107 protein-coding genes, 1 tRNA gene, 1 other RNA gene and 2 pseudogenes (2 of these 111 only partly in view) are annotated in these 114417 nt (G+C 64.9%); 53 read left to right on the forward strand and 58 right to left on the reverse strand.

The window, feature by feature from the left end; genetic code table 11:
• The 20 genes from serA to ruvC all read right to left on the reverse strand — a co-directional run.
• A protein-coding gene (serA, locus tag shn_RS14960) for a phosphoglycerate dehydrogenase (protein ID WP_064331107.1) crosses the window boundary here: on the reverse strand, positions 1-250 show its beginning. Its footprint begins 1346 nt before the window's first position; the window shows 250 of its 1596 coding nt (coding positions 1-250); it begins with the start codon at positions 248-250; the stop codon falls past the left edge of the window.
• Between the two features lie 75 nt (positions 251-325).
• Complete coding sequence (locus tag shn_RS14965; protein ID WP_064331108.1) at positions 326-1507, reverse strand: phosphoserine transaminase; 1182 nt, start codon at positions 1505-1507, stop codon at positions 326-328.
• 178 nt (positions 1508-1685) lie between these two features.
• Positions 1686-2519 carry an outer membrane protein gene (locus tag shn_RS14970; RefSeq protein WP_064331109.1) on the reverse strand — a complete coding sequence of 278 codons (834 nt, stop codon included), beginning with the start codon at positions 2517-2519 and terminating at the stop codon, positions 1686-1688.
• A 207-nt stretch (positions 2520-2726) separates the two neighbouring features.
• Complete coding sequence (locus tag shn_RS14975) at positions 2727-3560, reverse strand: outer membrane protein (protein WP_064332633.1); 834 nt, start codon at positions 3558-3560, stop codon at positions 2727-2729.
• A gap of 262 nt (positions 3561-3822) precedes the next feature.
• Complete coding sequence (gene glmM, locus shn_RS14980; protein WP_064331110.1) at positions 3823-5175, reverse strand: phosphoglucosamine mutase; 1353 nt, start codon at positions 5173-5175, stop codon at positions 3823-3825.
• Between the two features lie 456 nt (positions 5176-5631).
• Positions 5632-7554, reverse strand: coding sequence for an ATP-dependent zinc metalloprotease FtsH (gene ftsH, locus shn_RS14985; RefSeq protein WP_064331111.1), 1923 nt, complete (start codon positions 7552-7554; stop codon positions 5632-5634).
• Positions 7555-7754: 200 nt separating this feature from the next.
• Positions 7755-8144 (reverse strand): hypothetical protein, encoded by a 390-nt coding sequence (locus shn_RS37055; RefSeq protein ID WP_245337305.1) that lies wholly within the window; start codon positions 8142-8144, stop codon positions 7755-7757.
• 11 nt (positions 8145-8155) lie between these two features.
• On the reverse strand, positions 8156-9040 hold the full coding sequence (tilS, locus tag shn_RS14990; protein WP_245337306.1) for a tRNA lysidine(34) synthetase TilS: 885 nt from the start codon (positions 9038-9040) through the stop codon (positions 8156-8158).
• 20 nt (positions 9041-9060) lie between these two features.
• The gene (gene ybgF / locus shn_RS14995; RefSeq protein WP_064331112.1) at positions 9061-10062 is read right to left on the reverse strand and encodes a tol-pal system protein YbgF; all 1002 of its coding nucleotides are present in this window, start codon (positions 10060-10062) and stop codon (positions 9061-9063) included.
• 153 nt (positions 10063-10215) lie between these two features.
• Positions 10216-10752, reverse strand: a complete 537-nt coding sequence (pal, locus tag shn_RS15000) for a peptidoglycan-associated lipoprotein Pal (protein ID WP_064331113.1) — start codon at positions 10750-10752, stop codon at positions 10216-10218.
• Positions 10753-10994: 242 nt separating this feature from the next.
• On the reverse strand, positions 10995-12299 hold the full coding sequence (tolB, locus tag shn_RS15005; protein ID WP_064331114.1) for a Tol-Pal system beta propeller repeat protein TolB: 1305 nt from the start codon (positions 12297-12299) through the stop codon (positions 10995-10997).
• Positions 12300-12320: 21 nt separating this feature from the next.
• Positions 12321-13433, reverse strand: coding sequence for a cell envelope integrity protein TolA (locus shn_RS15010; protein ID WP_064331115.1), 1113 nt, complete (start codon positions 13431-13433; stop codon positions 12321-12323).
• Between the two features lie 9 nt (positions 13434-13442).
• On the reverse strand, positions 13443-13895 hold the full coding sequence (gene tolR, locus shn_RS15015) for a protein TolR (RefSeq protein ID WP_064331116.1): 453 nt from the start codon (positions 13893-13895) through the stop codon (positions 13443-13445).
• 31 nt (positions 13896-13926) lie between these two features.
• Positions 13927-14643, reverse strand: a complete 717-nt coding sequence (gene tolQ / locus shn_RS15020; RefSeq protein ID WP_064331117.1) for a protein TolQ — start codon at positions 14641-14643, stop codon at positions 13927-13929.
• Positions 14644-14954: 311 nt separating this feature from the next.
• Positions 14955-15431 (reverse strand): tol-pal system-associated acyl-CoA thioesterase, encoded by a 477-nt coding sequence (ybgC, locus tag shn_RS15025; RefSeq protein WP_064331118.1) that lies wholly within the window; start codon positions 15429-15431, stop codon positions 14955-14957.
• A 9-nt stretch (positions 15432-15440) separates the two neighbouring features.
• Positions 15441-16481: a Holliday junction branch migration DNA helicase RuvB gene (gene ruvB / locus shn_RS15030; protein ID WP_064331119.1), complete on the reverse strand. Its 1041-nt coding sequence runs from the start codon at positions 16479-16481 to the stop codon at positions 15441-15443.
• A gap of 40 nt (positions 16482-16521) precedes the next feature.
• Entirely contained in the window at positions 16522-17139 is a 618-nt protein-coding gene (ruvA, locus tag shn_RS15035) for a Holliday junction branch migration protein RuvA (RefSeq protein WP_064331120.1), read from the reverse strand.
• 11 nt (positions 17140-17150) lie between these two features.
• Positions 17151-17567, reverse strand: coding sequence for a type II toxin-antitoxin system VapC family toxin (locus tag shn_RS15040; protein WP_064331121.1), 417 nt, complete (start codon positions 17565-17567; stop codon positions 17151-17153).
• A complete protein-coding gene (locus shn_RS15045) occupies positions 17548-17808 on the reverse strand; it encodes an AbrB/MazE/SpoVT family DNA-binding domain-containing protein (RefSeq protein ID WP_064331122.1) in 261 nt (86 codons plus the stop codon). Before shn_RS15045 ends, shn_RS15040 begins: the two co-directional genes overlap by 20 nt.
• A gap of 55 nt (positions 17809-17863) precedes the next feature.
• Positions 17864-18376 (reverse strand): crossover junction endodeoxyribonuclease RuvC, encoded by a 513-nt coding sequence (ruvC, locus tag shn_RS15050; RefSeq protein ID WP_064331123.1) that lies wholly within the window; start codon positions 18374-18376, stop codon positions 17864-17866.
• Between the two features lie 171 nt (positions 18377-18547).
• Here ruvC and shn_RS15055 point away from each other — a divergent pair, with 171 nt between their 5' ends.
• Complete coding sequence (locus shn_RS15055) at positions 18548-19543, forward strand: LLM class flavin-dependent oxidoreductase (RefSeq protein WP_064332634.1); 996 nt, start codon at positions 18548-18550, stop codon at positions 19541-19543.
• A 161-nt stretch (positions 19544-19704) separates the two neighbouring features.
• Here the strand turns inward: shn_RS15055 and shn_RS15060 are convergent, their stop codons facing one another.
• The 3 genes from shn_RS15060 to shn_RS15070 form a co-directional block, all read right to left on the reverse strand.
• Positions 19705-20451, reverse strand: coding sequence for a YebC/PmpR family DNA-binding transcriptional regulator (locus tag shn_RS15060; protein ID WP_064331124.1), 747 nt, complete (start codon positions 20449-20451; stop codon positions 19705-19707).
• Positions 20452-20622: 171 nt separating this feature from the next.
• Complete coding sequence (locus shn_RS15065; RefSeq protein ID WP_245337307.1) at positions 20623-21117, reverse strand: hypothetical protein; 495 nt, start codon at positions 21115-21117, stop codon at positions 20623-20625.
• Positions 21118-21133: 16 nt separating this feature from the next.
• Positions 21134-21964, reverse strand: coding sequence for an MBL fold metallo-hydrolase (locus tag shn_RS15070; protein ID WP_064331125.1), 831 nt, complete (start codon positions 21962-21964; stop codon positions 21134-21136).
• Between the two features lie 166 nt (positions 21965-22130).
• Between shn_RS15070 and shn_RS15075 the strand changes: the two genes are divergently transcribed.
• Positions 22131-22667, forward strand: coding sequence for a pyridoxamine 5'-phosphate oxidase family protein (locus shn_RS15075; RefSeq protein ID WP_064331126.1), 537 nt, complete (start codon positions 22131-22133; stop codon positions 22665-22667).
• Between the two features lie 2 nt (positions 22668-22669).
• Here the strand turns inward: shn_RS15075 and shn_RS36805 are convergent, their stop codons facing one another.
• Both shn_RS36805 and shn_RS36810 read right to left on the reverse strand, forming a co-directional pair.
• Positions 22670-23494, reverse strand: coding sequence for a YmdB family metallophosphoesterase (locus shn_RS36805; protein WP_064331127.1), 825 nt, complete (start codon positions 23492-23494; stop codon positions 22670-22672).
• Positions 23495-23503: 9 nt separating this feature from the next.
• The gene (locus tag shn_RS36810; RefSeq protein ID WP_064331128.1) at positions 23504-24088 is read right to left on the reverse strand and encodes a 5-formyltetrahydrofolate cyclo-ligase; all 585 of its coding nucleotides are present in this window, start codon (positions 24086-24088) and stop codon (positions 23504-23506) included.
• Between the two features lie 221 nt (positions 24089-24309).
• Between shn_RS36810 and shn_RS15090 the strand changes: the two genes are divergently transcribed.
• Positions 24310-24531: a hypothetical protein gene (locus tag shn_RS15090; protein WP_064331129.1), complete on the forward strand. Its 222-nt coding sequence runs from the start codon at positions 24310-24312 to the stop codon at positions 24529-24531.
• Between the two features lie 4 nt (positions 24532-24535).
• On the opposite strand, the gene shn_RS15095 is transcribed toward shn_RS15090, so the two are convergent.
• On the reverse strand, positions 24536-25522 hold the full coding sequence (locus shn_RS15095) for a sugar-binding transcriptional regulator (RefSeq protein ID WP_064331130.1): 987 nt from the start codon (positions 25520-25522) through the stop codon (positions 24536-24538).
• A gap of 290 nt (positions 25523-25812) precedes the next feature.
• On the opposite strand from shn_RS15095, the gene tal reads away from it, so the two are divergent.
• Complete coding sequence (tal, locus tag shn_RS15100) at positions 25813-26775, forward strand: transaldolase (protein ID WP_064331131.1); 963 nt, start codon at positions 25813-25815, stop codon at positions 26773-26775.
• A gap of 135 nt (positions 26776-26910) precedes the next feature.
• Here the strand turns inward: tal and shn_RS15105 are convergent, their stop codons facing one another.
• From shn_RS15105 to shn_RS15120, 4 genes are all read right to left on the reverse strand, one after another.
• Positions 26911-27837 (reverse strand): IS110 family transposase, encoded by a 927-nt coding sequence (locus tag shn_RS15105; RefSeq protein WP_064329635.1) that lies wholly within the window; start codon positions 27835-27837, stop codon positions 26911-26913.
• Between the two features lie 285 nt (positions 27838-28122).
• Positions 28123-28281: non-coding RNA, 6S RNA (gene ssrS, locus shn_RS15110), on the reverse strand.
• Positions 28282-28331: 50 nt separating this feature from the next.
• Positions 28332-28703: a cell division protein ZapA gene (locus shn_RS15115; RefSeq protein WP_064331132.1), complete on the reverse strand. Its 372-nt coding sequence runs from the start codon at positions 28701-28703 to the stop codon at positions 28332-28334.
• Between the two features lie 23 nt (positions 28704-28726).
• The gene (locus shn_RS15120; RefSeq protein ID WP_064331133.1) at positions 28727-28999 is read right to left on the reverse strand and encodes a DUF4164 domain-containing protein; all 273 of its coding nucleotides are present in this window, start codon (positions 28997-28999) and stop codon (positions 28727-28729) included.
• 329 nt (positions 29000-29328) lie between these two features.
• On the opposite strand from shn_RS15120, the gene tkt reads away from it, so the two are divergent.
• The 4 genes from tkt (at position 29329) to pgk (ending at position 34169) form a co-directional block, all read left to right on the forward strand.
• The gene (gene tkt, locus shn_RS15125) at positions 29329-31311 is read left to right on the forward strand and encodes a transketolase (RefSeq protein ID WP_064331134.1); all 1983 of its coding nucleotides are present in this window, start codon (positions 29329-29331) and stop codon (positions 31309-31311) included.
• A 65-nt stretch (positions 31312-31376) separates the two neighbouring features.
• A complete protein-coding gene (gene gap, locus shn_RS15130; RefSeq protein ID WP_064331135.1) occupies positions 31377-32378 on the forward strand; it encodes a type I glyceraldehyde-3-phosphate dehydrogenase in 1002 nt (333 codons plus the stop codon).
• Between the two features lie 11 nt (positions 32379-32389).
• Positions 32390-32953, forward strand: coding sequence for a putative glycolipid-binding domain-containing protein (locus tag shn_RS15135; RefSeq protein WP_064331136.1), 564 nt, complete (start codon positions 32390-32392; stop codon positions 32951-32953).
• Between the two features lie 16 nt (positions 32954-32969).
• A complete protein-coding gene (gene pgk, locus shn_RS15140; RefSeq protein ID WP_064331137.1) occupies positions 32970-34169 on the forward strand; it encodes a phosphoglycerate kinase in 1200 nt (399 codons plus the stop codon).
• 267 nt (positions 34170-34436) lie between these two features.
• Here pgk and shn_RS36435 read toward each other — a convergent pair whose 3' ends face one another.
• Positions 34437-34592 carry a hypothetical protein gene (locus shn_RS36435; RefSeq protein ID WP_162852994.1) on the reverse strand — a complete coding sequence of 52 codons (156 nt, stop codon included), beginning with the start codon at positions 34590-34592 and terminating at the stop codon, positions 34437-34439.
• 152 nt (positions 34593-34744) lie between these two features.
• Between shn_RS36435 and shn_RS15145 the strand changes: the two genes are divergently transcribed.
• The 3 genes from shn_RS15145 (at position 34745) to shn_RS15155 (ending at position 37106) form a co-directional block, all read left to right on the forward strand.
• On the forward strand, positions 34745-36022 hold the full coding sequence (locus shn_RS15145) for an MFS transporter (protein ID WP_064331138.1): 1278 nt from the start codon (positions 34745-34747) through the stop codon (positions 36020-36022).
• Positions 36019-36207, forward strand: a complete 189-nt coding sequence (locus tag shn_RS15150; protein ID WP_064331139.1) for a DUF1192 domain-containing protein — start codon at positions 36019-36021, stop codon at positions 36205-36207. Before shn_RS15145 ends, shn_RS15150 begins: the two co-directional genes overlap by 4 nt.
• A gap of 380 nt (positions 36208-36587) precedes the next feature.
• A complete protein-coding gene (locus shn_RS15155) occupies positions 36588-37106 on the forward strand; it encodes a DUF1465 family protein (protein WP_064331140.1) in 519 nt (172 codons plus the stop codon).
• A 294-nt stretch (positions 37107-37400) separates the two neighbouring features.
• Here shn_RS15155 and rpmE read toward each other — a convergent pair whose 3' ends face one another.
• A complete protein-coding gene (gene rpmE, locus shn_RS15160) occupies positions 37401-37622 on the reverse strand; it encodes a 50S ribosomal protein L31 (RefSeq protein WP_023516320.1) in 222 nt (73 codons plus the stop codon).
• A 190-nt stretch (positions 37623-37812) separates the two neighbouring features.
• Here rpmE and shn_RS15165 point away from each other — a divergent pair, with 190 nt between their 5' ends.
• Positions 37813-39636 (forward strand): ABC transporter transmembrane domain-containing protein, encoded by a 1824-nt coding sequence (locus shn_RS15165; RefSeq protein WP_064331141.1) that lies wholly within the window; start codon positions 37813-37815, stop codon positions 39634-39636.
• 109 nt (positions 39637-39745) lie between these two features.
• Positions 39746-40705, forward strand: a complete 960-nt coding sequence (locus shn_RS15170) for a tripartite tricarboxylate transporter substrate binding protein (RefSeq protein ID WP_064332636.1) — start codon at positions 39746-39748, stop codon at positions 40703-40705.
• Position 40706: 1 nt separating this feature from the next.
• Here the strand turns inward: shn_RS15170 and shn_RS15175 are convergent, their stop codons facing one another.
• From shn_RS15175 to shn_RS15195, 5 genes and pseudogenes are all read right to left on the reverse strand, one after another.
• Positions 40707-41738 carry a peptidoglycan -binding protein gene (locus shn_RS15175; protein ID WP_064331142.1) on the reverse strand — a complete coding sequence of 344 codons (1032 nt, stop codon included), beginning with the start codon at positions 41736-41738 and terminating at the stop codon, positions 40707-40709.
• Positions 41739-41740: 2 nt separating this feature from the next.
• Positions 41741-42820 (reverse strand): MotA/TolQ/ExbB proton channel family protein, encoded by a 1080-nt coding sequence (locus tag shn_RS15180; protein ID WP_064331143.1) that lies wholly within the window; start codon positions 42818-42820, stop codon positions 41741-41743.
• Between the two features lie 109 nt (positions 42821-42929).
• Positions 42930-43730 carry an inositol monophosphatase family protein gene (locus shn_RS15185; RefSeq protein ID WP_064331144.1) on the reverse strand — a complete coding sequence of 267 codons (801 nt, stop codon included), beginning with the start codon at positions 43728-43730 and terminating at the stop codon, positions 42930-42932.
• Between the two features lie 180 nt (positions 43731-43910).
• Positions 43911-45050: a tetratricopeptide repeat protein gene (locus shn_RS15190; RefSeq protein ID WP_064331145.1), complete on the reverse strand. Its 1140-nt coding sequence runs from the start codon at positions 45048-45050 to the stop codon at positions 43911-43913.
• A gap of 9 nt (positions 45051-45059) precedes the next feature.
• A pseudogene (locus shn_RS15195) lies at positions 45060-45712 on the reverse strand (thiamine phosphate synthase).
• Between the two features lie 89 nt (positions 45713-45801).
• Here shn_RS15195 and shn_RS15200 point away from each other — a divergent pair.
• Positions 45802-46572 (forward strand): sulfite exporter TauE/SafE family protein, encoded by a 771-nt coding sequence (locus shn_RS15200; RefSeq protein ID WP_064331146.1) that lies wholly within the window; start codon positions 45802-45804, stop codon positions 46570-46572.
• Positions 46573-46645: 73 nt separating this feature from the next.
• Positions 46646-46906 carry a helix-turn-helix transcriptional regulator gene (locus shn_RS15205; protein WP_064331147.1) on the forward strand — a complete coding sequence of 87 codons (261 nt, stop codon included), beginning with the start codon at positions 46646-46648 and terminating at the stop codon, positions 46904-46906.
• Positions 46907-47095: 189 nt separating this feature from the next.
• Here the strand turns inward: shn_RS15205 and shn_RS34815 are convergent, their stop codons facing one another.
• A complete protein-coding gene (locus shn_RS34815) occupies positions 47096-47269 on the reverse strand; it encodes a YdcH family protein (RefSeq protein WP_064496056.1) in 174 nt (57 codons plus the stop codon).
• A gap of 217 nt (positions 47270-47486) precedes the next feature.
• Between shn_RS34815 and shn_RS15210 the strand changes: the two genes are divergently transcribed.
• The 5 genes from shn_RS15210 to shn_RS15230 all read left to right on the forward strand — a co-directional run bounded on the left by shn_RS15210 (position 47487) and on the right by shn_RS15230 (position 50304).
• Complete coding sequence (locus shn_RS15210; RefSeq protein WP_024271181.1) at positions 47487-47690, forward strand: YdcH family protein; 204 nt, start codon at positions 47487-47489, stop codon at positions 47688-47690.
• 52 nt (positions 47691-47742) lie between these two features.
• Positions 47743-48210, forward strand: a complete 468-nt coding sequence (gene purE, locus shn_RS15215) for a 5-(carboxyamino)imidazole ribonucleotide mutase (protein WP_064332637.1) — start codon at positions 47743-47745, stop codon at positions 48208-48210.
• Positions 48207-49265 (forward strand): 5-(carboxyamino)imidazole ribonucleotide synthase, encoded by a 1059-nt coding sequence (locus shn_RS15220; RefSeq protein ID WP_064331148.1) that lies wholly within the window; start codon positions 48207-48209, stop codon positions 49263-49265. Before purE ends, shn_RS15220 begins: the two co-directional genes overlap by 4 nt.
• 214 nt (positions 49266-49479) lie before the next feature.
• On the forward strand, positions 49480-49605 hold the full coding sequence (ykgO, locus tag shn_RS15225; protein ID WP_024271182.1) for a type B 50S ribosomal protein L36: 126 nt from the start codon (positions 49480-49482) through the stop codon (positions 49603-49605).
• A gap of 81 nt (positions 49606-49686) precedes the next feature.
• Complete coding sequence (locus tag shn_RS15230; protein ID WP_064331149.1) at positions 49687-50304, forward strand: hypothetical protein; 618 nt, start codon at positions 49687-49689, stop codon at positions 50302-50304.
• 148 nt (positions 50305-50452) lie between these two features.
• On the opposite strand, the gene pyk is transcribed toward shn_RS15230, so the two are convergent.
• Positions 50453-51892 carry a pyruvate kinase gene (gene pyk, locus shn_RS15235; RefSeq protein WP_064331150.1) on the reverse strand — a complete coding sequence of 480 codons (1440 nt, stop codon included), beginning with the start codon at positions 51890-51892 and terminating at the stop codon, positions 50453-50455.
• The gene (locus shn_RS15240) at positions 51892-52368 is read right to left on the reverse strand and encodes a DUF1036 domain-containing protein (protein WP_064331151.1); all 477 of its coding nucleotides are present in this window, start codon (positions 52366-52368) and stop codon (positions 51892-51894) included. Before shn_RS15240 ends, pyk begins: the two co-directional genes overlap by 1 nt.
• Positions 52369-52563: 195 nt before the next feature.
• Here shn_RS15240 and shn_RS15245 point away from each other — a divergent pair, with 195 nt between their 5' ends.
• From shn_RS15245 to shn_RS15255, 3 genes are all read left to right on the forward strand, one after another.
• Complete coding sequence (locus shn_RS15245; RefSeq protein ID WP_064331152.1) at positions 52564-53352, forward strand: N-formylglutamate amidohydrolase; 789 nt, start codon at positions 52564-52566, stop codon at positions 53350-53352.
• Positions 53353-53362: 10 nt separating this feature from the next.
• A complete protein-coding gene (locus shn_RS15250; RefSeq protein WP_064331153.1) occupies positions 53363-53668 on the forward strand; it encodes a DUF1244 domain-containing protein in 306 nt (101 codons plus the stop codon).
• 98 nt (positions 53669-53766) lie between these two features.
• A complete protein-coding gene (locus tag shn_RS15255) occupies positions 53767-54030 on the forward strand; it encodes a DUF2312 domain-containing protein (protein WP_064331154.1) in 264 nt (87 codons plus the stop codon).
• Positions 54031-54169: 139 nt separating this feature from the next.
• Here the strand turns inward: shn_RS15255 and shn_RS15260 are convergent, their stop codons facing one another.
• Positions 54170-55957 (reverse strand): DUF882 domain-containing protein, encoded by a 1788-nt coding sequence (locus shn_RS15260; protein WP_064331155.1) that lies wholly within the window; start codon positions 55955-55957, stop codon positions 54170-54172.
• A 175-nt stretch (positions 55958-56132) separates the two neighbouring features.
• Complete coding sequence (locus tag shn_RS15265) at positions 56133-57665, reverse strand: sigma-54 dependent transcriptional regulator (RefSeq protein WP_064331156.1); 1533 nt, start codon at positions 57663-57665, stop codon at positions 56133-56135.
• Between the two features lie 168 nt (positions 57666-57833).
• Between shn_RS15265 and shn_RS15270 the strand changes: the two genes are divergently transcribed.
• The 10 genes from shn_RS15270 to shn_RS15315 all read left to right on the forward strand — a co-directional run bounded on the left by shn_RS15270 (position 57834) and on the right by shn_RS15315 (position 69766).
• Positions 57834-59681: a M3 family oligoendopeptidase gene (locus tag shn_RS15270; RefSeq protein ID WP_064331157.1), complete on the forward strand. Its 1848-nt coding sequence runs from the start codon at positions 57834-57836 to the stop codon at positions 59679-59681.
• 21 nt (positions 59682-59702) lie between these two features.
• Entirely contained in the window at positions 59703-60860 is a 1158-nt protein-coding gene (locus shn_RS15275) for an aminodeoxychorismate synthase component I (protein WP_064331158.1), read from the forward strand.
• Positions 60845-61633, forward strand: coding sequence for an aminotransferase class IV family protein (locus shn_RS37060; RefSeq protein WP_245337309.1), 789 nt, complete (start codon positions 60845-60847; stop codon positions 61631-61633). The genes shn_RS15275 and shn_RS37060 overlap by 16 nt, the downstream gene beginning before the upstream one ends.
• Positions 61630-62523, forward strand: a complete 894-nt coding sequence (locus shn_RS15285; protein ID WP_064331160.1) for a DUF3445 domain-containing protein — start codon at positions 61630-61632, stop codon at positions 62521-62523. Before shn_RS37060 ends, shn_RS15285 begins: the two co-directional genes overlap by 4 nt.
• Before the next feature lie 132 nt (positions 62524-62655).
• Positions 62656-64107: a homospermidine synthase gene (locus tag shn_RS15290; RefSeq protein ID WP_064331161.1), complete on the forward strand. Its 1452-nt coding sequence runs from the start codon at positions 62656-62658 to the stop codon at positions 64105-64107.
• Between the two features lie 316 nt (positions 64108-64423).
• Positions 64424-64795, forward strand: coding sequence for an outer membrane lipoprotein Omp10 (omp10, locus tag shn_RS15295; protein WP_064331162.1), 372 nt, complete (start codon positions 64424-64426; stop codon positions 64793-64795).
• A 204-nt stretch (positions 64796-64999) separates the two neighbouring features.
• Positions 65000-66952, forward strand: a complete 1953-nt coding sequence (locus shn_RS15300) for a bifunctional metallophosphatase/5'-nucleotidase (protein WP_064331163.1) — start codon at positions 65000-65002, stop codon at positions 66950-66952.
• Between the two features lie 195 nt (positions 66953-67147).
• Positions 67148-68179 (forward strand): ferrochelatase, encoded by a 1032-nt coding sequence (gene hemH, locus shn_RS15305; protein ID WP_064332638.1) that lies wholly within the window; start codon positions 67148-67150, stop codon positions 68177-68179.
• Positions 68180-68276: 97 nt separating this feature from the next.
• Complete coding sequence (locus tag shn_RS15310) at positions 68277-69305, forward strand: SPFH domain-containing protein (RefSeq protein ID WP_064331164.1); 1029 nt, start codon at positions 68277-68279, stop codon at positions 69303-69305.
• 2 nt (positions 69306-69307) lie between these two features.
• Positions 69308-69766 (forward strand): NfeD family protein, encoded by a 459-nt coding sequence (locus tag shn_RS15315; RefSeq protein ID WP_064331165.1) that lies wholly within the window; start codon positions 69308-69310, stop codon positions 69764-69766.
• Between the two features lie 65 nt (positions 69767-69831).
• On the opposite strand, the gene shn_RS15320 is transcribed toward shn_RS15315, so the two are convergent.
• Positions 69832-70827 carry an SIS domain-containing protein gene (locus shn_RS15320; RefSeq protein ID WP_064331166.1) on the reverse strand — a complete coding sequence of 332 codons (996 nt, stop codon included), beginning with the start codon at positions 70825-70827 and terminating at the stop codon, positions 69832-69834.
• A gap of 247 nt (positions 70828-71074) precedes the next feature.
• Positions 71075-71896, reverse strand: a complete 822-nt coding sequence (locus tag shn_RS15325; RefSeq protein WP_371328566.1) for a hypothetical protein — start codon at positions 71894-71896, stop codon at positions 71075-71077.
• Between the two features lie 207 nt (positions 71897-72103).
• Here shn_RS15325 and shn_RS15330 point away from each other — a divergent pair, with 207 nt between their 5' ends.
• Together shn_RS15330 and shn_RS15335 are read left to right on the forward strand one after the other, a co-directional pair.
• Positions 72104-73168: a linear amide C-N hydrolase gene (locus shn_RS15330; protein ID WP_064331167.1), complete on the forward strand. Its 1065-nt coding sequence runs from the start codon at positions 72104-72106 to the stop codon at positions 73166-73168.
• Between the two features lie 301 nt (positions 73169-73469).
• Positions 73470-74978 (forward strand): outer membrane beta-barrel protein, encoded by a 1509-nt coding sequence (locus shn_RS15335; RefSeq protein ID WP_064331168.1) that lies wholly within the window; start codon positions 73470-73472, stop codon positions 74976-74978.
• A 3-nt stretch (positions 74979-74981) separates the two neighbouring features.
• Here shn_RS15335 and galU read toward each other — a convergent pair whose 3' ends face one another.
• Entirely contained in the window at positions 74982-75869 is an 888-nt protein-coding gene (gene galU / locus shn_RS15340) for a UTP--glucose-1-phosphate uridylyltransferase GalU (protein WP_064331169.1), read from the reverse strand.
• Between the two features lie 218 nt (positions 75870-76087).
• On the opposite strand from galU, the gene shn_RS15345 reads away from it, so the two are divergent.
• Together shn_RS15345 and shn_RS15350 are read left to right on the forward strand one after the other, a co-directional pair.
• The gene (locus shn_RS15345) at positions 76088-77308 is read left to right on the forward strand and encodes a lytic murein transglycosylase (protein ID WP_064331170.1); all 1221 of its coding nucleotides are present in this window, start codon (positions 76088-76090) and stop codon (positions 77306-77308) included.
• 131 nt (positions 77309-77439) lie between these two features.
• Positions 77440-78588, forward strand: a complete 1149-nt coding sequence (locus shn_RS15350; RefSeq protein WP_064332640.1) for a DUF459 domain-containing protein — start codon at positions 77440-77442, stop codon at positions 78586-78588.
• Positions 78589-78620: 32 nt separating this feature from the next.
• Here shn_RS15350 and shn_RS15355 read toward each other — a convergent pair whose 3' ends face one another.
• Genes shn_RS15355 through shn_RS15365 form a run of 3 tightly spaced genes read right to left on the reverse strand, consistent with a single transcriptional unit; the run spans position 78621 to position 80961 of the window.
• Positions 78621-79964, reverse strand: coding sequence for a HAMP domain-containing sensor histidine kinase (locus shn_RS15355; RefSeq protein WP_064331171.1), 1344 nt, complete (start codon positions 79962-79964; stop codon positions 78621-78623).
• Positions 79961-80626 (reverse strand): response regulator transcription factor, encoded by a 666-nt coding sequence (locus shn_RS15360; RefSeq protein ID WP_064331172.1) that lies wholly within the window; start codon positions 80624-80626, stop codon positions 79961-79963. Before shn_RS15360 ends, shn_RS15355 begins: the two co-directional genes overlap by 4 nt.
• A complete protein-coding gene (locus tag shn_RS15365) occupies positions 80626-80961 on the reverse strand; it encodes a PepSY domain-containing protein (protein WP_206362176.1) in 336 nt (111 codons plus the stop codon). The genes shn_RS15360 and shn_RS15365 overlap by 1 nt, the downstream gene beginning before the upstream one ends.
• A gap of 111 nt (positions 80962-81072) precedes the next feature.
• Here shn_RS15365 and shn_RS15370 point away from each other — a divergent pair, with 111 nt between their 5' ends.
• Positions 81073-81336, forward strand: coding sequence for a PepSY domain-containing protein (locus shn_RS15370; protein ID WP_064331173.1), 264 nt, complete (start codon positions 81073-81075; stop codon positions 81334-81336).
• 51 nt (positions 81337-81387) lie between these two features.
• Positions 81388-82353, forward strand: a complete 966-nt coding sequence (locus shn_RS15375) for a calcium-binding protein (protein ID WP_064331174.1) — start codon at positions 81388-81390, stop codon at positions 82351-82353.
• A 221-nt stretch (positions 82354-82574) separates the two neighbouring features.
• On the opposite strand, the gene shn_RS15380 is transcribed toward shn_RS15375, so the two are convergent.
• Positions 82575-84032, reverse strand: coding sequence for a glutamate synthase subunit beta (locus shn_RS15380; RefSeq protein WP_064331175.1), 1458 nt, complete (start codon positions 84030-84032; stop codon positions 82575-82577).
• Between the two features lie 122 nt (positions 84033-84154).
• The gene (gene gltB, locus shn_RS15385; protein WP_371328607.1) at positions 84155-88876 is read right to left on the reverse strand and encodes a glutamate synthase large subunit; all 4722 of its coding nucleotides are present in this window, start codon (positions 88874-88876) and stop codon (positions 84155-84157) included.
• Between the two features lie 515 nt (positions 88877-89391).
• Between gltB and shn_RS15390 the strand changes: the two genes are divergently transcribed.
• Positions 89392-90438, forward strand: coding sequence for a low specificity L-threonine aldolase (locus tag shn_RS15390; RefSeq protein WP_064331177.1), 1047 nt, complete (start codon positions 89392-89394; stop codon positions 90436-90438).
• Positions 90439-90510: 72 nt separating this feature from the next.
• Here shn_RS15390 and shn_RS15395 read toward each other — a convergent pair whose 3' ends face one another.
• Entirely contained in the window at positions 90511-90972 is a 462-nt protein-coding gene (locus shn_RS15395; RefSeq protein ID WP_064331178.1) for an Hsp20 family protein, read from the reverse strand.
• A gap of 449 nt (positions 90973-91421) precedes the next feature.
• Here shn_RS15395 and shn_RS15400 point away from each other — a divergent pair, with 449 nt between their 5' ends.
• The gene (locus tag shn_RS15400) at positions 91422-92384 is read left to right on the forward strand and encodes an alpha/beta fold hydrolase (RefSeq protein ID WP_064331179.1); all 963 of its coding nucleotides are present in this window, start codon (positions 91422-91424) and stop codon (positions 92382-92384) included.
• Between the two features lie 48 nt (positions 92385-92432).
• Here shn_RS15400 and hisN read toward each other — a convergent pair whose 3' ends face one another.
• Together hisN and shn_RS15410 are read right to left on the reverse strand one after the other, a co-directional pair.
• Positions 92433-93206 (reverse strand): histidinol-phosphatase, encoded by a 774-nt coding sequence (gene hisN / locus shn_RS15405; RefSeq protein WP_064331180.1) that lies wholly within the window; start codon positions 93204-93206, stop codon positions 92433-92435.
• A gap of 268 nt (positions 93207-93474) precedes the next feature.
• Positions 93475-94359 carry an N-formylglutamate amidohydrolase gene (locus shn_RS15410; protein ID WP_064331181.1) on the reverse strand — a complete coding sequence of 295 codons (885 nt, stop codon included), beginning with the start codon at positions 94357-94359 and terminating at the stop codon, positions 93475-93477.
• Between the two features lie 190 nt (positions 94360-94549).
• Here shn_RS15410 and cpdR1 point away from each other — a divergent pair, with 190 nt between their 5' ends.
• From cpdR1 to shn_RS15430, 4 genes are all read left to right on the forward strand, one after another.
• On the forward strand, positions 94550-94912 hold the full coding sequence (cpdR1, locus tag shn_RS15415; RefSeq protein WP_023512679.1) for a response regulator CpdR1: 363 nt from the start codon (positions 94550-94552) through the stop codon (positions 94910-94912).
• 94 nt (positions 94913-95006) lie between these two features.
• Positions 95007-95081 (forward strand) — tRNA-Val (locus shn_RS15420).
• Between the two features lie 476 nt (positions 95082-95557).
• On the forward strand, positions 95558-97042 hold the full coding sequence (locus tag shn_RS15425) for a nucleobase:cation symporter-2 family protein (protein ID WP_064331182.1): 1485 nt from the start codon (positions 95558-95560) through the stop codon (positions 97040-97042).
• Positions 97043-97199: 157 nt separating this feature from the next.
• Positions 97200-98231, forward strand: coding sequence for a sensor histidine kinase (locus shn_RS15430; RefSeq protein ID WP_064331183.1), 1032 nt, complete (start codon positions 97200-97202; stop codon positions 98229-98231).
• A gap of 61 nt (positions 98232-98292) precedes the next feature.
• Here the strand turns inward: shn_RS15430 and shn_RS37445 are convergent, their stop codons facing one another.
• Together shn_RS37445 and shn_RS15435 are read right to left on the reverse strand one after the other, a co-directional pair.
• A complete protein-coding gene (locus shn_RS37445) occupies positions 98293-98427 on the reverse strand; it encodes a hypothetical protein (protein WP_256388472.1) in 135 nt (44 codons plus the stop codon).
• 156 nt (positions 98428-98583) lie between these two features.
• Positions 98584-99330: a FadR/GntR family transcriptional regulator gene (locus shn_RS15435; RefSeq protein WP_064331184.1), complete on the reverse strand. Its 747-nt coding sequence runs from the start codon at positions 99328-99330 to the stop codon at positions 98584-98586.
• A gap of 162 nt (positions 99331-99492) precedes the next feature.
• Here shn_RS15435 and shn_RS15440 point away from each other — a divergent pair, with 162 nt between their 5' ends.
• Positions 99493-101022 carry a UxaA family hydrolase gene (locus shn_RS15440; RefSeq protein WP_064331185.1) on the forward strand — a complete coding sequence of 510 codons (1530 nt, stop codon included), beginning with the start codon at positions 99493-99495 and terminating at the stop codon, positions 101020-101022.
• 3 nt (positions 101023-101025) lie between these two features.
• On the opposite strand, the gene shn_RS15445 is transcribed toward shn_RS15440, so the two are convergent.
• Complete coding sequence (locus shn_RS15445; RefSeq protein ID WP_064331186.1) at positions 101026-101376, reverse strand: VOC family protein; 351 nt, start codon at positions 101374-101376, stop codon at positions 101026-101028.
• Between the two features lie 9 nt (positions 101377-101385).
• Positions 101386-102423 carry a GntR family transcriptional regulator gene (locus tag shn_RS15450; RefSeq protein ID WP_168168919.1) on the reverse strand — a complete coding sequence of 346 codons (1038 nt, stop codon included), beginning with the start codon at positions 102421-102423 and terminating at the stop codon, positions 101386-101388.
• A 203-nt stretch (positions 102424-102626) separates the two neighbouring features.
• Here shn_RS15450 and ilvD point away from each other — a divergent pair, with 203 nt between their 5' ends.
• The gene (gene ilvD, locus shn_RS15455; protein ID WP_064331187.1) at positions 102627-104462 is read left to right on the forward strand and encodes a dihydroxy-acid dehydratase; all 1836 of its coding nucleotides are present in this window, start codon (positions 102627-102629) and stop codon (positions 104460-104462) included.
• 43 nt (positions 104463-104505) lie between these two features.
• On the opposite strand, the gene shn_RS15460 is transcribed toward ilvD, so the two are convergent.
• Positions 104506-104910 (reverse strand): GFA family protein, encoded by a 405-nt coding sequence (locus tag shn_RS15460; protein WP_064331188.1) that lies wholly within the window; start codon positions 104908-104910, stop codon positions 104506-104508.
• 85 nt (positions 104911-104995) lie between these two features.
• On the opposite strand from shn_RS15460, the gene shn_RS15465 reads away from it, so the two are divergent.
• The 6 genes and pseudogenes from shn_RS15465 to shn_RS15490 all read left to right on the forward strand — a co-directional run.
• On the forward strand, positions 104996-105457 hold the full coding sequence (locus shn_RS15465; RefSeq protein WP_064331189.1) for a MarR family winged helix-turn-helix transcriptional regulator: 462 nt from the start codon (positions 104996-104998) through the stop codon (positions 105455-105457).
• A gap of 81 nt (positions 105458-105538) precedes the next feature.
• Positions 105539-106273: a thioredoxin family protein gene (locus shn_RS15470; RefSeq protein ID WP_064331190.1), complete on the forward strand. Its 735-nt coding sequence runs from the start codon at positions 105539-105541 to the stop codon at positions 106271-106273.
• 44 nt (positions 106274-106317) lie between these two features.
• A complete protein-coding gene (locus shn_RS15475; protein WP_064331191.1) occupies positions 106318-107094 on the forward strand; it encodes a VOC family protein in 777 nt (258 codons plus the stop codon).
• Between the two features lie 188 nt (positions 107095-107282).
• Positions 107283-109529, forward strand: a complete 2247-nt coding sequence (locus shn_RS15480; protein WP_064331192.1) for a methyl-accepting chemotaxis protein — start codon at positions 107283-107285, stop codon at positions 109527-109529.
• Positions 109530-109633: 104 nt separating this feature from the next.
• On the forward strand, positions 109634-112951 hold the full coding sequence (locus shn_RS15485; RefSeq protein ID WP_064331193.1) for a DUF2126 domain-containing protein: 3318 nt from the start codon (positions 109634-109636) through the stop codon (positions 112949-112951).
• Between the two features lie 21 nt (positions 112952-112972).
• Positions 112973-114417, forward strand: a pseudogene (locus shn_RS15490) (circularly permuted type 2 ATP-grasp protein); it runs 951 nt beyond the window's last position.

Genomic DNA, 114417 nt, shown 5'->3' on the forward strand with positions numbered 1-114417 from the left:
GGATATCGACATTGTCGACGCCGATGCCGGCGCGGCCGATGACCTTCAGGTTGGTCGCCGCCGCGATCAGCTTTTCCGTCGCCTTGGTGGCGGAGCGGATGGCAAGGCCGTCATAATTGCCGATGATCTCGGCGAGCTTGTCCTTGTCCTTGCCGAGCTGCGGCTGGAAATCGACGTCGACGCCGCGATCGCGAAAGATCTGGACGGCGGTTTCCGACAGTTCGTCGGATACGAGTACGCGAGGTGCCATGGGAGGCCTCCTTCAATGGGTCCGGGAAGATGAGATCAAGGTGGCTTCGCCCTTGGGACGAAGCCAGTCGCAAAATCAGGCCGCAGCCTTGGCAAGCGTCGCCTTCTGGGTCTCGAAAGCCCAGGTCAGCCAGGGCATCAGCGCTTCGAGATCGGCGGTGTCGATGGTGGCACCGGCCCAGATGCGCAGGCCCGACGGGGCATCGCGGTAGGCGCCGATGTCAAAGGCGACACCCTGCTTGTCGAGGAGCGCGACGAGGCCCTTGGCAAAGGCTCCCTGAGCATCCGCATCGAGCGCCAGCACGTCCTTGTCCGCGATCGTCAGGCAGACGGAGGTGTTGGAACGCGTCGCCGGGTCCTTGGCAAGGTTGGCGATCCAGTCGTTCGCCTCGACGAAGTCAAAGATCACCTTGGCATTGGCATCGGCGCGCGCCATCAGCCCCTTGAGGCCGCCGACCTGCTTGGCCCAGTTGAGCGCATCGATATAGTCCTCGACGCAGAGCATGGAGGGCGTGTTGATCGTCTCGCCCTGGAAGATGCCCTCGATGATCTTGCCGCCCTTGGTCATGCGGAAGATTTTTGGCATCGGCCAGGCCGGCGTATAGCTTTCGAGCCGTTCGACGGCGCGCGGCGACAGGATGATGACGCCATGCGCGCCCTCGCCGCCCAGAACCTTCTGCCAGGAGAAGGTGACGACATCGAGCTTGGCGAAATCGAGGTTTTGCGCGAAGGCGGCCGAGGTCGCGTCGCAGATGGTCAGGCCCTGGCGGTCGGCCGGGATGAAATCGGCGTTCGGGACGCGGACGCCCGAGGTGGTGCCGTTCCAGGTGAAGACCACGTCACGGTCGAAATCGATCGTGGAAAGGTCGGGCAGCAGGCCGTAATCGGCCGTGATCTTGCGCGTGTCGGGGAGCTTCAGCTCCTTCACGACATCGGAAACCCAGCCCGAGCCAAAGCTTTCCCAGGCGACCATGTCGACGCCGCGGGGCCCGAGCAGCGACCACAGCGCCATCTCGACGGCGCCGGTATCGGAGGCCGGCACGATGCCGATGCGGTAATCCGCGGGCACTTCCAGGACGTCTCGGGTAAGGTCGATGGCCTGCTTGAGCTTGGCCTTGCCGATCTTGGCGCGGTGCGAACGACCGAGCGCGGCATCGGAAAGCGCTTCGAGCGACCAATCGGGGCGCTTCGAGCAAGGGCCAGAAGAAAAATGGGTATTGTTCGGACGTACGTCCGGCGGCGTGACGGTCTTCGTCATGATCGCTATCCTTCCAGATAGATAGCCCTTCGTTGGGGAAGGGTGTCCCGCCGCCGTGAATATGGAAGAGGCTTTTTGAAGTCAAGCGGATTATGTCGCGAACGAAAAATAATGCGGCGCAACGGAAACGGCGCGCCGGTTTCCCGACGCGCCGCCGCACAAGCAAAAGATGAAGGTTTTACCAGGTGGAAACGCGGATACCGGCGCGGAATTCGTGCTTCTGGAACCCCTCGTCATGCCCCTTGACCCTGACCGTACCGACACCGGGTACCTCGGCGCTGCCGCCGAAGGCCTTGCCGCCCGCCATATCGGAGAAGCGGTAGCCGAGGTCCAGCTTGACGCGCTCGGTGAGGTCGATGGCGGCACCCGCCATCAGCGCATAGGTGAAGCGCCAGTTGTCGTCGCCCTTCACGCGGATCTCGTCGAAGGTCGCGCCAGCGCAGGATCCCGTGTCGTTCCGGCAGTTCGCCTGGGTCCGGAAGCTGTCCCATTTCATGTAGGTTACGCCCGCGCCCGCGCCGACATAGGGCGTGATCCCGGCATAGGTTCCGAGATCCACATAGCCGTTCGCGAGGAAATTGGCCGCGCTGTAATCCGCCTTCTGGCCGAGGCGGCAGGTCGTGCCCGCCGGGGCCGCGATGCAGGGCGAATCGAGGCTCGTGCTGCCGCTCAGCGAACCGTTGAAGAAATCCGTCGTCAGGTCGGCGCGCAGGAAGTTGTTGAACTGATAGCCCATGCCGACGCCGTAGGAGACGGGCTTGGAGAAGCGGGCATTGTCGAAGTCGCCTTCCGCGAAGGTCGCGCCGAAGGCATCGATCCGGTAGTTCGGCTTGTCGTGCTTGACCCAGCCGGAATAACCGAGGTCGCCGCGGATGTACCAGCCCTCGGCCACCGTGCTGCCGGACACGTCGATTTCCGGCGCGTTGATGATGTCGAGATCGCTCGCCGTCGCGCTCGTCGCGATGAGGCCGGCAAGAACGGCAATACCAAGCGGTGCAATGCGGCGGAACATGGTCTCGATCCCTCAAGGCCGGACGGGCCGGCGGTTGCGTGACCGGCGCAGGGCTGCATATCCTTAAGAGATCGCTGCCCTACACCGTTGGTTAACCATAAATCTTAAGGCGTGAAGAAACGGTTAAATGACCGGAATTGCGACACGTCCGAAAATGCGAAAGGCCGCCCGGAGGGCGGCCTTGCAAGACGGTCGGCGAGAAGCCGCTTATTTGTAGACGGGCTGCTCGATCGGGATTTCGGCCGGCGGGATATAGGCCTGCTGGTCGCAGCCGTTGAAGGCGTATCGCAGACCGGCGCGTGCCTCGTGGCTGTAGAAGCCCTTGTCGTAGCCCGGGCCGCCGCCGGCATTGAAGCCGAACATGTCGCCCTTGGTGACATGGCGGAAACGGTAGCCGAGGTCGGCCTTCAGGTTGCAGGTGACATCGACGGAGGCGCCGGCCATCAGCGCATAGGTGAAGCGCCAGCTCTTCCGGCCGCGGTGATCGAAGGTCGGGTCGCAGTTCGTCGGATCGCCGGTTTCGCACGAGGTGTTCTTGAGGCTCTTCCAGTTCACATAGGTACCGCCGATACCCGCGCCGACATAGGGCGTGACGATGCCGTAGGTGCCGATATCGACATAGGCATTGGCGAGCAGGCTGAGGGCCGTCAGCGAGGAGACGTCGGTCGAGGTGCAGTTCACGGCAACGCCGCAGCCGCCCGTCGTCGAGCCCTTGAACTTGGACTTGAACATGTAGTCGAGCGTCACGTCCGTGCGGAAGTGATCGTTGATCTGGTAACCGACACCGCCACCGATGGTGAAGCCGCTCTTCAGGCGCGTGGAATCGAAGCTGCGATAGGTGTCGTTCGACCCCTGGTAGAAACTGGCCCCGCGCATCTTGTTGTAGGACCAGCCCATGTCACCGCGCAGATACCAGCCGCCCGTCTCGATGACGGTTTCCTGCACCGGCGCCTCGATGACCTCCGGCTGGTAGACATCGGCCGCATAACCCGACGTGCCCGTCAGCAGGACGGCAACCACGCCACTCAAAACTTTCCTCATGGCCTTGCTCCAATAGGCTTTGCTTGGGTTGGCCGGCACGCCGGATTCCAAGTCCCTCGATCAGGCATGGATAATGGCGAGGAAAGGTTAAGGGGCGATTAACTACAAACATTTACCGTATTTGTTAACGGCCGTTCACGAATTCGGTAAACGACAAATAAAAACCACGGGATTTTCACAAGAGTCTCCGCTGCGACTTCATGGCAAAAGAAAAGGCCGAAGCAATGCTTCGGCCCTCTCGATGAATGTGGGGTAGAGACGTTCAGGCGGCGTTGCGCACCGCGCCGATCACGTCCACCAGCTCGTCGACGATGCGCTCCACCTGCGCCCGGTCGTCGCCTTCCGCCATGACGCGTATCAGCGGCTCGGTGCCGGAGGGGCGGATGAGGAGACGGCCGTTGCGGGCGAGCTCGCTTTCGGCATCGGCGATCGCCTGGCGCACCGTGGCGTCCTCCAGCGGCTGGCCGGCCTTGATGCGCACGTTCTTCAGCACCTGCGGCACCGGCTCGAAGCGGTTGCACACCTCGCTGACCGTTCTGCCGCTGCGCTTGACGCAGGCGAGCACCTGGAGCGCGGCGACAAGACCGTCGCCCGTCGTACCGAAATCGGACAGCACGATATGACCGGACTGCTCGCCGCCGACATTGTAGTCGTGCTGGCGCATGTGTTCGACGACATAGCGGTCGCCGACCTTGGTGCGCTGCAGGCCGAGCCCCTTGTCGGAGAGGAAGCGTTCGAGGCCGAGATTGGACATGACGGTCGCGACGATGCCGCCGCCGCGCAGCATGCCGTCTGCCGCCCAGCTTTCGGCGATGACGGCCATCAGTTGGTCGCCGTCGATGATCTTGCCATTCTCGTCGACGATCTGCACGCGGTCGGCGTCGCCATCAAGCGCGATGCCGATATCGGCGCGCACCTCGTGCACCTTGCGCTGCAGGGTTTCGGGATGGGTCGAGCCGCAGTCGAGATTGATGTTGAGGCCGTCAGGCTCGTTGCCGATCGTCACCACGTCGGCGCCGAGTTCCCAGAGAGCGGCGGGGGCGACGCGGTAGGCGGCGCCGTTCGCGCAGTCGATGGCGACGCGCAGGCCCTTCAGCGTGACATCGCGCGGCAGCGTGCGCTTGGCATGCTCGATATAGCGGTCATGCACGCCGTCGATGCGCTTGGCCCGGCCGATCTCGGCGGATTTGGCGAGCTGCGCCGTGATGTCCTTGTCGAGCAACTCCTCGATCTCCATCTCGATCTCGTCGGAGAGCTTGTAGCCGTCGGGACCGAAGAGCTTGATGCCGTTGTCGTAGAACGGGTTGTGCGAGGCGGAGATCATCACGCCGATATCGGCGCGCAGCGACCGCGTCAGCATGGCGACGGCGGGGGTCGGGATCGGGCCGAGGATGAAGGCGTCGATGCCTGCGGCGGTGAAACCCGCCACCATGGCGTTTTCCAGCATGTAGCCGGAAAGGCGCGTGTCCTTGCCGATCACCACGCGATGGCGGTGCGCGCCGCGGCGGAAGATCGTGCCGACGGCGATGCCGACCCGCATGGCAAGATCCGGCGTCATCGGGAAGATGTTGGATTGTCCCCGGATGCCGTCCGTGCCGAAATAACGACGTTTCATGTCCACTCCTGAAAATCGCCGGCCTGGGCGGCGCATTGCGCTGCACCCTGCTCTGGCTCCCTGTCTCTACGCAATTCCGGACGCAAAACCGCTGCGCGCTTTTGCTGGAACTGCTTCAGCGTGCATTCTGCCGCTCCGCGCGTCCATCTCAGGGCAGAGGGTAACGATAAATCCGCCCGGTAATCCAATCCTTAAAACGACGTAGAGCTATCATCTTTCTTTGCCACAAAAGCCGGCAAAGGACAGCCACCCGACTATCAGAATTCATTACAGTCCGTTACCAAAGGAAAACGGCCGGGATAGACTTCCCGGCCGCCAAAGTACTGAGAAAGCCCGCCCAACCTCTTCTTGCCGTGGTCGGGCTTGACCCGCCCCATGCCACCCGCCTCTCGCATTGCGACTGTGGATCCTCGGCTCAAGGCCGAGGATGACGGGTGGGGTACAGGGCAAGGTCGCCTATTGCGGCTGCGGTTCCAGCCCGCCTTCCGGCTCGCCACCCTTCTTGTGACCGGCCTTCGGCACGGCGGAGCCGCGGTGCGGCGGCGTGTCGTCACCGAGATCGCGGGCGGGCTTCTCGCCGCGGATGAGCGCCTTGATCTCGTCGCCCGTCAGCGTCTCGTATTCGAGCAGACCCTCGGCAAGCGCCACGAATTCGTGGTGCTGCTCGGTGATGATGCGCTTGGCCTCGGCATAGGCCTCGTCGATCAGGCGGCGGATCTCGTTGTCGATCTTCTGCGCGGTCGCCTCGGAGACGTTCTTCTGCTGCGCGACCGAATGGCCGAGGAAGACCTCCTGCTGGTTCTCGCCATAGGCGACCTGGCCGAGCTGGTCGGAGAAGCCCCATTGGGTGACCATCGCACGGGCGAGCTTGGTCGCCTGCTCGATATCGGAGGAGGCGCCGGACGTGATGTTGTCCTTGCCGAAGGTGATCTCTTCGGCAACGCGGCCGCCCATCATGATGGCGAGGCGCGAGACCATCCACTTGTAGCTCATCGAGTAGCGGTCGCCCTCGGGAAGCTGCATGACCATGCCGAGCGCACGGCCGCGCGGAATGATCGTCGCCTTGTGCAGCGGATCGGCAAGCGGCACCTTGAGCGCGACGATGGCATGGCCGGCCTCGTGATAGGCGGTGAGCTTCTTTTCCGCCTCGGTCATCGCCGAGGAGCGGCGCTCGGCGCCCATCATGATCTTGTCCTTGGCGTCCTCGAATTCCTGCATAGTGACGAGGCGCTTGTTGCGGCGCGCGGCCATCAGGGCAGCCTCGTTGACGAGGTTCATGAGGTCGGCGCCGGAAAAGCCGGGCGTACCGCGGGCGAGGATCTTGAGGTCGACATTCGGGGCGAGCGGCACGTTGCGCACATGCACCTTGAGGATGCGCTCGCGGCCGACGATGTCCGGGTTCGGCACGACGACCTGGCGGTCGAAACGGCCGGGGCGCAGCAGCGCCGGGTCGAGAACGTCGGGGCGGTTGGTCGCGGCGATCAGGATGATGCCTTCATTGGCCTCGAAACCGTCCATCTCGACGAGAAGCTGGTTCAGCGTCTGCTCGCGCTCGTCATTGCCGCCGCCGAGGCCCGCGCCGCGGTGACGGCCGACGGCGTCGATTTCGTCGATGAAGATGATGCAGGGCGCGTTCTTCTTGGCCTGCTCGAACATGTCGCGCACGCGGCTTGCGCCGACGCCGACGAACATTTCGACGAAGTCCGAACCGGAAATGGTGAAGAAGGGCACGTTGGCTTCACCCGCGACGGAGCGTGCCAGGAGCGTCTTACCGGTACCGGGCGGGCCGACGAGCAGCACGCCGCGCGGGATGCGTCCGCCAAGGCGCTGGAACTTCTGCGGATCGCGCAGGAACTCGACGATCTCTTCCAGGTCCTGCTTGGCTTCGTCGACGCCGGCGACATCCGCGAAGGTGACACGGCCATGCGCTTCGGTGAGCAGCTTCGCCTTGGACTTGCCGAAACCCATCGCGCCGCGCGAGCCGCCCTGCATCTGGCGCATGAAGAACAGCCAGACGCCGAGGATCAGAAGCATGGGCAGCAGCGTGCCGATATAGCTGAGGAAGCCGGAGGAACCGTCCGTCTCCGGCCGCGCGCTGACGACGACGTTCTTCGCCTCAAGCCGCTGGACGAGCGAATTGTCGCCGGTCGGCGCATAGGTCTGGAAGGTAGCGCCGGTCTCGACATAGCTGCCGACGATCTTTTCGCCGGTGATGACGACTTCCTTCACCCGGCTCGCGTCCACTTCTTTCAGGAACTGCGAATAGGGGATTTCCCGCGAGCCGGTCTGCGCCGGGCTCGTCTGGAACATGCTGAACAGCGCGATCAGCAAGAGGGCGATGATCGCCCACAGGGCGAAGTTGCGGAAATTGGGATTCATCGAACGTTCCGGGCACTTTCCCGGCCGGAATTTCCCGGCCGCTTCTCTGTCGCCTAACATAGGGTCGCCATGCGGCCTTGCCAAGGCAAAGCGCACGGGGGCAGGGCTTTTCTCTCAACATCGTCAACGGCACCGACGGTCCTGCGGCCGCCCGGCGTCGTCATGATCCCTATTCTAGCACAACGCCTTCGTGCGCGCCTTCATTCGTTCGGCGGAGACGAAAACGGCGCGCGGCCGAGAATTCCCACAAGCGCATTGGCAAGCGGAAGGTCGAAATGCGGCAGGAAACGGGCGTAAGGCGTGATGACTGGCTCCATGGCGGCACGATCGGCGGGCACGCGCGCCCCGTCCTCGAATTCCAGGCATGGTGCGGCGCGGCTGGCGCGCAAGGCAGGCCCGCCCAGCCCGGCGCCGCCATCCCGTCCTCCCCCGCTGCCGGCGGCAGAAACCGTGATCGTCCGGCCGGTGCGGTTGACCACACGGTATCGCCCGTCCCAGACGGCCGCCGCCCCCGCCGGCACGGCAAGGGCCTTAATGCCCCGGCACTCGCGATAGACGAAAAGGCCGTCACGCCGGCGATCGAAGACCACGCGGCCGGCGGTCAGCCGCGACAGTGTGCCGCTGGCAAGGAATTTTCGCAGGCGCTCGGCCGATGCCGTTTCAAGGGCATGGACCCGCCCCCCGCGACCGCCGCCAGCAGCAGCAGGCCGCGCCAGGCGCCAGCATCGGCGAGAAGCGTATCGATCGCCGCCGGCTCCAGCGCGAAGGAGGCGCCCTTCACCCGGACGTTTTCGGCAAGGAAGGCGGCGGCGCGGCGGGAAAGCAGCATCCTGTCCTCGCCCGCAGGATCTGGCGAAACGCCACGCGCCCGGATGCGGACGCGCTCGAAGCGGGCATTGTCGTTGCTCGGATCGTCGCGCCAGCCTTCGCCCCGCGCCGCAAGGAAAGCGCGAATGGCCGCCCGGTCGATGGCGAGGAACGGCCGCAGCAGCCAGACCGCACCGTTCAGGAGAACGGCATCCGCCATCCCGGAAAGGCCGATGCCGTCCGCCGACCGGGCGGCGCGCATCGCCACCGTCTCGTTCTGGTCGTCGCGCGTATGGGCCGCAAGAACGGCATCGGCGCCCATCTCCACCGCGGCGGCAGCGAGAAGATCATAACGCTTGGCGCGGGCGGCGGCCTGCAAGCCGGAAACCGGCTTCACCCCTTCCCAGCGCCGGATGCTGTGCCCTATGCCGTGGCGCGCGCAAAGTGCGCCGACCCAGGCGGCCTCTTCGGCCGAGCCGGGGCGCAGATCATGGTCGATCGTGCAGGCGGAAAGGGTGATACCGGGAAAACGCCCGGTCGCGCAGAGCGTGGCGAGGGCCACGAGCAGCCCGGTCGAATCGCTGCCGCCGGAAATGGCGACCAGCAGATGCGCCGGGTGCTTGAAACTGTTCAGAAATCGGCCGGCTGCCTCAAGGGCGGGATCATCCGCGCGGGCCACGGCGTTTCTTCCGTCCGCAATCAGCAGGACAGGCGGCTCTGTTCGGAGGAGACCTTGCTCTTCACGGCCTTGGAAGCATCGGGATAACGCTTGTTCACCTCGCGCAGCGTGGCGCAGGCGGTTTCGCGGTTGTCGAGCGCGGCGAGCGACATGCCGAGCTTCAGCAGCATCTCCGGCGCCTTCTTCGACTTGCTGAACGTCTGGTGGGCATTGAGGAAGGTCTTTGCCGCCTCGTTGAAATTGCCCTGCGAATACTGTGCCTCGCCCAGCCAGAAATTCGCATCTGCCGCCTTCTCGCCCTTCGGGAAGATGTCGAGATAGTCGCGGAATTCGCGTTCGGCAAGCTGGTAGTCGCCGGACAGGACATGGCCATAGGCCACCTGGTAGAGGTCGTCGGGATTGTCGAGCGAGGCGGAAGACGACTGCGAGGCCTGCGGCAGGCCATCCTCGACGCCCGGCAGCGAATTGTCGTTGCCGATCGAGGCGCTCCGGTTGTCGAGATCCGGATTGGCGTCGGCGCCGATCGGGTTGCCGTTCTCGTCGAAGCGGATCGAGCCGAGTTCCTGCGGCAGGGCACCGCCGCCGGTGCTCTGGTCAAGCGTGTCGGTCCCGGCGGTATCACCCGCCGGCACCCTGTTCGAGGCGATCTGCTGGTCGGCAGTCCCGCCGTTCACCGGCTTGTCGAGGGCGCCGCTCTTGCCGGAGCCCCCGCTCTTGCCGCTTTCGAGATCCTGGAAGCGATACTCGTTGTCTTCCTGCGTCTTGCGAAGCTGCTCCTGCATCTGCAGGAGCTGGTAGCTCATTTCCTCGATCCGGCCGTTGAGGCTGCGGATCTGCTCTTCGAGCTGCCCGACGCGCGGATCCATGGCCTGAGCCAGGATCACGTTACCCTTCTCCACCCGCTCGCTTTGTGCCGGCAGGAAGCCGTTCGCAAGCGGGAAAAGCGGCGATGCGCTGATCGGCCCGACCATGCCTGCTACCGCTGCGAGACTGAAAACGCCTGCCGCGACAAGTTTCTTCATCTATCTTCGTCCTGTTGGTCCCATTGTACGCCGAAGCGCTGCCGAAGAGTTTTTCCAAATACTCTCAAAAAGCAACGGAGTTCGGCCAAAGTGTGTTGAAAAAAGAAAGGCGGCCTCTCGGCCGCCTTTTCCCTGGTCCTTCCGGAGAAGGAATTACATGCCGGCGCCGCCGAGAACGGTGACGGCGCGGCGGTTCTGCGACCAGCAGGAAATGTCGTCGCAAACGGCGACCGGCTTTTCCTTGCCGTAGGAGATCGTCTTCATGCGGTTCGCCGGAACGCCGCGCGAAGCGAGGTACTGGCGGGTCGCGGCAGCACGGCGTGCGCCGAGCGCCAGGTTGTATTCACGCGTACCGCGTTCGTCGGCATGGCCTTCGATCGTGATGGCGTAGTTCGGGTAGCGCTGCAGCCACTGGGCCTGGCGATCGAGCGTCGCGGCGGCATCGGCGCGAACCGACGAGGAGTCGGTGTCGAAGAAGATGCGGTCGCCGACATTGACGGTGAAGTCCTGCTGCGAGCCCGGCGTCGCGGCACCAGCGCCGCCGTTGAGGCCGAGGTCGCCGGCATTGTTCGGCATGTTCTTCTTGGATGCGCAGCCGGCGAGCGCCAGCGTCATGAACAGGGCGATCATTGCCGGGTTGCGGGCGATGGTCTGCATGCGGCCAGCGGCCGGGGAATGAATGCGGCTCATGAGCCGGTCTCCTTGCATCAGTTCTGCGTCAAGTTCGTTGAAGCGTCGGTTTCAATCAGGGTTGCCAGACTGTAACCGCGGTCGGTTAATCCGCGTTCAACGATTATGGTTAACGATTGCTTGTAAGACCGTCCCCGGCCCCTCGCATAAAACAAAGACGGGCCTGCCACGTCTCGCCTGGCGCCTGATTTACAGGACTTTGCGGCAAGAACGCGGCAGGCCCGCCTCATTCATATCTGTCGCTATTCCAGAAGCGGCGACCAGGCCGGGTCGGAGGCGAAGCCCTTGGTCTGGACGACCTGCTCGTTGTAGCCGGAAAGGTCGATCGAATAGATCTGCGGACCACCGGCCCCGGCCGCCTGGCGGAAGAACATCAGCACGCGGCCGTTCGGCGCCCAGGTCGGGCCTTCATTGTGGAAGCCCGAGGTGAGGATGCGCTCGCCCGAACCGTCCGTCTTCATCACGCCGATCGAGAACTTGCCGCCCGACTGCTTGGTGAAGGCGATGAGGTCGCCGCGCGGCGACCAGACCGGCGTGGAGTAGGAACCGTCGCCGAAGGAGATGCGGCGCTGGTTGGAGCCGTCGGCGCCCATCACGTAGAGCTGCGGCCTGCCGCCCCGGTCGCTTTCGAACACGATCTGCGTGCCGTCGGGCGAATAGGACGGCGAGGTGTCGATCGCCGCCGTCGAGGTGAGGCGCGTCGTGGTGCGCGAACGCAGGTCCATCGTGTAGATGTTGGAATTGCCTTCCTGCTGCAGGCTCATGATGACCTTCTGGCCATCCGGCGAGAAGCGCGGCGAGAAGGTCATGCCCGGGAAGTTGCCGACCACCTCGCGCTGCCCCGTCTCGAGCTGGAGCAGGTAGACGCGCGGCTGGTTGCCCTCGAAGGACATGTAGGTGATTTCCTGGCGGTTCGGCGAAAAGCGCGGCGTCAGGACCAGCTCGTTGGCATTGGTGAGCGCACGCGCGTTGAAACCGTCCTGGTCCATGATGGCGAGCTGGCGCTTGCGGGCCGTCTTCGGGCCGCTTTCGGCGACATAGACGATGCGGGTGTCGAAATAGCCCTTCTCGCCCGTCAGGCTCTCATAGATCGCATCGGCGATGATATGCGCGACGCGGCGCCAGTTCTCCGGCTGGGTGTAGAACTGCTGGCCGGTGATCTGCTTGCCGCCAAAAGTGTCCCACAGGCGGAACTCGGCGCGCAAACGCCCGTCGCCTTCCTGCGTCACGCGGCCCGTGACGAGGGCCTGCGCATTGATGACCTTCCAGTCATCGAAGCGCGGCGCCTGGTTGGGGTTGGAGATCTTTTCGATGAAGGCCTGCTTGTTGATGGGCGCGAAGAGGCCGGAGCGCTTGAGGTCCGCCGCAATCACGTCGGTGATGCGCTGGCCGAGATCGCCCGCGGCGATGAAATCCGTCACCGCGATCGGCAGCGGCTCGACATTGCCCTTGTTGATGTTGATTTCCACGAGCGCCCAGGCCTGCGGCAGGGAGGCCGCAAGGCCGGTCAGCACGACCAGCAAACGGAGGAGAGTGCGTCTGAACATAAATCTAGGCCTTCCTAGTTCTTACATCATCTGGCTGGGGTCGAAGTTCACGACGACTTCGCTCCAGGCGTCATATTTTTCCGGCGGCAGGCCCTTGAAGGGCCGCGATTTCATGATGGCGCGGCGGGCACCGCCGGCAAGCGCACGGCGCGCGGTGTCCGAACCGCCCGTCGCCACCACTTCCGGCTCGCCGATGATGTCGCCGTTCTGGTCGAGCTGCATCGTGACCTTGATGCGCACGTCGGCGGCATCGGCAAGGCCGGGGATGATCGACCAGTTGTTCTGGATCTGGCCGCGCAGCGCGTCCATCTCGCTCAAGGACAGCTTGGTGCCGCTCGTCGTCTTCTTGCCGCCGAGCGCGGCCTGTTCCTGCGAGCGCTTCGCGCCGCCGCCGGCCGCCTTTTCCTTGTTGAGAAGCGCGGAGATCTCGTCGGCGTTGAAGTCGCTGTCGTTCAGCGAGCTCGCCTTTTCCTGCTTCTTCTTCTGGTCCTTCTTGCGGTCCGGCGTCTTGGCGGTCTCGGCCTTCGCCGTCTCGACCTTCTTCTCGGCCGGCTTTTCGGCGGTTTCCGTCTTCTTCGTCTCGACCTTCGGCTTCATCTCGGGAAGCGGGATCCTGTCCGGCAGCGCCTCGGCGTCCTCGACCTCGGCGGGCTTTTCCTCCGAAGGCGTCGCCTCGGGCTTCGGGTCCGGCTTGACCTCCTGCCTGGTCTCGGGAAGCGCGGCGACCTCGGTCGAGGGTTCGCTGGCAGGCTCTTCCTGCTTCACCTCTTCGACGGGCTTGGTATCCGGCGTCTGCACGACCTTCTCGGCCTTTTCCGGTGCGGCGGCGGTCTCGATATCGCGCGGCTTTTCCTCCGGCGTCGGCAGGTTCTTCAGGTCGACGTCGTTTTCGCCGGCGTTTTCCGCATTCTCGACCGGCGTCTGTTTCTTGGTCGGAACAGGCGCCGCCTTTTCCTTCATTTCGGCTTTCTTGTCGCCCTGCTGGATCTGCGTCAGTTCCTCGATCGACACGATATCGACCGGCAAGGCCTCGACATTGGCGACGTCGAAGCTTTCAGGACTGCCGAGCGAAACCAGCGCCCAGGTGAGGACCAGGGAGTGGATGACGGCGGATGTGGCGAGGCTGCCCTTCATGGCGTGCGATCACCTGTCCGGTTTCTGCTCGGTGACGAGGCCGATATTGGTGAACCCGCCCGCCTGGATGCGCGACATGACGTCGGCGATGACGCCGTAGGGCGCCGTGCCGTCGCCGCGCACGAAGACGCGCTCGGTATACCCCGTCGTCGCGACGGCCTGGAGCTTTGCGGCGATCTCGTCGATCGGGATCGGCGTTTCCTGCAGGTAGACCTGGCCGTCCGCCTTGACGGAAACGGTGATCGGCTGGGTGTCGGCGTTAAGGGCCTTCGCCTGCGTCTTCGGCAGGTCGAGCGGCACGCCGACCGTCATCAGGGGCGCGGCCACCATGAAGATGATGAGCAGCACGAGCATGACGTCGACGAACGGCGTCACGTTGATCTCGCTCATCGGGGCCTTCCTGCCCCCGCCCCGGCGGCGGCGGCCACCGCCCGAATTCTTTGCACCGACTGACATGCCCATTGGGTCGTCTCCGTCTACTTCTTGCGGCCGGTCACTGCGCCGCGGCGCGCGGCTGCAGCTTCTCGTCGATCTGGCGCGAGAGGATGGCGGAGAACTCGTCCGCGAACCCTTCCATGCGCGCCGTCAGCTTGCCGGCATCGGCAGAGAACTTGTTGTAGGCAATAACCGCCGGAATTGCGGCAAGCAGGCCGATGGCCGTGGCAAGCAGCGCTTCGGCGATGCCGGGCGCGACGACCGCAAGGCTCGTCTGCTTGGAGCCGGCGATCGCCTGGAACGAGGTCATGATGCCGACGACCGTGCCGAACAGGCCGACGAAGGGCGCTGAGGAGCCGATGGTGGCGAGCGAGCCGAGCCGCGCTTCAAGCGTCTCGGATTCGCGCGACAGCGTCACGTCCATCGCCCGGTCGATACGCATCTGCAAGCCGATCGGCGAGCGCGCGCCGCGCTCGAAACTCTTCTTCCATTCGCGCATCGCCGCCACGAAGATGGCACTCATGCCCGAGGTCTGGCGATCGGAGAGCGTGCGATAGAGCTCCTCCAGCGACTGGCCCGACCAGAAGACCTGCTCGAAACTGTCGAGTTGCCGGCGGGCCTTGCCGTAGCTCACCGTCTTGTCGACGACGATGGCCCAGGTCCACACGGACGCGGCGATGAGGCCGAGCATGACCAGCTTCACGACGAACCCGGCCTGCATGAAGAGACCCCAAAGGGTCACACTATGCGCCGCTTCCAAACCCACTTGTTCCATAGACCTATGTCCCCGAATCCAAACACCCGGCACGGGCCTTTGCGGCTCGAACCGGGTAACATTCACGCCGTCGCGGTCTCCTGGGAGGTGGATCTCGCATCGGCATTCACAAACAAGGCGTCGCTCGGAAGGATTTACTCCGCACCCGCTCCGCATGTCCGTCAAGAATGTCCGGTTGATGCCGCCGGCCGCCATGCCGGTCAAACGCTTACAACCTGCCTTCTTGACGGCAATTTTGGTTAAAGGATGACGTGCAGCGCACAAAATCATCCTCGTGAAGCGAGTAAGACATCATTATGGTTAAGGGAGTGTTACTGCTTATGTAAGCCGGTCGCTTCCTGCGCTTTGGCAAGGAACCGCGCCGCAAGACCCTCCGGCAGCCGCCGCGGGCGACCGGACGCATTGATGACGGCGATGATGACGCGCGCGGCGATCAGCAGTTGCTCGCCGCGGCGGATCTCCTGGTTGAGGATCATCTTCGCCCCGCCGGCCTTTTCCGTGGCGGTGAGGATCGTCAGGACATCGTCCATGCGCGCCGGCGACTTGAAGTCGATCTCCATGCGATGCACGACGAAGACCAGCCCTTCGCGATCCTCTTCCAGAACGAGGCTGCCCTGCTCGACGCCGAGCAGGCGCAGGTAGTCCGTGCGCCCGCGCTCCAGGAAATGCAGGTAGCGGGCGTGATAGACGACGCCGGAAAAGTCCGTGTCCTCGTAATAGACCCGCTGCACGAGCCGGTGGCCCGCATTGGTCAGTTCGCCGGAAAGATGATGGTTCGTTTCGCTCATCGGCACAGCTCAGTCGTCTTCGGAAAAAAGCCGGAACTGGGTCGCCTCGAGATCCTTCGGCGGCGTCAGCCCGAGGTGCTTCCAGGCGTTCACCGTCAGGACACGGCCGCGCGGCGTGCGCTGGATGAAACCCTGCTGGATCATGTAGGGCTCGATGATGTCCTCGATCGCATCGCGCGGCTCGGAAAGCCCCGCCGCAATGGTCTCGATGCCGACCGGTCCGCCGCCGAAATTGTGGGCGATCATCGAAAGATAGCGCCGGTCGAGCTGGTCGAGGCCCATATTGTCGACGAGCAGCCGCGTCAGCGCCTCGTCGGCGATCTTTTGCGTCACCGCCTCCGCCCGCGCCACTTCGGCGAAGTCGCGCACGCGGCGAAGCAACCGCCCGGCGATGCGCGGCGTGCCGCGCGCGCGCCGCGCGATCTCGCGTGCGCCCTCGTCCGTCATGCCGAGCCCCATCAGCCTTGCACCGCGGCGCACGATCAGTTCCAGCTCCTCCACGGTATAGAAATTGAGCCGCACCGGAATGCCGAAACGGTCGCGCAGCGGCGTGGTGAGGAGGCCGAGGCGCGTGGTGGCGGCGACGAGGGTGAATTTCGACAGGTCGATCTTCACCGAGCGGGCAGCCGGGCCTTCGCCGATGATGAGGTCGAGCTGGAAATCCTCCATGGCCGGATAGAGGATTTCCTCGACGGCCGGGTTGAGGCGATGGATCTCGTCGATGAAGAGCACGTCGCGCTCTTCGAGATTGGTCAGCAGCGCCGCAAGGTCGCCGGCCTTCGCGATGACGGGACCGGAGGTCGAGCGGAAATTGACGCCGAGTTCCTTCGCCATGATCTGCGCCAGCGTCGTCTTGCCGAGGCCGGGCGGTCCGACGAAGAGCACATGGTCGAGCGCCTCGCCGCGGTTCTTCGCCGCCTCGATGAAGATCTTGAGGTTCGCGCGCGCCTCCGCCTGGCCGGTGAAATCGTCCAGCGTCTGCGGCCGCAAGGCGGTATCGATGTCCTCGCCGCGCTTTTCCGGCGAAAGCAGTCTGTTCTCGTCGCTCATGAGCGCCTAATCCCATTGTCGGCCAAGGAAGGCAACCGCATCACCGCGACAATTCCTTGAGGCCGAGGCGGATGAGCTTGGCGCTGTCAGCCCCCTCCCCGCCATTCTTCAGCGCCGCCGCGACCGCATTGGCGGCTTGGTCGCGCGAATAGCCGAGATTGGTCAGCGCCGAGACGGCATCGGAAACCGGCGCGGAGGCGACGCCCTCGCCGAGCTCCTGCTTGAGCCCGATCGAGGCGGACGCCTCCCCCGCGAAGGCCGGCGCCTTGTTGCGCAGTTCCGTGATGATGCGCACCGCCACCTTCGGCCCGACGCCCGGCGCGCGCGACACCGCCGTCTTGTCCTGCAGCGCGATGGCGTTGGCGAGTTCCCCTGGCGTCAGGGTCGAGAGGACGGCCAGCGCCACCTTGGAGCCCACGCCCTGCACGCTCTGCAGCAGCCGGAACCATTCCCGCTCCAGCGCCGTCAGGAAGCCGAACAGCCTGAACTGGTCCTCCCGTACATAGGTCTCGATGAACAGCACCGCCGCCTCGCCGCTCGAACCGAGCTTGCCGAGCGTGCGCGCCGAGCAGAAGGCGACGTAGCCGACGCCGTGCACGTCGACGACCACATGGTCCTCGCCGATCTCGTCGATTGTGCCCTTGAGTTTGCCGATCATGAGAAAATCCGTCAGGGATGGGTTTCGGGGGAGATGATGTCGAGCGCGGGGAAATAGCTGCGATAGCGCGCGGCATCGCGGGTGAGCAGGCGGTGGCCCCGCGCTTCCGCCTGCGCGCCGACCAGGAAATCGGGAAGCGTGCGCTCGCGCAACCCGCCAGCCCGGCGATAGGCATAATGCGCCTTGCCGGCGGCGAAGGCGGCTTCGTAGGACAGAGGTTCGCGCCGCATGCGCAGCCAGCCGAAGGCAAGGTTGAGTTCCAGTTCGCTGAGCGGCGAGGTCGCAAGCTCCGACCAGGCGATGGGATTGAGGACCAGTTCCCCCTCTTCCAAGCATCGCTTCAGCGCGTTGAAGGACCAGTTCCGCTGTGGCCGATCCGGGCCGAGCATGTCGATGAGGATATTCGTATCAACGACGGTCGAGGTCATCACGCGGTCCCCGCAGCCATTCGAAATATTCGTCCGGCGTCATGCCGTCCAAATCCCACGTCCCTTGGACACTGGCCGCCCAGGCTTCGAAATCATCAAAGCCGGGTTTGCCGTCGCCGACCTTGACGAGCATCACACCTTCATCCGACACGACGAAATCCACTTCCGAGCCAGGCTCGATGGCGAGCCGGTCGCGGATGGGTTTGGGGATCGTCACCTGGCCTTTTTCCGTCACGCGCATGGTAATACCTCCAAGGTATTACTTAACGGCCAGACCGGAACAAGTCAAGAACAAATCAGCCCGCGAGCTTGGCGAGGCGGCCGGAGAGGCCCTGGCGGTTGTGGGCATGGCAGATGGCGATGGCGAGCGCGTCGGCGGCGTCGTTGCCGGTGAAGGTGGCCTTGGGCATCAGCACCTTCAGCATCATGTGGATCTGCTGCTTTTCGCCATGCCCGACGCCGATGACGGCCTTCTTCACCGCGTTCGGCGCATATTCCGCCACGCGCAGGCCCGCGCGCGCCGGCACCAGCATGGCGATGCCGCGCGCCTGGCCGAGCTTCAGGGTCGCCGTCGCATCCTTGTTGACGAAGGTCTGCTCCACGGCAGCCTCATGCGGCTGATGGCTGTGCACGACCTCGGAAAGGCCGTCATGAAGCTGGCAGAGGCGGGAGGCGAGGTCCATGTCGCCATCGGAGATGACGGTGCCGGACGCAACGAAGCGCAGTGAATTGCCGAGCGTCTCGATGATGCCCCAGCCGGTGCGGCGAAGCCCCGGATCGATGCCGATGATGCGAATCGTTTCCTGCATGGCGAAACCCTAATCTCCTGGGGCGGACCCTGCCAGCGAAATGTGAACGAAACAAAAACAGACCGACAATTCCATCCGGCGCCATGAAAACCCTCCGGCCGTCGCTTGGATTTCACGAAGCTGAACCTACATGGGAGCACAATCAAATCCGCTTACAAAGAGGCCGCGGCCATGGTGCCCTTTTCCATCCTCGATCTTTCCCCGATCATCGAAGGCGGCACCGTCGCCCAGTCGCTCGAAAACTCCCGGCGCCTCGCGCAGGAAGCCGAAGCGCACGGCTACAAGCGCTTCTGGCTTGCCGAGCACCACGGCATGCGCGGCATTGCCAGCGCCGCCACCTCGCTGGTCATCCAGCATGTGGCCGCGGGCACGGAAAGGATCCGCGTCGGCTCGGGCGGCATCATGCTGCCGAACCATTCACCGCTGGTCATCGCCGAGCAGTTCGGCACGCTCGCCGCGCTCTTTCCGAATCGCATCGATCTCGGCCTCGGCCGCGCGCCCGGCACCGACATGCGCACCGCCCAGGCGCTCCGCCGCAATCTCGACAGCGCCGCCAACAACTTCCCGCAGGACGTCGTCGAGCTGATGCAGATGATGGGGCCGGCAAGCCCCGAGCAGAAGGTCGTCGCCATTCCCGGCGCGGGCAGCAACGTGCCGGTCTGGCTGCTCGGCTCCAGCCATTATTCGGCGCATCTCGCCGGCATGCTGGGCCTGCCCTTCGCCTTCGCCTCGCATTTCGCGCCGGACATGCTGCTGACGGCGCTTGAAATCTACCGCGACCGCTTCGAGCCCTCGCAGTACCTCGACAAGCCGCATGTCATGGTCGGCGTGATGGGCGCGGCCGCCGATACGGACGCGGAGGCCAATTATCTCTTCACCTCGATGCAGCAATCCTTCGTGCGCCTGCGCCGCGGCACGCCCGGCGCCTTCCCGGCGCCGGTCGACGACATGGATCCTCACTGGAGCGAGAACGAGCGCATCAATGTCGAGCATACCCTGCAATATGCCGTCGTCGGCGGACCGGAAAAGATCCGACGCCGCATCGCCGATTTCCTGGCGCTGACCAGGGCGGACGAGCTGATCGTGTCGATGCCGGTCTACGACATGGAGGCCCGGCTGAAATCGGTGCGGCTTTTCGCCGAGGCGCGAGACGCGCTGGCGGCATGAAAAAAGCCGAGACCTTCCAGCCTCGGCTTTCCTGAATGGTGTTCGTTCTCTCCAGCCTCCCCCGTCGTCATGGTCGGGCTTGACCCGACCATCCATGCCGTATCCGCGGCAGTGGATCCTCGGGGCAAGCCCGAGGATGACGGAGAGGACAGGCGGACCGATCAAGCCGAAAGCTTGGCCATCACTTCGTCGGAGACTTCGAAGTTTGAATAGACGTTCTGCACGTCGTCGTCGTCTTCCAGCGTGTCGATGAGCTTCATCAGCGACTGCGCCTTCTCCTCGTCGACCGGCACGGTGTTCTGCGCCTTCCAGATCGCCTTGACGGTCTCGGCTTCGCCGAGCTTGTCTTCCAGCGCCTTGGAGACCTCGCCGATATCCTCGAAGCCGCAGATGATCGTGTGGCCGTCCTCGTCGGTCGTCACATCCTCGGCGCCGGCCTCGATGGCGGCTTCCATGACGGTGTCCGCGTCACCGGCCGACAGCTTGTAGGTGATCTCGCCGACGCGGTCGAAGGAGAAGGAGACCGAACCGGTTTCGCCGAGCGCGCCGCCGGCCTTGGAGAAGGTCGAACGGACGGAGGAGGCGGTGCGGTTGCGGTTGTCGGTCAGCGCCTCGACGATGACGGCGACGCCGCCCGGGCCGTAGCCCTCGTAGCGCACTTCCTCATAGTTCTCCGCATCGCCGCCGGACGCCTTCTTGATGGCCCGTTCGATGTTGTCCTTCGGCATGGACTGCGCCTTGGCGTTCTGGATCGCCAGGCGCAGACGCGGGTTCATCGCCGGATCGGCCATGCCCGTCTTTGCCGCAACCGTGATTTCACGGGCGAGCTTGGAGAACATTTTCGACCGCACGGCGTCCTGCCGACCCTTGCGGTGCATGATATTCTTGAACTGTGAATGGCCAGCCATGGCACCCCTGTCTCATCTTGCTTGGCGCCCTTCTCGTCGGTCGCCGGTCTCAGTGCGGGGCGTGTCGCCGCGGTGAAGCGTCGCCCTGCCGCCCCGATTTTCGGAATGCCGCCTTATAATTTCATTGCCGCCGCACGTCCAGCAGTCCGGCGAACAAAGCGATGGCCGGGTTCAGTCGGCGCGCAGGCGGGCACGGCTCAAAAGAAAGGAATGGCCGTCATTGCGCTCGCAGGTCAGCCCCGTGCGCTCCGAATAGCAGGTGAAGGGGCCGGCCGACCACGTTTCTCCATAGGGGATGGTCCTGTCGCCGCCGCAGCATCCCTGGTCGCCGACATTGGTGCGCACCACTGCCTTGCCGCTCCGCCCAAGCGTCGCGCGCACATATTTCGGCTCCACCCGGTCACAGGAGAGTTCCGGGCCGCCATCGGCCGGCTGGTAGGTCTCCGTGCCGCCCTCGGGAATGTAGATGCAGCCGATATTGCCGGACGGCATGACAAAACTTTGCGCCACGCCGAAGGCGCGTGCGGGCAGCTTTTCCACCGGCTGGGTCACGATCTCCCGCGGCTGGCCCGATTCCGCACCGGGGCCGCCCGGCGTCGGCGCGCTGCTTGCGAAGGCAAGGGCGCAGGAGAGCAGGACGGCGGGCACGGCAAGAAGGAAACGCATGAAAAACTCCGGGGCATCAGACGCCGGAGAGAATATGAATCGTCGGCCGCTTGGGCAAGTTGCGGATCGACACGGTGACCGTCGCATCGTCGTCGGTCACGGCATCGAAGCCCTTGCCGAACATGGAGAGGAACTGGCTGATCGGCGGCCCGCGGCGGTGCATCGGCAGGATCAGCGCCGAGCGCAGGCGCTGCACCACGCGGCTCATGCTTTCCGCGCCCATGGTGAGCCCACCATCGACCGGCACCATCAACACGTCGAGCCGGCCGATCTCGGCATATTGCTTCTCCGTCAATTCATGATGCAGGTGGCCGAGATGGCCGATGCACAGGCCCGCCACCTCGAAGATGAAGATGGAATTGCCGTTCGGCTCCATCGCCCCGCCCCAGCCGCGGATATCGGTCGGCACGTTGCGGATATAGGTGTCGCCCACCACGACATCATGGTCCGCGCCCGTCTCCGAACCCTCCTGCCAGCCATGCAGCACATATTCGATGCCCGGCTCCGGGTTCGTCGTGTAGTGGCTGGAATGGGCCTTGTTCATCGTCACCACGGTCGGCAGCGCCGGCGGCTTGTACCAGCCGTTATAGTCCGTCGCGATCTTCACGCCGCCCGGCGTCTCGATAAAGAAGGTCGAGTGGCCGACATAGGTGATGCGCACCTCCTCGTTCGCCTTCGCCTGGACCCGCAAGGCGGCGCTTGCCGAAACGTTGGCGAAGGTGACGGCGGGAAGCGAGCGCGCGATCATCTGGCATTGGCTGACCAGCGTTTCGGCCTGCGCGAGCGAGGCCCGCGGAGCGGCAAAGACCGCAAGGACGGCAAGGATCATGAGCAGGAGATGCGGCATGGGCGGCTCCGTTCATTGGTCGGCGCGACTATGCGCCCGTGGCGCCGACGGGTCGAGATTGTGCGGCGGGCGGGCTGATCACAATCCGTTGAGCGCTTGTTGAGCGGAACCTTGCCCGCCGCCTCACGTTCCCCGTCCATCAATCCAACGATTGCGAGGAGCAACCATGTCCAACCTCACCCAGGCACGCGAAAACCCGAAGGAGCAGCTTTTCGACGAGATCGACAGGATCCATGCCGGTATGCTCGGCGTCGACGGAAGCCACATGCACATGCAGCCGATGGCCCCTCAGCTCGACCGCCAGACCGCAACGATCTGGTTCTTCACCAAGACCGATGCGGAGATCGTCGAGGCCATTTCCCCGGGCGCACGCGCCCATTTCTGCGTGGTCGGCAAGGACCATGATTACCATGCCTGCCTTGCGGGCCGCATCTCCGTGCGCAAGGACCCGATCAAGATCGACGAATACTGGAGTTCCATCGTCGAAGCCTGGTTCGACCATGGCAAGGACGACCCGAAGCTCACCATGCTGGCGCTGGAAATCGAGGACGCGGAAGTCTGGGCCTCGACGGGCAGCAAGCTGAAATTCGGCTGGGAGATCGCCAAGGCCAACTTGAACCCCGACGAGGAACCGGATGTCGGCGTGAAGGCGCACCTCAATTTTTCAAACGGCCCGGCCGATCACCTGCGCCACATGATCTGACGTCAGGTCCAGAAATCCGGCAGCGTTTCGGCAAGGCGCGGGCCGAGGCGAAGCGGCGCGATCTTTTCGGCAAGGCCGGTGCGGTCGGAGATCTCGACCGCCAGGCCGCAGATCGTCGCCGGCCCGGAGGCCGCCTCGAAGCGGCCCTTCGGCATTTTCGAGATGAAGCGGTTGAGCGGCTCCTCCTTCTCCATGCCGAGGGAGGAATCGTAGTCGCCGCACATGCCGGCATCCGACATGTAGCCGGTGCCGCCGTTGAGGATCTGGCAATCGGCGGTCGGCACATGGGTGTGCGTGCCGACGACGACGCTGGCGCGGCCATCGACGAAATGGCCGAAGCACTGCTTCTCGCTGGTCGCCTCCGCGTGGAAATCGAAGATCACGGCGTCGGCCTGCTCGCCGAGCGGGCAGGAGGCGAGGATCGACTCGCCCGCGGTGAAGGGGTCGTCGAGTTCCGGATGCATGAAGACCCGGCCCATGATGTTGGCGACGAGCACGCGTGCGCCGTTCCGCGCGATGAAGAGGTTGGCGCCGCGGCCGGGCGTGCCGGCGGGATAGTTGGCGGGGCGAAGGAACTGGTCGTGCCGGCTGGCGAAGGTCACGGCCTCCTTCTGGTCCCAGACGTGGTTGCCGGTCGTCACGACGTCGGCGCCGGCATTGATGGTCTCAAGGAAGATGTCTTCCGTGATGCCGAAGCCGCCGGCCGCGTTCTCCCCGTTGACGACGACGAAATCCAGCTTGAGATCGCTGATCAGCCCCGGCAGGCGCTGCCAGACGGCGGTCCGCCCGGTCTTGCCCACCATGTCGCCGAGAAAGAGAAAACGCATCGAAGAACCTTACGAAACCTGTTGGAACAAACGAAGGCCGCTCTCGGTGAGGATCGCGTCCAGCGCGACGTCGTGCGGCTCCGCGGGTACTGATGCCACTTCCTGGCAATCGAAAGCAATGCCGATCAGTCTCGGCACACGGCCTTTTGCCTTGAGGCGATCGATCGCCCGGTCATAGTGGCCGGCGCCGTAGCCGATGCGGTGCCCTGCCCGGTCGAAGGCCGAAAGCGGGACGAGGAGGATATCGGGATCGAGCACCGCCGCCTCCGGCCCCGGCCCGGTCGTGCCGAATCCGGTCTTGATCACCGGCGCACCGGCGACCATCTCGCGGAAGATGATCGTCTCGCGGTCGAGCACGACGGGAAGGCAGAGCCGCGCCCCGCGCGTGCGAAGATGCGCCATCAGCGGGCGGATATCGGCCTCCGAACGGATCGGCCAGAAGCCCGAAATCACCGTGCCGGGCGCAAATTCGATGCGGTCGCCCGCAAGCTCCACCATGGCGAGGCTGCCCTCGATGCGCGCCTCGGGCGCCATCGCGTCGCGCAGCGCCAGCCGCTCGTTGCGGATCGCCGCCTTCTGTTCCTTGGGCGTCACTGTCGTCTCCAGCCTTGCTGCGCGTGGCTTACCAGCTAGCAGTGCCGGAAGGCAAACCCCCATCCTGGTTGCGACGGCGCGAGGTCACAGAAAACCGGCCGGCCCGCGGGAAAAGCCACCTGTGCCACATCGGGACAGCGCGGCGAAAAGCCGCCCCGGCCCGTTAAGCATTGAAACAGCTTGTGCTTTCGGCGGCAGGCTGCAGCGTTTAAGCGGGGCCCATGTCCTCGGAAAATGATCTTTCCCCCCTCCCCGCCCTGACCGAGATCGAAAAGCGGTGCCTTGAACTTGCCGCCAACGGCAGGACGCCGGCCGATATCGTGCTCGAAACCGACATCGCCATGACGCGCGTGACGGACGCCATATGCAGCGCGATCGAAAAGCTCGGTGCCCGCAACATCACCGGCGCGATCACCCGCGCGGCCCGCCTCAGGCTGATCTAGGGCCCTATGCGGCGGCGGAAGCCTCCGCCAGCCGCAGCATGGCGAGCGCCGCCCCCTCGTCGGTGATCAGCGTGTTGCAGCCGACGCGCCGGATGGTGGCGCGGATCGCCGGCGCTCGGTGCGCCCCGCCCGAAACGAGCACGATGTGGCGCGCTTTCTTCACCGTATCGAGATCGATGGACATGACCCGGTGGCGGATCGGATGGTCGATCGTATGGCCCTCGGCATCGAGGAAATTGCACATCGTATCGCAGACGCAGCCGGCCGCGATCAGCTCCTCCAGCTCGTGGCGGGCGATGAAATCGCGCGAGAGCGAGCTGGAACGCGGGCCGATGTCGCCGCAGCTCACGACGGCGATATCCATGTTCTCCGCCAGTTCGAACAGCGTCTTCAGGCCGCATTTCTCGATGAGGCTGCGCTTGGTCTCCCGCGAATCGACGAGCAGCGGCGCCAGGAACAGGTAGCACTCCGCCCCAAGCTGGCTCGCCAGCCGCCAGGTGTACTCGATCGGGTTGATATGGTGCGCCTCGACGACGCCGCCGAGCAGAGAGACGACCTTCACCCGCTCGCGCCGCGCCGGGCGGAAACTGGCGAGCGAGGCGGTGAGCGTGCGTCCCCAGCCGACGCCGATCGTGCAATCGTCCGGGATCGCCTCGGTGAGGAACTGGCCGAGCGCGAGACCCACGCCCTTGGCGGTCGCCTCGGCGCTGTCGGCTGCCGGCACCACCACGGCCTCGTCGAGCCCATAGGCCTTCTCCAGCCGCACGGCGAGTTCGACGCAATCGGCGACACCCTCGTTGATCCAGATCTGCACCTCGGAGCGCTTCAGCGCCTCGTCCAGCATGCGGATGACCGTGGTGCGGCTGACGCCGATCTTCTCCGCCACGTCCTTCTGGGTGAGGCCCTGGTTGTAGTAGAGCCAGGCCGCCCGGAGGCGCAATGCCGCCGATTCCGAATAGGCCGTATGTGTGTCGCGCCGGAGCCTTGCCACGTCGCCTCCATTCTTCTCTGCAATGTTCCGACGCACCATAACACAGGAAACGAAAAATGCGACATATGTCCAAGAGATTGGTCAAAAGTGCTTGACTTTTCCCCGCGGAAGCGATGATAGTCCGCCTCATATCGGCTGGCGGCACTTCGTCGGCAGATTGGTTGTGCCAGCCCGCGCGGCGACTGAAACAGGAAGCACAGTTGCCGGGCGCGCTTTCACGAGAAACATGGAGGAGGGCCCGAGCGTTCCAGCGCCCGGCGGCCCAGCAACAACCATTCGGGATATCGGATATGACGTCCAAGCTTGAACAACTCCGCGCGATGACGACCGTCGTGGCAGACACCGGCGACATCGAAGCCGTGCGCCGCCTGAAGCCGGTCGATTGCACCACCAACCCCACGATCGTCCTGAAGGCGCTCGGCACGCCGATGTTTTCCGACACCGTCGCGGAAGCCATCCGCTGGGGCCAGTCGCAGGGCGGCAACCGCGAGGGCGTCGTCTCGGCCGTGGCCGACCGCCTCGCCATCTCTGTCGGCGCCGCGCTTGCCGAACTCGTGCCCGGCCGCGTCTCGACCGAAGTCGACGCCGACCTCTCCTTCGACACCGAAGCCTCCATCGCCAAGGGCCGCGAGATCATCAAGGCCTATGAGGCGCGTGGCATCACCCGCGACCGCATCCTCATCAAGCTCGCCTCCACCTGGGAAGGCATCCGCGCTGCGGAAGTCCTCCAGAAGGACGGCATCGACTGCAACCTGACGCTGCTCTTCAACAAGGCCCAGGCCATCGCCTGCGCCGATGCCGGCGTCTTCCTCATCTCGCCCTTCGTCGGCCGCATCCTCGACTGGCACGTCAAGGCCAGCGGCAAGACCTTCACCGCAGAAGAGGATCCGGGCGTGCTCTCCGTTCGCGCCATCTACGACTACTACAAGTCGAACGGCATCGACACGATCGTCATGGGCGCCTCCTTCCGCAACACCGGCGAGATCGAAGCCCTTGCCGGCTGCGACCGCCTGACGATCAGCCCGGCGCTGCTCGAAGAGCTCGATGCCGCCGAAGGCACGCTGGAGCGCAAGCTCTCGCCGGAAAAGGTCGCCAGGGTTTCGCCGGTCAAGATCGACGAAAAGGCCTTCCGCTGGATGCTGAACGAAGACGCCATGGCCACCGAAAAGCTCTCCGAAGGCATCCGCGCCTTCGCCAAGGACCTCGGGAGCCTCCGCGCCATGATCGACAAGGAACTGAAGGCGGCGGCGTAAGGCTTGCAGCGGGGGAAGCGCGGAGAAGCTCTCTGTTTCTCTGCTCTGCCCTCTCCTCCTCGCCATACCTCTCCTCCGTCATGGTCGGGCTTGACCCGACCATCCACAGCCGCAGGTGCCGCGTGGCAACTGTGTTCATGCGAAGTGAGTTTTGTCACGCTGCATTGCATTTAGGATTGTGAGGAGCTTCCTTGCGACGGCGATGATGCCGGCCTTTGCCGATCCTGTTCTGGCCGAGACGGCTTGATGGAAGGCACGCAGGCGCGCGGAGGCCTTGATGGCGCCGAGGGCCGCCATATAGAGGGCCTTTCGCACGCGTGGCCGGCCGCCCTTGATACGGCGTCGGCCAGATCTCTTGCCGGAATCGTCATTGAAGGGAGCAAGGCCCGCAAGGCTTGCCGCCGCCTTGGGCGAGAGGGCGCCGAGTTCGGGCATATGGGCCAGCAGGGTCAAGGCCGTCACCTTGCCGACGCCGGGGGCGGAGGTGAGGCGATGGGCGTGTTCGGTGAGGGCCTGGCTCTTCATGTGGTCGTCGATCTCGGCCTGGATCGAGGCGATCTTCTCGCCGAGGATGGCGATCATGGTCTCGATGTCGGCGCGGATGGCGGGATCGAAGGCATCGCAAAGGTGCCTGCGCTCGGTTGCGCGGGCATCGACGAGCTGATCCCGGCGGCGGGCAAGGGCCGCCAGCCGCTCGCGGACCGGGCAAGGCGGCGCCTCGGCCGTCAGGCCGAACATGCTGCCCATCTCGCAAAGCGAGCGGGCATCGATGCGATCGGTCTTGGCCAGCCGTCCCCGCGCTTCGGCAAAGCGCCGGGCCGTCTTCGGGTTGACGCGGGCAAAGGCGATGCCGGCCTGCGAAAGACACAGGCGCAACAGCCGGTCGCAATGGCCTGTCGCCTCGAAGACGACCAGGTCGGTGGCCGGGTCGAGACGGTGCGCGAAGGTCGACAGCGCCGCTTCGTCATTGGGGATGCGGCAGAACCTGGCCGTTCGCGGATCGAAGATGTCGATCATGTCCTTGCCGATGTCGCAGCCGATGAAGGTATGGTGTATCGTCATGGCGCCTGCTCCTGTGTGCGGGGTCTGTGGCGACAGCCCCGTGCAACTGTTCAGGTTGATGGGCGAAGCGGGAAGGGACCAAGCCACGTCGCGGCCTGCCGTCACAAACGGCGGCCTGGATCCTCTCGGCCTCCTTCCCGCAACCATCTTACATCAGTGCAAACACACAGGATCCTCGGGTCAAGCCCGAGGATGACCAAAGAGAGGGAGGAGACAAGGAGCAAACGGAAAACACGAAGGCCGCCCAGAGGGCGGCTTTTTCGTTTGGCAAATGATTTCAAGAAAGTACGATCCGCGACGACCGATGGAGAGTTACGATCCTGGGTGCCTACAAACGTAGGTGGGCACCGTGTGACCAAGCCCACGGGCCGGGTCAGGGACAGCTCCCTTTGGATCGAGTATGGCCCCAGGGATTGTGGTTCCTGTCGGGAAGCGCAGATCGCATCCGATATATAGGCGCAAACCGGCGTCTTCGCCAGTGGCAATTCTGCCGCTCAGTTGACCGGCGGCTTGCCGGACAGTTTCGCCGCCATGCCCTGGATCTGGCTGGTCAGCTCGCCGAGCGCCTGGGCGATCGCATCCTCGTTGCGGGAGACCTCGCTCATCACGCCTTCGCGGCCCTTGCGCAGGTCCTCGGCCTCCGCCTCCAGCTTGGCCAGCCGGCGCTTGACGTCGTTGAGCTCGTCCATGACCATGATGCCGGCCATGACCGTCAGGCGCAGGTCGCCGATCTCGCCGAACTGGCTCTTCAGGTGCCCGACATATTGATCGAAACCGGAGGCGAGCTCTTCGAGATGCGCTTCCTGGCCCTCTTCGCAGGCCATGCGATAGGCCTTGCCATCGATCTGTACGGTTACCTGTGCCATGCGGACGTTCCTGATTGCGGGGATTAGCGGTCGAGCACGGCCCGGATGGTTTCCATGGCCGTGACGAGCCGGCGGGAGACCTCGCGGTTGACCTCCTCCAGGCGGTTTGCACGGAATTCGGACTGGTCGAGCTCCTGGGCGAGCCGCGAGCGATCGGCATTGACCCGCCGCACCTCGCCTTCGACCTCGCCATGGTCGCGCTCGCGGTCGAAGCGCATGTCGAGCGCGTTGTCGAGAGTGCTGATCGCCCTGCGAAGCTCCTCGATCGCCGCCCTGACTGTTTCCCCGTTCGTCATAAAGCCTTCACCGGCACTCTCAAAAAACGCGAATCGCCGCCGCCAGCGCCGGTTCTCTCCCGTTGACAGTATTCAACTGCGGGCCTGAGCGTCAACAGCGCGGCCCCTGCGGCGGGAAACCCGCTGTGGATCAGCGTCGCGGCGGGTTGCGCAGGTCGCCCGACACAGCCCCGCCGCCGCGGCAAAAAAGCCGCCGGAATCACCCCGCAAAGGCCGGAAAAACCGCCGAATTCGTTGACTCCGACGGCTTACCTGCTATGTGTCACCCGCTTCCTAACCGATGCCCGAAACGGCACCGGCCCTGACACCCCGAAGAATACGGAACAGTCATGATCTCTCGCGAAAAACACGACCGGATGGCGAACGCAATTCGCTTCCTTTCCATGGATGCCGTGGAAAAGGCGAACTCGGGTCACCCCGGCCTGCCCATGGGCGCAGCAGACATCGCAACGGTTCTTTTCACCCGCTTCCTTTCCTTCGATCCGAAGACCCCGTCCTGGCCGAACCGCGACCGTTTCGTGCTCTCGGCCGGCCACGGCTCGATGCTCCTCTACTCGCTCCTGTACTTGACGGGCTACGAGGACATCACGATCGACGAGATCAAGAACTTCCGCCAGCTCGGCGCACGCACCGCCGGCCACCCGGAATACGGCCACGCCGCCGGCATCGAGACGACCACCGGTCCGCTCGGCCAGGGCATCGCCAACGCCGTCGGCATGGCGCTCGCCGAGCGCAAGCTGCGCGACGAGTTCGGTTCCGGCCTCATCGAACACTACACCTACGTTCTCGCGGGTGACGGCTGCCTCATGGAGGGGATCAGCCAGGAAGCAATCTCGCTCGCCGGCCACCTGAAGCTCAACAAGCTGATCGTGTTCTGGGACGACAACAACATCTCCATCGACGGCCCGATCTCGATCGCCGACTCGACCGACCAGCACGCCCGTTTCCGCGCCTCGAACTGGCACACCATCGCCGTCGACGGCCATGACCCGGATGCGATCGCCGCCGCCATCGAGGAAGCCCAGAAGTCCGACAAGCCGACCATGATCGCCTGCAAGACGACGATCGGCTGGGGGGCCCCCAACAAGGCCGGTACGCACAAGGTGCACGGTTCGCCGCTCGGCGCCGAAGAGATCGCCGCCACCCGCAAGGCGCTGAACTGGGAATCGGAAGCCTTCGTCGTTCCCTCCGACGTGCTCGACGCCTGGCGTCTCGCGGGCCTGCGCTCGGCCAAGACCCACAAGGAATGGGAAGCGCGCCTCGAAAAGACGGACGCCGAGAAGAAGGCCCAGTTCGTCCGCCGCTTTGCCGGCGAGCTCGAAAGCGGCCTCGAACCGGCGATTGCCGCCTACAAGAAGAAGCTTGCCGAAACCCGGCCGAACCCGGCGACCCGCAAGGCTTCGGAAGACGCCCTCGAAGTCATCAACGGCGTTCTCCTCGAAACCATCGGCGGCTCGGCCGACCTTACCGGCTCGAACAACACCAAGACCAGCCAGACCAAGTCGATCACCCCGACCGACTTCTCCGGCCGCTACATCCACTACGGCGTGCGCGAGCACGGCATGGCGGCGGCGATGAACGGCATGGCGCTGCATGGCGGTCTCATCCCCTATTCCGGCGGCTTCCTGATCTTTTCCGATTACTGCCGTCCGTCGATCCGCCTCGCCGCACTGATGGGCATCCGCGTCATCCATGTCCTGACGCACGATTCCATCGGCCTTGGCGAGGACGGCCCGACGCACCAGCCGGTCGAGCACATGGCGGCGCTGCGCGCCATCCCGAACCTGCTCGTCTTCCGCCCGGCCGACGCCACGGAAACGGCAGAGTGCTGGCAGCTTGCGCTGGAAAGCCACAACCGCCCGTCGGCCATCGCGCTCACCCGCCAGAACCTGATGCCGGTGCGTCTGGAATACGAGGAAGAGAATCTTTGCGCCCGCGGCGCCTATGACCTCGTCTCCGCCAGCGATGCCCAGGTGACGCTCTTCGCCTCCGGCTCGGAAATCGAGATCGCGGTGAAGGCCCAGCAGACGCTCTCTGCCAAGGGCATTTCCACCCGCGTCGTCTCCGTTCCCTGCGTCGAGCTCTTCGCCGAGCAGCCGGAAGCCTACCAGCAGGCGGTCATCGGCAATTCGCCGGTCAAGATCGCCGTCGAAGCCGGCATCCGCCAGGGCTGGGATCACTTCATCGGCTCGGACGGCATCTTCATCGGCATGTCCTCCTTCGGCGCGTCCGGTCCCTACAAGGACCTCTACAAGCACTTCGGCATCACGCCGGAGGCCGTCGTCGCCGCCGCGGAAGCCAAGCTCGCCTGAGTGCGTAGGGCGCGCCTGTCGCGCCCTCCCCCCGCCAAACGTTTATTGATAGGGAGAGACCCCACATGACTGTGAAAGTTGCCATCAACGGTTTTGGCCGCATCGGCCGCAACGTTCTGCGCGCCATCGTCGAATCCGGCCGCACCGACATCGAAGTCGTCGCCGTCAACGACCTCGGCCCGGTCGAGACCAACGCGCATCTTGTTCGTTACGATTCCGTGCACGGCAAGTTCCCGGGCACCGTCACCGTTTCCGGCGACACGATCGACGTCGGCCGCGGCCCGATCCGCGTCACCGCCATCCGCGACCCGAAGGAGCTGCCCTGGGGCGACGTCGACATCGCGCTGGAATGCACCGGCCTGTTCACGACGAAGGAAAAGGCCGGCGCGCACCTCGCCAACGGCTCCAAGCGCGTCATCGTTTCGGCCCCGTGCGACAACGCCGACAAGACCATCGTCTTCGGCGTCAACCACAACACGCTTACCAAGGATGACCTCGTCATCTCCAACGCCTCGTGCACGACGAACTGCCTTGCACCGGTCGCCTACGTGCTCGACAAGGCCTTCGGCATCGAGAAGGGCTACATGACGACGGTCCACTCCTACACGGGTGACCAGCCGACCCTCGACACCATGCACAAGGACCTCTACCGCGCCCGCGCGGCGGCCCTGTCGATGATCCCGACCTCCACCGGCGCCGCCAAGGCCGTCGGCCTCGTGCTGCCGCAGCTGAAAGGCAAGCTCGACGGTTCGGCCATCCGCGTGCCGACCCCGAACGTCTCGGTCGTCGACCTGAAGTTCGTGCCGAAGCGCAACGTCACCGCCGAGGAAGTCAATGCCGCCATCAAGGAAGCCGCCGAAGGCGAGCTGAAGGGCATCCTCGACTACGTCACCGGCCCGCTGGTCTCGATCGACTTCAACCACGACAGCCACTCCTCGAACTTCGCCGCCGACCAGACCAAGGTCCTCGACGGCAACCTCGTGCGCATCCTTTCCTGGTACGACAACGAGTGGGGCTTCTCGAACCGCATGTCCGACACGGCCGTCGCCCTCGGCAAGCTGATCTAGGGACGCCAAACATGTTCCCGCCCCTTGTCCTCAAGACGGTCCGCTGGCGTCCGTTGGAGGGCGAGGGGCTGGAACACCTGACCGTGCGCGCCGTCGAGGGCGGTCTTCGGGCCGAAAGCACCGTGATCGGCGACCACGGCAACCGGCCCTTCGGCGTTCGCTACCGCATCGATCTCGATACCACCTGGCGAGTCCGCGCCTTCCTCGTCGAAGACATGGCCGGCCGGCGCATCGCGATGACATCGGATGGCGAAGGCCGCTGGAGCGGAGAGGACGGAAAACCCCTCCCCGCCTTCGATGGCTGCATGGACATCGATCTCGCCGGCTCGCCCTTCACCAACACGTTGCCGATCCGACGGCTGGGTCTTTCCGTCGAACATGGAAAGACGACGCTGGCCATGGTCTACGTCCCGTTCGATACGTTCGTGCCCTTCGTGGACGGCCAGCACTATACCTGCCTCGCGCCGGCGAGCCGTTACCTCTATGAAGCGGCGGATCGCACATTCAGCGCGGAGCTTCCGGTCGATGCCGACGGCTTCGTGACCGACTACCCCACCCTATTCGCAAGACTTTGACGGGAGCCCACTCCTCATGACCTTCAAGACCCTCGACAACCTCACCGACATCGCAGGCAAGCGCGTGCTCGTCCGCGTCGATCTCAACGTTCCGGTCAAGGACGGCAAGGTCACCGATGCGACCCGCATCGAGCGCGTCGCCCCGACCATCCGCGAACTCTCGGAAAAGGGCGCGAAGGTCATCCTGCTCGCCCATTTCGGCCGCCCGAAGGGTGAGGTCGTCACTGAGATGTCGCTGGAGCAGATCCTGCCCGCCGTCAACGACGTCCTCGGCAGGAAGGTCGGCTTTGCCGCCGATTGCATCGGCGAGCCGGCCGCCGCCGCCATTGCCGCCATGGGCAACGGCGATATCCTGCTTCTGGAAAACACCCGCTTCCACAAGGGCGAGGAGAAGAACACCCCGGACTTCACCGCCGCTCTGGCCGCGACCGGCGACATCTACGTCAACGACGCCTTCTCCGCCGCCCACCGCGCCCATGCCTCCACCGAGGGCCTGGCGCACCTCCTGCCCGCCTATGCCGGCCGCACCATGCAGGCCGAGCTGGAAGCCCTCGAAAAAGGCCTCGGAAACCCGGCCCGCCCGGTCGTCGCCATCGTCGGCGGCGCGAAGGTCTCCACCAAGATCGACCTCCTGATGAACCTCGTGAAGAAGGTCGACGCGCTGGTCATCGGCGGCGGCATGGCGAACACCTTCCTCGCCGCCCGCGGCACCAATGTCGGCAAGTCGCTCTGCGAGCATGACCTCGCGGACACCGCCAAGCAGATCATGATCGAGGCGGCGACCGCCACCTGCGCCATCGTGCTGCCGGAAGACGGCGTCATCGCCCGCGAGTTCAAGGCCAATGCCGAGAACGAGGTGGTCGACGTCAACGCCATCCCGGCCGATGCCATGATGCTCGATGTCGGCCCGAAGACGGTCGAGGCGGTCAATGCCTGGATCTCGCGCGCCGCGACGCTCGTGTGGAACGGTCCGCTCGGCGCCTTCGAGATCGCGCCCTTCGACGCCGCGACGGTCTCCGCCGCCAAGCACGCCGCTGCCCGCACCAAGGAAGGCAAGCTGGTTTCCGTCGCCGGCGGCGGCGATACGGTCGCCGCCCTCAACCATGCCGGCGTCGCGGATGATTTCACCTATGTCTCGACCGCCGGCGGCGCCTTCCTGGAATGGATGGAAGGCAAGCCGCTGCCGGGCGTCGACGTGCTGCACCAGCAGAAATAACGTCGGGGGGCTTGCGCCCGGCCGCAGATCGCCTACATTTCCATTCAGTGTCAACGAACAGAAAGGAAGGTGATCCAATGTCTAATGAGATTTCGGTCTTGGCTTCGGGCATGGGAATTGTGGTGAACGAAACGAGGCAGCCCTCGTTCTGATCCCCGCCTTCCTTCGGGTCCAAAGACCCGGGTCCGCACCGGACCAAACCTCATGGGGGCCACCTTCGGGTGGCCCTTTTGCGTTTCAGGGCTCGCCCTGGGCGGACGGCTCGCTTCAAGGCCGGATCAGCACGGTCAGCATCATCAGCGCGATGGCGACGACGGCGATCTTCCAGAAATCGGCACGCCGTTTCAGCCCCGGCAGGCCGAGGGGCCGGATGAGATGCAGCAGCATGACGGCGAGGAGCAGGGCGGGAAGGATTTTCGACATGGCGGCCTTTCTCCAGCCTTCCTGTCACACCTCAGACACTTTTCCAAGCGAACAGCGTGAGGCCTGAAAATCATTCGCCCGCGCGCTTTGCATCTGGCAATCGGTAGCAGGTACGCTATTCCTTTACCCATTGGCGAAACTCACGAAACCTCATGCGTAAAAACCTCATATCCGTCTTCGCGCTTCTCATGGGCACGCTGTTCCTCTTCCTCGGGAACGGCCTGCATGGCCTGCTCCTGCCCATGCGCGGCGCCTTCGAGGGCTATGAGACGACGATGCTCGGCCTGCTCGGCACGTCCTGGGCGTCGGGCTTCGTTCTCGGCTGCCTTCTGGCGCCCACCGTCGTCAAGCGCATCGGCCATGTGCGGGCCTTTTCCGGCTTCGCCTCGCTGATCGCCATCATCGCGCTTTTGACGGGCATGCTGGTCGATCCCTTCTGGTGGATCGCGCTGCGCGCCGTCACCGGCTTCTCGATCGCTGGCACTTCGATGATCATCGAAAGCTGGTTGAACGAGCGCGCCACCAATGAAAGCCGCGGGCTGATCTTCTCGCTCTACATCGCCATCACCCTCGTCGGCACCGTCGGCGGCCAGATGACCGTGGCGCTGGGTGACGTCACGACGCCGCTGCTCTTCATGTTCGCCGGCATCCTCTACTGCCTCGCCATGCTGCCGACGACGCTTTCCACCGCCGCCTCGCCGCAGCCACTGAAGCAGGTCAGGCTCGACATCCCCGCCCTCTACCGCACCTCGCCGGTCGCCAGCGTCGGCATCGTGCTGATCGGCATCGCCAACGGCGCCTTCGGCACGCTCGGCGCGGTCTTCGGCACCAATGCCGGCCTCTCCTCCAGCACGATCGCCATCATGATGAGCGTCGCCATCTTCGCCGGCGCCGTCATGCAGCTGCCCGCCGGCCGCCTGTCCGACCGGGTCGACCGGCGCATCGTGCTCGCCGCGCTCTCGGCCATCGCCGCGGCGGCGGGCCTGTCGCTCTTCGTCTTCCAGCCGGCCTCCGTCACCATGCTCCTGGTGCTGACGGCCCTCTACGGCGCGATGGCGAACGCGCTCTACCCGATCGCCGTTTCGCACGCCAACGACTTCGCCAGCCCCGAGGACTTCGTCAAGGTTTCCGGCGGGCTGCTGCTGCTCTATGGCGTGGGCACGATCATCGGCCCGACGCTCGGCGGCCCGATCATGTCGGCGGTCGGTCCCTATGCGCTGTTCATGGTCACCTGCTGGGCGCATATCCTCATCACCGCCTATGCCATCTTCCGCAGCCGCCGCCGCGCTGCCCTGCCGGCCGAGATGCGCGACTCCTACACGACCATCAATCCCGGCACGCTCACCACTCCGGAAAGCCTTCAGCTTTCGCCGCGCGCCCTCGCCCAGCCGCAGGCCGCCGACGAGCAACAGGAGGACCGTCCCACATGAGCTTTTTCGAAGACGACCGTCCCGTAAAGAAGATCGCCCACGAGATCGGCAGCGACCTCTCGCTGCTCTCCGTCGACGAGCTTGCCGCCCGAATCGACCTGCTGCGCGCGGAAATCGAACGGCTGGAAGCGGAGAAGCTGAAGAAGGGCGCCAGCCGCTCGGCGGCGGAAAACCTGTTCCGCTGAGCCCGCGCCGGATTGTCGCAGCCTTGCCGAAAAGGCACAGGCACGAGCAAACCGGCAATAGAGTTAACCGGCCATTAAGCCTTCCCTGTTATTACTTGAACATCCGGTCCTTCCGGGTTCAGACATTTTTCCCCTCGGGGTTTCGGTCTGATTTTTCTCCCTGTTTTACCTTGAGAGCCGCTTTCCGCGGCTCTTTTTTTGTTTGCCCGCTCCGTGCGCGCGACCTGTCCCGAAAGAATTGTGGAGATTAACCCTTTCTTAAGAATACTCTTGCGCGAATTGGGTTATGGGATCATCCTCACGACATAAAACGGCCGATTGGAACACCACGGACCGACCTTCCGTTACCTGCATGTGATGCGTTCAACAGGGATGAAACCATGTCCGAAAGAGGATTGAATACCGTCAGCTTCGCTGGCCACGTTGCGTCGTCGGCGCAATTCAAGTCCCTGTACGCCGAGGGCATGGGTCTGGTCGAGGAAACCGCAAGCTATCTGGACGGCGTCGGCCGCCAGGCTTCCAAGGTGCTGCCCCGCATGGCCTCGGTGCTCTATGCGGCCGAATCGATGCGCCTCACCACCCGCCTGATGCAGATGGCCTCCTGGCTGCTCCTGCAGCGCGCCGTCAACAATGGCGAGATGAGCCGCGACCAGGTGCTTTCGGAGAAGAACAAGGTCCGCCTCGACAGCTTCAACGTCGACAAGACCGCGCCCGGCTGGAACGACCTGCCGGAGGCCTTCCGCGACCTCATCGAACGCTCGCTGCGCCTGCAGAACCGCATCGCCCTGCTCGACCGCGAGATCTACCGCCCGCAGGAGGTCCAGACCTTCGCGCCGGACAACCAGAACAGCGTGCAGGCCCAGATCAACCTGCTGCAGACGGCTTTCGGCAGCAACTGAGCAAAGACGGCAACGCCTGATGGAACCCGGCTTCGGCCGGGTTTTTTATTTTGCGGAGACCACCCCTCATCCCCCTGCCGGGACCTTCTCCCCGCAGGCGGGGAGAAGGGGGTGTCGCGCCGGTTTCCCTACTTCTGCGGGTAAGCGATTGTGGGAAACGGCGCGCCCAGCCTTCCTCGCCCCGCTTGCGGGGAGAGGATGCCGGCAGGCAGGTGAGGGGCGATCATCTGCGCCATAAGCAACAAAAAAACCCGGCCGAAGCCGGGTTTTGTAAATTCGTCCGAAGCAGGCGGATTAGAGGCCGAGGCCTTCGAAGCGCTTCTTGAACTTGGAGACGCGGCCGCCGCGGTCCATGAGCTGCTGGTTACCGCCGGTCCAGGCCGGATGGGACTTCGGGTCGATTTCGAGGTTCATCGTCGCGCCTTCCGAACCCCAGGTCGAACGGGTTTCGTACTCGGTGCCGTCGGTCATCACGACCTTGATGGTGTGGTATGCGGGATGAATATCAGCCTTCATGACAACTTTCCTGCCTGTTCCGGGGGCCAATTGTCGCAATGGATTGCGACAGCGGGGCCAAAGACGTAAATGAAGCCGCGGTCGGTCGGACCTACGGCTTCCCAATTCGATGGCGAGCCTATACATGAAGGCCGTCCGGATAACAAGAGCCGAAAGACAATTCGTGCCTGAAGGCGCTGGAAACGGGGGTATGGTGTCCACAGACAAAGAGCAGGGCGTGCAGGAAAAATCGGCACGCCGCAACATTCGTCCGCTGGGCAGGCTTGCTCCCTACATCAGTCGTTATCGCGGGCTCGTCGCCGGGGCGCTGGCTGCGCTCGTCATGGCCGCCGTCACCACGCTCGCCCTGCCGCTCGCCGTGCGCCGCATGATCGACCATGGCTTTTCCGGCGCCGATGCCGGCTTCATCAACACCTACTTCACGATGCTCTTCGCACTGGCCGGCCTGCTCGCGCTGGCGAGCGCCATGCGCTACTACTTCGTCATCACGCTCGGCGAGCGCATCGTGGCGGACCTGCGCCGCGACGTCTTTTCCCATGTGACGAAGCTTTCGCCCGCCTTCTTCGACGTCAACCAGTCCGGCGAGATCGTCTCCCGGCTGACCGCCGACACGACGCAGATCAAGTCTGCCGTCGGCGCCACCGCCTCCGTCGCGCTGCGCAACCTCATCCTCTGTTTCGGCGCCATCGCCATGATGGTCTATACCAGCCCGAAGCTCTCCAGCCTCGTGATCGCCGCCATTCCCGTCATCGTCTTCCCGCTCGTCGCCTTCGGCCGCTCGGTGCGCCGCCGCTCGCGCGAGGCGCAGGACACGCTGGCAGCCGCCTCCGCCTATGCCGGCGAGGCGATCGGCGCCACGCGCACGCTGCAGGCCTTCAATGCGGAAGACGCCGCCCGCGCCCGCTTCTTCGGCGCGGTCGAGCAGGCCTACGGCGCCGCGCGCTCGGCCATCCGCGCCCGCTCGTTGCTGACCGGTTTCGCCATCGCCATGATCTTCGGCTCGGTCGTCGCCGTGCTGTGGTTCGGCGCCCGCGACGTGCTGTCGGGCACGCTTTCGGCCGGCACGCTCGGCCAGTTCCTGCTCTACGCGGTCTTTGCCGCCGGCAGCCTCGGCGCGCTGTCCGAAGTCTGGGGCGAGCTTTCGCAGGCCGCCGGCGCCGCCGAGCGCCTGACCGAACTTCTGGCCGAGCCGCCCGCCATCGCCGCGCCGGCAAACCCGGTGGCCCTGCCACTGCCCGCGCGCGGCGAACTCGCCTTCCACGACGTGCACTTCTCCTATCCCGCCCGTCCCGGCTATCGCAGCATCAACGGCCTGACCTTTGCGGTGAAGCAAGGCGAGACCGTCGCCATCGTCGGCCCCTCCGGCGCCGGCAAGAGCACGATCCTCTCGCTGGTGCTGCGCTTCTACGATCCCGACACGGGCACGGTGTTTCTCGACGGCGTCGATCTGCGCACGGCCGATCCGGAAGAGCTGCGCCGCCGCATCGCGCTCGTACCGCAGGACGTCACCATCTTCGCCGCGACCATCCGCGACAACATCGCCTTCGGCATGTCCGGCGTCAGCGACGAGGCCGTGCGGGCCGCGGCAAGGGCGGCGCAGGCGGAAGAGTTCATCGAACGGCTCGACAAGGGCTATGACACCATGGTCGGCGAACGCGGCGTCACGCTGTCGGGCGGCCAGCGCCAGCGCATCGCCATCGCCCGCGCCATCCTCAAGGACGCCCCGCTGCTGCTGCTCGACGAGGCGACCTCCGCCCTCGACGCGGAAAGCGAGACGCTTGTCCAGAAGGCCCTCGACGGCCAGATGGGCAAGCGCACGACGATCGTCATCGCCCATCGTCTTGCCACCGTGCTGAAGGCCGACCGCATCCTCGTCATGGAGGCGGGCCGCATCGTCGAGGAAGGCACCCACCAGTCGCTCATCCGGCAGGACGGCCTCTACGCCCGCCTCGCCCGCCTGCAGTTCGACCACGGCGGCCAGGCCTTCCTTGGAGAGGACCGCGCCGTCGGCTGAACGCCGGCTCTTGCCGGACGGGCCGGGCGCCCTATCCTGAGGGGGCGGACTTCACGTCACCTCGGGAGGAAACAACGTGACATTTTCGACGCTCACCCGCCGGACCCTCATGGTCCTCGGCACCACCGTGCTCGCATCGCTGGCGCTCGGCCTGCCCGCCAGCGCCCAGCAATTCCCCGACCGGACGATCACGCTCGTCGTGCCCTTCGCCGCCGGCGGCTCGACGGATGTCGTCGCGCGCATCATCGCACAGAAGATGGGCGACATCCTCGGCCAGCAGATCGTCGTGGAAAATGTCGGCGGCGCGGGCGGCAGTCTGGGCGCCGACCGCGTGGCACGCGCCGAGCCGGACGGCTACACGATCCTGATGGCGACCGTCGCGACACACGCGCTGAACCCGCTGATCCTCAAGACCAAGCCCTACGATGCGGAGAAGGACTTCGCGCCGGTCTCGCTGCTCGTCATCGTGCCGAACGTGCTGGTGGTGAACCCGGAACTGCCGGCCAAGAGCGTCGAGGAACTGCTGGCGCTGCTGAAGGCCGATCCGGAAGGCTACAGCTATGCCTCCTCCGGCAATGGCACGCCGCTGCACCTGTCCGGCGAACTGTTCAAGTCGATGGCCGGCGTCAGCATGCAGCATGTACCCTACAAGGGCTCCGGCCCGGCGCTGAACGATGTCATCGGCAACCAGATCCCGATCATGTTCGACAACCTGCCCTCCTCCTCCGGCCACATCAAGGCCGGCACGCTGCGTGCGCTCGCCGTCACCACGAAGGAGCGCGCCGCCTCCTTCCCGGATGTGCCGACGGTCGCCGAATCGGGCATTCCCGGCTACGAGACCTACACCTGGAACGCGCTCTTCGCCCCGGCCGGTACGCCGGATGACGTCGTCGCGAAGCTGAACGAGGCAGCCAATGCGGCGCTGCAGGATCCAGCCGTCGCCGAGCGCATGAAGGAGTTCAGCGCCACAATCGTCGGCTCGACGCCGGAAGAACTCGGCAAGCACGTCACGGAGGAGCTTGCCAAGTGGAAGCCGGTGGTCGAGGGCGCCAACATCCAGATGGACTGAGTTATCTTTCGGTGAGTTTCAGCTCGATGCGGCGGTTGGTTGCCCGCGCCGCGTCGTCGCTGCCCTCGGTGATCGGCTGGAACTCGCCGAAGCCCGCCGCGACCAGCCGGTTTGCCGGCACACCCCGGGAGATCAGGAACTTGACGACAGACGTCGCGCGGGCGGAGGAAAGCTCCCAGTTGTCACGGTAGCGGCCCGTGCCCGAGAGCGGCACGTTGTCCGTATGGCCGTCGACGCGCAGCACCCAGTTGATCTCCGACGGGATCTCGCGGGCAAGGTCGAGCAACGCGGTGGCAAGCTTGCCCATCTCCGCCTGCCCCGCCTCGTTGAGATCGCTGCCGCCCGAGGGAAACAGCACCTCCGACTGGAAGACGAAACGGTCGCCGACGATGCGGATGTTCTCCCGGTCGGAAAGAATCTCGCGCAGGCGCCCGAAGAAGTCGGAACGGTACCGGTTGAGTTCCTGCACGCGCTGCGCCAGCGCGACGTTGAGCCGCCGGCCGAGATCGGCGATCTTCGCCTGCGAGGACTTGTCCTTGGCCTCGGAAGCCTGCAGCGCCTCCTCGACGGCGGCGATCTGGCTGCGCAGCGCCGCGATCTGCTGGTTGAGCAGCTCGATCTGGCTCATGGCCCGCGCGCTCACCTGCTTTTCCGAATCGAGCTCGCCCTCCAGCGTCGTGACGCGGGCATTGGCGGCATCGGAAGCGCCGGCCCCGCTGTCGAGCAGTTGCTGGAGGCGGGTGCGGTCGCTTTCCGACTGGGCAAGCGAAGCCTGGAGATTGGCGAGTGCGTCCTCCAGATCCTGCTTGCCGCTCTTCTCCAGTGCGAGAAGCTGGGTCAGTTCGTTGATCTGGCTCGTCAGCCGATTGAGCACGTCGTCCTTGCCGGAAATCTCGCGGCTGAGGAAGAACTGCGCCAGCACGAAGACCGTGAGCAGGAACATGATGGCGAGCAGCAGCGTCGACAGCGCATCGACGAAGCCCGGCCAGTAATCGACCGCGCGCTGGCTGCGCCGGTTGCGGGCGAGCGCCATCCCTATTCGCCCCCGGCCTTATGGGCCTTTTCCGTCGCACGCTCCGGCAGGCGCTCGACGTTCTTCTCCCCGCTGCGGGCAGCGAGCCGATCGAGCGTGCGGCGCAGCGCCTTCGATTCTTCCTGCTGCGCCTCGATCCAGTCGCGCAGCATCTGCTGCTCGCTGCGCATGTTCTTGACGAGGCCCTGGATACCCTCGGCAAGGCTGGCCATGGCCGCCGTCGAGCGGCCGCCGCCACCCTCCTGCGCCAGTTTCAGGATCTGCTGGGCAAGCGCCTGCACATCGGTGGAGGAGCTGGATGCCATGTCGACGACCGGCTGCAGTTCCGAGCCGACATCGGTGACGGAGGAGAGCCAGTTCTCCAGCTCCGTATAGAAACGGTTCTGCGCACGGCCGGCCTGCAGGTCGAGGAAGCCGAGGATCAGCGAACCGGAGAGGCCGAAGAGCGAGGTGGAGAAGGCGGTGCCCATGCCGTCGAGCGGCGCGGAAAGGCCTTCCTTCAGGGCGTTGAGGATGTCATTCGCGGTGCCGCCGCCAGCATCGAGCGACTGGATGACCTGGCTGATCGAGCCGATGGTGCCGAGAAGGCCCCAGAAGGTGCCGAGAAGGCCGAGGAAGACGAGAAGGCCGATGAGGTAGCGGGACGTGTCGCGCGATTCGTCGAGGCGGGTCGCGATGGAATCGAGGATCGAACGCAGCGCGGTGGCGGAGAGCGCCACGGAATGCCGCCGGCCGATCAGGGCGCGCATCGGCGCCAGCAGCACGGGATCGCGCCCGACCTTCTCGGCGCTGCCGGCGGCGCGGAAGGAATTGAACCAGCGCACTTCCGGCCTCAGCGCCAGCACATGGTTGAAGACCAGGAGGATGCCGATCAGCAGCACGCCGAGGATGAGGCCGTTGAGGCCGGGATTGCTGAGGAAGGCCGATTGCGCCTGGCGGAAGAGGATGGCGGCCACGAAGCCGACGATGATGAGGAAGATCACCATCGTCCAGAAGAAGGCCATGGGGCTTGAGAGTTTGTGGGGATAATCCTCCCCGGTCTCGGGCGACCCTCCCCAACCCGACAGCCCAAGCTTCGCCATGTCGTCGTCTCTCCACTTCCTTGTCGGCCGGGAGACTAGAGGAAGATTGCGCCGAATTGAAGGGCTTAGCGGCAACAGCGGCGCGGAATGCGCCGCCCATTTCCGGGTCTTAGCGCGTCGGCACCGGGCGGTGCACGACTTCGCTGAGCGCCTTGTGGATATATTCGTTGCCGGCGATGACCGTGCCGGTGTCGAGCATGGCGCTGCCGCCGGTCAGATCGGTCGCGTAGCCGCCGGCTTCGCGAATCAGGAGAATGCCGGCCGCCAGATCCCACGGCGCAAGGTCACGCTCCCAGAAACCGTCGAAACGGCCGGCGGCGACATAGGCGAGATCGAGCGAGGCCGAGCCGAGGCGGCGCATGCCGGCGACTTCGCCCATGACATGGCGCAGCTCGATGAGGAACTTGCCGTGGTTGCCGCGGCCGAGATGCGGCACGCCGCAACCGATGACGGCGTCCGACAGGTTCTTTCGGGCCGCGACGCGCAGGCGCCGGTCGTTGAGGAAGGCACCGCCGCCGCGCTCGGCGGTGAAGAGCTCGTCCGTCGCCGGGTTCAGCACGACGGCGGCGACGATCTCGCCGTTCCGCTCCAGCGCGATCGAGATGGCGAAGGCGGGAATGCCGTGCAGGAAGTTGGTCGTGCCGTCGAGCGGATCGACGATCCAGCGATGCGCGCCGTCGGTGCCGATGATCTCGTCGGATTCCTCGCCGAGGAAGCCATAGGTCGGGCGGGCCTTCATCAGGTCCTCGCGGATCAGCTTCTCCGCCTTGCGGTCGGCCTGCGAGACGTAGTCGCCCGGGCCCTTGAGCGAAACCTGCAGGTTCTGCACTTCGCCGAAATCGCGCGCGAGCGACTTGCCGGCCTTGAAGGCGGCCTGAACCATGACGTTGAGAAGAGCTGAACGAGCCATGTAGAAAAAATCCTTCGGGAATGTCCGGCGCTTCGAAACGGCTGAGCCGCGGCGCGAAAGCGCGCCGGGACCGGAATATGTGGCCTCAAAACCACAAATCCCCCGAAGTTTCAAGCCTTCGCCCCCTGCAAGGGCTGCAATGCAGGGGCCTCGATGCTGCAAAGGGTAAACGGGGTGGCGTCAGGAGCCGGAACGGTACTTGTTCGCCGCGTCGACCGCCGCCTTCTGCTGCGCGTCGCTGAGGCCGAGATAGAAGTCCTCCAGCGAGGGGTCGTTGAGCCCGGCGCGACGCGCGAGAACGAACCACTTGGCCGCCTCGACCGGATCGGCCTTCGTGCCGATGGCGTGGATGTAGAGCTGGGCAAGCTTGCTTTGCGCAACGACATTGCCGCCGCCGGCCGCACGCCTCAGCCATTTGAAGCCGGCCTCGTAGTCACGCTCGCCGCCCGTGCCGTTGACCAGCCACATGCCGAGATCGAGCTGGGCCGTATCGAAGCCGGCGCGCGCCGCGCGCAGCAGCCATTCACGGGCGCGCCGGGTCTTCTCCTCCGGCAGGTCCTTCAGGCTGATATAGATCTGCGAGACGGCATATTGCGCATCCGCAATGCCCTGCTCGGCGGACTTCTCGTAATAGGGCAGCGCGGCGCGCAGGCCTTTTTCTCCCGGAGAATCGGCCACCAGCACCTGTGCGTAGTTGAACTGCGCGGAGGCATTGCCGAGATCGGCCGACTTCTTCATCAGCTCGTCCGCCCTGGCGCGGTCCTCCTTCGAACGCGAGCGCTCCATCAGCAGGATCGCATATTTGAACATGCCGGTGGGATCGCCGCCATTGGCGGCCTGCTCGTACCAGAACATCGCCTGTTCGCGGTTCCGCTTGACACCGAGGCCGCGGTCGAGGACCTCGGCCACCAGCGTCTGCGCGGCCGGATCGCCCAGCTGCGCGCGTGGCAGGGCCAGTTCCATCGCCGTCAGGTAGCGGCCGCGCTGGAAGGCGCCGTAAGCTTCGTCGATCTTGCCGGTGAAGGGTTTTTCCGCCGGCAGGTCCGGCAGGTCCGCTCCCATGCGGTCGAGCACGGAGAGCCCCGTCGAGGGGCCGTCGGCCGGCTTGTCCTTCTCCGCCGTCGCGGCGGGCTGGTCGTCGACCGATGCGGGCTCGGCCTCGCTTGCCGGATCCGTGACGGCGGTCTCAGCGCTGCCGGCCGTCACGGACGGTCCCTTCTTCGCCGGCTCCGCCAGGGCGGGCGCGGCCACGACGACGCCGGTGGCGAGCAGCGCCACCGGCACTATGCGGCAAGCTTGGATGAGAACGGCCCTGATCATGGGCGCCTACTATTGCTCAAACCGTGGCGCTTTTTCGTCAAGAAGCGCGTTGACCGCCGCAACCACATGAGGCGCCTGCGCGGGATCGGCGAAAACCGCCTTGTCGAGCGCCACGAACTCCGCGCCGGTCTCGGCCGCGGCAAGGGCGGACTGCGGATCCGTGCCACCGAGCACGATGCAGGGGATCTCCACCATGGAGGCCCACCATTCGGCAAGCGCGAGGTTCTTCGGATGCGCCTCCGGCTTGATGTCGCCGCCGATCTTGCCGAAGAAGATGTAGTCCGGCTGCACCTCGCCGATCTCCAGCGCCCTGTGCCGGTCCGTCGCATTGCCGCCGCCGACGATGAGCTTCGGCGTGAACTTCTCGATGGCCTCGCCCAGTTCCTCGATCCCGCCGGTAATGTGGATGCCGTCGGCCTTCGCCCGGCCGGCAACGCGGGTATCGCCGGCAACGAGCGCCGCGGCGCCCGCCTGCTGGACGATCGGCACCAGGGTTTCGGCGTGCTTCTGGAACTGGCCGTCGTCCAGCCCGTATTGCGGCAGGATCACCGAGGCGACGTCGCCGCCCTTCAGCGCGCCTTCCAGCATCGCGGCGCGGGCGGAAAGGTCCTCGCCCTCGGGAGGATCAGCACCAGGCGGCAGCGGGTTTGGGCATCGGACATGGATGGACTTCCTTAGAATACGGCACTCGGGCTCGTCATAACAGATCAAAGCGGATAGACGGAAGAACGAACAGGATCAACCGCCCTCCATGCCCATCGACCCCACCATCTACTATGCCGCCATCCCCGCAGTCCTCCTTGTCGGCCTGACGAAAGGCGGCATGGGCGAGGCACTGGCCCTGATGGGCGTGCCGCTGCTTGCCATGGCCGTTCCGCCGGTGCAAGCCGCCGCCATCCTGCTGCCCATCCTCGTGGTGATGGATTGCGTCTCGCTCTGGATCTGGCGCCAGCACAACGACCGCACGCTGCTGAAGATGCTGCTGCCCGGCGCCCTCATCGGCATCGCGATCGGCTGGGCGACATCGGCCTATGTGCCGCGCGATGCGCTGCGCCTCATCATCGGCCTCATCACCGTGCTCTTCGTCGCCCGCTACTTCTACAATAGCTGGCGGGCACGGTACGGCTACATCGTCCCGGCCAGGCCGCACCGGCTGCTGCCCGCCGCCTTCCTCGGCACGCTGTCCGGCTATGGCAGCTTCGTCGCCCATGCCGGCGGCGCGCCCTTCCAGGTCTACGGCCTGCCGCTGAAGCTTCCGCCGCGCGACTATACCGGCGCGGGCGTACGCTTCTTCGCCATCCTCAACGCCATCAAGCTCGGCCCCTATTTCGCCCTCGGCCAGCTCGACACGACCAACCTGACGATATCGGCCACGCTGGTGCCGCTCGCCATTGCCGCAACGGCCGTCGGCGGCTTCCTCGTCAAGCGCATGAAGCCGGATGTCTTCTATCCCTTCATGTATGCCATGGTCCTCGTCGCCGGCCTGAAACTCGTCTATGACGGCGTTCTCGCCTTTCTGTGACGGCCGGGAAACCGGGTTCTTCGCAGCGCACAAAACGCTTGCCGCAAATGCTGCTTTGCCATAGCTTTCGGCCATGGCGCACCCGGACCCCTTCACGGCGATTGCCGATCCCAACCGCAGGTTCCTGCTGGAGGAGCTGCGCCGCGCGCCGCGTACGGTCAACGAGCTGTCCGAAGGCCTGCCGATCAGCCGCCCGGCGGTCTCGCAGCACCTGAAGGCCCTGCTCGACTGCAATCTCGTCAGCGTCAAATCCGAAGGCACGAAGCGCATCTACGCCATCAACGCGAAGGGTTTCGACCGGCTCAATCTCTGGCTGGACCAGTTCTGGTCGTAACGCCCGACGTCCCATCCTGAAACAGGACGCCCCGGCGCGCCATCATGGCGGCCAGGGCGTCTCGACATCTAAGGTTTTCGTGTACCGGGAGCGGTTTCGCGAATTGGGCTCCTACCCTGGTCCTCCCATACAGACCAACTGTTCCGCGACCCTCACCCCTTCTGTAACTTTGGAAAAATCCCTGTCTTTTCAGTGAGACGAGCCGCGAAGGCGCTCGATCTCGTCCTTGATGCGCAGCTTGCGACGCTTGATGTCTGCAATCGTCTGGTCCTCGGAGGAGGGCTGATTCATTGCAGCGTGCAGCTCTGCCTCCAGAGCGAAGTGCTTCTTTTCGAGCGTGGCCAGATGAGCCTCAATCGTCATGTGACAGTTCCTTCCTTTTGCTTGCACCCGGTCATTTGCATGCCGGGTGATCCAGGTTGCAACAGAACCAGTGTGCCATGTCATTTTTCATTTGTCGAAGGCGAAAACGTGGCAAGGGATAACTTCCCGTTACCAGGGGTTTCGTGGTAGGAGCAGCCTTCATACAAGCTGGAGGATCGCGGCTCGGCCGCGTCGCCGACGACGGGGAAAGAATAGCATGGCAGACCAGGAACAGGCTGAATTGCGGCTTGCAGCCGCACGGCTTCGCCAGGAGCACGAAGACTACGATGCCGCTATCAACGCAATGATCCAGGTCGGCTGCGAAGCCCTCAGAATCCAGCGCATGAAGAAGAAGAAACTGGTCCTCAAGGACAAGATTTCCAAGCTGGAAGACCAGATCATCCCCGACATCATCGCCTGAAAGCGGGAAAGACGCCTTGGACACGACAGAAACGCCCCCCGTCGCCATCATCATGGGAAGCCAGTCCGACTGGGAGACGATGAAGAACGCCGCCGATACGCTCGATGCGCTCGGCGTCGACTACGAGGCCCGCATCATTTCGGCGCACCGCACGCCCGACCGGCTCTACAGCTTTGCGCGCGGGGCGAAGGCGGAGGGTTTCAAGGTCATCGTTGCCGGCGCCGGCGGCGCGGCCCACCTGCCCGGCATGGCCGCGGCGATGACGCCGCTGCCGGTCTTCGGCGTGCCGGTCCAGTCCAGGGCGCTGTCCGGCCAGGACAGCCTGCTCTCCATCGTGCAGATGCCCGCCGGCATTCCGGTCGGCACGCTCGCCATCGGCAAGGCCGGCGCCGTCAATGCCGCCCTGCTCGCCGCCGCCGTTCTGGCGCTGAGCGATCCGGAACTCGCCCACCGCCTCGATGAATGGCGGGACAACCAGTCGAACGCCGTCGCCGAATATCCCGTGGACGGCCCCCTATGAGCACCCGCACGATCGGCATCATCGGCGGCGGCCAGCTCGGCCGCATGCTGGCCATGGCGGCTGCCCGGCTGAACCTCAGGACCGTCATCCTCGAACCGCAAGCCGATTGTCCGGCCGCGCAGGTCGCCAACGCCCAGATCGTCGCGGCCTATGACGATGCGGATGCGCTCGCGGAACTCGCCCGCGTCTCAGACGTCGTCACCTACGAATTCGAGAACGTGCCCGTCTCCGCCGCCGAGGCGCTCGCCGCGGCCGTTCCGGTCTATCCGCCGCCGCGCGCGCTGGAGGTCTCGCAGGACCGGCTTATCGAAAAGCGCTTCATCCGCGACTGCGGCATCCGCACCGCCGATTTTGCCGCCGTGGACAGCCAGGTCGACCTCGAAGAGGCGCTCGACCGTTTCGGCGGCGTCGGCGTCCTGAAGACGCGCCGGCTCGGCTATGACGGCAAGGGCCAGCGGCTTTTCCGTTCCCCCGCGGAGGAACGCGACGGCGCCTTCGAGGCGCTCGGCGGCGTGCCGCTGATCCTCGAAAGCCTGGTGCCGTTCGAGCGGGAAGTCTCCATCATCGCCGCGCGCGACCGCGACGGCACGATCGCCTGCTACGACCCGGCGGAAAACGTCCACCAGAACGGCATCCTGCACACTTCCACCCTGCCCGCCCGCATCAACGAGGCGACCGCCGACCAGGCCCGCAAGGCTGCGCGCGCCATACTCGACCAGCTCGGCTATGTCGGCGTCATCGGCGTGGAATTCTTCGTGTTGCAGGATGGCGGGCTCGTGGCCAACGAGATCGCACCGCGCGTGCACAATTCCGGCCACTGGACGGAGGCGGCCTGCATCATCTCGCAGTTCGAGCAGCATATCCGCGCCGTTGCCGGCCACACGCTCGGCGATCCCCGCCGCCATTCGGACTGCGTGATGCAGAATCTCGTCGGCGACGACATCGAGGACGTTCCCGCCTGGCTCACCAGACCCGGCGTGCTCGTCCATCTCTACGGCAAGACCGAGGCCCGGCCGGGTCGGAAAATGGGGCATGTCACGCAGATTCTGGACTGACGCGATTCCTGGAAAACTGTGCGTAAAAGCCTCCCAAGCCCGCCAAGGACGCTGGAAAACCAGCCTGTGTCGCGGAAAACCCGCCACAAATGGTTGACAGCACAAAAGCGACAAGGTACATGCCTGCCAACCCGAGAGCGCGCCCGAAACGGCGCGTTTTTGATTGAGGAAATCCGGCGAACTCGAGTCGCCCTGCAATACGCGGATCAGAAAAATGAAGATCAAGAATTCGCTCAAGTCGCTCAAGGCTCGTCATCGCGAGAACCGCCTTGTTCGCCGTAAGGGCCGCATCTACATCATCAACAAGCAGAACCCGCGCTTCAAGGCCCGCCAGGGCTGATTGGCGTCGTGGTCGCCATCCCGCGAGCGGGATGTGATGATCGAGAAATATTGATTTGAAGTTGGGCCATGGCGGTTTACCATAACCGCCATGCGCTTTTTTATGCTTTCAGCACTCTGTCTTTCCCTCGCCATGATCGGTACCGCACCGACCGCTGCGCTTGCGCAGGCGGTGGACAAGGCATCCGTCGATCCCGCCTCCAGCACCTTCACGACCCAGGCGCAGCGCCTCGACAAGCTCTTCACCGAGCTGAAACACGAGGGCAATGCGGATACGGCCCGCGGCATTGCCGACCAGATCCGCCGGGAATGGCAGGAATCGGGCAGCGCCAGCATCAACCTTCTCATCCGGTGGGCCGACAAGGCCATTTCAGAGGAAAAGAACGCCGCAGCGCTCGATTTCCTCGACGAGGCGATTCGCCTGAAGCCCGATTATGTCGAGGGCTGGAACCGGCGCGCGACGCTGCATTTCAAGATGGGTAACTATCGAAAGTCGATGTCCGACATCAACCGGGTGCTGGCCATCGAGCCGCGTCACTTCGGCGCGCTCGCCGGCATGGCGGCGATCCTCGCGCAGTCGGGCCGGGACGAACTGGCGCTGAGGGCCTGGGAACGCTTCCTCGACATCTATCCGAGCGAGCGGCAGGCGCAGAAGGAAATGGGCAACCTCGCCGAAAAGCTGACCGGCCAGCGCACATAGCCTGCGACGAGGAACCCGCCTGGATCGGCACTCTCACCACAAACCGGACTACACCGTCACGGACCTTGCCATCTGGGCGCTGGAGAAGGCCGGCAGGAATCGGCAAGGCGGGCCGAGGCCCGCCTTGCGAAGGTTCATAAGAACAAGCTCAGACGCCGCTGACGCCGTCCGCGCCGATATAGGCGATGCGCAGCATGTTCGTCGCGCCGGGCGTGCGCAGCGGCACGCCGGCCGAGATGATGATGCGGTCGCCCGGCTTGCCGAATTCTTCCGTGACGACGATGCGGCAGGCACGGTTCACCATGTCGTCAAGGTCTTCCGCATCGCCCGTGACGACGCAGTGCAGGCCCCAGACGACCGAGAGGCGGCGGGCCGTTTCGATGACTGGCGAGAGCGCCAGGACCGGCACTTCCGGCCGCTCGCGCGCGGCGCGCAGGCCCGTCGTGCCCGACGAGGTGTAACAGACGATGGCCGACAGCTTCAGCGTCTCGGCGATCTGGCGGGCGGCGAGCGAGATGGCGTCGGCGCCCGTGGCTTCCGGCGTCGAACGCTGGGCATAGATGATGCCCGGATAGTGCGGGTCGCGCTCGACCTTGCTGGCGATCGAGGCCATGGTGGAGACGGCCTCGACCGGATAGTCGCCGGAGGCGGATTCGGCCGACAGCATCACGGCGTCCGCGCCTTCGAAGACGGCGGTCGCGACGTCAGAGACCTCGGCGCGGGTCGGCACCGGGGCCGAGATCATCGATTCCAGCATCTGCGTTGCGACGACGACCGGCTTGCCCGCACGGCGGCAGGCGCGGATGAGCTGCTTCTGCAGGCCCGGAACGGCTTCCAGCGGCATTTCCACGCCGAGGTCGCCACGCGCCACCATGAGGGCGTCGGACAGCTCGATGATCTCATCGATGCGCTCGATCGCCTGCGGCTTCTCGATCTTCGACATCAGGCCGACGCGGCCGCGCGCCACCTTGCGCACCTCGGCAAGGTCTTCCGGGCGCTGGATGAAGGACAGCGCCACCCAGTCGACGCTGCCGGTCGCCAGGACCGCATCGAGGTCGACGCGGTCCTTCTCGGTCAGCGCGCCGACGCCGAGCAGCGTATCGGGCAGGCTGACGCCCTTGCGGTCGGAGATCTTGGTGCCGGAGACGACGGTGCAGACGATGGACTTGCCGTCCGAGCTTTCGGCGCGCAGGTGCAGCTTGCCGTCGTCGATCAGCAGGCGATGGCCGGGCTTGACGGCTTCCAGGATTTCCGGATGAGGCAGGTAGACGCGCGTGTTGTCGCCGGGCACGTCCTTGTTGTCTAGCGTGAAGGTCTGGCCGGGTTTCAGCTCTTCCGATCCGTTGGCGAACTTGCCGACACGCAGCTTCGGGCCCTGGAGGTCGGCGAGGATGCCGATCGGGCGGCCGCAGCGGGCTTCCACGGCGCGGATGCGGCTGATCAGCGTGCGCATCACGTCATGGCTGGCATGGCTCATATTGATGCGGAACAGATCGGCCCCGGCCTCATGCAGCTTCTGGATCATCTGCTCGTCGGACGATGCGGGTCCGAGCGTGGCGAGGATTTTGACTTTTCTGTTCCGTCTCATCAGTTCTGGCTTTCCTGGGTCCCTGGCGTATCTGAGAGCTGCACCATCCAGCTCCCCTGTCGGCCCGTGTCATATTCCTTGAAGCCCATGCGCTGGAAACCGCGTGCGAAGCAGTCCTGCACGCCGGTGATCTTGAACTCGTTCTCGGCGACGCACATGTTGACGTCGCCGGTCCAGCGGCCGCCGCGGGCGGCATCTTCGGCATAGAGGTAATAGTAGCGCGACTGCAGCTCGCCCTCGATCAGCGTGGCGCAGGTGGTCGCGGGAACCTGCCACCAGCCTTCGGTGATCCAGCCTTCCTTGGCGCGGTAGCCGATGGCGACACCGACAAGGTTCTGCGTGCCGTTGCAGACGCGGAAATCGGCTCTTGCCGCATCCGGCACGGAAAGGGCGGCAAACCCTGCGAAAGCAAAGAGGCCGGCCTGGAAGAGGCCGCGGGCTTTCGGGAAAAACGGGCGATGGCTCTTGGCTCTCACGGCTTCCGATGCAACTCCGTTGATTTGATCTCGCGCTTTCTTGCGACGGCGGGGCATGAATGTCAACGCAACACTAATCGATTACAATTTCACGACGAGAGAAGGATTCTTTCCCGAAAGGCGAGGCACTGCGCTTGCGGCTCCCATTGCCCCATGCGATCAGTCGGCATGAGCGATGCACATTCGGCAAAAGGCATGCAGGATCACTCCCCCTTCGAAATCATCGACGGCGACCTCGGCCTCGGGCTCGTCATCCTGGCGGACCACGCCACCAACCGTCTTCCCGAACGCTACGGTCGCCTCGGCCTGCCGGACAGCGCCTTCGAGCGCCACATCGCCTACGATATCGGCGTCGAGGGCGTGGTGCGCGGCCTGAATGCCCGGCTGAACGCGCCTGTCGTCATGAGCCGCTTTTCCCGCCTCCTGATCGACCCCAACCGCGGCGAGGACGATCCGACGCTGGTAATGCGCATTTCCGACGGCGCGATCATTCCAGGCAATCACCCAATCACATCAGAAGAATGGCAATACCGGCTGGAAACCTTCCATCGCCCCTACCACGATGCCGTGTCCCGGACGATAAAGGCCGTCGCGGAAAAGACCGGCAGGGCGCCGCTCGTCCTCTCCATGCATTCCTTCACGCCGGCCTGGAAGGGGGTTGCCCGGCCCTGGCAGGTGACCGTGCTGTGGGACAGCGACCCGCGCGCCGTCCGGCCGCTGCTGGCCGGGCTCGAGGCGCAAGGCGACGTCGTGGTGGGCGACAACGAACCCTATGACGGGGCGCTGCGCGGTGACACGATGTTCCGCCATTGCATGCGGCCCGGCATCCCGCATGCCCTCATCGAAATCCGCCAGGACGAGATCGCCGAACCCGCCGGTATCGCCCGCTGGGTGGAGCGGCTCGCGCCGGTCTTCGCCCGGTTGAATGCGGACGAGACGCTGCACACCTATACCGTATTTCCCTCCCGCACGGGACCCTATTGAGGCCAAGACGATGACCGACCTGAGCAAGGAACAGCAGACCGAATTCGAGGCCGCCGCCTTCCGGCGCCTCCTCAGGCACCTCGCCGAGCGCAGCGATGTGCAGAACATCGACCTGATGAACCTTGCCGGCTTCTGCCGCAACTGCCTGTCGAACTGGTACCGCGAGGCGGCGAACGAAGCAGGCGTGCCGCTCGACAAGGAGGCCTCGCGCGAGATCGTCTATGGCATGCCCTATGAGGAATGGCGTGCGCGCCACCAGCGCGAGGCGAGCGAGGCGCAGAAGGCCGCCTTCGAGGTGAACCGCCCGAAGGAATGAGCCTTACCCCCGTGAAAATCGGGGAGCAGGCCTTGATCTTGCCGGAAGTTCGCGGCAAGTCACGGCCTTCGAATTTTATCCCATCCAAGGAGAAGACCATGTCGGATGCCCACGGCGTCGCCCGCGACCAGCTTCGCGCGTTCATCGAGCGGATCGAGCGCCTCGAGGAAGAAAAGAAAACCATCGCCGACGACATCAAGGACGTCTATGGCGAGGCCAAGGGCGTCGGCTTCGACACCAAGATCCTGCGCAAGGTCATCCAGATCCGCAAGCAGGACAAGGACGAGCGCATGGAGCAGGAAGCCATCCTCGACACCTATCTCCAGGCCCTCGGCATGGTCGAGCTGCCGCCGGACGCGTGATACGCCGTCAAGCATCCTGGGAATTTCCCGTCATGCTCGGGTCGAGCCAGAGGATGACGGGAGTCGGCGAGCAAGGCCGATCAATAAAAAACCCGCCGGATCACTCCGGCGGGTCTTTTGTTGGGAATGAACCCAAATCTCAGTTCTCGGCGCTCTGGAACTTGCGCACTTCCATGAAGTTCACAGCAGTTCCGCTGAAACGGCCGGCGTCGATGGATTTCTCCTCCGGCTGGAAGCCGGCCATGTAGACGGTTGTCGGCGCGGCGCGCAGCGTGCGGCTGACGAAGCGCGGCGCCTTGACGGGCTTGGAGAACGTCGCGACGCGGCCCTGGGTCAGCGCCCATTGCGAGATGATCTTCTGCGTCAGCTTCGGCTCGGTGCGGATGGCACCGCGGCTCGCCGCATCGGCATCCTTCTTCTTCGGGCGGCCGCCCTTGGACATCGTTTCTTCCGCCGGCTTGCCGTCGAAGGCATCGAGCCCTGCCAGCGAACGCGTGCCGCGGGCATTGGTGGAGACGAGCGCCGCCATTTCGACCGGGCCGCCCGCAGTGCCATCCGCCGTCGGATCGGCAAGCGCGGCAAGGCCGGAGCGATCGGCAGCAATGGGCAGGGCGACATCGGCTTCCGCGGCGGCCATCAGCGCGGTCTGCGACTGGTCGAGCGAAACCTCGGGACGCAGGCCCGGCACCGGCACCATGGCCAGTTCTTCCGCATCCTCGACGGCCGCTTCCGCGGTCATGATCGCGGCCGGCTCGGCATCGCCCGGTTCGGTGCGCGCACCGAGCAGGACCGGAAGCGGGATCTTGTAGGCCGCAAGGTCCTCGAATTCAGGCTTTTGCTCTTCGGTCGTCGCCGCTTCGAGGGCCGCAACGGCGGTGCTCGTCGTCGGGGCGACAAGGGCAAGCTCGTTCGCCGTCTCGGCGGCCTTGAAGGCAGGGCGGCTGCCCGGCACCGGCGCGGTGAAGGCAAGCTCCGTCTCGACTTCCGTCACGACCGGCTTCTTCTCCTCGACGACCTTCCTCTTCGCGCCCGCGCCGCCTTCGTCGAAGTTGTCGGCAATGGTAGCGCTGCTGGCGATCATTTCGGGTTCTTCATCCTCATCGCCGCCGCCACCGAAGAGGGCAGCGAGGAAGCCGCCCTTGCGCTTGGACGCCGCCGGGGTGGAGCCGCCACCGGCCACCTGGATCGTGTCCGCGCCGACGCGGCGCTTGTAGTCGGCAACCGCCTGCTGGTAGCCCGGCAGCGGCTTGCCGTCGGTCGGAACGTGCATGGTCTTGCCGTCCGGGAAGAGGCTGACCAGCTCCTGGCGGCTCATGCGCGGCCAGGCGCGCACGCTGCCGACGTCGAGATGTACGAAGGGAGAGCCGGAGGTCGGATAATAGCCGACGCCGCCGACCTGGAATTTCATGGCTGTGGCGCGCAGCGTCGCGAGCTTGACGCCCGGAATGTAGAAGTCCATCGCCTTGCCGAGCATGTGCTGGCTCTTCTTGGCGACACCCTTGGAGCGCGAGCGCAGCATGCCGTTGGTCGCCGGCGAGCGATAAGCCGAGACGACGTTGATGTAACCGGTCGCGCCGACCTTCTGGTAGACTTCCCAGACGAGGTCGAGGAGCCGCGGATCCATCTTGGTCGGCTCGTTGCGGCGCCAGTCGCGCAGGAACTGGTTGATCTGCTTCAGGCCGCGCGCATCATAGCGCCCGTTGCGCTTGAAGGTGATCTCGGCCTTTTCCTTGGTGTGGATGAAATAGAGCTTCAGCGTCCGGCTGCCGCTTTCGGCCTGGACCGTGGCGGGAATGGCCGTGGGCAGGATGAGGGCAGCAGACAGCACAGCTGTGGACAAAGCCTTAGGCAGCTTTTGCAACACTGTCTTGCAGAGGCTGCCCAGGGATGCCCCGGGGCGCTTCATCGATGCGAACAAATTTGCCAACTCTTTCCCCGTCCGAAGGACAACGAACGTCCGTTATCCCAGATGACTGCCAATTGCGGTGAGAGCATGGCAAATACGCCACACTCGTCGTCGCGCACCCGTTATAGTGAACAATCCACTAACAGGGAATAAACGGCAATCGAGAAATCGCAAGTGGCCGGGATTCCAAGGGTTTTTACGCAGCTTCTTTCAACGGATCGTCCGGATCGATGCCATAATCCTTCAGTTTGCGATAGAGAGTCGAGCGGCCGATGCCCAATTTGCGGGCAACCTGGCTCATCTGGCCATGATAAAACTTCAGGGCAAAGCGGATCAGTTCCTCCTCCACATCGGCCAGCTTGCGCACGTGGCCGCCCTTATCGACGCTGGCGATCGCGTTTTCCGGGCCGGTTTCGGCGCTTGGCGATTCGTTCGGGCGGAAGTCCGGATAGACGCTGGGAAGGCGCGTTTCGGCGGCCGGCTCGGGCGTGCGCTGGCTTGCCGATTCCCAGGTGACGGCACCGTCCTCGGCAAGACCGTAGCCCGGCACCTGTGCGGCGATCTGCGGGAAGTCGGCAGCGGTGAGCTCCGCGCCCTCCGAGAGCACGACGGCACGGAAGATGGCGTTTTCGAGCTGGCGGATATTGCCGGGCCAGTCATAGGCCGTCAGCAGCGCCATTGCGGCGGCGGAAACGCCGAGCGGACGGGCCAGCTTCTGCTCGCCGGCAAAGCGCTGCACGAAGGCGCGGACCAGGACCGGAATGTCCTCCTTGCGCTTGCGCAGCGCCGGGATCGTCACCGGGAAGACGTTGAGGCGATAGTAGAGGTCCTCGCGGAAGCGGCCCTCGCGCACCTCGTTGATGAGGTCGCGGTTGGTCGCCGAGATGAGGCGGACATTGACCTTCTGCGGGAAACGGGCGCCGATCGTCTCGATCTCGCCCTGCTGCACCGCGCGCAGCAGCTTCACCTGCACGTCGAGCGGCAGGTCGCCGATCTCGTCGAGGAACAGCGTGCCGCCGTCGGCCTCCATGAACTTTCCGGTATGGCGCTCCGTCGCGCCGGTGAAGGCGCCCTTCTCGTGGCCGAACAGGATGCTTTCGACGAGATTGTGCGGGATCGCGCCGCAATTGACGGTGACGAACGGCTTGTGCGCCCGGTCGCTCGCCGCCTGGATGGCGCGGGCCACCATTTCCTTGCCGACGCCCGATTCGCCTTCCAGCACGACCGGAATGTTCGATTGGGCAGCACGGCGGCCGAGTTCGATGACGCGCAGCATTTCGGGGCTGGCCGAAACGATATCGTCGAAATGCACCGTCTCGCTGCGGTGGCGGCGCCCGCCGCGGCCGCGGCCTTCGCGCTGGTCCATCTTCAGCGCATTGCCGACGGCGACGTTCAGCCGCTCCGGCGAGACCGGCTTCACCACGAAATCGAAGGCGCCGGCGCGCATCGCCATCACGACCGTCTCGATGCCGCCCTGCCCCGTCTGCACGATGACCGGAATGGTGTTCTCCCGTTCGGCCAGCGCTTCCAGAAAGGCCGAACCGTTCATTTCCGGCATCATCAGGTCGAGCAGGATCACATTGATGAGACCGCCCTTGCGATCGAGCAGATCGAGGCCCGCACGGCCGTTTTCCGCCATATGGGCGACATGGCCGGAGCGCTCGATCATGTTCTTCAACAGCCTGCGCTGGACAGGATCATCGTCGATGACAAGAATATGGGCCGTCACTGGAACCTCCTTGCCTAAAGGCGTGCGTCATGCACGCCCCAAGGGAACTAGACACCAGCGGACCATGGCAGAAAGGGTTGAACATGCCGTTTTGAGAAAGGCTTGCATTTTAACCATTGCCGACGCAAGCAAGGGGCCGATCCGCCCATCCTGGAAGAGAGACAGACGATGACCCGATTTTCCCGATCCCCCCGCATCGCCTTCGCGCCGGCCGACGCCGCCGCAGCCGCTGAACTGGGCGATCTTCCCGGCTGGAACCTTGCCGATCTCTATCCCTCGCAGGCGTCCCCGGAATTTGAGGGCGACATGAAGAAGGCCGAGGCCGATGCGCTCGCCTTCGAGGCGAAATGGAAGGGCAGGCTGGACGCCGCGACGGAAAAGACGGGCGACGAGGGTATCGGCGCGGCCGTCAGCGAGTTCGAAGCGCTGGAAGACGTGATGGGCCGCCTCATCTCCTTTGCAGGCCTTACCTATTTCACCAACACGACCGATCCGGCGAACGGCAAATTCTACGGTGACATTCAGTCGAAGCTGACCGATCTCGGCGCTCATCTTTTGTTTTTCTCGCTTGAACTCAACAGGATAGCGGACGAGCGCATCGAGGCAGCGCTGGCAAATGACGCCCTTGCGGCGCACTACCGCCCCTGGATCGAGGACCTGCGCAAGGACAAGCCCTACCAGCTCGACGACAAGACGGAACAGCTCTTCCTCGAAAAATCGATGACCGGTGCGGCGGCCTGGAACCGGCTCTTCGACGAGACCATGGCCTCGCTGCGCTACACGATCGACGGCGAGGAGGTGCCGCTGGAAATCGCCCTCAACCAGCTCCAGTCGCCGAACCCGGACGACCGCCGCGAGGCGGCGCAAGCGCTGGCGAAAACCTTCAAGGACAACATCCGCACCTTCACGCTGATCACCAACACGCTCGCCAAGGACAAGGAAATCTCCGACCGCTGGCGCGGCTTTTCCGACATCGCCGACAGCCGGCATCTTGCCAACCGCGTCGAGCCGGAAGTCGTCGCCGCCCTCGCTGCGGCCGTACGCGAAGCCTATCCACGCCTCTCACACCGCTACTATGCGATGAAGGCGAAGTGGCTCGGAATGGAGCAGATGGACTATTGGGATCGCAACGCGCCCCTTCCCGAGACACCCGACGCGGTGATCCCCTGGAACGAGGCACGCGACACCGTGCTCTCCGCCTACAGCGCCTTCGCGCCTGAAATGGCCGATATCGCCCAGAAATTCTTCGACAAGGGCTGGATCGACGCGCCGGTGCGTCCCGGCAAGGCCCCGGGCGCCTTTGCCCATCCGACGGTGCCCTCCGCGCACCCCTATGTGCTCGTCAACTATATGGGCAAGCCGCGCGACGTGATGACGCTCGCCCATGAACTCGGCCATGGCGTGCACCAGGTTCTCGCCGGCGGCCAGGGCGCGCTGATGGCCTCGACGCCGCTGACGCTGGCCGAAACCGCCTCCGTCTTCGGCGAGATGCTGACCTTCCGGAGCCTCCTCGACAAGACCAGGGACAAGCGCGAGCGCAAGGCCATGCTCGCCCAGAAGGTCGAGGACATGATCAACACGGTCGTGCGCCAGATCGCCTTCTACGAATTCGAGCGCAAGGTGCACACCGCCCGCAAGGAAGGCGAACTGACCGCCGACCGGATCGGCGAACTCTGGCTCTCCGTGCAGGAGGAAAGCCTCGGCCCGGCGATCAGGATTTCCGAGGGTTACGAGACCTACTGGGCCTATATCCCCCACTTCATCCACTCGCCCTTCTACGTCTATGCCTATGCCTTCGGCGATTGCCTGGTGAACTCGCTCTATGCCGTCTACCAGCAGGCGGAAGCGGGTTTCCAAGCAAAATATTTCGACCTGCTCAAGGCCGGCGGCACCAAGCATCACACCGAGCTGCTGAAGCCGTTCGGCCTCGATGCGAGCGATCCGTCGTTCTGGAGCAAGGGACTGTCGATGATCGAGGGGCTGATCGACGAACTGGAAGCGCTTGATAGGGCCTGACCTCGAAAGAAGAAGCCGCGCATGACCGACCGCGAACGCTTTGTGCTCCTCAGGGACGACCGTGAGGACCGGACGGTGGTTTTCGCCGATCCGCTCGCCGTCGTCACCGTGCGCGAGCGCGCCGACTTCGAGCCCGCCTTCGCGGCCTTGCAGGCGGCGCATGACAAGGGCCACTGGATCGCCGGCTTCATGAGCTACGAGGCCGGCCATCTCTTCGAGGAAAAGCTGGCCCCCTTCGCGGTGGAGAACCGCCCGACGCCGCTGATGAGTTTCGGCATCTTCGAAAAGCCGGCGGACGACCACCCGCTGGCAACCCCCCGCCAGCGCACCGAAAACGAGCCCTTCCTCACCGAGCCGAAAGCCGGCTGGGATTTCGAGACCTACCGCAGCCGCTTCGACCGCCTGCACCAGCATCTGCGGCAGGGCGACTGCTACCAGGCCAACCTCACCATGCCGATCCGCGCCCGCTGGACCGGCGACCCGCTCGCCGCCTTCTGGTCGCTGATCGAACGCCAGCCCGTGCGCTACGGCGCCTTCGTCTCGCTCGACGGGCCGTTGCTGCTTTCGCGCTCGCCGGAACTCTTCTTCGACGTCGACAAGGACAGCTGGATCGAGACGCATCCGATGAAAGGCACCGCGCCGCGCGGAACGAGCGTAGCGGAAGATGCCGAGATCATCGCCGCCATGCAGGCCGATCCGAAGTCGCAGGCGGAAAACCGCATGATCGTCGATCTGCTGCGCAACGACATCTCGCGCATCACCGAGGTCGGCACGCTTCACGTGCCGAAACTCTTCGCCGTCGAGACCTATCCCACCGTGCACCAGATGGTGAGCCATGTGCGGGCCAAACTCCTGCCGGGGATCTCGATCCGCGACATCTTCGCCGCCCTCTTCCCCTGCGGCTCGATCACCGGCGCGCCGAAGATGAGCGCCATGAAGATTCTGCACGACCTGGAGGACGGCCCGCGCGACGCCTATTGCGGCGCGATCGGGATGATCGCACCGGACGGAACCATGCGCTTCAACGTGGCGATCCGCACCGTCTCGATCTTCGAGGACGGCGAAGCGGTCTTCAATGTCGGCGGCGGCATCGTCTTCGATTCGACCGCCGAGGCGGAATATGAGGAATGCCTGCTGAAGGCGCGCTTTGCGGTGGGGGATCAATGGATATCTCGCTGATCGAGACCCTGCGCTGGGAAGCCGGCTTCGTGCGGCTGGAGCGGCATCTGGCGCGGCTGGCGCGCTCGGCAGCGGAACTGGGATTATCGGGGGCCGAGGGGGCACGGCAGGCTTTGTTCGCTGCGCTCCCCCCCTCTGCCCTGCCGGGCATCTCCCCCTCAAGGGGGGAGATCGATGGAGGGCGCTCACCACTCCATCAGGCAGACGGCGCGGCAGCGACACCGACCGCTTGGACAGGAAACCCTGGCTCCTCGCCGATCTCCCCCCTTGAGGGGGAGATGCCCGGCAGGGCAGAGGGGGGTGCACGGCACCCCTCGCCTCTCCGCATCCGCCTCGAACTTTTCGCAGACGGCCGGATCGAAGTGCAGACCGCCCCCTTCACGCCCCTCCCGGCGGACACGACATGGCACCTGAAGATCGCCATCACCCGTCTCGTCTCCGCCGATCCGCTGCTCCGCCACAAGACCTCCCGCCGTGCCGCCTATGCCGCGGCCCGTGCCGAATTCCCGGCAGCGGAGGTGGATGAGGTGATCCTCCTCAACGAACGCGGCGAGCTCTGCGAGGGCACCATCACCTCGCTCTTCCTCGACGACGGCACCGGCGTGCTGAAAACGCCGCCACTCGCCTGCGGCCTGCTGGCCGGCGTGCTGCGGGAAGAATTGCTGGAGAGCGGCAAGGCCGTCGAACAGATATTAAGACCGGACGATCTTGCCCGTGGCACGATCTTCGTCGGCAATTCGCTGCGCGGGCTGATCCGGGGCACGCTGACATGAAACGGCCAGTCCATACGCCCTACGACGGCTCCGCCCGTCTCTTCACCATCGGCCTCGGCCCGCTCGACCCCGCCCGCTGGATCGAGCCGGACGGCGATCTGGAGCGCTACCTTCTCGAAAAGGGCCGGCTGATCGCCGGACATCGCGACACCGTCTTCGTGGAGGAGGCCGGAACACGCGCCGCGCAGCAGGAGGTTCTCGACCTCCTCGCCGAGCATGTGACGGCGCAGCATCCGTCCCTCTATCGCCGCGCGGGCTCGGCGATCGCCACCAAAGACCGCACCATCGATCTCGCTGCCGACGAAGCCCCGCTCGTCACCGCCGGCGGGCTGGTGCAGGAAGACCTCGTGCTGATGCGCCGCGACGACAGCGGCTGGCGGCTCGTCGCCGGTTACGTCGCCTTCCCCTCCTCCTGGTCGCTGCCGGAAAAGTTCGGCCGGCGGATGGAGGATATCCACGCGCCCGTGCCTGATTTCGGCGAGGGCACGCGCAATGCCCTCCTGATCAACCGCATGTTCGACAATCTCAAGGTCGAGCAGCCGGTCTTCCGCTTCAACTGGTCGATCAACCCGGACGCCGACCTGTACTATCCGGCATCCAAGGCGCATGGCGCCCTGCCCGAAGGGCACGCGTTGTCGCTCGAGACCACCTTCGCCCGCGTCGAGCGCCAGACCCTGCGCAAGCTGCCGGTCTCCGGCGACATCCTCTTCACCATCCGCATCTACACCGACCCGCTCGCCGCGCTGCGCACGCTGCCCGAGGCGCGGAGGATCGCCACCGTCTTCGCCGACCAGCTCGAGGCGCTGAACCTGCCGCAGGCGACCTACAAGGGGCTTGCCACGAAAAGGGCGGCGCTGGTGGCGGAATTGCGGGCGGTTGCGGCCGGTTAAGAATATCACGACGGAAAACCGCAGCCACCCTTTATTGTGACAGAAAACTGTGCTCTAGCGCTGCCATATTATGCTATGGGGCCCGTCGAGACCCTGATTTTACAGCAAAGCGGCCGGCCGCAGGAGAACCAAATGGCAGACAGCACCTATCCGGTTTATGGCGAGATCACCGGCCCGATCGTGATGATCGGTTTCGGCTCCATCGGGCGCGGCACGCTGCCGCTGATCGAGCGCCACTTCAAGTATGACCGGAACCGGCTGATCGTCATCGAGCCGCGCGAAGACGCCGCCGACGCGGAGATCTACGCCCGCCACGGCGTGCGCCACGTCAAGGCGCATGTCACCAAGGAGAACTACAAGGATCTCCTCAAGCCGCTTCTCACGGAAGGCGGTGGCCAGGGTTTCTGCGTCAACCTCTCCGTCGACACGGGCTCCGTCGACCTGATCAAGCTCTGCCGCAAGCTCGACGTGCTCTATATCGACACGGTCGTCGAACCCTGGCTCGGCTTCTACTTCGACAAGGGCATGAAGAACGCCGACCGCACCAACTATGCGCTGCGCGAGACGCTGCGCAAGGAGAAGGAAAAGCACCCCGGCGGCACGACGGCGGTCTCCACCTGCGGCGCCAATCCGGGCATGGTCTCCTGGTTCGTCAAGCAGGCGCTGGTGAACCTGGCCAAGGACCTTGGCGTGAAGTTCGAGGAGCCGACGCAGGACGACCGCGAAGGCTGGGCCAAGCTTATGAAGAAGGTCGGCGTCAAGGGCGTGCACATCGCCGAACGCGATACCCAGCGCACCAGGAACCCGAAGCCGTTCAATACCTTCTGGAACACCTGGTCGGTGGAAGGCTTCATCTCGGAAGGCCTGCAGCCGGCCGAACTCGGCTGGGGCACCCATGAGAACTGGATGCCGAAGAACGCCAAGAAGCACAAGAAGGGCTGCAAGGCCGCGATCTACCTGGAGCAGCCCGGCGCCAACACGCGCGTGCGCTCCTGGTGCCCGACGCCCGGCCCGCAATACGGCTTCCTCGTCACCCACAACGAGTCGATCTCGATCGCCGACTTCTTCACGGTGCGCGACAAGGACGGCCACGTCACCTACCGCCCGACCTGCCACTATGCCTACCACCCGGCCAACGACGCCGTGATCTCGCTACATGAGATGTTCGGCAACGGCGGCAACCAGCAGCCGGTGCTGCATGTTCTCGACGAGAACGAACTGGTCGACGGCGTCGACGAACTCGGCGTGCTGCTCTATGGCCACGACAAGAACGCCTACTGGTACGGTTCGCGCCTGTCGCTGGAAGAGACCCGCCGCCTCGCCCCCTACCAGAACGCCACCGGCCTGCAGGTGACCTCGGCCGTGCTCGCCGGCATGGTCTGGGCGCTGGAAAACCCCAAGGCCGGCATCGTGGAAGCCGACGAGGTCGACTACAAGCGCTGCCTGGAAGTGCAGACGCCCTATCTCGGCCCGGTCGAAGGCCACTATACCGACTGGACCCCGCTCGACGGCCGCCCGGGTCTCTTCCCGGAAGATCTCGACACGAAGGATCCGTGGCAGTTCAGGAACATCCTGGTCCGCTGAACCGGCTTTCATTCCATGACAGGACGCCCGCGACCAGACCGCGGGCGTCTTTGTTGCAACCCTCGTTCCACCCGCTGTCGTCATCCTCGGCCTTGAGCCGAGGATCCAAAGCCGCGTCCGCAAGCGGGCGGATGCTCGGCTCAAGGCCGAGCATGACGAAGGAGGGGTGTGGCGGACTTGCCAGCGGTGTCTGAAACGCTTTCAATGGGATAATACCCGCTGCCCCGGCGGCGCGTCTTGCTTTCGACGTTTCTTCGCGGCATGGTTTGCCGAATTGGACGGGTGGTTCGCGCCGCCGTGACCCTGGGAGACCCATATGAAGCCGATCACAGTCCTCAGCCTGCTGACCGCCGCCGTCGCACTCGCCGCTTGCCAGTCCGAGCGCGCGCCGCGCGACCTGCCGGTGACCCAGCGCCCCGTGGCGCAGGGAGTGGAAGGCGCCTGGGTGGACCCGAACGGCATCGTCTCCACCTTCCAGGGCGGCACGTTCACGACGCGCACGACCGACACGAACCAGCTTCTCGCTTCGGGCACCTACATCAACACGTCGCCGACGCTGGTCGAGATCAACATGACCTCGCTGGTGCGCAACACCCAGTCCAAGGTCAATTGCGCGCTCGTCAGCCAGAGCCAGCTCAACTGCACGACGGCCGAAGGCGCGCAGTTCTCGCTCGCCCGCCGCGCCTGAGCGAACGACATCGTCACGAAAGGGCCGCAAGGCCCTTTTTTCGTTTCGGCTCATAAACATGGGTGGCCTGTGGCCCCTCCTCTTTTCTCTTGAACTCGTCCGCGACCGGTGAAAACATCCGCCGGCTGGCTGTCATGTTTCCGGTTTATCGAGAAGCGGATCGCCCCTCCCGCGCCTTCGCGGGCAAACAAGGAGAAGAGGACCATGACGTTTTTCCGATCCGGCCTTCTGGCCGCCTCCCTCATCGCGCTCTCCAGCGGCTCGGCGCTCGCCGATTACGAGCTGAACATCCTGCATATCAATGACCTGCATTCGCGCATCGAGGCGATCAACAAGTTCGATTCGACCTGCTCGGACGAAGAGGAAGGCAAGGGCGAATGCTTCGGCGGCGTGGCGCGCCTGAAGACCGCCATCGACGCCCAGCGCGAGGCGCTGACCGGCAAGAACGTGCTGCTGCTGAACGCCGGCGACAATTTCCAGGGTTCGCTCTTCTACACCACCTACAAGGGCGCGGTGGAGGCCGAGTTTCTCAATCTCATGAAGTTCGACGCCATGACCGTCGGCAACCATGAATTCGACGACAGCGAGGACGGCCTCGCCACCTTCCTCGACAAGGTCGCGTTCCCGGTCGTCACCGCGAATGTCGCGGCCAGCGCCAGCTCGAAGATCGGTGACCGCATCAAGCCCTTCATCGTGCTGAACCAGGGCGGCCAGGGGATCGGCATCGTCGGCGCCGTCGCCAACGACACCGCGGAACTCTCCTCGCCCGGCCCGAACGTCCTGATCGGCGACGACGTCGCCGATATCACGGCGGCGATCGCCGAACTGAAGAAGCAGGGCGTCAACAAGATCATCGCGCTGACCCATGTCGGCTATCCGCGCGACCTGGCGGCCATCGCCAGGATCCCCGACGTGGACGTGGTGGTCGGCGGCCACACCAACACCTTCCTTTCCAACACCTCGGACAAGGCGGAAGGCCCCTATCCGACGCTGGTCGACAATCCCGGCGGCTACAAGGTGCCCGTCGTGCAGGCCGCGGCCTATTCCAAGTATCTCGGCAATCTCAAGGTCGTCTTCGACGATGCGGGCGTCGTGAAGGAATCCTCCGGCGAACCGATCCTGATCGATTCCTCCGTCAAGCCGGACGAGGCCGTGCTCGCCCGCATCAAGGAGCTTGGCGGCCCGATCGAGGAGCTGAAGAACAAGATCGTCGCCGAGAGCGCAGCGCCCATCGACGGCTCGCGCGAGGTATGCCGCGCCGCCGAATGCGCCATGGGCAACCTGGTGGCCGACGCCATCCTCGACCGCACCAGGAGCCAGGGCATGACGATCGCCATCACCAATGGCGGGGGCCTGCGCGCTTCCATCGACGGCGGCCCGGTCTCCATGGGCGAGGTGCTGTCGGTGCTGCCCTTCCAGAACACGGTCGCCACCTTCCAGCTCAAGGGTTCGGACCTCCTCGCCGCCCTCGAAAACGGCCTCGGCCAGATCGAGGAAGGCGCCGGCCGCTTCCCCCAGGTCTCCGGCATGAAATATTCCTTCGACAAGTCGAAGCCGGCCGGCAGCCGCGTCGTCTCCGTCGAGGTGAAGGAGGGCGACGCCTTCGTGCCGCTCGACCCGGCCAGGACCTACGGCATCGCCTCGAACAACTACATGCGGACGGGTGGTGACGGTTACTCCATCTTCGCCACCGCCGGCATGAACGCCTACGATTTCGGCCCGAACCTCGAACTGGTCGTCGCCGACTATCTTGCCGCGCACCGCCCCTACCAGCCCTATACGGATGGCCGCATCACGGAAGTCGCCGATGCCACGGTCGTCGAGACCCCGGATACCACGGAGACCGCGGCAGGCACCGAGGCAGAGCCAGCCGCGAGCGAAACGGCAACCCCGACGGACACGGCCGCCAAGTCGGCGGAAGGCACGGCAACCTCCGGCGAGGCCGCATCGGGCGCCGCCGCCACGACCACGACCACCGAAACAGCAACGGTGGCGGCCGGCGGCAAGCATGTCATCGTCCGCGGCGATACGCTTTGGGATCTCGCCAAGGCGGCCTATGGCGACGGCACGCTGTGGCGCAGGATCGCGGAAGCCAACGGCAATCCGCGGCCCCGCGCCCTGCATGTCGGCACGGAGCTGTCCATCCCGACCAAATAAGGACAATTTGTCTCCACTATTTCTGCCGGCCCGGGCTTTCCCGGGCCGGTATTTCTTTTTAGAACGATTCTGAGCCGACCGGGCATCCGTCGTGCAGGAGCAATCCGGCGCGCATGCCGCGGTCTTGCATATGCACTTGCAAGAAGACAAAGCCCGAGAGCAATGAACGACACCCCGCACGCCGAGGACCGCACCATGCAGGACACCACAGCCAAGCCTGCCGACCACCCATCCGTCAAGCACGGCAAGGTCGGCGTGCTGCTGGTCAATCTCGGCACGCCTGATGGTACCGACTACACCTCGATGCGCCGCTACCTGAAGGAATTCCTGACCGACAAGCGCGTCATCGAATGGCCGAGGATCGCCTGGTATCCCATCCTTTTCGGCATCGTGCTCAACACGCGCCCCGGCAAGGTCGGCAAGGCCTATGAGACGATCTGGAACAAGGAAAGGAACGAGAGCTTCCTTCGCACCTATACGCGCAGCCAGGCCGAACTGATGGCCAAGGCCCTCTCCGATTATTCCGAGGTCGTCGTCGACTGGGCGATGCGCTACGGCCAGCCCTCCATCGCCTCGCGCATGGAATACCTGCAGAAGGCCGGTTGCGAACGCATCCTCGTCTTCCCGCTCTATCCGCAATATGCGGCGGCGACGACGGCGACCGTCAACGACAAGGCCTTCGAGGCGCTCCTGAAGATGCGCTGGCAGCCGGCCCTGCGCACCGTGCCGCCCTATCACGATGATCCGGCCTATATCGACGCGCTCGCCGTCTCGATCGAAAAGCACCTGGCGACGCTCGACTGGGAACCGGAGCGGGTGCTCACCTCCTTCCACGGCATTCCCAAGAGCTATTTCGACAAGGGCGATCCCTATTACTGCCAGTGCCAGAAGACCGCGCGACTCCTGCGCGAACGGCTCGGCTGGTCGAAGGAAAAGCTTGTCGTCACCTTCCAGTCCCGCTTCGGACCGGAGGAATGGCTCCAGCCCTATACGGACAAGACCGTGGAAAAGCTGGCGCAGGAGGGCATCAAGCGCATTGCCGTCATCAATCCCGGCTTCGTCTCCGACTGCCTGGAGACGCTGGAGGAGATCGCCGAACAGGCCGCAGAAAGCTTCCTGCACAATGGCGGCGAGAAGTTCGCACACATTCCCTGTCTCAACGATTCGCCCGAAGGCATGGCGGTTCTCGAAAAGGTCGTGCGGCGCGAGCTTTCCGGCTGGGTCTGATCCCGGATAAATCTTGCCTTCGTCCAAATAGACTGGCGTCGCGGCCCGTATTCCTTACAGTGGCGCGGCGCCGCGTTGTCTGTTGGAGAAAAGAACTATGGATTTGGCCGGATTGGATATCGTCGTCATCGCCCTCGTGGTGCTGGTCATCCTGATCCTCTTTGCCGGGATCAAGACGATCCCGCAGGGCTATCAGTACACGGTGGAGCGCTTCGGCCGCTATACGCGCACGCTGGAGCCCGGCCTCAACCTCATCATCCCCTTCATCGACCGCATCGGCGCGAAGATGAACGTGATGGAACAGGTGCTCGACATCCCCACGCAGGAGGTCATCACCCGCGACAATGCGAGCGTTTCGGCAGACGGCGTCGCCTTCTACCAGATCCTCAATGCGGCGCAGGCCGCCTACCAGGTCGCCCATCTGGAAAACGCGATCCTCAATCTCACCATGACCAATATCCGTTCGGTCATGGGCTCGATGGACCTGGACGAGCTTCTGTCCAACCGCGACGTGATCAACGACAAGCTGCTGCGCGTCGTCGACGAGGCGGCCAATCCCTGGGGCATCAAGATCACCCGCGTCGAGATCAAGGATATCGCCCCGCCGAAGGACCTGGTCGATTCAATGGGCCGGCAGATGAAGGCGGAGCGCGAAAAGCGCGCGCAGGTGCTGGAAGCCGAGGGTGCCCGCAACGCACAGATCCTGCGCGCCGAAGGCGCCAAGCAGTCGGCGATCCTTGAGGCCGAAGGTCAGCGCGAGGCCGCCTTCCGCGACGCCGAAGCCCGCGAGCGCCTTGCGGAAGCCGAAGCCAAGGCGACGAAAATGGTCTCGGAAGCCATCGCCGCCGGCAACGTGCAGGCGATCAACTACTTCGTCGCCCAGAAATACACCGAAGCCATGGCCGCCATCGGCAAGGCGCCGAACTCGAAGATCGTGCTGATGCCGATGGAGGCCTCCTCGCTCGTCGGATCGCTGGGCGGCATCGGCGCCATCGCAAGGGAAGTCTTTGGCGACGGCGGCTCCTCGCAGACCGCGGGCACGCCGCGCACGCGCCAGTCGACACCGACCACCACCGCCTCGACGTCCGCCTTCCGCAACCCGTTCGATACGTCGCAGGGAAGCTGAGCATGATCCAGCGCATCGTCACGGAACTCGGCCCCTGGGCCTGGTGGGTGCTCGGCATCGTGCTCCTCATCCTCGAAGTGCTGATGCCCGGCGTCTTCCTCGTCTGGATCGGCATCGCGGCGATCGTCACCGGTGCCCTCTCGCTGCTCCTGTGGGACGCGGCGTTCTGGACCTGGCATGCCCAATGGCTGGTCTTCGCCGCACTGTCGCTGGTGGCCGTGCTGATCGGCCGGCGCATCGTCAAGACGCGCGGCCAGACCTCCGACCAGCCGCATCTCAACCAGCGCGGCCAGAGCCTTGTCGGCCGCACCGCGACGCTGGAGCAGCCGATCACCGAAGGCCGCGGTCGCATTCGTCTCGACGATACGATGTGGAGCGTACAGGGGCCGGACCTTCCGGTCGGCGCGCGCGTGCGCGTCACGGCCAGCAACGGCCGCGATCTGACGGTCGAGGCCGTATAGTCAAACAAAACCCCCGCATTTCAGGAAATACGGGGGCTTGAGCTTTATGCTTGTGGATTCGCCGGTCAGGCGACGCCGATGCGCAGCAGGTCGTGGAAGTGCACGACGCCGACCGGACGGAAGGTCTCGTCGGTGACGATCAGCGCGGAAATGTTGTACTGGTTCAGCAGGCCGAGCGCGGCGGTCGCCAGCGTCGTCGGCTTCACCGTCTTCGGCGCTCGCGTCATGATCTCGTCGACGCTGAGTTCGGCAAGGTTGCGCGAGAGATTGCGCGCGATATCGCCGTCCGTGACGATGCCGACGAGGATGCCCTCGTCATTGACGACGCCGACGCAGCCGTAGCGCTTCTGCGACAGGAGCAGGACGGCATCCGGCATCGAGGTGCCGAGGGGAACGAGCGGCATGTTCTCGCCGCTGTGCATGATGTCGCCGACATGGGAAAGGCTGGCGCCGAGCTTGCCGCCCGGATGGAAGGTCTTGAAATCCGTCGCGGTGAAGCCGCGGGCTTCGAGAAGCGCAACCGCGAGCGCATCGCCGAGCGACAGTTGCATCAGCGTGGAGGTGGTGGGCGCCAGGCCGTGCGGGCAGGCCTCCTGCTCCTTCGGCAGCAGCAGCAGCGTATCCGCCTCGCGGGCAAGGGCCGAGCGCTCGCCCGAGGTGATGGCGATCAGCGGAATGGAGAAGCGGCGGGAATAGGAGACGATGCCCTGCAATTCGGCCGTCTCGCCGCTCCAGGACATGGCGAGGATGACGTCGTCACGGCCGATCATGCCGAGATCGCCGTGATTGGCCTCGACGGGATGCACGAAGAAGGACGGCGTGCCGGTGGAAGCGAGCGTCGCGGCGATCTTCGCCCCGATATGCCCCGACTTGCCGATGCCCGTCACGATCACGCGACCGCTGATATCGCCGATGACGCGAACAGCTTCGCAAAAAGCGTCGAAGAGCCGCCCCTGCAGAGCCGCTGAAAGAGCGGTAAGGCCGGCCATTTCCGTTTCAACGGTGCGGATTGCCGAAGCGATGGCACCGGCGCTGTCAACTTTTGCCTGTCTTTTGATCATGGGTCTCGTTAGCGCTTTTGCAATCCTCTGTCCATGCACGAAAGAAAGCAGATTGTTACGGCGAGTGATTTTGTGAGCGGCAACCAGACGTTAACCACAACGGCCTGGCCCGGCAGGGTCTGAATCTGGACGAAGCCCTTGGCAAGCTCTGCTGATGGTGGAGACGGGCCGGATCGCGCAAGGCGGTTCGCCTGCCCAGTGCCGGAAGTTGCTGCCCCGATTTACTGCACAGTCATAAGGCCTTCAGTCAGAATCGGAGCGTCATGCCCAGAACGGGGCCACTCAGGCGCGTATCGTAGACATGGCCGCCACGGGCGTAGTCGACATCGAGCACCTTGTAGCCTGCGGAGATGGAGAGATGATCGGTAACGGTATAGTTGACCGTGGCGAGCGCCGACCAGGTGATGTCGGCCCCCACGCCAAAGCCGCCGACATCCGCTTGCGCCTGCACGGACAGCCTGTCGGTCAGGGGAAGGAAGGCGCGGATGCCGACCACCGGGTCCACCCAGCCGAAGCTCTCGCCATAGGTGCGCGACATGCCGAGAGCACTGACCGTCACATCGTTCGAAATGTGCCAGAAGCGCGCGCCGGCGAGAGCATCCAGCGTGAAATCCGGCGTATCGACGACGCGATAGCCGCCTTGCAGCGTGGCCATGAACTGCTTGCTGTCGACGCTCCCGTTGATGACGGTGCCGGGCGGCACCGCTATCGGCAGGGCCGGCAAGGGACCGAATGCATGGCTGTCGGTGGTGTCGACATACATCATATCGCCCGAGAAGACGAACCGATCATAGCGTGCCCACACATTCACGAAGCCGCCGAAATTGAGATCGTCCATAACATCGGAGAACGATTTCTCGATCCCGATTGTCGGAGCCCGCCTGAACGGTGATATCTCCCCCTTGAGACCCGCTGCCCACATATACGGTGTGACCTGCAAGGCCCAGGTCGAGGTCGCATCCACGACAGGAGCCGGTTCTTCAGATTGGCCGCTCGCGGCGTCTGCGGCATGAGCAGCCTCGCCACCGTACAGTCCAGCGAGCACAAGGATGATGGCGTATCTGTTCAAGAGACCTTCCTCTTCAAGCTGAAAGCATATTGCTATCTCAGGCGGAAACGACACAGCAGGGCATGCCCTTCTCCTCGCTCGCTGATTGCCTTATGCCAAATGCACAAAATTTAATCAATCAGTTGCGCCATGATGGCTTCCATTCGCAATGGCAGGCTCATAGTATCCCGCTGGAACCGACCGCGAAATATAGAATGGAGGCAGGTCATGATCTTGAAAAACAACTCCTTTTTTGCCGCCTGCACGGCTGCCCTCATCACGACGGGCGTGCTGGCCTCCGCTGCCGATGCTTGCACGCGCTTCGTCTATCTCGGCGCGAACGATCAGGTCATCACAGCCCGGTCGATGGACTGGAAGCTCGATGTGGGCACCAACCTCTGGGTGTTCCCGCGCGGTATGAAGCGGTCCGGCGAAGCGGGACCGAACTCGGTGGAATGGATCTCGAAATACGGCAGCGTCATCGCCTCGGGCTATGACATCTCGACCACGGACGGCATGAACGAGGCGGGACTTGTCGCCAACGTCCTGTGGCTCGTGGAATCCTCCTATCCCGACTACGACGGCAAGACGCCGGGCCTCTCGCTGGCGGCCTGGGCGCAATATGCCCTCGACAATTTTGCCAGTGTGCGGGAAGCGGTCGATACGCTGGCGAAGGAGCCGTTCACCATCGTCACCGACAAGGTGCCGGGCGAGGAACGGCTTGCAACCCTGCATCTCTCGCTCTCGGACGCCAGCGGCGACAGCGCGATCATCGAATATATCGACGGCAAGCAGGTCATCCACCATAGCCGTGAGCATCAGGTGATGACCAATTCCCCGATCTTCGAGGAACAGCTCGCCCTCAACGAATACTGGAAGCAGATCGGCGGCACCGTCATGCTGCCCGGCACGAACCGCGCTGCCGACCGCTTTGCACGCGCGTCCTTCTATGTGAATGCCATCCCCAAGGCCGAAAACCCGGTCGAAGCCATCGCAAGCACCTTCAGCGTAATCCGCAACGTCTCCGTTCCGTTCGGCATCACGACGCCCGACCAGCCCAACATCTCCTCCACGCGCTGGCGGACCGTGGCGGACCACAAGCGCAAGCTCTACTTCTTCGAATCGGCGCTCACGCCGAACGTCTTCTGGGTCGACCTGACGAAGCTGGACCTTTCGGAAGAGACCGGCAAGGTGAGGAAGCTCGACCTCGGCCCCAACCAGACGAACATCTACGCCGGCATGGCCAACGACCAGTTCAAGGAAGCCGAGCCGTTCAAGTTCCTTGGGATATGAAGCGGGATGCGGGGTGGACGCGAGCCGCCCGCGAGCGAGATCGGAACCGGTCGTAAAACGTGCGCCTGCGTGCTCCGACACGCAGGGCCCTTGCTCAAACGGAATCAGCGGAAAAGATACGCCCGCAGATTTTCACCACCTGTTAACCATAAACTAACCCTTCGCCAATAGAGTGCTACCATCAGCGAATACGTGGCGAATGACGCTATTTTTCAAATACTTATGCGCGCTGCGCTTGTGTATGAAACAACGTTGGACCTCACGCTCGCTTCGAAATCGGAAAGGTGCGCAGGCCGCAATCATGGCAGAGGTAAAGGCAAGAGATCACGAGGCAGCATTGCCCCGCCTGTCATGGCGTCTCGCCAGCCTTCTGCTTGCCGGCACCATGCTTGCAGCCGCACCGGCTTTTGCCCAGCAGCGGCCGGCGAACGAGACACCCACATTCCAGGAACCGCTCGCCCAGAATACCGATGACGGCGCGATGGACACGACGACGCTGCCGGGAACCGAGACGACGGCGTCGACCGGAAGGACCCTGACCGAGCCCGCCCTCACCGGCGACCAGGCCGATGCGCTTTCCGACGCTGCAAACGACAACGAGGCCAGCCTGCGCACCGCTCGCGAGGGCGAGCGGCTGAACCTGCGGGAAGGCAACACCGACGCGGCGAGAAGCAATTTCGGCGACCCCTACGAGCCGACCGGCATTCGCGTCGGCACGTTCCTGCTCCGGCCCTCGATCACCCAGGGTCTCGGCCACGAACGCACGAAATCCGGCAGCACGACGCGCCGGACCTATTCCCAGACCGGCTTTCGCGGCTCGTTGACCTCCGACTGGTCGCGCCACCAGCTGACCATCGACGCCACGGGCATCTATCAGCGCAACATCAGCGGCACCGGAGAAACGGAACCGCAGGCACGCATCAACAGCGACCTGCGCCTCGATCTCAGCGACGACACGATCGCCAATCTCACCGCCGGCTACGGTTTCGAGCGCGAGGATTCCGCCGATCCCAACGCCATTGACGGCGCGAGCGCCCAGTCAGGCGTCCATAACTTCACCGCCGGTGCGCGCGTCCAGCGCGATTTCGGCGCGATCCGCGGCACGATCAGCGCGGAAATCGAGCGCGAGGTCTATGGCTCGGCAAAGCTCGCCAACGGCACGAAGCTCAGCCTTTCCGACCGCAATTTCACGCAGGGCACCCTGACGGGGCGCATCGGCTTCGAACTGTCCCCGGCGCTGATCCCCTATCTGGAAGCCTCGATCGGCCGTTCGATCTACGATGATAAACGCGATTCGCTCGGCTACGAGCGCTCCAGCTCGACGGTGGGCGGCCGCGCCGGCGTGGAGATCGATCTTGGCGAAAAGCTGCGCGGCGATCTCGGCATGGGCTACCGGCGCGCCGCCTTCGACGACAGCCGCCTGAAATCGATCGCCGCGCTGGCGCTCGACGGCTCGCTCGCCTGGTCGCCGCAGCGCGGCACGGAACTCCGGCTCGGCCTCGCCACGGAGATCGAACCATCGACCACCGCCGGGGAAAGCGGCTACGTCTCCTATGCGACCACGGCCGAACTGACGCATGAACTGCGCGAAAACCTCGTCGCGCGGCTGAGCGGCGCCTATACCTGGCGGGATTTCTCCTCGTCCGGCAGCTCCGACCAGAATGTCTATCTCGTCGGTACGGGTCTCACCTGGGACCTCAACCGCTGGCTCGCATTGACCGGCGATGTCTCCTACGAATTGACCCGCCCGGCACGCGGCACCGACACCGGCATCACGCGCGCCGGCATCGGCCTCGTCCTGCGCCGCTGAGCCTCATTTCAGCTTGGCGACAAGCTCCCGCAGCGGGCCTTCGACGGTCGGGCGGATATCCGCACGGGCCAGCGCGAAGGCGATGTTGGCGAGGATGAAGCCGTCCTTGGCCCCGCAGTCATAGGTTTCGCCGCGGAAGTGGTAGGCGGCGAATTTCTGGCTGCCGGCCAGCTTCACCATGGCGTCGGTGAGCTGGATCTCGTTGCCGGCGCCGCGCTCCTGCGTGGAGAGGATCGGGAAGATTTCCGGCTGGAGAATGTAACGGCCGTTGATGAAGAAGTTGGAGGGCGCGGTGCCCGGAGCCGGCTTCTCGACCATCCTGGTGATGGCGAACCCTTCGCCGATCGTCTCGCCGACGCCGACGATGCCGTATTTGTGGGCCTGGTCGGGCGCGCATTCCTCGACGGCGACGATATTGGCGCCGCTGTGTTCGAAGAGTTCCACCATGCCCTTCATGCAGCCCTTTTCCGCCTTCATGATCATGTCGGGCAGAAGCAGCGCGAAGGGTTCGTTGCCGACCAGCTCGCGGGCACACCAGACGGCATGGCCGAGGCCGAGCGGCTCCTGCTGGCGGGTGAAGCTCGTCGAGCCGGCGACCGGCAGGATGCTTTCGAGCAGCGTCAGCTCGGCGGTCTTGTTGCGCTGGCGCAGCGTCTGCTCCAGCTCGACCTGGATGTCGAAATAGTCCTCGATGACCGCCTTGGAGCGGCCGGTGACGAAGATCAGGTGCTCGATGCCGGCTTCCAGCGCCTCGTCCACCACATACTGGATGACGGGCTTGTCCACGACGGTCAGCATCTCCTTCGGGACGGCCTTGGTGGCGGGAAGGAAGCGGGTGCCGAGACCGGCCACTGGGAAGACTGCTTTGCGAACCTTGCGAGCCTGCGACATATTCACCTCGTTGCGCCCGTCGCCCTCATGGCCGGGACGTATATGTGCCGAAATAGAAGCCAATTGCTATTTTTTTGCAAAGGAAGACTTTTTTGCGAAGGAAGACGGGGCAAAAGTTTGATGGTAAAGAATTTGTTGACTTCGTTTTTATAAGTTTTGCGTTCAGCCGATGGTTCCACGCCATCGTACCGAAATTTGAGAAACGGACACGACAGCTGATGACACAGAATCTCAAAACCGTTCTGCGCCGATCCGCGCTCACTCTCCTCCTGTCGGCCGGGCTTTTCGCCCAGGCCACCGCCGCCCGCGCGGACGCCCGCTTCCAGCAGTGGATCGCCGATTTCTACGCGACGGCATCCGAGGCCGGCATCAGCAAAGCGACCTACCAGAAGGCGTTTTCCGGCGTCAAGACACCCGATCCGGACGTCCTTCAAAAGGCCGCCTACCAGCCGGAATTCAAGCACAAGATCTGGGACTATCTCGATTCGCGCGTCAATCCCTATACGGTGCGCGTCGGCCGGGAAATGGCCGCAAAGCATGCCCGCACGCTCGCCGCCATCGAGCGGCATTTCGGCGTCGACCGCAACATCCTGCTCGCCATCTGGTCGATGGAATCGAACTATGGCGCGGTGCTGGAGAAGGACGACCGACTGCACTACGTGCCGCGGGCGCTGGCGACGCTCGCCTATGCCGACAAGAAGCGGGCGAAATATGCGCGCACGCAACTGATCGCGGCGCTGAAGATCATCCAGCGCGGCGACATCGCGGCCGCCAACATGACCGGCTCCTGGGCCGGCGCCATGGGCCACACGCAGTTCATCCCGACGAGCTACATGATCTATGCCGTCGATGCCGACGGCAACGGCCACCGCGACATCTGGAAGTCGGTGCCGGACGCGCTGGCGACCGCGGCGAACCTGCTTGCCAAGAACGGCTGGCAGTCCGGCAAGACCTGGGGCTACGAGATCGTCGTGCCGAAGGGCGGCAGCAAGTATTCCGGCCAGACGAAGACGCTCGCCCAGTGGGCGGAACTCGGCTTCACGCGCCCGAACGGCAGCGGCTTCAAGAACGGCGCCGACCGCGCCGAGCTGAAGCTGCCGGCCAATGGCGGCCCGGGCTTCCTGATGACCAAGAACTTCTTCGTCATCAAGCGCTACAACGCTTCGGACTCCTATGCCATGGGCGTCGGCATGCTGGCCGACCAGCTTGCCGGCTACAGCGGCGTCAAACAGCGCTGGCCGCGCCCGGACGGCGCACTCGACATCACCGAAAAATTCGAGCTGCAGACCCGTCTCAAGGAACTCGGCTATTATGAAGGCGAGGTCGACGGCAATTTCGGCTCCGGCTCCAAGGCCGCCATCCAGGCCTTCCAGAACCGGATGGGCCTTGCCGCCGATGGCGAGCCGAGCCAGCAGTTGCTGCGCGCGCTGCGCCGCTGACGCCTTCGGCAGGACGAACAGGGGCGCTCCGGCGCCCCTTTTTGCTGCCGGGCTTTCGCTTGGCCCGCGCATTTGCCATCATGCCGCCACCGCGATCCGGCAAGGTTGCGGCCAAGACGGGAGCCCTTGCGATGAGCACGACGACGACCCTACGGATTGTGCGCTTCGGCCTTGCCCTTGTGGCGGGGGCGAGCATCGTGGTGACCGCCCTTCCGGCCGGCGCGCAGCAACGCAAGGAACGCAAGACCATCCTGGAATTCCTCTTCGGCAAGCCGAAGCGCGAGGAGGTTGCACCCGAGCCGCAGATCAGGAAGCCGCGCATCGTCAATCGCAAGAAGAAGCAGGCGACGACCGTTGCCACCAAGCCGGAACCGACGGCGATCGAGAAATTGCCGGACGCCAAGGTCGTGCTGGTGGTCGGCGACTTCATCGCCGGCAGCCTCGGCGAGGGCCTGATCGCCGCCTTCGAGGCAACGCCGGGCATCGTCGTCGAGCGCCGCACCAACGGTTCCTCCGGCATCGTGCGCGAGGATTATTACGACTGGCCGGCCTCCCTGCCCGGTCTGATCGCTGAAACCGATCCCGCCCTCGTCGTGCTCAGCATCGGCGCCAACGACCGGCAGCAGATGTCGGTAGGCGGGGAAAAGGAGAAGTTCCGCTCCGAGGCCTGGACCCGGGAATACGAAGCGCGTGTCGAACGCCTCGCGACGCTCGCCCGCGCGGGCGGCAAGCCGATGATGTGGATCGGCATGCCGGCCTTCCAGTCATCGGCCATGACGGCCGACATGACGACGCTCAACACCATCTACCGGGCCGGCGTCGAAAAGGCCGGCGGCGAATTCATCGACATCTGGGACGGTTTCGTCGATGAGAACGGCAAGTTCGTCATCTCCGGCTCGGACATCAACGGCCAGCAGGTGCGCCTGCGCGGCTCCGACGGCATCAACTTCACCAAGGCCGGCAAGCGCAAGCTCGCCTTCTATGTGGAAAAGGAAATCCGCCGCGTGCTAGGCGATGCCGCCGCCGATGGCCCCGGCCTGCAGGGCGACCTCAAGGATCTCGTCGTGTCCGCGCCGGCAGAAGACACCGAAATCACCAAGACGCTGCCGATCAGCCTTGCCGACCCGGCGCTCGACGGCGGCACGGCGCTGCTCGGCGGCGCCGCGATCAAGGGCAACGGCAGGAGCCTGCGCGAAAAACTGGTGGAGAAGGGCGAGATCGCCGACGCCCCGCTCGGCCGCGTCGATGATTTTCGGCTGGACAAGACCGCAACGCCCTGACCGGGAGCCGGCACGATCCCCTGGAGCGCTGCTCAGGCCACGATCCGCGGCAGCGTGATGCGGGCGCAAAGGCCGGGCTTGCGGTTTTCCAGCAGGAAGCTGCCATTCGCCTCCTCGACGAAGCTCTCGGCGATGGCCAGTCCCAATCCTGCGCCCTCGCTCGTCGTATCGAGGCGACCGCCGCGCTTCAGCACGAACTCGATCTCCCCCTCCGGAATGCCCGGCCCGTCGTCGACGACTTCGATGACCGCCGTCGCGCCGTCCGCCCGGGCAAGGATGCCGACGGTGGTCCTGGCGTAACGGGCGGCATTTTCCGCAAGGCTGCCGAGGATTTCGGCGAGATCCTCCGCATCGATGCGCAGCATGAGGCCCGGCTCGATCTCCTGCTGCCAGTCGAGATCGCGGCCGGCCGGCGTACGCGAGACGACGCTGACGACCTGCGCGGCGACACGGCCAAGATCGCTGCGCGCCGTATGCCCGCGCTCGGCCTGGCGGGCGCGGGCCATCTCGTGATCGACATGGCGGCGCATGCGCAGGATGATCGCCTCGATGTCGCGCGCGACGCTTTCCTCCCCGCGCTCGCGCAGGCGCAGCACGTCGCCGGAGAGGATCTGGAGCGGCGTCTTGAAGCCATGGGCAAGGTCGGCCGCCCGCGCGCGCGCCTTGCGCAACTGGTTTTCCCGCGATTGCAGCAGGGCATCCACCTCGCCGGTGAGCGGCAGGACCTCGTCCGGGAAATCGGTGCCGAGCCGTTCCGCCTTGCCGGCGCGAATGGCGGAAAGGCGCTCCGTCAGCGTTGCCAACGGGCGCAGGCCGACGAAGATCTGCACGAAGCTCGCCGCCAGCAGAAGCACGGCGAGCGCCTGCATGTAGGGCAAAAGATCCCCTTCAAATTCGGCCGTGGCGCTCGAAATGTCCGTGCGGTCGATGGCGACGGCGACGCGCAAGGGCAGCGCCCCGGCCCGCTCGCTGGTCACCACCTCGCGCTCGACCAGAAGCAGCGACGCATCCCCCGGCCCCGTGATGGTCGCCGTATGCACGCCGCCGGCCGGAATATCCGGCAGGGCCAGCACGGTATCCCAGAGCGAGCGGGAGCGCAGGCGTTTCCCGTCGCCCTCGATCTGCCAGTAGAGGCCGGAGAGCGGCCGCTCGAAACGCGGATCGACCGGCGGCTTGGCAAGATGCAACGTCGCGCCCGGCTGCTCGGCAAGGCCGGCGATCACCTGGTTGAGATGCAGCATCAGCTCGGCGGCGATGCGCCGTTCCACATGCCGCTCGAACAGCGTCGACAGAACGAAGAACGCCGCCACGAGGGCGGCGATGATGGAGGCGGCGCCCGCAAGCACCAGGCGAAGGCGCAGCGAGCGGCGCGTCACGGCGCGGTCTCGCCCATGTAATAGCCGAAGCCCCGCCGCGTGCCGATGGCGACCGCGCCGAGTTTCTTGCGCAGCCGCGCGACGAGCGCCTCCAGCGCATTGGCATCGCGCGAGAAATCGTCGCCGTAAAGATGCTCCTGCAATTCGGTCGGCGGTACAATGCGGTCGCGATGATGGCCGAGATAGCTGACGAGCCGGTATTCGAGCGGCGTCAGCGACTGCGGCACGCCGTTGACGCTGACGCGCATCGCCCGCGTGTCGATGGTGACGGCGCCGATGGAAATCGTCGCCGCGCCATGGCCGACGGACCGGCGGATGAGTGCGCGGGCACGGGCCAGCAGCTCCTCGAACTGGAAGGGCTTCGGCAGGTAGTCGTCGGCGCCGGCATCGATGCCCTCGACGCGCTCGGCCCAGCTGCCGCGAGCCGTCAGCACCAGCACCGGCATGTGGCGGCCGTTGGCGCGCCAGCGCTTCAGCAGCGACATGCCGTCCATGCTCGGCAGGCCGAGATCGAGGATGACGAGATCGTAGTCCTCGGTGTCGCCGAGGAACCAGGCGTCCTTGCCGTCCGAGGCGGTCTCGACGGTATAGCCGGCCCCCGTCAGCACGGCGGAGACATCGGCCGCAATGCGGGCATCGTCCTCGACGAGCAGCAGGCGCATCAGTCGTCGTCGTCCTCTACGATCGCCATCGTCTTGGCATCGAGCTGCAGCTCGATGATCTGGCCGGACGGCTGGATGAATTCCAGCTCATATATATAGCGATCGCCCTCGCGCTCAAGCTCGACTTCGATGAGGTCGCCCTCGACATGCTTGCGGGCTTCCACGATGATCTGTTCGAGCGGACGCACGAGGCCCTGTTCGAGGGCACGGCGGGCTTCCTCATGTTCCAGCGCATCGTCGTCGTCATCCGCCTGCGCGCCCATCGGCGGCGCTACGGAAAGGGCGACGAACAAGGTGAGCGCCAGCGGAAAGGGGGTCAATATCTTCCTGATCATGGGCCTACCTATACGCGCATCAAGCTGACAAATCGCTGACAGCGCCTGTCAGGCAAGCAACAGGCAGCCTGTGCGAAACCTCTCCTCACAACGACAGGAAAGGACTTCGCCATGCGCCTCACCACGACCGGCCTTCTCGCCGCCAGCCTCCTCGCCCTCACCGTGCCGGCCCTCGCCGACACCACCAAGGCGCCGACCCGCAAGACGCTCGAACAGGTCGCCAACGAGCTTTCCGCCAAGGGCTATACGATCCGCGAGATCGAAATGGACGACGGCCATTTCGAGGCGAAGATCGTCGACACGAAGAACGTCGTCAGCGAAGCGAAGATCGACGGCTACACCGGCGAGATCCTGCGCCTTGAGCGCGAAGACTGATCCGCCGCCAAACTCCCCTCTGAAGACCCCATCGAACAAGGACATTATCTCATGGTCAAGATCATCGGCACCTCCTCCGCCAACACGCTCAAGGGCCAGTCGACGGCCGACGACATCTATGGCAAGGGCGGCAACGACAAGCTCTTCGGCTTCGGCGGCAATGACGACCTCGAAGGCGGCGCCGGCAACGACTGGCTGCACGGCGGCTCCGGCAATGACGAGTTGAGCGGCGGCGCCGGCCGCGACACCTTCGTCTTCTCCAGCGGCCGCGACGAGATCGACGATTTTTCCGCAAACGCCGACAAGATCGTCATCGACAGCGCGCTCGGCGTCAAAAGCTTTGCGGAACTCAAGGCACTCGCCAGGACCGTCGACAACGGTGAGGACGTGCGCTTCGATTTCGGCAACGGCAACACGCTGACGCTGGAAGACACGAAGCTTTCGAGCCTCAAGGCCAGCCACTTCTCCTTCCAGGCCGTCGACACGGATGAACCCAAGGATCCGCGTTCCGGCGATGACGTGCTGAACGGCAACAGCAAGGCCAACACGATCTCCGGCGGCGACGGCAATGACCGGATTTCCGGCAAGGGCGGCAACGACAAGCTTTCGGGCGATGCCGGCAACGACAAGATCTGGGGCGGCAGCGGCCATGACGACCTGGAGGGCGGCGCCGGCAACGACCAGCTCTTCGGCAGCTCGGGCAATGACGACCTCGAAGGCGGCGCCGGCAACGATCGCCTGGACGGCGGTTCCGGCAACAACGAGCTGGAAGGCGGCGCCGGCCGCGACACCTTCGTCTTCAAGACCGGCAAGACCGAGATCGAGGATTTCCAGACGAATTTCGACAAGATCGAGATTTCGAAAAGCCTCGGCGTCACGAGCTTCGCCGACATCGCCGACATCGCCCGCACGGCCGATGGCGGCAAGGACGTGGTGTTCGATTTCGGCAAGCACGAGTTGCGCCTCGACGACATCAAGCTCGCCGATCTCTCTGCGTCGGACTTCCTCTTCGTCTGAGGCGGATATCGCCCCTCATCCCGCTGCCGCGACCTTCTCCCCGCAAGCGGGGAGAAGGGACCTGTTGTGAATGCCTTGCCCACTGTCCTTGAGGAAAACGGCGCGGCATATCCCTTCTCCCCGCTTGCGGGGAGAAGGTGCCGGCAGGCGGATGAGGGGCACTTTACCAACAGAAAAGGGCGCGCCGGTTTTCCTGGCGCGCCCTTTCTGTTTCCGCACACTCAACGCGGCAGCGTCGTAGACCCCATCAGCGCCTCATCGATGGCGCGGGCGGCCTGGCGGCCTTCGCGGATCGCCCAGACGACCAGCGACTGGCCGCGGCGCACGTCGCCGGCGGTCCAGAGCTTTTCCACCGAGGTCTTGTAGTCGCGGTCGTTGGCGACGACGTTCGAGGAGCCGCGCTTGTCAGTGTTGATCGTCAGGCGCTCGCCGAGGTCCTTCAACACACTGTCGGTGAAGGGTCCGCGGAAGCCGATGGCGATGAAGGCGAGGTCCGCCTTGATGATGAACTCCGTGCCGGCGATCGGCTTGCGGCGGTCATCCACCTGGCAGCACTTCACGCCCGTCAGCACGCCATCCTCGTCTCCGACGAATTCGAGCGTGCCGACCTGGAATTCGCGCACGGCGCCCTCGGCCTGCGAGGAGGAGGTGCGCATCTTGGTCGCCCAGAACGGCCAGACGGCGAGCTTGTCTTCCTTTTCCGGCGGCTGCGGACGGATGTCGAGCTGCGTGACCTTCACCGCGCCCTGGCGGAAGGCCGTACCGACGCAGTCCGACGCCGTGTCGCCACCGCCGACGACGACGATATGCTTGCCACCGGCCAGGATCGGCGCGGAGGGCCAGCCGACGCTGTCGATGTTCTCGCGGCCGACGCGGCGGTTCTGCTGCACGAGATAGGGCATGGCATCGTGCACGCCGGCAAAGTCGACGCCGGGAATGCCGGCATCGCGCGGCGTCTCCGAACCGCCGCAGTAGAGCACGGCATCATGTTCGGCGAGCATCTCGTCCATCGGCTTGTCGACACCGACATTGACGCCATAGTGGAAGGTGACGCCCTCGCCGCGCATCTGGTCGACGCGGCGGTCGATGAAGTTCTTCTCCATCTTGAAGTCCGGAATCCCGTAGCGCAGCAGGCCGCCGGCCTTGGACTCGCGCTCGTAGAGGTGGACCTCATGGCCGGCGCGGGCAAGCTGCTGGGCGGCGGCCATGCCAGCCGGGCCCGAGCCGATGACCGCAACCTTCTTGCCGGTCTTCACCGTTGCCGGCTGCGGCACGATATAGCCCATCTCATAGGCCTTGTCGGCGATCGCCTGCTCGACGGTCTTGATGGAGACCGGCATGTCTTCGAGGTTCAGCGTGCAGGCTTCCTCGCACGGCGCGGGGCAGACACGGCCGGTGAATTCCGGAAAGTTGTTGGTCGAATGCAGGTTGCGGATCGCCTCTTCCCAGTTGCCGTTGTAGACGAGATCGTTCCAGTCCGGGATCTGGTTGTGTACCGGACACCCGGTCGGGCCGTGGCAATAGGGAATGCCGCAATCCATGCAGCGCGCGGCCTGCTTCTGGACCTCCGGGTCCGACATGGGGATGGTGAATTCGCGAAAATGGCGGATGCGGTCGGAGGCCGGCTGATACTTCGCCACCTGCCGGTCGATTTCCATGAAACCAGTAACCTTGCCCACTTCAATAATCCTTGCTCAAGGACGGGTGCCGCTCGGGCCCCGATGCCGGAATGCCGGCCAAGATGAAATCCATGCCGGCCGCGCGCCCGCGCAACCGGTCGGTGAAGGTCGAAACCGCTGCCTTATTCGGCAGCGATCCCCATCCTCATGCGCTCCATCTCTTCGAGCGCGCGGCGGTACTCGACCGGCATCACCTTGCGGAATTTCGGACGATACTCGGCCCAGCGGTCGAGAATCTCCCTGGCCCGCGGCGAGCCCGTATAGTGCAGGTGATTGGAGACGAGCTGATAGAGCCGTTCCTCGTCATGGCGCGTCATGTCGTCGGACACGTCCACCATGCCCTTGTGCATGAGGTCGCCGCCATGATGGTGCAGCTTCTCCAGCATGTCGTCCTCTTCCGGCACCGGTTCGAGTTCGACCATCGCCATGTTGCAGCGGCGGGCGAAATCGCCCTCTTCGTCCAGCACATAGGCGACGCCCCCGGACATGCCGGCCGCGAAGTTGCGGCCCGTCTGGCCGATGACGACGACAACGCCGCCCGTCATGTACTCGCAGCCATGGTCGCCCACGCCCTCGACGACGGCGACCGCGCCGGAATTGCGCACCGCGAACCGCTCGCCGGCAACGCCGTTGAAGTAGCACTCGCCGGCGATCGCGCCGTAGAGCACCGTGTTGCCGACGATGATCGATTCATGCGGCACCGCCTTGTTACCCTCCGGGGGACGCACGATGATGCGGCCGCCGGAAAGGCCCTTGCCGACATAGTCGTTGCCCGCGCCGATGAGGTCGAAGGTGACACCGCGGGCAAGGAAGGCGCCGAAGGACTGGCCCGCCGTGCCATGCAGCTTCACGGAGATCGTATCGTCCTTCAGGCCCTTGAAGCCGTAGCGCTTGGCAACGGCACCCGAGAGCATCGCACCGGCCGAGCGGTCGACATTCTTGATATCGACCTCGAAGGCGACGGGCGTCTTCGATTCCAGGGCGGGCTTGGCCTCTTCGATGAGCTTGCGGTCGAGGATATCGTGGATCGGGTGGTTCTGCCGCTCGGTCCAGTAGGTCGCCTCCTTCGGCGCATCGACCTTGTGGAAGATGCGGGAGAAGTCGAGGCCGTTGGCCTTCCAGTGCGAGATCATCTTCTCCTTCTCCAGAAGCTCCGAGGCGCCGATGATCTCGTTCAGCGAACGCACGCCGAGCGAGGCCAGGATTTCGCGCACCTCTTCGGCGACGAAGAAGAAGTAGTTGATGACATGCTCCGGCGCGCCCTTGAAGCGCTTGCGCAGGACCGGATCCTGCGTCGCGACGCCGACCGGGCAGGTGTTGAGATGACACTTGCGCATCATGATGCAGCCGGCCGCGATCAGCGGCGCGGTGGCAAAGCCGAATTCGTCGGCCCCCAGCAGCGCGCCGATGACGACGTCACGACCGGTCTTGAGGCCGCCATCGACCTGCAGCGCGATACGCGAGCGCAGCTTGTTGAGCACCAGCGTCTGGTGCGTCTCGGCGAGGCCGATTTCCCAGGGAGAGCCTGCATGCTTCAGCGAGGTGAGCGGCGAAGCGCCCGTGCCGCCGTCGAAGCCGGCGATGGTGATATGGTCCGCGCGCGCCTTGGCGACACCGGCGGCGACCGTGCCGACGCCGACCTCCGAGACGAGCTTGACCGAGATATCCGCTTCCGGGTTGACGTTCTTCAGGTCGTAGATGAGCTGCGCCAGATCCTCGATCGAGTAGATATCGTGGTGCGGCGGCGGCGAGATGAGGCCGACGCCCGGCGTCGAGTGACGGGTCTTGGCGACCGTCGCATCCACCTTGTGGCCGGGCAACTGGCCGCCCTCACCGGGCTTGGCGCCCTGCGCGACCTTGATCTGCAGCACGTCCGCGTTGACCAGATATTCGGTCGTCACACCGAAGCGGCCCGAGGCGATCTGCTTGATCGCCGAGCGCTCGGGGTTCATCGACCCGTCCGGCAGCGGCATGTAGCGGTCGGCCTCCTCGCCGCCCTCGCCGGTGTTCGACTTGCCGCCGATCCGGTTCATGGCGACGGCGAGCGTCGTGTGCGCCTCGCGGGAAATCGAGCCGAAGGACATGGCCCCGGTCGAGAAACGCTTGACGATATCGACCGCCGGCTCCACCTCGTCGATGGAGATCGGCTTGCGGCCGGCCGCTTCCGCGTCCTTGATCGAGAAGAGGCCGCGGATCGTGTTCATGCGCAGCGCCGAGGCGTTCACCAGGTCGGCGAACTCCCTGTAGCGGTCGGCCGCGTTGCCGCGCACCGCATGTTGCAGCGAGGCGACGACGTCGGGCGTCCAGGCATGCTCCTCGCCGCGCATGCGATAGGCATATTCGCCGCCGATATCCAGCGTGTTGGCGAGCAGCGGGTCGCGGCCGAAGGCGGCCTTGTGGCGGTTGAAGGTCTCCTTGGCGATCTCGTCGAGGCCGATGCCCTCGATGGTCGTCGCGGTGCCGAAGAAATATTTGTCGACCAGTTCGGAGGAAAGGCCGATGGCATCGAAGATCTGTGCGCCGCAATAGGACTGGTAGGTCGAGATGCCCATCTTGGACATGACCTTCAGGATGCCCTTTCCGATCGCCTTGATGTAGCGATAGACGATCTCTTCCGAATCCACTTCCTTCGGGAACTCGCCGCGCTTGTGCATGTCGGTAAGCGTGTCGAAGGCGAGGTAGGGGTTGATCGCTTCCGCGCCATAGCCGGCGAGAAGGCAGAAGTGATGCACTTCACGCGGCTCGCCGGTCTCCACGACAAGGCCGACCGAGGTGCGAAGGCCCTTGCGGATCAGATGGTGGTGCACGGCGGCGGTGGCAAGCAGCGCCGGGATCGCCACGCGGTCCGGCCCGATCTGGCGATCGGAGAGCACGATGATGTTGTAGCCCGACTTGACGGCCTGCTCGGCGCGCTCACAGAGCCGGTCGAGCATTTCCGGCATGCCGTCGGCGCCACGCGAGACGTCATAGGTGAAGTCCAGCGTCTTGGTGTCGAAGCGGTCCTCGACATGGCCGATGGAGCGGATCTTCTCGAGATCGCCATTGGTAAGGATCGGCTGACGCACTTCCATGCGCTTGGCCTTGGCCGCGCCGCCATGATCGAGGATGTTCGGGCGCGGGCCGATGAAGGAGACGAGGCTCATGACCAGTTCCTCGCGGATCGGGTCGATGGGCGGGTTCGTCACCTGCGCGAAGTTCTGCTTGAAATAGGTGTAGAGCAGCTTGGTCTTGTCGGACATGGCCGAGATCGGCGTATCCGTGCCCATGGAGCCGATCGCCTCCTGCCCCGTCGTCGCCATCGGCGACATCAGCAGCTTGGTGTCCTCCTGCGTATAACCGAACGCCTGCTGGCGATCGCGCAGCGATACGTCGCGGCGCAGCGCGCGCGGCTCGACCGGACCGAGATCTTCCAGGATGATCTGGGTGTTATCAAGCCACTCCCGATAGGGATGCTTGGCGGCAAGCGCGGACTTCACCTCCTCGTCGGAGATGATGCGGCCTTCCTCCATGTCGATGAGCAGCATTTTCCCGGGCTGGAGACGCCACTTCTTGACGATGCTCTCTTCCTTGACCGGCAGCGTGCCGGCCTCGGAGGCGAGGATGACGCGGTCGTCGTCGGTGACGAGGTAGCGCGCCGGACGCAGGCCGTTGCGGTCGAGCGTGGCGCCGATCTGCTTGCCGTCGGTGAAGGCGACGGCGGCCGGGCCGTCCCACGGCTCCATCAGGGCAGCGTGGTATTCGTAGAATGCCTTGCGCTCCTGGCTCATCAACTGGTTGCCGGCCCAGGCCTCGGGGATCAGCATCATGACCGCATGGGCCATGGAGTAACCGCCGCGCACGAGGAACTCGAGCGCGTTGTCGAAACAGGCCGTGTCCGACTGGCCCTCGTAGGAGATCGGCCAGAGCTTGGTGATGTCCTCTCCGAAGAGCGGCGAGGAGACGGAGGCCTGGCGGGCCGCCATCCAGTTGACGTTGCCGCGCAGCGTGTTGATCTCGCCGTTATGGGCGACCATGCGGTAGGGATGCGCCAGCTTCCACGACGGAAAGGTGTTGGTGGAGAAACGCTGGTGCACGAGCGCGACGGCCGATTCGAAGCGCGGGTCGGCGAGGTCCTTGTAATAGGCGCCCACCTGGTAGGCGAGGAACATGCCCTTGTAGACGATGGTCGTCGAGGACAGCGAGACGGGGTAGAAATTGCTCTCCTCGCCCTCGTATTCGTCGTAGATGCGGTTGGAGATCACCTTGCGCAGGGTGAAGAGCCGGCGCTCGAACTCGTCGTTCGTCGCGGCCTCGCGGCCGGCGCCGATGAAGACCTGGACATGCCGCGGCTCGGTGGCGGCGATCTCCGGGGCCTTGGAGAGCGAGGAATTGTCGACCGGCACGTCGCGGAAGCCGATGAGCACCTGCCCCTCTTCGGCGACGACATCTCCGATGACCTTCTTGAAATAATCGACGAGCTTCTCATCCTGCGGCATGAAGATGTGGCCGACGGCATATTCGCCTGCCTTGGGCAGCGTGACGCCCTGCCTTGCCATCTCCTCGCGGAAGAAGCGGTCCGGAATCTGGACGAGAATGCCTGCACCGTCGCCCATCAGCGGATCCGCGCCGACAGCGCCGCGATGCGTCAGGTTTTCGAGCATGAACAGCCCGTCCTTGACGATCTGGTGCGATTTCTTGCCTTTCAGATGCGCCACGAAGCCGACGCCGCAGGCATCGTGTTCATTGCGCGGATCATAGAGTCCCTGTTTTTTCGGCAGGCCCGGATTGGAAGCGCGTGTCGTGGCGCCCGTCGCAGTCGCCTGCGCCCGGAACTGCCGCAAATCATGTGCTTGGGTCTTCACCATCATTTTCTTCCTCCTGTGCGCCCATCCTGCGGGCATTCGTTTTCGCCCGTGTGACCCCTTTGCCTTTGGACGGGGCCTCGCGAGCGACTGTTTCATGAATCCGGCGCGACCGCAAAACGACGGCGGACCGGAAGGATCATCGGGACCCGTCTGGGCGCGCGGCTTTCGGAAGGAATACGCCCTCCTCGCCCGGCGCCGTTCCCGGCGGCTTCCGTGGTCTGGGAAGGCGCCTCTCGGTCTCTTGACCGAAATAGGACAGCAAACCTGTCCTATTTCATGGGCTCTATGCCAGAAACACCCCCCGGCCGCAAGGCCATCATGCCAAATAATCACCACCTCATGAAGAAAAATTGCCCGCTCCGCCGTAGGCTTGAAATTAAATTACGACCTCCCGCCACATTGTTTCCATTCCTTTCATTCTGGGGCCCGCCGGCACTTTCCGCCGTTTTCGGCGATTGATCGCCTTCATTTCTCCATTATGGTCCTTCCGCAGTCTCATTCGCATTGGAAACCGCATGTTTTTCGCTTCCGACAACTGGGCCGGCGCCCATCCCGACATCGCACAGAGCCTCGTGACGGCGGCCGGCGGCTTCGCCCCGGCCTATGGCGCCAGCGACCTCGACAAGCGTGTGGAAAAGGCCTTTTCGGAGATTTTCGAGCGCGACGTCGCCGTCTTCTTCGTCGGCACGGGCACGGCGGCGAATTCCCTGGCGCTCGCCAGCTTCAACCGTCCGGGCGGCCAGGTCTTCTGCCACCGCGAAGCGCATGTGAATGTCGACGAATGCAACGCACCGGAATTCTTCGCTTCCGGTGCCAAGCTGGTGCCGATCGACGGCCCCGCCGGCAAGCTCTCCCCGGACGCCCTTGCCGCCGCCATCGGCCGCTTCCCGCCGGATTTCGTGCATGGCGGCCAGCCGATGGCCGTCACCATCACCCAGGCCACCGAAGCCGGCACCGCCTATACGCTCGACGAGATCGCCGCCCTCTCCGACGTCACGAAGGCAGTAAACCTGCCGCTGCACATGGACGGCGCGCGTTTCGCCAATGCGCTCGTCCATCTTGACGCGACGCCGGCCGAGATGACCTGGAAGCGCGGCGTCGACATCCTCTCCTTCGGCGGCACGAAGAACGGCTGCTGGTGCGCCGAGGCGCTGGTGCTGTTCGATCCCGGCAAGGCGCAGCAGATGCATTTCCTGCGCAAGCGCTCGGCCCAGCTCTTCTCCAAGTCCCGCTTCATCGCCGCCCAGTTCGATGCATATTTCAAGGACGGCCTCTGGCTCACCCTCGCCCGTCATTCCAACGCCATGGCCGCGCGCCTTGCGGCCGGTTTCGAGACCTCCGACACGGCCCGCCTCGCCTGGCCGACCGGATCGAACGAACTCTTCGTCGTCATCCGCAACGACGCGATGAAGGCCCTGAAGGAGAAGGGAGCCGTCTTCTACGACTGGCCCGCCGGCCCTGAGCTGAAGGCGACCATGCGCGCGGACGAAACGCTGATCCGGCTCGTCACGAGCTTCGCCACGAAGGAAGCCGACGTCGACGACTTCCTCTCGGCGCTCTGATCGGCATTACCGGACACAAAAAAAGCGGTGCCCTGCGGCACCGCCCTTCTTCATTCCCGGGAAAGCGCAGGATCAGTTGGTCTGCGCTTCGATCTGCTTGGCGTCGCGCTGGACGGCCGTGATCTCGATACGGCGCGGCTTGGCGGCTTCCGGGATCTCGCGAAGGAGATCGATGTGGAGGAGGCCGTTCTTCAGCGAGGCGGCGCGCACTTCCACATGATCGGCGAGCTGGAAGCGGCGCTCGAAGGCGCGCTTGGCAATGCCGCGGTAGAGAAACTGGCTGTCTTCGGCTGCCTCGTCCTTCTTCTCGCCCTTGACCGTCAGCGCATGTTCGCTCGCCTCGATGGAGAGCTCGCTCTCGTCGAAACCAGCCACCGCCATGGTGATGCGGTAGGTGTTTTCGCCGGTACGCTCGATGTTGTAGGGCGGGTAGCTCTGGGCCTGGTCAGGCTGGCCGAGGCTGTCGAGCATGGTGAAGAGACGGTCGAAGCCGACGGTGGAACGATAGAGGGGGGAGAAATCGACGTGACGCATGGTGTCCTCCTTTAGAGCAACGGTTGCGATCTTTCTGAAGGCTGCCCCTGATTTCCGAAGGTGCAGCCCGGTTCATCCGGCCCCGTCCCATTCTGGCGGCGGAAGCCTCGACGGACCCTGTTGGCGTCCGTGACGTTGAGATGGGAATGGATTTTCGACCGTTCAAGGGGTCCCGGGCAACCGAAAAGACGAGGCCAAAAAAATTTCGAGATGAACGGCGGATGAACGGCGGCTTCGGACAGCGTTCAGATTGGCCCTGCTAGAACGGCAGCATCAGAAGCGAAAACTTCTGACGACCGGGGTGTAACGTCCCTTCCTTCCCGGTCAAATTACGCCGGACTGCATGTGAAGCCACCCCCGTGCCGCATGCAGCCGGCTTTTTTCTTTGACGGCACTGGCGCCAGCGCCTATCCATCGATCATCGACGCCCGCCGAGACCCGCCTGCGCCATGGATTCCATCCTCAACGCCACCGCCGACAATCCCGTTCCGGAGAACCATTTCGCCGGCTTCCTGGAGGGCAGCGGCGGCGTGAATATCCGCTATGCGGTGTTCCGTTCGAACGAGCGCGAGGCCAAGGGCACGGTCGTGCTGCTGCAGGGCCGCAGCGAATGCATCGAGAAATATTTCGAGACGATCAACGACCTCACCGCCCGCGGCCTCTGGGTCGCCACCTTCGACTGGCGCGGCCAGGCCGGCTCCGACCGGCTGATACCGGGCAGCCGCACCGGCCATATCCTGCGCTTTTCCGACTACGAGGCCGATCTCTCGCTCTTCCTGGAGAAGATCGTGCTGCCGGATGCCCGCCTGCCCTTCTTCATCGTCGCCCATTCGACCGGCGCGCTTGTCGCCCTCTCCCAGGCACCGCTGCTCGAAAACCGCATCGAGCGCATGGTGCTCGCCGCCCCCTTCATCGCGCTCGCCGGCCAGTCGATGAGCCAGCGCAAGATCACCGTCATCGCCCGGCTGGCCTCGCTGCTGGGTCTCGGCAAGCACACCTTCCGCAAGGGCGATCCGCCGCTCGACTTCGCACACAACATCGTGACGTCGGATCCGCGGCGCTTCGCCCGCAATGCGGCAATCTTCGCCGAGCATCCGGAGCTTTCCATCAGTTGGCCGAGCGCCCGCTGGCTGAACGAGACGCTGAAGACCATGGCGCGCGTGACGCACCAGGACCATCTGACACGCATCCGCATTCCCACCCTGCTGCTTTGCCCGACACGGGACGCCCTCGTGCCGCGCAAGGCGATCGGCGATCTCGCGCGCATCTTCCGCGCCGCCCGCCTCATCGAGATCGACGGCGCACGCCACGAACTGTTCCAGGAGGCCGACCGCTACCGCGCGCAGGCACTCGCTGCGATCGACGCCTTCATTCCAGGAAGCGACGCCGAGCGGACCGGGCTCGGCGCCTGACCGGCACCCTCGGATCAAGCGCTATCGAGGAGTGCGCGAAGAGAATATCTAAGCCCGCAGCAACGCCATCGCCTCGTCATAGACCTTGCGGCTGCCGGCGGCGATGATCTCGCCGCCCATTTCCGCCGGGCCACCGTCCCAGGCGGTGATGATGCCGCCGGCCTGCTCGATGACCGGGATGAGGCCGCCGACGTCATAGGGCTTCAGCCCGCATTCGACGACGAGGTCGATATGGCCGGCGGCGAGCAGCGCATAGGCATAGCAATCGACGCCGTAGCGGAAGAGCCGCACCTTCCCCTGCACGGTCTCGAACCGCGTCTTGCGGCTGTCCGTGAAGAGATGCGGCGAGGTGGTGAAAAGGATCGCATCGGACAGGCCGTTGCACGGCCGCGTCGACAGCGCCTTGCGGCCGTCCGGCCCGGCATAGTGGGACACCTTGCCGTCGGCGAAATAGCGTTCGCCGGTGAAGGGCTGGTCGATCAGCCCCATGACGGCCTCGCCATTGCGGTAGAGGCCGATCAGCGTGCCCCAGACCGGCACGCCGGAAATGAAGGCCCGCGTGCCGTCGATCGGGTCGATGACCCAGACATATTCCCGGTCGAGACCGACCGAACCATGCTCTTCGCCGAGGATGCCATGCTCCGGAAAATGCTGCTCGATCAGCGCGCGGATCGCCAGTTCCGCCGCCCGGTCGCCCTCTGTCACGGGATCGAAGCCGGCAGCCTCCTTGTTGACGATATCGGCACCGGCGCGGAAGCGCGGCAGGGTTTCCTTGCCGGCGGCATCGGCAAGACGGTCGAAGAAGGCGCGATCAGGCAACATGGGGGATCTCTCGGAGGGGCTGCGGACCGCCTCTCCTTACTGCATCGCCACGAAAAACGGAACCGGATTGACGCGGAAGCCTGCACGGAAGGGGCAACGGGAATTGCTTAACGGATCGCAAATTTGTCCCGCGGTTGCGCTTGACATTTGTGCAGCGCAATATTATTGTTTTCTTACAGTCATTCGTGGCTGTAAATACCCTCCTTGGGTGTTTCCTCCCTAGACTTAACCGCGCCCCAAGCGCGGTTTTTTTTGACGGGAGGCCAGCCTATTCCGCGGCCAGCGCCCGGTCGGCGGCGTATTCCTCGACATGGTCGGAAAAATCCTGCAGGAAGGCCGAGATCGCCGTCTGCAGCACCGCGAAGTCCGGCCGCTTGGCCAGCGTCGTCTCGTCGACATAGAGGCCGCGGTTCACCTCGATCTGCAGCGCATGCAGCCCCTTGGCCGGCCGGCCGTAATGCTCGGTTATGAAGCCCCCCGCATAGGGCTTGTTGCGCACCACGGAAAAGCCCATGTCCTCCAGAAGCCGCATCGCGGTGCGCGAAAGCTCGCCCGACGCGCTGGTGCCGTAGCGATCGCCGATGATGAAGTCGGGCCGCATGCCCGTGCCGGAGACGCGGATATTGCCCGGCATCGAATGGCAGTCGATCAGCACCGAGAAGCCGAAGGTGACATGGGTGCGCACGACGAGGCGGCGCAGGCACGCATGATAGGGCTTGTAGACGGTCTCCACCCGCTCCAGCGCCTCCTCCACGGGAAAACGCTGGCGGTAGATTTCCATGTTCTCGGCGACGACCCGCGGCACGGTGCCGAGCCCGCCGGCGACCCGGATCGAATTGATATTCGCATAGGAGGGCAGCACGCCCTCGAACATGCGCGGATCGAGCTCGTAGGGTTCGCGGTTGACGTCGAGCCAGGCGCGCGGGAAGTGTGCGACCAGCATCGGCGCGCCGAGCGCCGGCGCGACCGAGAAGAGCTCGTCGACATAGTGATCCTCCGAGCGGCGGATGCCGAGCGAATCGAGGCGCGACTGCGCCAGGAAGCTCTGTGGATAACGTCGCCCGCTATGAGGAGAATTGAAGACGAGGGGCACGCTCTGCGAAACCGGTTCCAGCACTTCGAAGTGGCTGTTTTCGCTGAGAGCCTCCGCCATTGTTGTCCTTTACCATGCCTTCAAGTCATTGCGTCCGCCATGTTGCCAGCGGCCACCTCGCGTGTCCATACTGAGAAACGAGGGATAAGGGCTTGCCCTCACCCATTCACCGGATATTTACCGGAATACGCTCTTGTAACAGAACCGCCCGTCCGCGGGCAGACAACCTTAGCAACGGTTCCCGAATTCCATGACACCCAAGATTCTCCTCGCAGAAGACGACAACGATATGCGCCGGTTCCTCGTGAAGGCGCTCGAAAAGGCGGGCTACCAGGTGCTGTCCTACGACAACGGCGCCAGCGCCTACGACCGGCTTCGCGAAGAACCCTTCTCGCTGCTCCTGACCGACATCGTCATGCCGGAGATGGATGGTATCGAACTCGCCCGCCGCGCGACGGAACTCGACCCGGACCTGAAGGTCATGTTCATCACGGGCTTCGCCGCCGTGGCGCTCAACCCGGATTCCAAGGCCCCGAAGGACGCCAAGGTTCTGTCCAAACCGTTCCACCTGCGCGATCTCGTTGAAGAAGTCAACAAGATGCTGGCCGCCTAACCCCCGGAAAAGACCGCAAAATCGGCCCGTAAAAAAAGCTTCAAAAAGCTATTGACGCGCCTCGGGGTTTTGTGGTCTATGCGCCTCATCGGATGGGCGTGTAGCTCAGCGGGAGAGCACTACGTTGACATCGTAGGGGTCACAGGTTCAATCCCTGTCACGCCCACCATTCGAATTCCAAAGGCCTTGCGGGAAACCGGAAGGCCTTTTGCTTTTCCGGTCGTCCGGCCTGCCGAAGAGGGTGAACGACCGCCGGGTCGGGCTTCCAGCGGCCCGCTCCCGATCCCCTTCCGCTTGGAAAACGCCAACGCTTCCTCACGCCTGTTTCGTGCTCATCGCCTGGCGGCGTGGAAATACACATATGCCGCGCAGGAAACAGTTGACGGCGGTGGCTGTTTTGCGGTCAAATGATGGTCGGCTCAAGTCGCATATTGCACGCCGGATCGGCGCCAAGCAGGTGAGATTGCACCTGAATCCGGCAAGTCGGCCACATGCGGCGCACGCGCTTCCTCGTAGGATTACCCCAGAAAACCGTAAAGTGTTTATCGCCCCGCTATGCTTGCGACCGTCTGTCGCTCTACCAAAGATGGCGCACCCCGTTGGAGGACGGGAATTCGGAAGGTCGATGGAATGGGAGGAGTATCCATGAGCGACGCATCCAGCATACACCCGGTGGACGAGAAACTGCCTACGGGCAGGCTCGCGACGCTGGGCATCCAGCACGTACTCGTCATGTATGGCGGCGCCGTCGCCGTGCCGCTTATCGTCGGGCGCGCCCTGCAGCTCAGCCCGCAGGACGTCGCGTTCCTGATTTCCGCCGACCTCTTCGTCTGCGGCCTCGTCACCATCATCCAGTCGCTCGGCTTCGGCCGGCATGTCGGCATCCGCCTGCCCGTCATGATGGGCGTCACCTTCGCCTCCGTCGGCCCGATGGTCTCCATGGCGACCATGACGCCGGGCACGGAGGGCGCGCGCATGATCTTCGGCGCCATCATCGGCGCCGGCTTCATCGCCCTCCTGATCGCGCCCCTGATGGGCCGGTTGCTGCGCTTCTTTCCGCCCGTGGTGACGGGCACCATCATCCTCGTCATCGGCGTCTCGCTGATGCGCGTCGGCATCAACTGGACCTTCGGCAATCCCTTCGGCCCGACCGCGCCCAAGCTGGTCGACCCGGCGCATGCCGAATGGCTCGCCCAGATGAAGACGCTCGCCGAAAGCGGCGGCCCGCCGGTTCCGAGCGGCTTTGCGATCGCCCCGACGGTGTCCAACCCGATCTATGCCGAGCCGAGCCATATCGCGCTGTCGGCGCTTGTGCTCGTCTCGATCCTCGCCATCGCCCGCTTCGGCCGCGGCCTCATCAGCAACATCGCCGTCCTCAGCGGCGTCGTCATCGGCTGCGTCGCCGCGTCGATCCTCGGCATGATGCATTTCGACCGCGTGGCCGATGCCGGCTGGTTCGCCGTCGTCACGCCGCTGCGCTTCGGCATGCCGATCTTCGACCCCGTGCTGATCGCCACCATGACGCTCGTCATGATCGTCGTGATGATCGAATCGACGGGCATGTTCCTGGCGCTCGGGGAAATCACCGGCCGGCCGGTCTCCCAGCAGAACCTGACGGCGGGCCTGCGTGTCGACGGCATCGGCACGATGATCGGCGGCCTGTTCAACACCTTCCCCTATACGAGCTTCTCGCAGAATGTCGGCCTTGTCGGCGTCACCGGCGTGAAGAGCCGCTATGTCTGCGTCGCAGGCGGCATCATCATGATCGTCCTCGGACTGATCCCGAAGATGGGCGCCCTCGTCGAAGCCGTGCCGACCTTCGTCCTCGGCGGCGCCGGCCTCGTGATGTTCGGCATGGTGGCCGCGACGGGCGTGCGCATCCTCACGACGGTGGACTTCAAGTCCTCGCGCAACAACCTCTTCGTGGTTGCCGTCTCCATCGGCTTCGGCCTGATCCCGCTGCTCGCCCCGAACTACCTGATGTGGCTGCCGCATGCGATCCATCCCATCATCGAATCGGGCATCGTGCTCGCCTCCATCGTCGCCGTCCTGCTGAACGCCTTCTTCAACGGCGTGCGCTTCGAGCAGTCCGATGCCGTCGAGGCCGCCCGCATGGCCGACAGCCACTGAGAGCCCATTCATCGAATGAGAACCCGGCCTGCTCAGCGCAGGCCGGTTTTTTTCGTGCACAAGGCCCCGACCGGCATTTTCCCCATCCCGCTTCCAAGGCATAGCAAAGAGGGGGGCGCATGCGCGCTGCCGGAAAACACCGGTTCCAGGAGCAGGCATGGCCGGCATCATTCATGGGCGCGAAGCGCTCGTCTTGGCTGTCACACTCTGGACGGCGCTTTCCATCAACGATTTCCTGCTGCTTTCCGAGGGCTTCCTGCTGCTCGCGCCCGGCTGGCTGAGCAGCATTCTCCTGGCGCTGCTCCTGGCGCTGGTGCTTCAGCGATTGCAGAACCTGCCGCGGGAAAGGGCGCTCGGCCTCGGCGTGCTCGCGGTGCTGGTGGTTGCCGCAAGCCAGGCAGCGTTCGATGTCACCGCGATCGTGACGCTGGGTCCGCATCTGCTGCCCGGCGGCCTCGGCGTGCCCGGCTTTGCGATCGCCGATACGTTCGACGAGGCCGTCCTGCAGTTTCGCATGAGCCTGCTGTGGAACGTCGTGACCTTCGGCTTCTATGCCGCCGCACTCGCACTGCTCAATGCCGAGCGGCGCAAGCTGGACGCGGAAATGCGGGCGCTGCGCTACGAGCTCAATCCGCATTTCCTCTTCAACACGCTGAATTCCGTGGCCGGTCTCATCGAGGAGGGATCAGCCGGGCGGGCGGACCGCATGGTCCTGTCCCTGTCGCGCTTCCTGCAGACGACGCTCTCGCTCGATCCGCTGCATGACGTGCCGCTGGCCGAGGAGATCGCCCTCCAGCGCGACTATCTTGCGATCGAACAAGAGCGCTTTGCCGATCGCATGCGCTTCGACATCCGGCTGCCGGACGCGCTTGCGGCCGCGCTGGTTCCCAATCTCATCCTCCAGCCGCTGATCGAAAACGCCGTCAAGCATGGCGTTTCGGCATCCCGAAAGCCCGTGGCCATTCTGCTGGATGCGCGACAGGAAGCGGATCGCCTGATCCTCACCGTCGAAAACGACCTGCCGGAAACGGACGCAATCCCGCACAAGCCGCCGGGCATGGGCGTCGGCCTGCGGAACATCACCGACCGGTTGCAGGCGCGCTTTGCCAGCCGCTGGCGCTTCTCGTCTGGCTCGACAGCCGAAGGGCGCTACCGGGCTTCGATCGAGATCCCGCTGAGATGGGCCTGATGGAATTTCCCTCGGGGAGAACGGTGCAGTTCCCGCGCTCGGCCGGAACCGCACGCGCGTATCAGTTCAGCGGAATCTGAAGGCCGCTCGAGGCCGGCGGGCGGGCATAGGTCGTGTTGTTCGACGCGGTCGTGCTGCATCCTGCCAGCGACAGGACCGCGAGCGCGGCGACGACGAAACCGGTGATGGGGCGCATGAATCTCTCCTTTGCGATCTGCCTGTAAGACATAGGCACGACGAAGACCCGCGTCCACCACGGCGCGGGAAGGAAACAGCCCGTGCAGGGCACGCGGCCTTCCACGACAGACTCGCCCCAGCCGACGGACCACGGATTCTCCCCCTTCGTCCTTCGTCATGGCGCGTCGGCGCGGTCCATCAGGCCGGAAATGTCACGCGCGGCAAGATCGAGAATGTGGCGTGAGCACGCCTCCGCCCGCGCACCATCCCGCAGGCGCAGCGCATCGACCAGCGCCCGGTGCACCCCGAGCGCCTCGTCGTGGCGTTCCGTCGCCCGGTTGGAGGCATGCAGCGCATAGGAAAGGGCCGCGTGGATGATCGAGGAAAGCTGATGGAAGACCTGGTTGTGGCTGGCCTTCAACAGCGTCTCGTGGAAGCGCGCATCGGCGGCGGTGAAAGCTTCGAGGTCACCTTCGGCATCGCTCATGTCGTCGCAGGCCCGCTCCAGATCGGCGATCTCCTGCGCCGTCGCGCGTGCGGCGGCAAGGAAGGCCGCGGCCGGCTCGACGGTGCGGCGCGCTTCGAGAATGGAGCCGAGAAGCTCGGCGGACAGCACATCCGGCCCCATCCATTCGAGGATCTGCGCGTCGAGCACGTTCCATTCCGACCGGTCGCAGACAAGCGTGCCGACCCGGGGCCGGCCGCGCACGAGGCCTTTGGTCTCCAGCACCTTCAGCGATTCGCGGATGACGGTGCGGCTGACGCCGTAGGTTGCGCACAGATCGCTCTCACGCGGCAGCACCGCACCCGGCGGGAAACGTCCGCCGCAGATATCGCCGCCGATCGCCGCGGTCACATTGTGACGCACCCGCGGCCGGCGCGATAACGGCCGCTGCGCCTGTCTTGCCGGCTTGTCCGCCACGCTGCCTCCATCACTTCGGTCATTGATCGTACAATTATGATATTATCATACGACAAATTGAAAGCGGGAACCATTATCGCCATTCGCACGGCACGGACAATTCCCAATATTGACTTTTGCTGACAAAGTGCATAATGCGCCGGTCCCAACGAAGGAGCCGCCATGCTTGCCGACCTCCCCCCCGTGCTCATCCTCAACCCGAAAGACAATGTCGGGGTCGTTCCCGCCAATGTCGATGCCGGCCGCATGCTGGTGAATGGCATCGCCGCCGCGGAGCGCATTCCGCGTGGGCACAAGGTGGCGATCGCGCTTATCGCGGAAAACGAGCCGGTGCGAAAATATGGCCAGATCATCGGCTATGCGACGCGGGCGATCCGCCCCGGCGAGCATGTCCACCTGCAGAACCTCGCCATTCTCGACGTGGCGTTGAAACACGAATTCTGCGTCGACAACGCCCCTCCGGTGATGGTGCCGGAGGCCGAGCGCCGCACCTTCGAAGGTTATGACCGCGGCAATGGCCGCATCGGCACCCGAAACTATATCGGCATCCTCTCCACCGTGAACTGTTCCGCCACGGTCTCGCGCTATGTCGCGGAGCATTATGCCCGCAGGTTCCGCGAGACCGGCCACGACAATATCGATGGCGTGGTGGCGCTCACCTATGGCGGCGGCTGCGCGCTGAACCTGAAATCCGAGGGCGGGCGCATCCTCACCCGCACCTTCAAGGGCTATGCCCGCAACCCGAATTTCGGCGGCATCCTGATGATCGGCCTCGGCTGCGAGACCTTTCAGTACGGCCCGCTCGTCGAGGAGGCCGGGCTGGAAGAAGGCAAAACCTTCCGCACCATGATGATCCAGAACCAGGGCGGAACGCGCAAGACCATCGAGGCGGCCTGCGCGATGATCGACGACATGCTGCCGGATGTCGGCCGCATCCGCCGCACGCCGCGGCCCCTGTCGGGCATCAAGCTGGCACTGGAATGCGGCGGCTCGGACGGCTATTCCGGCATTTCCGCCAACCCGGCGCTCGGCGTCGCCTCGGACCTCTTGGTGAAGGAGGGCGCGACGGCGGTGCTGTCCGAAACGCCGGAAATCTACGGCGCCGAACATCTCCTCACCCGCCGCGCCGCCCGGCCGGAGGTCGCGGAAAAGCTGCTCGCCCGAATCGACTGGTGGCGGGACTATACCGCGAAGAACGATGCCGAACTCAACAACAACCCCTCGCACGGCAACAAGGCCGGGGGGCTCACGACCATCCTGGAAAAATCGCTCGGCGCGGTCGCCAAGAGCGGTTCCATGCCGCTCAACGCCGTCTACGAATATGCCGAGGAGGTGACGGAACCGGGCTTCGTCTTCATGGATACGCCCGGCTACGACCCCGCCGCCGTGACCGGCCAGATCGCCGGCGGCTGCAATCTCGTCGCCTTCACCACCGGCCGCGGCTCGGTCTCCGGCTACAAGCCGGCGCCCTGCATCAAGATCGCCACCAACACGACGATGTACGAGCACATCAAGGAGGACATGGACATCAATTGCGGCACGATCGTCGACGGCACCGAGACGATCGAGGAGGCCGGCCGGCGCATCTTCGAGTTCGTCATCGAAACCGCCTCCGGCCGCAAGACGGCGAGCGAGGCCTTCGACTACGGCGACAACGAATTCGTGCCCTGGCAGGTCGGCGCCATCACCTGATCGTCAGGTGTGCATGACGATGTTGACGAGCGTGCCGGCGGGATCGCGCACGAAGAAACGCCGCACGCCCCAGGGCTCGTCCGCCGGCCCGTATTCCACGGCATAACCGCCTTCGAGGACCGCCGCATAGGCGGCCTCGACATCGTCGACCTCGACCGAAAGACCCGGCACCGGCGTGCCCGAGCCACCCTCCGAGGCAAAGCTGACCTGCAGCGGCATGCGGTCCTGCGTACCATAGGTGGCGATCCAGCCGTGATCCATCAGCAGTTCCAGCCCGAGCACCTCGCGATAGAAGCGGGCGACAATCGCCGGATCGGCCGTTTCGATATTCGCGACGATGCGTTTGACCTTCATGGATCCTCCTTACCGCACGACGGGCGTCGCATAGGCCGGCATGTCCGGCCGGTGTGCCGCGCGCACCTCCGCGACGCGCTCGATCACCTTGGGCAGCGCAACCGTGATGTGGTGACGGAGCGTTTCGGCCGCGCGTGTCCGGTCGTCCACATCGAGCGCGCGGAATACCGCCAGGTGCTCGGCGATGAAGGGCTCGTCGGCGGGCATGCGGTGCGAAACGCCGATAATGTGCTTGCTGACATTCAGCATGAAGCGGGCGCGCCGCAACGCGATCAGCAGTTCGCGGTTCGGGCAGTAGCCGAGGCAGGTGATGTGCAGGTCGGTTTCAAGACCGTCCATCGCCTCGACGGAGAGAGCCGGATAGGCAGCCAGCGCCTCCTCCAGCCGCTGCGTCATGGCACGACGCTCGACCGGCGGGATGAAGGGCGCGGCCCGGCTCAGCGCCAACGGCTCCAGCGCGATGCGGATGTCGTGCAGGTCGTACATGCGCTGTTCGTCGAGCGGCACCAGCGTCCAGCGCATGCGCTCGTCCTTTTCCACGATGCCGAGCGCTTCGAGGCGGGTCAGCGCGTCGCGCGCCACCTGCCGGCCGACGCCGCGCGCACGCGCGAGCTCCACCTCGTTGATCCGGTGGCGGCCGAAGACGGAGAGATGCACCATCTCCCGCTCCAGGTTCTCGTAGATCGCCTCCCAGGCCGGCGCCTTGCGCAGGGCCGGCGCCTCTTCGTCAAGGCCGAGCATCTCGGCCGTCAGCACCACCCGCTTCGGCCCGCCGCGCCCCTGCCCCACCAGGAAACCGCGCCCGTCGAAACGCCGGATCTGCCCCGCCGCCTCCAGGAGCGCGAACGCCTGGCGGACCGGCGTGCGGGTGGAGGCAAAGAGCGTTGCGACCGGCCCCTCCAGAAGGAGGGCCCCCTTCGGCAGCCGTCCGGAGGCAATCGCTTCCGCCAGCACCTCGCGGATGCGCAGATAGAGCGGGCTCTTGTCGAGCGCCCCTTCGGCGCTTTCCGCGCCCGTTTCCGCCAAAGCTTGCCCTGTGCCGATCATGGCGCGGACCATCGCATGAATGCACCGTGCCGACAACGGTCATGTCCGCCGCAGGCCGCGGCAAGGAAATTGCGTCGCACCGGCAAAAAATCTCCATTCCTTTCGTGACGCGCGGGGTGTTTTGCGCTAGGGAACCCTGCTGAGGCTCGCAATGCGGCCCGAAAAAGCCCATATGTCAGCCGCGTCCACTCGAGGAATTGACCATGCCCGCATATCGCTCCCGAACCACCACCCACGGCCGCAACATGGCCGGTGCCCGCGGCCTCTGGCGCGCGACCGGCATGAAGGATACGGACTTCGGCAAGCCGATCATCGCGGTGGTGAACTCCTTCACCCAGTTCGTGCCCGGCCATGTGCACCTCAAAGACCTCGGCCAGCTCGTCGCCCGCGAGATCGAGAAGGCCGGCGGCGTTGCCAAGGAATTCAACACGATCGCCGTCGACGACGGCATCGCCATGGGCCATGACGGCATGCTCTATTCGCTGCCGAGCCGCGAGATCATCGCCGACTCGGTCGAGTACATGGTCAACGCGCACTGCGCCGACGCCATGGTCTGCATCTCGAACTGCGACAAGATCACCCCCGGCATGCTGAACGCCGCCATGCGCCTCAACATTCCCGCCGTCTTCGTTTCCGGCGGCCCGATGGAGGCCGGCAAGGTCGTGCTGCATGGCAAGACCCACGCGCTCGACCTCGTCGACGCCATGGTCGCGGCGGCCGACGACAATATCTCCGACGAGGACGTCAAGGTCATCGAGCGTTCCGCCTGCCCGACCTGCGGCTCCTGCTCCGGCATGTTCACCGCCAATTCGATGAACTGTCTGACCGAAGCCCTCGGCCTGTCGTTGCCGGGCAACGGCTCCACGCTCGCGACCCATGCCGACCGCAAGCGCCTCTTCGTCGAGGCCGGCCATCTCATCGTCGACCTCGCCCGCCGCTACTACGAGCAGGACGACGACAGCATCCTGCCGCGCTCGGTCGCCAACAAGAAGGCCTTCGAGAACGCCATGTCGCTCGACATCGCCATGGGCGGCTCGACCAACACGGTGCTGCACATCCTGGCCGCCGCCCATGAAGGCGGCATCGATTTCGATCTCGACGACATCGATGAACTGTCGCGCCGGGTGCCGTGCCTCTCCAAGGTCGCGCCCGCCAAGCAGGACGTGCATATGGAGGACGTGCACCGCGCCGGTGGCATCATGCGCATCCTCGGCGAACTCGACCGCGGCGGCCTCATCCACCGCGACACGCCGACCGTGCATGCCGAGACGCTGGGCGACGCCATCGACCGCTGGGACATCACCCGCACCAGCAGCGAGACCGTGCGCACCTTCTTCCGCGCCGCACCCGGCGGCATCCCGACCCAGATCGCCTTCAGCCAGGAAGCGCGCTGGGACGAGCTGGACACCGACGGCGAGAAAGGCGTCATCCGCTCCGTCGAGCATCCGTTCTCGAAGGATGGCGGCCTGGCCGTGCTCTCCGGCAACATCGCGCTCGACGGCTGCATCGTGAAGACCGCCGGCGTCGATGAATCGATCCTCAAGTTCTCCGGCCCCGCCGTCGTCTTCGAAAGCCAGGATGCAGCGGTGAAGGGCATTCTCGGCGGCGAGGTGAAGGCCGGCGACGTCGTCGTCATCCGCTACGAAGGCCCGAAGGGCGGCCCGGGCATGCAGGAAATGCTCTATCCGACGAGCTACTTGAAGTCGAAGGGCCTCGGCAAGGCCTGCGCGCTGATCACCGACGGGCGCTTCTCCGGCGGCACGTCCGGCCTTTCCATCGGCCATGCCTCGCCCGAAGCGGCGCAGGGCGGCGCGATCGGCCTCGTGCGCCAGGGCGATCTCATCGAGATCGACATCCCCAACCGCACGATCAACCTTGCGGTTCCGGAAGCGGAACTCGCCGCCCGCCGCGCCGAGCAGGACAAGCTCGGCTGGAAGCCGGCCGCCCCGCGCAGGCGCAACGTCACGACGGCGCTGAAGGCCTATGCCGCCTTCGCCGCCAGCGCCGACAAGGGCGCCGTGCGCATCCTGCCGGAGTAAGAAGTTCGCCGGGCGCTGGACCTATCCGGCGCCCGGCCGATTCTCACAGGTGGCGCGTCTCGGCCGGCGTGTTCCACCAGGCATTGTTCCGTCCGTCGAAATACTGGACCGGCAGTTCCGCCAGTTCGCCCTGCTCGATGTCGTCCAGGCAGGCGACGTTTATCGAGACATAGGCCCCGCCGATCGCCTCGATATAGCCATGCCCGAAGGGCGAGACGCCGCAGGTCCTGCAGAAGCGGTGGTGCCCGCTCATCGTGCCGAACTGGTAGTCGCCAAGATCCGCCTCGTCGCATTGCAGGCGAAAGGCGTCCGGCTTGATCTGGGCGCCCCAATAGCGCTTCTTCGAGCAGATCGAGCAATTACACCGACCCGTGCCGGCGGAGAGATCGATATCGGCCTCGTAGCGGATTTTCCCGCAGTGGCAGCTTCCCTTGTAGGTCCTCAACATGATGCTCTCCTCGCTTGCGCTACTGGCGCCAAAATGACAATATACTGTCAAAATCACCCTCGCAGAATGACAGTATGTTGTCAATATGAGTCCTGATCGCACCCCCGCTGGCGATGCCTTCGCCACCTTCGCCATCTCGATCCTGCGCCTTGCCGGGCATTTGCAAACCGCTGGCGATGCGCTGGCCAAACCGGCCGGCCAGACGAGCGCCCGCTGGCAGGTGCTTGCCGCCGCCGACCATGCGCCGATGTCCGTCGCCGATGCCGGGCGGGCGCTCGGCATGACACGGCAGGGCGTGCAGCGCGTCGCCGATCTCCTCGAAAGGGACGGTCTGATCGTCTATGCCGAAAATCCTGCCCACCAGCGCGCCAAGCTGATGGTTCTGACGGATGGCGGCAAGGTGGTGCTTGCCGCCATCCGGGCACGCCAGGCGGTGTGGGCGGATGCACTCGGCGAGGCGCTCGGCGAAAAGGTACTACTCCAGGCAACCGAAACCGTCATCGCCGCGTTACAGGCCGTCGAGAAACAGTCCATCCCGGAGCGGTGAAGGCGGCGCGCGCTTTGACATGGGCAAGAAATGTTGATACCAACTTATTTGTCGAAAGCCCGCGAAAGAGGAGTTCCGAGCATGAGACCGAACCACGAGGTCGTATCCAGAAAGGAATGGCTGATTGCCCGTAAAGCGCTGCTGGCGCTTGAAAAGGAGGAGACGAAGCTGCGCGACAAGGTGCGCGCCGAACGCCTCGCCCTTCCCTGGGTCAAGGTCGACAAGACCTATACCTTCGACACGCCCGATGGCGAGAAGACGTTGGCCGACCTGTTCGACGGCCGCAGCCAGCTCATCGTCTACCATTTCATGTATGGCCCCGACTGGGATGCCGGCTGCCCCGGCTGCTCCTTCATGGCGGACCATGTCGACGGCATGCTGCCGCATCTCAACAACCACGACGTCACGATGATCGCCGTCTCCCGCGCCCCGCTGGAGAAGCTTGAGGCCTACAGGAAGCGCATGGGCTGGAAATTCCCCTGGGTGTCCGCCTATGGCAGCGATTTCAATTTCGACTATCATGTCTCCTTCACGAAGGAGGAGCTGGCGAGCGGCAAGGTCATCTACAATTACCGCGAGACGGACGCGGCGGATGCGCATGACGAGCTTCCCGGCCTCAGCGCCTTCTTCAAGGACGAGGACGGCACCGTCTACCATACCTATTCCGACTATGCCCGCGGCGGCGAGGAGGCGCTCGGCACGCTGATGATCCTCGACCGCGCACCGAAGGGCCGCAACGAGACCGGCACGCTCAGCTTCGTCAAGCGCAAGGACGAATATGCAGGGACGCAGAAGACATCATCCTGCTGCGACTGAACCCGCCGACCGCGAGAAGGCCAACCGAAAGAAGGGACGACCGCATGCACAAGGACTATGGCACGTTCTGCTGGTATGAACTCATGACGCCCGACGTGCCCGCCGCCGAGCGGTTCTATGCGTCGGTCGTCGGCTGGTCGACGCGTGATTCCGGCATGGAGGGCATGGACTACACCCTCGCCTATGCCGGCGAGAACCAGGTGGCCGGCCTGATGACGCTGCCGGCGGAGGCGGAAGGCATGCCGCCGATGTGGATGGGCTACATCTTCACCGACCGGATCGAGGAGACGCTGCGGGACATCGAGGCCAATGGCGGAAAGATCTGCCGCCAGCCGCAGGACATTCCCGGCATCGGCCGCTTCGCCGTCGCGAGCGATCCGCACGGCGCCGTCTTCTCGCTCTTTTCCACCGAGGACGAAGGTCCCCAACAGCCCGGCATGATGACGCCCGGCCATATCGGCTGGAACGAGCTGATGGCCGGCGACCTCGACAGCGCCTGGGAATTCTATTCGAAAACCTTCGGCTGGACGAAGGATACGGCCGTCGACATGTCGGACGCCGGCATGGGCACCTACCAGACCTTCGCCGTGCGCGGCGGCGACGCGATCGGCGGCATGATGACCAACCCGCCCGGCGCGCCCGCGCCGCCCTTCTGGGGCTACTATTTCGTCGTCGAAGGCCTCGATGCCGCCGGAAAGCGCGTGACGGACGGCGGCGGCCAGATCGTCATGGGTCCGATGGAAGTGCCCGGCGGCGCCTGGATCCTCAATTGCGTCGATCCCCAGGGCGCCTATTTCTCGCTGGTTTCGATGAGCCGCTGAGCCTTGGCCACGCGGGGCGGCCCGGCCGCCCCGTCTTTCCACAGCCTTCATCAAACCGTCATGGAGTCGTCACGACGGGACGGTATGGATGGACTGTCAGAACCGGACAGGCTCCGGCCGCAGGATGCGCTTTCTGACAGCCGATAGCGGCATGATCTGTAGCTGCGTATTCTTTCAGAAATCATCCTATGCGTCTTTCCCTCAAGCTTTCGCTTGCAGCCCTGCTGCTGGCCGTCATCGCCATTTCCGCGACCAGCGTCGCAAGCCTTACGCTAAGCGCCAGCCAGTCGGCCGCAGCCGCCGTGACGAAGCTGGAAACGCTCGCCGACGGCCGGCGCAACGAGGTGGCGCAATATCTGCAATCGATCGTCAAGGAGACGCGCGACCTCGCTGGCCAGAAAGTGGTCGCCAAGGCGCTCGACGACCTGTCCGGCGCGTTCGGCGGCATCGAGGGCGACCGCACAGGTGAACTGCACCGCCGCTACGGCGGCAAGGCCGATCTCAAATCCGCCGAGGTCGACACGTTCGACCAGTTGCACGGCCGCTACCATGGCTTCTTCCAGCGCAATGCCGAGACACTTGGTTTTGACGACATGCTGCTGGTCAATCTCAGCGGCGACGTGGTCTATTCCCTGAAGAAACACGGCGATTTCGGCAGCAATGTCGTGAACGACCCGGCGCTCAAGGATACCGGCCTTGCCAGGGTGTTTGCGGAGGCTGCGCCCGGCACGGACACGGCCATCGTCTCCTTCGGCGATTTCGAGGCTTACGCCCCCGCCGGTCGCGCCACCGCCTTCCTCGCCGCCCCGGTCTCCTCCGTCGCCGGCAAGATCGGCGTGCTCGTGGTCGCGCTGCCGACCGAGCGCATCACCGCAAAGCTGAACAATCCGGTCGGCCTTGGCGAAACCGGTGAGGCCATGCTGCTGAACGCGGAAGGCGACCTCCTCACCCGCCCCTCGCATGGCGTGGACGCCGACGTGTTCGCCATGCGCATCGCTCCGGATCTTCTGACGGCCGCCGATGGCGCGGCGATCGCCAGTGCGACCCTGCCCGATCACCGCGGCCACGAGGCGAAACTCGCCGCCGCGCGCTTCGATTTCCTCGGCCGTACCTGGACGGTTGCCGCGGTCATGGCCTCCAGCGAGGTCTTTGCCGGCCTCAACCGCCTCATCAACTGGACCCTGCTGATCTCGTTCGGCGTGCTCGCCGTCACGGCGGCCGTCGGCTTCCTCTTCGCCAGCCGCCTTTCGCGCCCGATCACCGCCCTCGTTTCCGACATGAACCACCTGGCGGGCGGTGACACGACCATCGCCTGCAACGGCAGGGACCGCCGCGACGAGATCGGTGACATGGCGCGCTCCGTCGTCGTCTTCCGCGATGCGGCGATCGAAAAGGAACGCCTGCAGCGGGAAACAGCGACGATGCGCGAGGACGCCGAAAGCGAACGCGCCGCGCGCGACGCCGCCAGACAGGTGGAGGACGCCGAGACGGAAGCAGCCGTGCAGCACCTTGCCGAAGCGCTGCAGCACCTCGCTCGCGGCGACCTGACACGGCGCATCGACAGGCCCTTCATCGCCGCGCTCGATCGCATCCGCACGGATTACAACGCCTCCATCGAACGGCTCGCCGAAGCCATGACCACGGTGCGCGTCAACACGCACCGCATCCGTGACGATTCCGGCGAGATGCAGGAAGCGCTGATGCAGCTTTCCACCCGCACCGAGCGCCAGGCCGCCTCGCTCGGCGAGGCCGCGACGGCGCTTGCCGAGATGACGCAGGCCGTGCAATCCGCCGCCGAGCGCACGACGGTCGCCGAACGCCTCGCCTCCGACACCAAGAAGAGTTCGGCCGCCTCCGAGCAGGTCGTCGACAACGTCGTCGGCGCCATCGGCAAGATCGAGGCCTCCTCGCACGAAATCGGAAACATCATCGGCGTCATCGACGACATCGCTTTCCAGACGAACCTCCTGGCACTGAATGCCGGCGTGGAGGCCGCCCGTGCCGGCGAAGCCGGCAAGGGCTTTGCCGTCGTCGCCCAGGAAGTACGGGAGCTTGCCCAGCGCACTGCGAGCGCCGCCCGCGAAGTGAAGGCGCTGATCACCAAATCCGCCGACGAGGTGGCGCGCGGGGCGGGCCTCGTGCGCGAGACCGGCAGCGTGCTGCGCGACATCGCCGGCAAGGTCCATGCGATCGACGCCGAGATCAAGGAGATCGCCCGCGCCGCCCGCGATCAGTCCACCGGCATCCACGAGATCAACACGACGATCCGCCAGCTCGACACGGTCACGCAGCAGAACGCCGCGATGGTCGAGGAAAGCAGCGCCGTCACCCACCGTCTCACGGATGAATCGGCGACACTCGCCCGCTTGGTCGGCCAGTTCGAGATCCCGCACGAGACGCCGGCGGCACCGCCGCTGCTCCAACGCATCGCCTGAGCAGCCGGAAGCGTGCGCCATTCCCGCTTGCAATCTCTCTTCGCATTGCACAAACTCCTCGCGATGGCGGCAGAAGACCGTCACCGAGGGGAAAAAGAGAGCGCATGTCGATCAAGGCCGGTATCTACCACCTCACCCATTACAAATACGACAACCCGGTCCGTCTCGGACCCCAGATCATCCGGCTGAAGCCGGCGGCGCATTCCAAGACCAAGGTCATCAGCCATTCGCTGAAGGTCTCGCCGGAAAACCACTTCGTGAACCTCCAGCAGGATCCCTACGGCAACTACCTCGCCCGCTACGTCTTCCCCGATCCGGTCACGGAACTGAAGATCGAGGTCGACCTCGTCGCCGACATGACGGTCTACAATCCGTTCGACTTCTTCGTGGAGGAGGAGGCGGAACACTGGCCCTTCGACTATCCGGAGGACCTGCGCGAAGACCTGAAGATCTACCGCACCCCCGAGCCGATGGGGCCTGAACTGGAAGCCTTCATGGCGAGCGTCGACCGCTCGCGCCAGCGCACGGTGGACATGGTCGTCGGCCTGAATGCGCGTCTCCAGCAGCAGGTGGGCTACGTCATCCGCATGGAGCCGGGCGTGCAGACGCCGGAGGAGACGCTGACGACCGCAAGGGGCTCCTGCCGCGATTCGAGCTGGCTGCTCGTGCAGATCCTGCGCAATCTCGGCTTTGCCGCCCGCTTCGTCTCCGGCTATCTCATCCAGTTGACGCCGGACCTGAAGGCGCTCGACGGCCCCTCCGGCACGGAGGTCGATTTCACGGACCTGCATGCCTGGTGCGAGGTCTATATCCCCGGCGCCGGCTGGATCGGCCTCGACCCGACCTCGGGCCTTTTGACCGGCGAAAGCCACATCCCGCTCGCCGCCACCCCGCACTACCGCAACGCCGCGCCAATTTCCGGCGGTTATTTCGGTGAGGCGAATACCGAGTTCGACTTCGCCATGACGGTGGATCGCGTCGCCGAGCATCCGCGCATCACCAAACCCTTTTCCGACGAGAGCTGGGAGGCGCTGAACGCGCTCGGCCACGAGGTGGATTCGGTCCTCGCCGCAAACGACGTCCGCCTCACCATGGGCGGCGAACCGACCTTCGTCTCCATCGACGATTTCGAATCCGACGAATGGAACACCGCAGCCGTCGGCCCGACCAAACGAGAGAAGGCCGACCAGCTGATCCGTCGCCTGCGGCAGCGCTTCGCCCCCGGCGGCTTCCTGCATTACGGCCAGGGCAAATGGTATCCCGGCGAGAGCCTGCCGCGCTGGACCTTCTCGCTCTACTGGCGCCGTGACGGCCGGCCGATCTGGCAGAATCCGGATCTGATCGCCGAAGAAGGCAGTGATGCGGATGTCGGGGAGGCCGATGCCAAGGCCGTACTGACCGGCATCGCCGAGGAACTCGGCGTCGAACCGGACATGGTGCAGCCGGCCTATGAAGACCCCGCCGAGTGGATCATCAAGGAAGGCAATCTTCCCGAGAATGTCGATCCGTCGAACTCGAAGCTCGAAAATCCGGAAGAACGCAGCCGCATCGCCCGCGTCTTCGAACGCGGCCTCACCACGCCGACCGGCCATATCCTGCCGGTCCAGGCCTGGAACGCACGCGCCGGCGGGCGGCGCTGGGTCAGCGAAAGATGGCGCACGCGCCGCGGCAAGATCTTCCTGGTTCCCGGCGACAGCCCCGTCGGCTACCGCCTGCCGCTCGGCGCCCTGCCCTATCTTCCGCCCTCCGGCTACCCCTACATCAACCCGGCCGACCCTTCCGAGAGCAAGCCGCCGCTGCCGGATTATTCCGAACCCGGCCGCACGATGGCCGCGGCCTCGTTCCAGGCGAGCGAGGCCGGGCAGGACCGCGTCGAGCAGGTCCGCAGCGAAATCGTCGGCGCGGTGCGCACGGCGATGAGCGTCGAGGCGCGCGATGGCCGGCTCTCGATCTTCATGCCGCCCGTCGAGCGGGTCGAGGACTATCTCGACCTCGTGACCGCCGCCGAGCGGGCGGCCGACCGGCTCGGCCTGCCCGTCCATATCGAAGGCTACGCCCCGCCGCAGGACGAACGCCTCAACGTCATCCGCGTCGCGCCCGATCCCGGCGTCATCGAGGTCAACATCCATCCCGCATCCGGCTGGCAGGATTGCGTCGACATCACCAGCATCGTCTACGAGGAGGCGCGCCAGTCCCGCCTCGGCGCCGACAAGTTCATGATCGACGGCCGCCACACCGGCACCGGCGGCGGCAACCATGTGGTCGTCGGCGGCAGGAACCCGAACGACAGCCCGTTCCTACGCCGTCCGGACCTCCTGAAGAGCCTCGTCCTGCACTGGCAGCGCCATCCCTCGCTCTCCTACCTCTTCTCCGGCCTCTTCATCGGCCCGACCAGCCAGGCCCCGCGCATCGACGAGGCCCGGCACGATTCGCTCTACGAGATGGAGATCGCGCTCGCCCAGGTGCCTGCGCCGGGCGAGGGTGCGCCGCCGCTGCCCTGGCTCGTCGACCGGCTGTTCCGCAACCTCCTGACCGACGTCACCGGCAACACGCACCGTTCGGAAATCTGCATCGACAAGCTGTTTTCGCCGGACGGGCCGACAGGCCGGCTCGGCCTCGTCGAATTCCGCGGCTTCGAAATGCCGCCGAACGCCCGCATGAGCCTGGCCCAGCAATTGCTGATCCGCGCGCTCATCGCCCGGTTCTGGCTGAACCCGGCCAAGGGGAGCTTCGTGCGCTGGGGCACCACGCTGCACGACCGCTTCATGCTGCCGCACTATGTCTGGCAGGATTTTCTCGACGTCATCGCCGACCTCAAGGCGAACGGCTTCGACCTCCGGCCCGAATGGTTTTCCGCCCAGCTCGAATTCCGCTTCCCCTTCTGCGGGGAGGTCGAATACGAGGGCGCGAACCTTGAGGTGCGCCAGGCGCTGGAACCCTGGCATGTCATGGGCGAACAGGGCGCGATCGGCGGCACCGTGCGCTATGTCGATTCGTCCGTCGAACGGCTGCAGGTGAAGCTGGAGACGGTCAATCCGGAGCGCTACACCGTCGCCTGCAACGGCCGGCCCTTGCCGCTGAAGCAGACCGGCACGAAGGGCGTTTCCGTCGCGGGCGTGCGCTACAAGGCCTGGCAACCGGCCTCGGGCCTGCATCCGGTGCTGCCCGTCAACACACCGCTTACTTTCGACATTTATGATACATGGTCGCGGCGGGCGATCGGGGGCTGCATTTACCACGTTGCCCATCCGGGTGGACGCAACTATGACACCTTCCCGGTCAACGGCAACGAGGCCGAGGCGCGCAGGCTGGCGCGGTTCGAGCCCTGGGGGCACAGGACGGGTGGCTATACGCTGTGGCCGGAAACACCGTCGGCGGATTTCCCGCTGACGCTGGATCTGCGCCGGCCGCCCGGCATCTGACCTCCGTTAGGAGTGAATGGATTGAAGACCACGAGTGTGGAGGCGGAACGCAGGGCGGCCGAGGCGGCACACGCCTATGCCCCGCTTCCGGATGTGGCCGACGAGATGGTCGACACCGCGGGCGTGGTGCGCCCTGTCTGGCGGCATTTCCTGAACGCGCTCGGCCGCATGGACGAGGCGGACCTTGCCGGCCGCTTCGCCCGCGCCGACCGGTATCTGCGCGATGCCGGCGTCTTCTACCGCGCCTATGGCAAGGAGGCGGTCAGCGACCGTGCCTGGCCGCTCTCCCACATTCCCGTGCTGATCGACGAAGCGGAGTGGGAAAACCTCTCGCGCGGCCTCATCCAGCGCGCCGAACTGCTGGAAGCCGTCGTCGCCGATATCTACGGCAAGAACGAGCTCGTCGCGAACGGCTTGCTCCCCCTGCCCTCGTCGCCTCCAACAACGAGTTCCTCCGCCCGCTCGTCGGCGTGCATCCCGCCGGCCAGCATTTCCTGCATTTCGTCTCCTTCGAGATCGGCCGCGGGCCTGACGGCAACTGGTGGGTGCTGTCCGACCGCACGCAGGCCCCGTCCGGCGCCGGCTTCGCGCTGGAGAACCGCGTGGCGACGACCCGCGCCTTTTCCGACGTCTATGCGGAAACCCATGTCCACCGCCTCGCCGGTTTCTTCGGCGCCTTCCGCACCACGCTGCAGGCCAACAAGTCGGCCGAGGATCGCATCGCCGTCCTGACACCGGGCCTTGCCAACGAGACCTATTTCGAACACGCCTACATCGCCCGCTATCTCGGCTTCATGCTGCTGGAGGGCGAGGACCTGACGGTCGTCGGCGGCCGGGTCATGGTGCGCACCGTCGCCGGCCTCAAGCCCGTCGGCGTGCTCTGGCGGCGGCTCGACGCCGCCTTCGCCGACCCGCTGGAACTGAACCAGAACTCCCATATCGGCACGCCCGGCATGGTGGAGGCGCTGCGCGCCGGCTCCGTCACCTTCGTCAACGCGCTCGGCGCCGGCATCGTCGAGACCCGTGCCTTCCTCGCCTTCCTGCCGAATATCTGTCGCCAGCTTCTCGGCGAGGACCAGCTCCTGCCGTCCGTGGCCACCTGGTGGTGCGGCCAGAAGAGCGAGCGGGAGCATGTCGCGGCCCATATCGAGCGCATGGTCATCGGCCCCGCCTATTCGACCCGCCCCTTCTTCGACGACAACGAACAGTCCGTTCTCGGCTCCACCTTGCGCGACACCGCCAAGCAATCGATCGCCGAATGGCTGGCGAGCGACGGTGCCAAGCTGGTCGGCCAGGAAGCCGTCACCCTCTCCACGACGCCCGCCTTCGTGGACGGCAAGCTCGTGCCGCGGCCGATGTCGCTGCGCGTCTTCGCCGCCCGCACGCGCGACGGCTGGCAGATCATGCCCGGCGGCTTCGCCCGCATCGGCGCCGGCGACAATGTCGCGGCCATCGCCATGCAGAAG

This window comes from Shinella sp. HZN7, assembly GCF_001652565.1.
Taxonomy (GTDB): domain Bacteria; phylum Pseudomonadota; class Alphaproteobacteria; order Rhizobiales; family Rhizobiaceae; genus Shinella; species Shinella granuli.

Coding starts and splice junctions, on each gene's coding strand:
- shn_RS14965 (WP_064331108.1), bottom strand. CDS start 1,507: ATGACGAAGACCGTCACGCCGCCGGACGTACGTCCGAACAATACCCAT.
- shn_RS14970 (WP_064331109.1), bottom strand. CDS start 2,519: ATGTTCCGCCGCATTGCACCGCTTGGTATTGCCGTTCTTGCCGGCCTC.
- shn_RS14975 (WP_064332633.1), bottom strand. CDS start 3,560: ATGAGGAAAGTTTTGAGTGGCGTGGTTGCCGTCCTGCTGACGGGCACG.
- glmM (WP_064331110.1), bottom strand. CDS start 5,175: ATGAAACGTCGTTATTTCGGCACGGACGGCATCCGGGGACAATCCAAC.
- ftsH (WP_064331111.1), bottom strand. CDS start 7,554: ATGAATCCCAATTTCCGCAACTTCGCCCTGTGGGCGATCATCGCCCTC.
- ybgF (WP_064331112.1), bottom strand. CDS start 10,062: ATGAAGAAACTTGTCGCGGCAGGCGTTTTCAGTCTCGCAGCGGTAGCA.
- pal (WP_064331113.1), bottom strand. CDS start 10,752: ATGAGCCGCATTCATTCCCCGGCCGCTGGCCGCATGCAGACCATCGCC.
- tolB (WP_064331114.1), bottom strand. CDS start 12,299: ATGTTCAGACGCACTCTCCTCCGTTTGCTGGTCGTGCTGACCGGCCTT.
- shn_RS15010 (WP_064331115.1), bottom strand. CDS start 13,433: ATGAAGGGCAGCCTCGCCACATCCGCCGTCATCCACTCCCTGGTCCTC.
- tolR (WP_064331116.1), bottom strand. CDS start 13,895: ATGGGCATGTCAGTCGGTGCAAAGAATTCGGGCGGTGGCCGCCGCCGC.
- tolQ (WP_064331117.1), bottom strand. CDS start 14,643: ATGGAACAAGTGGGTTTGGAAGCGGCGCATAGTGTGACCCTTTGGGGT.
- ybgC (WP_064331118.1), bottom strand. CDS start 15,431: ATGAGCGAAACGAACCATCATCTTTCCGGCGAACTGACCAATGCGGGC.
- ruvB (WP_064331119.1), bottom strand. CDS start 16,481: ATGAGCGACGAGAACAGACTGCTTTCGCCGGAAAAGCGCGGCGAGGAC.
- ruvA (WP_064331120.1), bottom strand. CDS start 17,139: ATGATCGGCAAACTCAAGGGCACAATCGACGAGATCGGCGAGGACCAT.
- shn_RS15040 (WP_064331121.1), bottom strand. CDS start 17,567: ATGACCTCGACCGTCGTTGATACGAATATCCTCATCGACATGCTCGGC.
- shn_RS15045 (WP_064331122.1), bottom strand. CDS start 17,808: ATGCGCGTGACGGAAAAAGGCCAGGTGACGATCCCCAAACCCATCCGC.
- ruvC (WP_064331123.1), bottom strand. CDS start 18,376: ATGCAGGAAACGATTCGCATCATCGGCATCGATCCGGGGCTTCGCCGC.
- shn_RS15055 (WP_064332634.1), top strand. CDS start 18,548: ATGGTGCCCTTTTCCATCCTCGATCTTTCCCCGATCATCGAAGGCGGC.
- shn_RS15060 (WP_064331124.1), bottom strand. CDS start 20,451: ATGGCTGGCCATTCACAGTTCAAGAATATCATGCACCGCAAGGGTCGG.
- shn_RS15065 (WP_245337307.1), bottom strand. CDS start 21,117: ATGCGTTTCCTTCTTGCCGTGCCCGCCGTCCTGCTCTCCTGCGCCCTT.
- shn_RS15070 (WP_064331125.1), bottom strand. CDS start 21,964: ATGCCGCATCTCCTGCTCATGATCCTTGCCGTCCTTGCGGTCTTTGCC.
- shn_RS15075 (WP_064331126.1), top strand. CDS start 22,131: ATGTCCAACCTCACCCAGGCACGCGAAAACCCGAAGGAGCAGCTTTTC.
- shn_RS36805 (WP_064331127.1), bottom strand. CDS start 23,494: ATGCGTTTTCTCTTTCTCGGCGACATGGTGGGCAAGACCGGGCGGACC.
- shn_RS15090 (WP_064331129.1), top strand. CDS start 24,310: ATGTCCTCGGAAAATGATCTTTCCCCCCTCCCCGCCCTGACCGAGATC.
- tal (WP_064331131.1), top strand. CDS start 25,813: ATGACGTCCAAGCTTGAACAACTCCGCGCGATGACGACCGTCGTGGCA.
- shn_RS15105 (WP_064329635.1), bottom strand. CDS start 27,837: ATGACGATACACCATACCTTCATCGGCTGCGACATCGGCAAGGACATG.
- shn_RS15115 (WP_064331132.1), bottom strand. CDS start 28,703: ATGGCACAGGTAACCGTACAGATCGATGGCAAGGCCTATCGCATGGCC.
- shn_RS15120 (WP_064331133.1), bottom strand. CDS start 28,999: ATGACGAACGGGGAAACAGTCAGGGCGGCGATCGAGGAGCTTCGCAGG.
- tkt (WP_064331134.1), top strand. CDS start 29,329: ATGATCTCTCGCGAAAAACACGACCGGATGGCGAACGCAATTCGCTTC.
- gap (WP_064331135.1), top strand. CDS start 31,377: ATGACTGTGAAAGTTGCCATCAACGGTTTTGGCCGCATCGGCCGCAAC.
- shn_RS15135 (WP_064331136.1), top strand. CDS start 32,390: ATGTTCCCGCCCCTTGTCCTCAAGACGGTCCGCTGGCGTCCGTTGGAG.
- pgk (WP_064331137.1), top strand. CDS start 32,970: ATGACCTTCAAGACCCTCGACAACCTCACCGACATCGCAGGCAAGCGC.
- shn_RS36435 (WP_162852994.1), bottom strand. CDS start 34,592: ATGTCGAAAATCCTTCCCGCCCTGCTCCTCGCCGTCATGCTGCTGCAT.
- shn_RS15145 (WP_064331138.1), top strand. CDS start 34,745: ATGCGTAAAAACCTCATATCCGTCTTCGCGCTTCTCATGGGCACGCTG.
- shn_RS15150 (WP_064331139.1), top strand. CDS start 36,019: ATGAGCTTTTTCGAAGACGACCGTCCCGTAAAGAAGATCGCCCACGAG.
- shn_RS15155 (WP_064331140.1), top strand. CDS start 36,588: ATGTCCGAAAGAGGATTGAATACCGTCAGCTTCGCTGGCCACGTTGCG.
- rpmE (WP_023516320.1), bottom strand. CDS start 37,622: ATGAAGGCTGATATTCATCCCGCATACCACACCATCAAGGTCGTGATG.
- shn_RS15165 (WP_064331141.1), top strand. CDS start 37,813: ATGGTGTCCACAGACAAAGAGCAGGGCGTGCAGGAAAAATCGGCACGC.
- shn_RS15170 (WP_064332636.1), top strand. CDS start 39,746: ATGGTCCTCGGCACCACCGTGCTCGCATCGCTGGCGCTCGGCCTGCCC.
- shn_RS15175 (WP_064331142.1), bottom strand. CDS start 41,738: ATGGCGCTCGCCCGCAACCGGCGCAGCCAGCGCGCGGTCGATTACTGG.
- shn_RS15180 (WP_064331143.1), bottom strand. CDS start 42,820: ATGGCGAAGCTTGGGCTGTCGGGTTGGGGAGGGTCGCCCGAGACCGGG.
- shn_RS15185 (WP_064331144.1), bottom strand. CDS start 43,730: ATGGCTCGTTCAGCTCTTCTCAACGTCATGGTTCAGGCCGCCTTCAAG.
- shn_RS15190 (WP_064331145.1), bottom strand. CDS start 45,050: ATGATCAGGGCCGTTCTCATCCAAGCTTGCCGCATAGTGCCGGTGGCG.
- shn_RS15200 (WP_064331146.1), top strand. CDS start 45,802: ATGCCCATCGACCCCACCATCTACTATGCCGCCATCCCCGCAGTCCTC.
- shn_RS15205 (WP_064331147.1), top strand. CDS start 46,646: ATGGCGCACCCGGACCCCTTCACGGCGATTGCCGATCCCAACCGCAGG.
- shn_RS34815 (WP_064496056.1), bottom strand. CDS start 47,269: ATGACGATTGAGGCTCATCTGGCCACGCTCGAAAAGAAGCACTTCGCT.
- shn_RS15210 (WP_024271181.1), top strand. CDS start 47,487: ATGGCAGACCAGGAACAGGCTGAATTGCGGCTTGCAGCCGCACGGCTT.
- purE (WP_064332637.1), top strand. CDS start 47,743: ATGGGAAGCCAGTCCGACTGGGAGACGATGAAGAACGCCGCCGATACG.
- shn_RS15220 (WP_064331148.1), top strand. CDS start 48,207: ATGAGCACCCGCACGATCGGCATCATCGGCGGCGGCCAGCTCGGCCGC.
- ykgO (WP_024271182.1), top strand. CDS start 49,480: ATGAAGATCAAGAATTCGCTCAAGTCGCTCAAGGCTCGTCATCGCGAG.
- pyk (WP_064331150.1), bottom strand. CDS start 51,892: ATGAGACGGAACAGAAAAGTCAAAATCCTCGCCACGCTCGGACCCGCA.
- shn_RS15245 (WP_064331152.1), top strand. CDS start 52,564: ATGCAGGATCACTCCCCCTTCGAAATCATCGACGGCGACCTCGGCCTC.
- shn_RS15250 (WP_064331153.1), top strand. CDS start 53,363: ATGACCGACCTGAGCAAGGAACAGCAGACCGAATTCGAGGCCGCCGCC.
- shn_RS15255 (WP_064331154.1), top strand. CDS start 53,767: ATGTCGGATGCCCACGGCGTCGCCCGCGACCAGCTTCGCGCGTTCATC.
- shn_RS15270 (WP_064331157.1), top strand. CDS start 57,834: ATGACCCGATTTTCCCGATCCCCCCGCATCGCCTTCGCGCCGGCCGAC.
- shn_RS15275 (WP_064331158.1), top strand. CDS start 59,703: ATGACCGACCGCGAACGCTTTGTGCTCCTCAGGGACGACCGTGAGGAC.
- shn_RS37060 (WP_245337309.1), top strand. CDS start 60,845: ATGGATATCTCGCTGATCGAGACCCTGCGCTGGGAAGCCGGCTTCGTG.
- shn_RS15285 (WP_064331160.1), top strand. CDS start 61,630: ATGAAACGGCCAGTCCATACGCCCTACGACGGCTCCGCCCGTCTCTTC.
- shn_RS15290 (WP_064331161.1), top strand. CDS start 62,656: ATGGCAGACAGCACCTATCCGGTTTATGGCGAGATCACCGGCCCGATC.
- omp10 (WP_064331162.1), top strand. CDS start 64,424: ATGAAGCCGATCACAGTCCTCAGCCTGCTGACCGCCGCCGTCGCACTC.
- shn_RS15300 (WP_064331163.1), top strand. CDS start 65,000: ATGACGTTTTTCCGATCCGGCCTTCTGGCCGCCTCCCTCATCGCGCTC.
- hemH (WP_064332638.1), top strand. CDS start 67,148: ATGCAGGACACCACAGCCAAGCCTGCCGACCACCCATCCGTCAAGCAC.
- shn_RS15310 (WP_064331164.1), top strand. CDS start 68,277: ATGGATTTGGCCGGATTGGATATCGTCGTCATCGCCCTCGTGGTGCTG.
- shn_RS15315 (WP_064331165.1), top strand. CDS start 69,308: ATGATCCAGCGCATCGTCACGGAACTCGGCCCCTGGGCCTGGTGGGTG.
- shn_RS15320 (WP_064331166.1), bottom strand. CDS start 70,827: ATGATCAAAAGACAGGCAAAAGTTGACAGCGCCGGTGCCATCGCTTCG.
- shn_RS15330 (WP_064331167.1), top strand. CDS start 72,104: ATGATCTTGAAAAACAACTCCTTTTTTGCCGCCTGCACGGCTGCCCTC.
- shn_RS15335 (WP_064331168.1), top strand. CDS start 73,470: ATGGCAGAGGTAAAGGCAAGAGATCACGAGGCAGCATTGCCCCGCCTG.
- galU (WP_064331169.1), bottom strand. CDS start 75,869: ATGTCGCAGGCTCGCAAGGTTCGCAAAGCAGTCTTCCCAGTGGCCGGT.
- shn_RS15345 (WP_064331170.1), top strand. CDS start 76,088: ATGACACAGAATCTCAAAACCGTTCTGCGCCGATCCGCGCTCACTCTC.
- shn_RS15350 (WP_064332640.1), top strand. CDS start 77,440: ATGAGCACGACGACGACCCTACGGATTGTGCGCTTCGGCCTTGCCCTT.
- shn_RS15360 (WP_064331172.1), bottom strand. CDS start 80,626: ATGCGCCTGCTGCTCGTCGAGGACGATGCCCGCATTGCGGCCGATGTC.
- shn_RS15365 (WP_206362176.1), bottom strand. CDS start 80,961: ATGATCAGGAAGATATTGACCCCCTTTCCGCTGGCGCTCACCTTGTTC.
- shn_RS15370 (WP_064331173.1), top strand. CDS start 81,073: ATGCGCCTCACCACGACCGGCCTTCTCGCCGCCAGCCTCCTCGCCCTC.
- shn_RS15375 (WP_064331174.1), top strand. CDS start 81,388: ATGGTCAAGATCATCGGCACCTCCTCCGCCAACACGCTCAAGGGCCAG.
- gltB (WP_371328607.1), bottom strand. CDS start 88,876: ATGGTGAAGACCCAAGCACATGATTTGCGGCAGTTCCGGGCGCAGGCG.
- shn_RS15390 (WP_064331177.1), top strand. CDS start 89,392: ATGTTTTTCGCTTCCGACAACTGGGCCGGCGCCCATCCCGACATCGCA.
- shn_RS15395 (WP_064331178.1), bottom strand. CDS start 90,972: ATGCGTCACGTCGATTTCTCCCCCCTCTATCGTTCCACCGTCGGCTTC.
- shn_RS15400 (WP_064331179.1), top strand. CDS start 91,422: ATGGATTCCATCCTCAACGCCACCGCCGACAATCCCGTTCCGGAGAAC.
- hisN (WP_064331180.1), bottom strand. CDS start 93,206: ATGTTGCCTGATCGCGCCTTCTTCGACCGTCTTGCCGATGCCGCCGGC.
- shn_RS15410 (WP_064331181.1), bottom strand. CDS start 94,359: ATGGCGGAGGCTCTCAGCGAAAACAGCCACTTCGAAGTGCTGGAACCG.
- cpdR1 (WP_023512679.1), top strand. CDS start 94,550: ATGACACCCAAGATTCTCCTCGCAGAAGACGACAACGATATGCGCCGG.
- shn_RS15425 (WP_064331182.1), top strand. CDS start 95,558: ATGAGCGACGCATCCAGCATACACCCGGTGGACGAGAAACTGCCTACG.
- shn_RS15430 (WP_064331183.1), top strand. CDS start 97,200: ATGGCCGGCATCATTCATGGGCGCGAAGCGCTCGTCTTGGCTGTCACA.
- shn_RS37445 (WP_256388472.1), bottom strand. CDS start 98,427: ATGCGCCCCATCACCGGTTTCGTCGTCGCCGCGCTCGCGGTCCTGTCG.
- shn_RS15440 (WP_064331185.1), top strand. CDS start 99,493: ATGCTTGCCGACCTCCCCCCCGTGCTCATCCTCAACCCGAAAGACAAT.
- shn_RS15445 (WP_064331186.1), bottom strand. CDS start 101,376: ATGAAGGTCAAACGCATCGTCGCGAATATCGAAACGGCCGATCCGGCG.
- shn_RS15450 (WP_168168919.1), bottom strand. CDS start 102,423: ATGATCGGCACAGGGCAAGCTTTGGCGGAAACGGGCGCGGAAAGCGCC.
- ilvD (WP_064331187.1), top strand. CDS start 102,627: ATGCCCGCATATCGCTCCCGAACCACCACCCACGGCCGCAACATGGCC.
- shn_RS15460 (WP_064331188.1), bottom strand. CDS start 104,910: ATGTTGAGGACCTACAAGGGAAGCTGCCACTGCGGGAAAATCCGCTAC.
- shn_RS15465 (WP_064331189.1), top strand. CDS start 104,996: ATGAGTCCTGATCGCACCCCCGCTGGCGATGCCTTCGCCACCTTCGCC.
- shn_RS15470 (WP_064331190.1), top strand. CDS start 105,539: ATGAGACCGAACCACGAGGTCGTATCCAGAAAGGAATGGCTGATTGCC.
- shn_RS15475 (WP_064331191.1), top strand. CDS start 106,318: ATGCACAAGGACTATGGCACGTTCTGCTGGTATGAACTCATGACGCCC.
- shn_RS15480 (WP_064331192.1), top strand. CDS start 107,283: ATGCGTCTTTCCCTCAAGCTTTCGCTTGCAGCCCTGCTGCTGGCCGTC.
- shn_RS15485 (WP_064331193.1), top strand. CDS start 109,634: ATGTCGATCAAGGCCGGTATCTACCACCTCACCCATTACAAATACGAC.